This is a genomic window from Roseofilum halophilum BLCC-M91 (assembly GCF_030068445.1).
In the GTDB taxonomy this organism is placed as follows: domain Bacteria; phylum Cyanobacteriota; class Cyanobacteriia; order Cyanobacteriales; family Desertifilaceae; genus Roseofilum; species Roseofilum halophilum.
In genome coordinates, this window is sequence record NZ_JAQPOK010000090.1 from 1 (window position 1) to 111,239 (window position 111,239).

At 47.6% G+C, this 111,239-nt stretch carries 96 protein-coding genes, 1 tRNA gene and 4 pseudogenes; 54 read left to right on the forward strand and 47 right to left on the reverse strand.

Going from position 1 to position 111,239, the window contains the following annotated elements:
- The 14 genes from PJF56_RS12205 to bfr (PJF56_RS12270) all read right to left on the reverse strand — a co-directional run.
- On the reverse strand, window positions 1-3,370 hold a 3,370-nt coding region (locus tag PJF56_RS12205; RefSeq protein ID WP_283762953.1), incomplete at its 3' end, for a beta strand repeat-containing protein.
- A gap of 110 nt (window positions 3,371-3,480) precedes the next feature.
- Entirely contained in the window at window positions 3,481-4,977 is a 1,497-nt protein-coding gene (locus PJF56_RS12210) for a hypothetical protein (protein ID WP_283762954.1), read from the reverse strand.
- Between the two features lie 153 nt (window positions 4,978-5,130).
- Window positions 5,131-6,240: a BtaA family protein gene (locus tag PJF56_RS12215; RefSeq protein ID WP_283762955.1), complete on the reverse strand. Its 1,110-nt coding sequence runs from the start codon at window positions 6,238-6,240 to the stop codon at window positions 5,131-5,133.
- 37 nt (window positions 6,241-6,277) lie between these two features.
- Window positions 6,278-6,348, reverse strand: a tRNA-Gly gene (locus tag PJF56_RS12220).
- 47 nt (window positions 6,349-6,395) lie between these two features.
- The gene (locus tag PJF56_RS12225) at window positions 6,396-7,151 is read right to left on the reverse strand and encodes a hypothetical protein (RefSeq protein WP_283762956.1); all 756 of its coding nucleotides are present in this window, start codon (window positions 7,149-7,151) and stop codon (window positions 6,396-6,398) included.
- A gap of 28 nt (window positions 7,152-7,179) precedes the next feature.
- A complete protein-coding gene (locus PJF56_RS12230; RefSeq protein WP_283762957.1) occupies window positions 7,180-9,057 on the reverse strand; it encodes a cyclic nucleotide-binding domain-containing protein in 1,878 nt (625 codons plus the stop codon).
- Complete coding sequence (locus PJF56_RS12235) at window positions 9,050-10,450, reverse strand: PDC sensor domain-containing protein (RefSeq protein WP_283762958.1); 1,401 nt, start codon at window positions 10,448-10,450, stop codon at window positions 9,050-9,052. Before PJF56_RS12235 ends, PJF56_RS12230 begins: the two co-directional genes overlap by 8 nt.
- 17 nt (window positions 10,451-10,467) lie before the next feature.
- Window positions 10,468-11,709, reverse strand: coding sequence for a cache domain-containing sensor histidine kinase (locus PJF56_RS12240; RefSeq protein WP_283762959.1), 1,242 nt, complete (start codon window positions 11,707-11,709; stop codon window positions 10,468-10,470).
- Window positions 11,710-11,752: 43 nt separating this feature from the next.
- Window positions 11,753-13,147, reverse strand: a complete 1,395-nt coding sequence (locus PJF56_RS12245) for a hypothetical protein (protein ID WP_283762960.1) — start codon at window positions 13,145-13,147, stop codon at window positions 11,753-11,755.
- A gap of 97 nt (window positions 13,148-13,244) precedes the next feature.
- Window positions 13,245-14,240, reverse strand: a complete 996-nt coding sequence (locus tag PJF56_RS12250; protein WP_283762961.1) for a phage tail protein — start codon at window positions 14,238-14,240, stop codon at window positions 13,245-13,247.
- 140 nt (window positions 14,241-14,380) lie between these two features.
- Window positions 14,381-16,558, reverse strand: a complete 2,178-nt coding sequence (locus tag PJF56_RS12255; RefSeq protein ID WP_283762962.1) for a putative baseplate assembly protein — start codon at window positions 16,556-16,558, stop codon at window positions 14,381-14,383.
- Window positions 16,559-16,596: 38 nt separating this feature from the next.
- Complete coding sequence (locus PJF56_RS12260) at window positions 16,597-17,511, reverse strand: ABC transporter substrate-binding protein (RefSeq protein ID WP_283762963.1); 915 nt, start codon at window positions 17,509-17,511, stop codon at window positions 16,597-16,599.
- 13 nt (window positions 17,512-17,524) lie between these two features.
- On the reverse strand, window positions 17,525-17,992 hold the full coding sequence (gene bfr / locus PJF56_RS12265) for a bacterioferritin (protein ID WP_283762964.1): 468 nt from the start codon (window positions 17,990-17,992) through the stop codon (window positions 17,525-17,527).
- 69 nt (window positions 17,993-18,061) lie between these two features.
- Window positions 18,062-18,526 (reverse strand): bacterioferritin, encoded by a 465-nt coding sequence (gene bfr, locus PJF56_RS12270; protein ID WP_283762965.1) that lies wholly within the window; start codon window positions 18,524-18,526, stop codon window positions 18,062-18,064.
- A 192-nt stretch (window positions 18,527-18,718) separates the two neighbouring features.
- Here bfr (PJF56_RS12270) and PJF56_RS12275 point away from each other — a divergent pair, with 192 nt between their 5' ends.
- The gene (locus tag PJF56_RS12275) at window positions 18,719-18,961 is read left to right on the forward strand and encodes a (2Fe-2S)-binding protein (protein WP_283762966.1); all 243 of its coding nucleotides are present in this window, start codon (window positions 18,719-18,721) and stop codon (window positions 18,959-18,961) included.
- A 232-nt stretch (window positions 18,962-19,193) separates the two neighbouring features.
- Here the strand turns inward: PJF56_RS12275 and PJF56_RS12280 are convergent, their stop codons facing one another.
- From PJF56_RS12280 to PJF56_RS12290, 3 genes are all read right to left on the reverse strand, one after another.
- On the reverse strand, window positions 19,194-20,237 hold the full coding sequence (locus PJF56_RS12280) for a glucokinase (protein ID WP_283762967.1): 1,044 nt from the start codon (window positions 20,235-20,237) through the stop codon (window positions 19,194-19,196).
- 1 nt (window position 20,238) lies between these two features.
- Window positions 20,239-20,886, reverse strand: a complete 648-nt coding sequence (locus tag PJF56_RS12285) for a histidine phosphatase family protein (protein WP_283762968.1) — start codon at window positions 20,884-20,886, stop codon at window positions 20,239-20,241.
- A 78-nt stretch (window positions 20,887-20,964) separates the two neighbouring features.
- A complete protein-coding gene (locus tag PJF56_RS12290; protein ID WP_283762969.1) occupies window positions 20,965-22,233 on the reverse strand; it encodes a GGDEF domain-containing protein in 1,269 nt (422 codons plus the stop codon).
- Between the two features lie 186 nt (window positions 22,234-22,419).
- Here PJF56_RS12290 and PJF56_RS12295 point away from each other — a divergent pair, with 186 nt between their 5' ends.
- From PJF56_RS12295 to PJF56_RS12330, 7 genes are all read left to right on the forward strand, one after another.
- Window positions 22,420-23,865 carry an FkbM family methyltransferase gene (locus PJF56_RS12295; RefSeq protein WP_283762970.1) on the forward strand — a complete coding sequence of 482 codons (1,446 nt, stop codon included), beginning with the start codon at window positions 22,420-22,422 and terminating at the stop codon, window positions 23,863-23,865.
- Between the two features lie 135 nt (window positions 23,866-24,000).
- Window positions 24,001-24,615 carry a Uma2 family endonuclease gene (locus PJF56_RS12300; protein ID WP_283762971.1) on the forward strand — a complete coding sequence of 205 codons (615 nt, stop codon included), beginning with the start codon at window positions 24,001-24,003 and terminating at the stop codon, window positions 24,613-24,615.
- A 105-nt stretch (window positions 24,616-24,720) separates the two neighbouring features.
- Window positions 24,721-25,464 carry a cytochrome c biogenesis protein CcdA gene (locus PJF56_RS12305; protein WP_283762972.1) on the forward strand — a complete coding sequence of 248 codons (744 nt, stop codon included), beginning with the start codon at window positions 24,721-24,723 and terminating at the stop codon, window positions 25,462-25,464.
- 7 nt (window positions 25,465-25,471) lie between these two features.
- A complete protein-coding gene (locus PJF56_RS12310) occupies window positions 25,472-26,854 on the forward strand; it encodes a cytochrome c biogenesis protein (protein WP_283762973.1) in 1,383 nt (460 codons plus the stop codon).
- A 105-nt stretch (window positions 26,855-26,959) separates the two neighbouring features.
- A complete protein-coding gene (locus tag PJF56_RS22175) occupies window positions 26,960-27,673 on the forward strand; it encodes a rubrerythrin family protein (protein ID WP_347179532.1) in 714 nt (237 codons plus the stop codon).
- A 159-nt stretch (window positions 27,674-27,832) separates the two neighbouring features.
- On the forward strand, window positions 27,833-29,242 hold the full coding sequence (locus PJF56_RS12325) for an NAD-dependent malic enzyme (RefSeq protein WP_283762974.1): 1,410 nt from the start codon (window positions 27,833-27,835) through the stop codon (window positions 29,240-29,242).
- Window positions 29,243-29,406: 164 nt separating this feature from the next.
- Window positions 29,407-29,781: a hypothetical protein gene (locus PJF56_RS12330; protein WP_283762975.1), complete on the forward strand. Its 375-nt coding sequence runs from the start codon at window positions 29,407-29,409 to the stop codon at window positions 29,779-29,781.
- On the opposite strand, the gene PJF56_RS12335 is transcribed toward PJF56_RS12330, so the two are convergent.
- Window positions 29,753-30,325 carry a Uma2 family endonuclease gene (locus tag PJF56_RS12335; RefSeq protein ID WP_283762976.1) on the reverse strand — a complete coding sequence of 191 codons (573 nt, stop codon included), beginning with the start codon at window positions 30,323-30,325 and terminating at the stop codon, window positions 29,753-29,755. The genes PJF56_RS12330 and PJF56_RS12335 overlap by 29 nt on opposite strands.
- Before the next feature lie 68 nt (window positions 30,326-30,393).
- Window positions 30,394-30,567, reverse strand: a pseudogene (locus PJF56_RS12340) (element excision factor XisI family protein); the annotation flags it as partial.
- 124 nt (window positions 30,568-30,691) lie between these two features.
- On the opposite strand from PJF56_RS12340, the gene moaA reads away from it, so the two are divergent.
- Window positions 30,692-31,678: a GTP 3',8-cyclase MoaA gene (gene moaA, locus PJF56_RS12345; protein ID WP_283762978.1), complete on the forward strand. Its 987-nt coding sequence runs from the start codon at window positions 30,692-30,694 to the stop codon at window positions 31,676-31,678.
- An 11-nt stretch (window positions 31,679-31,689) separates the two neighbouring features.
- On the opposite strand, the pseudogene PJF56_RS12350 reads toward moaA, so the two are convergent.
- The 4 genes and pseudogenes from PJF56_RS12350 to PJF56_RS12365 form a co-directional block, all read right to left on the reverse strand.
- Window positions 31,690-32,223 (reverse strand): annotated as a pseudogene (locus PJF56_RS12350) (serine hydrolase domain-containing protein); the annotation flags it as partial.
- Window positions 32,224-32,434: 211 nt separating this feature from the next.
- Window positions 32,435-32,677 (reverse strand): hypothetical protein, encoded by a 243-nt coding sequence (locus PJF56_RS12355; protein WP_283762980.1) that lies wholly within the window; start codon window positions 32,675-32,677, stop codon window positions 32,435-32,437.
- Between the two features lie 96 nt (window positions 32,678-32,773).
- Window positions 32,774-33,760 carry an arsenosugar biosynthesis radical SAM (seleno)protein ArsS gene (gene arsS, locus PJF56_RS12360; protein WP_283762981.1) on the reverse strand — a complete coding sequence of 329 codons (987 nt, stop codon included), beginning with the start codon at window positions 33,758-33,760 and terminating at the stop codon, window positions 32,774-32,776.
- Window positions 33,761-33,844: 84 nt separating this feature from the next.
- Complete coding sequence (locus PJF56_RS12365) at window positions 33,845-34,507, reverse strand: YHS domain-containing (seleno)protein (protein WP_283762982.1); 663 nt, start codon at window positions 34,505-34,507, stop codon at window positions 33,845-33,847.
- A 334-nt stretch (window positions 34,508-34,841) separates the two neighbouring features.
- Here PJF56_RS12365 and PJF56_RS12370 point away from each other — a divergent pair, with 334 nt between their 5' ends.
- Window positions 34,842-35,453 (forward strand): cysteine dioxygenase family protein, encoded by a 612-nt coding sequence (locus PJF56_RS12370; protein ID WP_283762983.1) that lies wholly within the window; start codon window positions 34,842-34,844, stop codon window positions 35,451-35,453.
- Here the strand turns inward: PJF56_RS12370 and PJF56_RS12375 are convergent.
- Window positions 35,450-36,202: an amino acid ABC transporter ATP-binding protein gene (locus PJF56_RS12375; protein WP_283762984.1), complete on the reverse strand. Its 753-nt coding sequence runs from the start codon at window positions 36,200-36,202 to the stop codon at window positions 35,450-35,452. The genes PJF56_RS12370 and PJF56_RS12375 overlap by 4 nt on opposite strands.
- A 211-nt stretch (window positions 36,203-36,413) precedes the next feature.
- On the opposite strand from PJF56_RS12375, the gene PJF56_RS12380 reads away from it, so the two are divergent.
- Complete coding sequence (locus PJF56_RS12380; protein WP_347179534.1) at window positions 36,414-37,856, forward strand: ABC transporter permease subunit; 1,443 nt, start codon at window positions 36,414-36,416, stop codon at window positions 37,854-37,856.
- Between the two features lie 52 nt (window positions 37,857-37,908).
- Here the strand turns inward: PJF56_RS12380 and PJF56_RS12385 are convergent, their stop codons facing one another.
- Complete coding sequence (locus tag PJF56_RS12385; RefSeq protein ID WP_283762986.1) at window positions 37,909-38,715, reverse strand: SH3 domain-containing protein; 807 nt, start codon at window positions 38,713-38,715, stop codon at window positions 37,909-37,911.
- Between the two features lie 228 nt (window positions 38,716-38,943).
- On the opposite strand from PJF56_RS12385, the gene PJF56_RS12390 reads away from it, so the two are divergent.
- Both PJF56_RS12390 and PJF56_RS12395 read left to right on the forward strand, forming a co-directional pair.
- A complete protein-coding gene (locus PJF56_RS12390; protein WP_283762987.1) occupies window positions 38,944-39,468 on the forward strand; it encodes a COP23 domain-containing protein in 525 nt (174 codons plus the stop codon).
- Between the two features lie 733 nt (window positions 39,469-40,201).
- On the forward strand, window positions 40,202-42,643 hold the full coding sequence (locus PJF56_RS12395) for a tetratricopeptide repeat-containing S1 family peptidase (RefSeq protein WP_283762988.1): 2,442 nt from the start codon (window positions 40,202-40,204) through the stop codon (window positions 42,641-42,643).
- A gap of 18 nt (window positions 42,644-42,661) precedes the next feature.
- Here the strand turns inward: PJF56_RS12395 and PJF56_RS12400 are convergent, their stop codons facing one another.
- Window positions 42,662-43,306 carry a Uma2 family endonuclease gene (locus tag PJF56_RS12400; RefSeq protein WP_283762989.1) on the reverse strand — a complete coding sequence of 215 codons (645 nt, stop codon included), beginning with the start codon at window positions 43,304-43,306 and terminating at the stop codon, window positions 42,662-42,664.
- A gap of 192 nt (window positions 43,307-43,498) precedes the next feature.
- On the opposite strand from PJF56_RS12400, the gene fumC reads away from it, so the two are divergent.
- The 3 genes from fumC to PJF56_RS12415 all read left to right on the forward strand — a co-directional run bounded on the left by fumC (window position 43,499) and on the right by PJF56_RS12415 (window position 45,583).
- Complete coding sequence (fumC, locus tag PJF56_RS12405; protein ID WP_283762990.1) at window positions 43,499-44,902, forward strand: class II fumarate hydratase; 1,404 nt, start codon at window positions 43,499-43,501, stop codon at window positions 44,900-44,902.
- Between the two features lie 65 nt (window positions 44,903-44,967).
- Window positions 44,968-45,129 carry a hypothetical protein gene (locus PJF56_RS12410; protein ID WP_283762991.1) on the forward strand — a complete coding sequence of 54 codons (162 nt, stop codon included), beginning with the start codon at window positions 44,968-44,970 and terminating at the stop codon, window positions 45,127-45,129.
- 130 nt (window positions 45,130-45,259) lie between these two features.
- Window positions 45,260-45,583, forward strand: a complete 324-nt coding sequence (locus tag PJF56_RS12415) for a DUF4926 domain-containing protein (RefSeq protein WP_283762992.1) — start codon at window positions 45,260-45,262, stop codon at window positions 45,581-45,583.
- A gap of 201 nt (window positions 45,584-45,784) precedes the next feature.
- Here the strand turns inward: PJF56_RS12415 and PJF56_RS12420 are convergent, their stop codons facing one another.
- Both PJF56_RS12420 and PJF56_RS12425 read right to left on the reverse strand, forming a co-directional pair.
- Window positions 45,785-46,024 (reverse strand): AbrB/MazE/SpoVT family DNA-binding domain-containing protein, encoded by a 240-nt coding sequence (locus PJF56_RS12420; RefSeq protein WP_283762993.1) that lies wholly within the window; start codon window positions 46,022-46,024, stop codon window positions 45,785-45,787.
- Window positions 46,021-46,206, reverse strand: coding sequence for a hypothetical protein (locus tag PJF56_RS12425; RefSeq protein ID WP_283762994.1), 186 nt, complete (start codon window positions 46,204-46,206; stop codon window positions 46,021-46,023). The genes PJF56_RS12420 and PJF56_RS12425 overlap by 4 nt, the downstream gene beginning before the upstream one ends.
- Window positions 46,207-46,947: 741 nt before the next feature.
- Between PJF56_RS12425 and PJF56_RS12430 the strand changes: the two genes are divergently transcribed.
- The 6 genes from PJF56_RS12430 to PJF56_RS12455 all read left to right on the forward strand — a co-directional run bounded on the left by PJF56_RS12430 (window position 46,948) and on the right by PJF56_RS12455 (window position 52,214).
- Window positions 46,948-49,533: a CHAT domain-containing protein gene (locus tag PJF56_RS12430; protein WP_283762995.1), complete on the forward strand. Its 2,586-nt coding sequence runs from the start codon at window positions 46,948-46,950 to the stop codon at window positions 49,531-49,533.
- A gap of 182 nt (window positions 49,534-49,715) precedes the next feature.
- Window positions 49,716-50,054 carry a hypothetical protein gene (locus PJF56_RS12435; protein ID WP_283762996.1) on the forward strand — a complete coding sequence of 113 codons (339 nt, stop codon included), beginning with the start codon at window positions 49,716-49,718 and terminating at the stop codon, window positions 50,052-50,054.
- Between the two features lie 140 nt (window positions 50,055-50,194).
- On the forward strand, window positions 50,195-51,571 hold the full coding sequence (locus PJF56_RS12440) for a hypothetical protein (RefSeq protein WP_283762997.1): 1,377 nt from the start codon (window positions 50,195-50,197) through the stop codon (window positions 51,569-51,571).
- A 10-nt stretch (window positions 51,572-51,581) separates the two neighbouring features.
- Complete coding sequence (locus PJF56_RS12445; RefSeq protein ID WP_283762998.1) at window positions 51,582-51,743, forward strand: hypothetical protein; 162 nt, start codon at window positions 51,582-51,584, stop codon at window positions 51,741-51,743.
- Entirely contained in the window at window positions 51,727-51,954 is a 228-nt protein-coding gene (locus PJF56_RS12450; RefSeq protein WP_283762999.1) for a hypothetical protein, read from the forward strand. Before PJF56_RS12445 ends, PJF56_RS12450 begins: the two co-directional genes overlap by 17 nt.
- Complete coding sequence (locus tag PJF56_RS12455) at window positions 51,951-52,214, forward strand: type II toxin-antitoxin system RelE family toxin (RefSeq protein ID WP_283755893.1); 264 nt, start codon at window positions 51,951-51,953, stop codon at window positions 52,212-52,214. The genes PJF56_RS12450 and PJF56_RS12455 overlap by 4 nt, the downstream gene beginning before the upstream one ends.
- A 95-nt stretch (window positions 52,215-52,309) precedes the next feature.
- On the opposite strand, the gene PJF56_RS12460 is transcribed toward PJF56_RS12455, so the two are convergent.
- Complete coding sequence (locus tag PJF56_RS12460) at window positions 52,310-52,999, reverse strand: DUF3318 domain-containing protein (RefSeq protein WP_283763000.1); 690 nt, start codon at window positions 52,997-52,999, stop codon at window positions 52,310-52,312.
- A gap of 92 nt (window positions 53,000-53,091) precedes the next feature.
- On the reverse strand, window positions 53,092-55,203 hold the full coding sequence (locus PJF56_RS12465) for a PD-(D/E)XK nuclease family protein (RefSeq protein WP_283763001.1): 2,112 nt from the start codon (window positions 55,201-55,203) through the stop codon (window positions 53,092-53,094).
- Window positions 55,204-55,646: 443 nt separating this feature from the next.
- Here PJF56_RS12465 and PJF56_RS12470 point away from each other — a divergent pair, with 443 nt between their 5' ends.
- From PJF56_RS12470 to PJF56_RS12515, 10 genes are all read left to right on the forward strand, one after another.
- Entirely contained in the window at window positions 55,647-57,002 is a 1,356-nt protein-coding gene (locus PJF56_RS12470; protein ID WP_283763002.1) for a proton extrusion protein PcxA, read from the forward strand.
- A gap of 161 nt (window positions 57,003-57,163) precedes the next feature.
- Window positions 57,164-57,757 carry a chromophore lyase CpcT/CpeT gene (locus PJF56_RS12475; protein WP_283763003.1) on the forward strand — a complete coding sequence of 198 codons (594 nt, stop codon included), beginning with the start codon at window positions 57,164-57,166 and terminating at the stop codon, window positions 57,755-57,757.
- Between the two features lie 25 nt (window positions 57,758-57,782).
- Window positions 57,783-58,928: a glycosyltransferase gene (locus PJF56_RS12480; protein ID WP_283763004.1), complete on the forward strand. Its 1,146-nt coding sequence runs from the start codon at window positions 57,783-57,785 to the stop codon at window positions 58,926-58,928.
- Window positions 58,929-59,059: 131 nt separating this feature from the next.
- A complete protein-coding gene (locus PJF56_RS12485) occupies window positions 59,060-59,788 on the forward strand; it encodes an undecaprenyl-phosphate galactose phosphotransferase family protein (protein ID WP_283763005.1) in 729 nt (242 codons plus the stop codon).
- A gap of 362 nt (window positions 59,789-60,150) precedes the next feature.
- Window positions 60,151-61,179 (forward strand): GDP-mannose 4,6-dehydratase, encoded by a 1,029-nt coding sequence (gmd, locus tag PJF56_RS12490; RefSeq protein WP_283763006.1) that lies wholly within the window; start codon window positions 60,151-60,153, stop codon window positions 61,177-61,179.
- A gap of 19 nt (window positions 61,180-61,198) precedes the next feature.
- Window positions 61,199-62,149, forward strand: coding sequence for a GDP-L-fucose synthase family protein (locus PJF56_RS12495; RefSeq protein ID WP_283763007.1), 951 nt, complete (start codon window positions 61,199-61,201; stop codon window positions 62,147-62,149).
- 212 nt (window positions 62,150-62,361) lie between these two features.
- Entirely contained in the window at window positions 62,362-62,727 is a 366-nt protein-coding gene (locus PJF56_RS12500; RefSeq protein WP_283763008.1) for a tellurite resistance TerB family protein, read from the forward strand.
- A gap of 61 nt (window positions 62,728-62,788) precedes the next feature.
- Entirely contained in the window at window positions 62,789-64,765 is a 1,977-nt protein-coding gene (locus PJF56_RS12505) for an AMP-dependent synthetase/ligase (RefSeq protein ID WP_347179533.1), read from the forward strand.
- 73 nt (window positions 64,766-64,838) lie between these two features.
- A complete protein-coding gene (locus PJF56_RS12510) occupies window positions 64,839-65,258 on the forward strand; it encodes a YlqD family protein (RefSeq protein ID WP_283763010.1) in 420 nt (139 codons plus the stop codon).
- 141 nt (window positions 65,259-65,399) lie between these two features.
- Window positions 65,400-66,677, forward strand: a complete 1,278-nt coding sequence (locus tag PJF56_RS12515) for a dihydrolipoamide acetyltransferase family protein (RefSeq protein WP_283763011.1) — start codon at window positions 65,400-65,402, stop codon at window positions 66,675-66,677.
- Between the two features lie 122 nt (window positions 66,678-66,799).
- Here the strand turns inward: PJF56_RS12515 and bchM are convergent, their stop codons facing one another.
- On the reverse strand, window positions 66,800-67,504 hold the full coding sequence (gene bchM / locus PJF56_RS12520; protein ID WP_283763012.1) for a magnesium protoporphyrin IX methyltransferase: 705 nt from the start codon (window positions 67,502-67,504) through the stop codon (window positions 66,800-66,802).
- Between the two features lie 345 nt (window positions 67,505-67,849).
- Here bchM and PJF56_RS12525 point away from each other — a divergent pair, with 345 nt between their 5' ends.
- The 9 genes from PJF56_RS12525 to PJF56_RS12565 all read left to right on the forward strand — a co-directional run bounded on the left by PJF56_RS12525 (window position 67,850) and on the right by PJF56_RS12565 (window position 83,718).
- Complete coding sequence (locus PJF56_RS12525) at window positions 67,850-68,215, forward strand: response regulator (protein WP_283763013.1); 366 nt, start codon at window positions 67,850-67,852, stop codon at window positions 68,213-68,215.
- A gap of 91 nt (window positions 68,216-68,306) precedes the next feature.
- The gene (locus tag PJF56_RS12530; RefSeq protein WP_283763014.1) at window positions 68,307-70,433 is read left to right on the forward strand and encodes a chemotaxis protein CheA; all 2,127 of its coding nucleotides are present in this window, start codon (window positions 68,307-68,309) and stop codon (window positions 70,431-70,433) included.
- Between the two features lie 6 nt (window positions 70,434-70,439).
- Window positions 70,440-70,985: a chemotaxis protein CheW gene (locus tag PJF56_RS12535; RefSeq protein WP_283763015.1), complete on the forward strand. Its 546-nt coding sequence runs from the start codon at window positions 70,440-70,442 to the stop codon at window positions 70,983-70,985.
- 66 nt (window positions 70,986-71,051) lie between these two features.
- On the forward strand, window positions 71,052-73,049 hold the full coding sequence (locus PJF56_RS12540; RefSeq protein WP_283763016.1) for a methyl-accepting chemotaxis protein: 1,998 nt from the start codon (window positions 71,052-71,054) through the stop codon (window positions 73,047-73,049).
- Between the two features lie 32 nt (window positions 73,050-73,081).
- Complete coding sequence (locus PJF56_RS12545; RefSeq protein WP_283763017.1) at window positions 73,082-76,288, forward strand: HEAT repeat domain-containing protein; 3,207 nt, start codon at window positions 73,082-73,084, stop codon at window positions 76,286-76,288.
- Window positions 76,289-76,377: 89 nt separating this feature from the next.
- Entirely contained in the window at window positions 76,378-77,229 is an 852-nt protein-coding gene (locus tag PJF56_RS12550; protein WP_283763018.1) for a CheR family methyltransferase, read from the forward strand.
- A 39-nt stretch (window positions 77,230-77,268) separates the two neighbouring features.
- Window positions 77,269-78,354 carry a protein-glutamate methylesterase/protein-glutamine glutaminase gene (locus PJF56_RS12555; protein ID WP_283763019.1) on the forward strand — a complete coding sequence of 362 codons (1,086 nt, stop codon included), beginning with the start codon at window positions 77,269-77,271 and terminating at the stop codon, window positions 78,352-78,354.
- Window positions 78,355-78,427: 73 nt separating this feature from the next.
- A complete protein-coding gene (locus PJF56_RS12560; RefSeq protein ID WP_283763020.1) occupies window positions 78,428-79,054 on the forward strand; it encodes a hypothetical protein in 627 nt (208 codons plus the stop codon).
- Window positions 79,055-79,590: 536 nt separating this feature from the next.
- Complete coding sequence (locus PJF56_RS12565) at window positions 79,591-83,718, forward strand: magnesium chelatase subunit H (RefSeq protein WP_283763021.1); 4,128 nt, start codon at window positions 79,591-79,593, stop codon at window positions 83,716-83,718.
- 91 nt (window positions 83,719-83,809) lie between these two features.
- Here the strand turns inward: PJF56_RS12565 and PJF56_RS12570 are convergent, their stop codons facing one another.
- The 7 genes from PJF56_RS12570 to PJF56_RS12600 form a co-directional block, all read right to left on the reverse strand.
- A complete protein-coding gene (locus tag PJF56_RS12570) occupies window positions 83,810-84,280 on the reverse strand; it encodes a PIN domain-containing protein (protein WP_283763022.1) in 471 nt (156 codons plus the stop codon).
- The gene (locus tag PJF56_RS12575) at window positions 84,264-84,533 is read right to left on the reverse strand and encodes a UPF0175 family protein (protein ID WP_347179535.1); all 270 of its coding nucleotides are present in this window, start codon (window positions 84,531-84,533) and stop codon (window positions 84,264-84,266) included. Before PJF56_RS12575 ends, PJF56_RS12570 begins: the two co-directional genes overlap by 17 nt.
- Window positions 84,534-84,666: 133 nt before the next feature.
- Window positions 84,667-85,341, reverse strand: a complete 675-nt coding sequence (locus PJF56_RS12580) for a PEP-CTERM sorting domain-containing protein (protein ID WP_283763024.1) — start codon at window positions 85,339-85,341, stop codon at window positions 84,667-84,669.
- A gap of 257 nt (window positions 85,342-85,598) precedes the next feature.
- Complete coding sequence (locus PJF56_RS12585) at window positions 85,599-85,751, reverse strand: hypothetical protein (RefSeq protein WP_283763025.1); 153 nt, start codon at window positions 85,749-85,751, stop codon at window positions 85,599-85,601.
- A 14-nt stretch (window positions 85,752-85,765) separates the two neighbouring features.
- On the reverse strand, window positions 85,766-86,686 hold the full coding sequence (locus PJF56_RS12590; protein WP_283763026.1) for a 2OG-Fe(II) oxygenase: 921 nt from the start codon (window positions 86,684-86,686) through the stop codon (window positions 85,766-85,768).
- A 61-nt stretch (window positions 86,687-86,747) separates the two neighbouring features.
- The gene (locus PJF56_RS12595; protein WP_283763027.1) at window positions 86,748-87,140 is read right to left on the reverse strand and encodes a hypothetical protein; all 393 of its coding nucleotides are present in this window, start codon (window positions 87,138-87,140) and stop codon (window positions 86,748-86,750) included.
- Window positions 87,141-87,401: 261 nt separating this feature from the next.
- On the reverse strand, window positions 87,402-88,805 hold the full coding sequence (locus tag PJF56_RS12600) for a hypothetical protein (RefSeq protein WP_283763028.1): 1,404 nt from the start codon (window positions 88,803-88,805) through the stop codon (window positions 87,402-87,404).
- Window positions 88,806-88,888: 83 nt separating this feature from the next.
- Here PJF56_RS12600 and PJF56_RS12605 point away from each other — a divergent pair, with 83 nt between their 5' ends.
- Entirely contained in the window at window positions 88,889-90,298 is a 1,410-nt protein-coding gene (locus PJF56_RS12605) for a diguanylate cyclase domain-containing protein (protein ID WP_283763029.1), read from the forward strand.
- A gap of 33 nt (window positions 90,299-90,331) precedes the next feature.
- Entirely contained in the window at window positions 90,332-90,718 is a 387-nt protein-coding gene (locus tag PJF56_RS12610; protein WP_283763030.1) for a ribbon-helix-helix domain-containing protein, read from the forward strand.
- A gap of 127 nt (window positions 90,719-90,845) precedes the next feature.
- Here the strand turns inward: PJF56_RS12610 and PJF56_RS12615 are convergent, their stop codons facing one another.
- From PJF56_RS12615 to PJF56_RS12630, 4 genes are all read right to left on the reverse strand, one after another.
- Complete coding sequence (locus PJF56_RS12615; RefSeq protein WP_283763031.1) at window positions 90,846-92,084, reverse strand: MFS transporter; 1,239 nt, start codon at window positions 92,082-92,084, stop codon at window positions 90,846-90,848.
- A 126-nt stretch (window positions 92,085-92,210) separates the two neighbouring features.
- Window positions 92,211-92,411 (reverse strand): hypothetical protein, encoded by a 201-nt coding sequence (locus PJF56_RS12620; protein ID WP_283763032.1) that lies wholly within the window; start codon window positions 92,409-92,411, stop codon window positions 92,211-92,213.
- Window positions 92,412-92,556: 145 nt separating this feature from the next.
- Entirely contained in the window at window positions 92,557-94,641 is a 2,085-nt protein-coding gene (locus PJF56_RS12625) for a sensor histidine kinase (RefSeq protein ID WP_283763033.1), read from the reverse strand.
- Between the two features lie 19 nt (window positions 94,642-94,660).
- Window positions 94,661-94,834 carry a hypothetical protein gene (locus tag PJF56_RS12630; protein WP_283763034.1) on the reverse strand — a complete coding sequence of 58 codons (174 nt, stop codon included), beginning with the start codon at window positions 94,832-94,834 and terminating at the stop codon, window positions 94,661-94,663.
- Between the two features lie 442 nt (window positions 94,835-95,276).
- On the opposite strand from PJF56_RS12630, the pseudogene PJF56_RS22415 reads away from it, so the two are divergent.
- From PJF56_RS22415 to PJF56_RS22425, 3 genes and pseudogenes are all read left to right on the forward strand, one after another.
- Window positions 95,277-96,125, forward strand: a pseudogene (locus PJF56_RS22415) (filamentous hemagglutinin N-terminal domain-containing protein); the annotation flags it as partial.
- Window positions 96,126-97,872: 1,747 nt separating this feature from the next.
- Window positions 97,873-98,175, forward strand: coding sequence for a hypothetical protein (locus PJF56_RS22420; RefSeq protein WP_488199626.1), 303 nt, complete (start codon window positions 97,873-97,875; stop codon window positions 98,173-98,175).
- 698 nt (window positions 98,176-98,873) lie between these two features.
- Window positions 98,874-99,749, forward strand: a pseudogene (locus tag PJF56_RS22425) (CHAT domain-containing protein); the annotation flags it as partial.
- Window positions 99,750-99,757: 8 nt separating this feature from the next.
- Here PJF56_RS22425 and PJF56_RS12640 read toward each other — a convergent pair.
- From PJF56_RS12640 to cpeB, 3 genes are all read right to left on the reverse strand, one after another.
- A complete protein-coding gene (locus PJF56_RS12640) occupies window positions 99,758-100,393 on the reverse strand; it encodes a HEAT repeat domain-containing protein (RefSeq protein ID WP_283763036.1) in 636 nt (211 codons plus the stop codon).
- A gap of 167 nt (window positions 100,394-100,560) precedes the next feature.
- Complete coding sequence (cpeA, locus tag PJF56_RS12645) at window positions 100,561-101,055, reverse strand: C-phycoerythrin subunit alpha (RefSeq protein ID WP_283763037.1); 495 nt, start codon at window positions 101,053-101,055, stop codon at window positions 100,561-100,563.
- Window positions 101,056-101,157: 102 nt separating this feature from the next.
- The gene (cpeB, locus tag PJF56_RS12650; protein ID WP_283763038.1) at window positions 101,158-101,712 is read right to left on the reverse strand and encodes a phycoerythrin subunit beta; all 555 of its coding nucleotides are present in this window, start codon (window positions 101,710-101,712) and stop codon (window positions 101,158-101,160) included.
- A gap of 135 nt (window positions 101,713-101,847) precedes the next feature.
- On the opposite strand from cpeB, the gene cpeY reads away from it, so the two are divergent.
- Window positions 101,848-103,122, forward strand: coding sequence for a C-phycoerythrin alpha-cysteine-82 phycoerythrobilin lyase CpeY (gene cpeY / locus PJF56_RS12655; RefSeq protein ID WP_283763039.1), 1,275 nt, complete (start codon window positions 101,848-101,850; stop codon window positions 103,120-103,122).
- 21 nt (window positions 103,123-103,143) lie between these two features.
- Here the strand turns inward: cpeY and cruG are convergent, their stop codons facing one another.
- Together cruG and cruF are read right to left on the reverse strand one after the other, a co-directional pair.
- Complete coding sequence (cruG, locus tag PJF56_RS12660; protein ID WP_283763040.1) at window positions 103,144-104,343, reverse strand: 2'-O-glycosyltransferase CruG; 1,200 nt, start codon at window positions 104,341-104,343, stop codon at window positions 103,144-103,146.
- A gap of 23 nt (window positions 104,344-104,366) precedes the next feature.
- The gene (gene cruF, locus PJF56_RS12665; protein ID WP_283763041.1) at window positions 104,367-105,287 is read right to left on the reverse strand and encodes a gamma-carotene 1'-hydroxylase CruF; all 921 of its coding nucleotides are present in this window, start codon (window positions 105,285-105,287) and stop codon (window positions 104,367-104,369) included.
- A gap of 89 nt (window positions 105,288-105,376) precedes the next feature.
- Between cruF and PJF56_RS12670 the strand changes: the two genes are divergently transcribed.
- The 7 genes from PJF56_RS12670 (at window position 105,377) to PJF56_RS12700 (ending at window position 110,893) form a co-directional block, all read left to right on the forward strand.
- On the forward strand, window positions 105,377-105,547 hold the full coding sequence (locus tag PJF56_RS12670) for a hypothetical protein (protein ID WP_283763042.1): 171 nt from the start codon (window positions 105,377-105,379) through the stop codon (window positions 105,545-105,547).
- Window positions 105,548-105,588: 41 nt separating this feature from the next.
- On the forward strand, window positions 105,589-106,755 hold the full coding sequence (locus tag PJF56_RS12675) for a hypothetical protein (protein ID WP_283763043.1): 1,167 nt from the start codon (window positions 105,589-105,591) through the stop codon (window positions 106,753-106,755).
- A gap of 88 nt (window positions 106,756-106,843) precedes the next feature.
- A complete protein-coding gene (locus PJF56_RS12680; protein WP_283763044.1) occupies window positions 106,844-108,085 on the forward strand; it encodes a GNAT family N-acetyltransferase in 1,242 nt (413 codons plus the stop codon).
- Window positions 108,070-108,501, forward strand: coding sequence for a Holliday junction resolvase RuvX (ruvX, locus tag PJF56_RS12685; protein ID WP_283763045.1), 432 nt, complete (start codon window positions 108,070-108,072; stop codon window positions 108,499-108,501). The genes PJF56_RS12680 and ruvX overlap by 16 nt, the downstream gene beginning before the upstream one ends.
- A 98-nt stretch (window positions 108,502-108,599) precedes the next feature.
- The gene (locus PJF56_RS12690; RefSeq protein ID WP_283763046.1) at window positions 108,600-109,160 is read left to right on the forward strand and encodes a DUF3727 domain-containing protein; all 561 of its coding nucleotides are present in this window, start codon (window positions 108,600-108,602) and stop codon (window positions 109,158-109,160) included.
- A gap of 78 nt (window positions 109,161-109,238) precedes the next feature.
- Window positions 109,239-110,315, forward strand: coding sequence for an endolytic transglycosylase MltG (gene mltG / locus PJF56_RS12695; protein ID WP_283763047.1), 1,077 nt, complete (start codon window positions 109,239-109,241; stop codon window positions 110,313-110,315).
- A 29-nt stretch (window positions 110,316-110,344) separates the two neighbouring features.
- On the forward strand, window positions 110,345-110,893 hold the full coding sequence (locus PJF56_RS12700; RefSeq protein ID WP_283763048.1) for a YqeG family HAD IIIA-type phosphatase: 549 nt from the start codon (window positions 110,345-110,347) through the stop codon (window positions 110,891-110,893).
- Window positions 110,894-111,239 lie beyond the last annotated feature (346 nt).

The window sequence follows — 111,239 nt, forward strand, 5'->3', positions numbered from 1 at the left end:
CGAGAGCAGTAGACGCGGCGCTGGTATTTCCGGCTGTATCTGTGGCGGTAGCCGTAATATTGTGATTTCCTTCTGTTAACGTGCTGGCGGTGAGCGTCCAGTCTCCTGCACCATCGGCGGTGGTTGTGCCGACTGTGCCATCCACGCTGCTAGTGAGGGTTACCGTGCTGTTGGCTTCGGCTGTGCCGGTGAAGGTGGGTGTGGTGTCGTTGGTAATGTTGTCGGTGTTGGAACTGCCGGTATCGGTAGCCGCCGTCATGTCGGGAGTTGAGGGAGCCGCCGGTGCGGTGGTGTCGATGACTAGAGCTTTGTTATCAGCAAGAGACTGTCCCCCCGGAATGGTGAGGGTAACGTTGTTTGCGGTGGCATCTTGTAGGGTTGCGCCACCGGCTAGGGTTAGTCCGGTTGAGTTTAAGTCTGTGCTGTTTTCTCCTGCGCCTACGGTGTAGGTGGCTGAGGCGCTGTTGGCGTTGGCAAAGGGAGTGATGGTGAGTGTGCCGCCACTATCTAAATTTAAGGTAAGGTTGCCACCTGCGAGGGTGACGGCTTCGGAGAAGTTGACGGTGACGTTGACAGTGCCTCCGACTCCGAATGTGCCGTCGGTGGTGGTGGAGGTGATGGAGGTTATGGTGGGGAGTGCGTCGAAGGTTTGCGCTCCGGAAGCACTAAGGGTTCCGGTTTTGCTGGCGGAGGTGAAGGTGATGTCGCTGAGGGTGGGGGCGGCGATGTTGAGGGTGTTGCCCGCAGTGGCTCCGGTGGCGATGTCGGCGACGAGGAAGAGTGTGCCGGTGTTGCCACTGTTGATGGTTTGGGAAAGTCCGGTAAAAGGGAGGGTGTTGCCGGAGGTAACAACGGCTTGAGTTCCCAGGGAGGTATCGTCGGCATTGCCGAAGGTGGTGTCGGTGGAATAGAAGAGTTCAAAGCTGTTGGCAGTAATATCGCCTGCAACATAAGTGCCTGCGGTGGTGAAGGTTGCGCCGGTTAGTTGGGCGTTGGCGGTGGTTACGGCTAAGTCTAACTGGTATAGAGGATGGTTGGTCGTATTTGGGAGTACGCTGGCGGCGGCAATGGGTGGTGAAGAGATAGCCACATTGGGTAGTACATTGGCTAAACCTGGCGTGATGCCTTGGAATGTAAAGTCTGTACTATTGTTATTTGTGTCTGTACCATCAGGAACTCGCGATATTCCGTGATTGGCTACACTGGGATCGTCTTCTAATCCTACCCCGGTTCCTTCTGTATAGGGAGCGCCTGTATCTCCTTCGTAGCTGACCGTATCAATGACTGTTGCTCCTTGTACTAGGGCGACGGCATCGGGAGCGCCATTCTGAATTAAGTTAGTATCGGGAGTCACATCCAAGTCTGTATTGGGCACATTAGCAGCATTGGCACTAATCACGTAGTAGTCACCTGCTGCGAGATTTACATTGGGTAAATCTATCGTTTGAGCAGTAGTCGCGCCACCCCCCGTACCATTAATAATCAGCACGTCAAACGGGTCGAGGTTAATGGGGGAACTGCCAATATTTTTCAGTTCAATGAATTCGGCCGTATCAGTACCCGGTTGGTCGTAGTCAATTTCGTTGATCACTAAGGGTATGACTTGTTGTTCGTAGGCTCCGATATCGACTGTGCCGTTGGAGATGCGGGCAAAGCTGGTACCCCGTTGGTCGGTGGTAATAGTGCCGGGAACGTCGGAATTATTACCCGCATCAAGGGCGGGACTGCCGGCAATGAGGGCATGGGTTTGGGTGATGCCGCCATTATCAGCAAGGGTGGTGTTGATGACGGTGTTGGCAGCGACTCCGGTAATGTCAGTGCCACCGAAGCCCGTGCTTCCTGTGGTATCGCCAATGATGTTGAAGCCATTGCTGACGAAGGTTCCAGATACATCTGGGTTGGAACCGGCTGTGTTGCCTGCAATGATGGTATTTGTTACATTAATTGTACCCGTAGAGAAGTTAAAAATACCACCACCAGGACCAACACCACCACCATTCCCCGAAATAGTGCTATTTGTTACGTTAACTGTGCCCGTAGAAGAGTTAAAAATACCACCACCATCAACACCAGTACCATTCCCCGAAATAGTGCTATTTATTATATCAATTGTGCCCGTAGAAGAGTTAAAAATACCACCACCATCACCACTACTACCATTACCATCAACGATCGCCAATCCATCAATCGTAATCTCAGCCGCACTATTAAAATTAAACACTCGCGAGGCATTATTCCCGCTCACCGTGAGCGAGGCATTTCCCGGCGCTTGAATCGTGACATCATTCGCCGCATTACTGAAATAACTCAGTTCTCCCGATGTGAGGGTAATGGTATCATCGGTGGCATCGGCGAACGTCGCGCCGGTAAACGTAATCGTATCTGCACCCGGATTAGCCGCAGCATGAATCAAAGCTTGTCGCAGGGAACCCGTACCGCTATCGTTGGTATTGGTGACTTCGGTACTCAGAGCAGTAGCAGCGAGTTCGTAAGCCAAGACTTGACTACCATGGCCGAGAAATAACTGAGACCCCCTGGCACTAGCACCTAAAAAACCTGCGCCTAATGCGCTGCCACCATTATCTAGGAGTTGATTCGTACCAGCAGCGATGGTGTAGGTTTCCGTGGGAGTTGCGGAGATGGTGGTGGTGGGGGAGAGCATGTCCCACACATGAAGCTCGCTAGTGGTTGCAGCCATCAGGAGCTTGCGCCCACCGACTTCATGGGCGATCGCCTGATAAACTAAGTCTGTACCGGGTACGGTAATGGCTGTGTTGTTAAAGTTAACAGCCGTTGCTGTTCCCAAATCGGCATCAAAGGCAAAAATATTGTCACCTGTTGTATTACCGCCATCGCTGGCGTAAATGTAGTCGTCGCCACTGCCATGGTCGAAATAGCTAATGCCGCGAAAGCGTCCGCCAGTCCCCACATCTTGTTGCCATTGCTGAGTTAGGGTGAAGGATGTAGGATTATTGGTTACCGACCATTTGATGATTTGGTCGCGATTAACATCATCATTCCCATAGATAGATGTGCCATCGGTGGTAATGGATTCGGTTTTCTCGGTTGTTGCTTGATAAGTGGTGAGATTACTCGACCAGTCATTATCGATACGCCGAATTCCTTGGGTATCGTCTCCAGTGAAGAAAATATAGCTGCCCAATTCTAGGGCGCTTTTCGCTCCATCACCAAAATTATTATAACTGTTGACGACAACACCATCGGAGGCTCGATACTCTACTGGCCCGCCATCAATGGTTCCTGCAAAGGGGTTTCCTGCGGTGGAAAAGTTGTTATTGAGATAGTGGTTATTATTGCCAATAGGACTATTGGTCATCCATTGAGCGGTGGTATTGTCGATTAAACTCATCGTTAGTTAAGTGTGAGACGGCTAATGGCAGGATGACACCTTGGGAAAACTAGGATAAGACTCCACATCAGTTTATGGGTTTTCCAGACTTACTGTTGCCACCGGAAGCTTCAAGATTTAGGCAAGATGCGGGATAAACCCCATTTGGCAAGCGCCCAAAAGCCGATCGCCAAACCGAAACTGAGTAAGACGGCAATGAGGAAGGGATGGGGGTACGCTCCGGGATGTTTGCTGAAAAAGGGAAACGTCATGGCTTGTTGTTTAAAGATTAATGTGGAACTAGAGGCTGCGATCGCCCCTGCACCGATCCCGATACCGATCGCCTGAATATGGTCTTGTAGGTCTTGGTTTTGCTGCTGTAGAATGCGATCGCCTTCTGCTTGTTCGATCGCCACTAAACCGCGAATGGTGGCGATCGCCGTATCCAACAGTCGCCCACCTTCAGCTAGATAGGTGAGGTTAGCGGTGATTTGGGTTTGGAACTTGCGAAACTGGCGATCGGCTAACTTCAGCGTTGACGTTAAATTACTGTTCGTAATATTCTCAATATAGATGATTTTCTGCTCATAATTCTCCCGATGCCGATCAATCGTATTATGGAAATCTGACAAACTTCGTAAATTTTGGGAATAGGCCAGAGAAATATCCAGCAACGTCTTTAAATTTCGCTTCAGTTGCTTCAGTTCCTCTAGAGATAAATGAGGCAGTTGATCGTCAGAAATAGTGCTAGGAAATTGCCGAATAATCTGTTCAACCTTCTGGATATGCTTCAATCCTTCCTCATATTTCACCTGACTCTCGTGATAATTCCTATGATTTTTGCGATCGTAGAAAAACAATTGTGCAAAATCAAATTGTGCCCGTTCTAATCGCGTTAGACTATCTTTGCGAAACGTCAGAAACAACCAAATCTTACCATAATAGCTATCCGGTTCCGGACTGCAAAACTCATAAACATAACCATTAAAACATCGCCAACGATTTCTTAATGGTGGTGCTTCTAGCACAGAAGGCAACCCTAAAAAACTCAGTAAACAAATTTCAGCAAATTCAGTTAAATCCTCCGGATCTTCTGTCAGTTGGGCACTCAAGATCAGGGTTTTACCCAAAAACCCCATTCTTAAACTCTGGCAAAGTTTTTGCTGCTCCAGATTATTTTTAGCGCTAACTGTCGTCCCTGTAAAAAAATGAATCGAGGGTTTGAGATCTGGTAATTCTGCCAGATCTAATCCATCTTTACCGCTCAAATCTGGCAAATAGAACGTAAACGAGCCAATATAACTATCATCCAACCATTGGGGATAAAAAAAGCCCTTAAACGGAGGCAACCACGCCAGAATAAAAGGCTGAATTGGACGGTTATTGTTTACCTGAGCATCCAACAGATCAAACATTCGTGTTTTGGGAGGTTCTGAGCGCCACTGCAACTGAAGCGGCGCACCTTGAGAGTCACTGGCGTGATAATCGTTTAACAGTACCTCATAATACGCTTGAATGTCTGAACGGTTGAGATAGATGCGATCGGTGTTAGTTAAACTTCCCGTTTGTAAGTGATACGTGAACAGGCGCAACGTCACCTTATAGAGTTTTGGGAATCCTTTAATCACGGTTTAAAGTTAAATCCAATTGATCATCCATGGCAACGATCAGAAACCGAGTTTCTGACAACATTTTTCTATCCTATCCCAGATTTTCCTAGAAACCGGGTTTCTCCCACTCTATCATCCATGGCGACGATCGAAAACCCGGTTTCTCCCACTCTACAATAACTCTTCTACATGGAAGGCGCTATAGAAAAATGCTTTATCTTGATGATACAGATGGCGGGCTAAATCGGAAAGGGGTTTAATTTGACTTGACTCTTCCGGAGAACAATGGCGGGGAACTAATAAATTCCAATAGGCTAACCTGCCCCCTTTACGCCCTTTTTGAATCATTTTTTCTAGAATTTGGTGATAAGAATCTAAGGACATATATTCAAACATATCACTGAGATTGTAACGATCAATAGTCCGATCGGGTAACTGATTGAGAAAGCTTTCTACCGAACAACAGTGCCATTCTAGGCGATGGAGATTGGCGCGAATGGTGTCAAAATGTTCTGGACGGAGGGCATAGGGTAGGGCTGTGGTATGATGACCGGTTAAAATCCATTGCAAATAGGGATTATCTGCCGGGTTCAGTTGGGTTAAAGCATATTCGGTACGCTCAAAAATCCGTTCAGCAACATTGTCCGTCACATATTGAAAAAAACTGGGGTCTCGCCCTAGGTTTCCCATCACAGTGCGAGAGAAAAAAATCCGAAACATCCATCGCCAACGCCAGCTATTCCAAACGCGATCGTAAAAGGTTTGTCGCTCCTGGAGTGTTCCCCCTTGCAAGAGTCGTTGAATCTGGTTTTTGCGATGCACTAAGGGTAAAATATAGCGGCGAAAAATCTGAAAGTAGCGCTCAAATTTACCACTATTTCCGATTCCCCGGTCAATTTCTTGGGGGTGGTTATCCCAAAATTGTTGTCCTTGAGGGGAAAGGTGGGAACGACAGCGCTGATAGAGGGTTGTTCGGGTAATGGGTTCTGGGATTTCGAGTTCACTCCCGATTAGATATAATAGCTCTGGATGACTCAAGCACCGATAGGCTGCCACCCGCAATTCTAAACTGGCTAGTTGTGCTAAACTCAGGTCTAGGGCAATGACTCGTTGTGGGGATTGGGTTAAGAGGGCTAGGGTATTCTCACCGGCGGAAGCGATGGATAAACAGGTATCTCCAGGTTGAATGGCTAACCCTTGCAGGAGAATATCTGCATCCTCCCAACATTGACCATAGCGAATGTGGGAGAATTGGGCACGGGTTTCAATTTCGCTAGACATGGTTTTTCCCCTATGCCAATGGGTGAGTTGTTTAGCAAGCGGGTAGCGGGAATCGAACCCGCATATTCAGCTTGGGAAGCTGACATTTTACCACTAAATTATACCCGCAACTTAAGATTAAAGTTATTTCAAATTCTAATATACCTCTAGATGGGCTATTTGTCAATAGTCCGATCCCGATCGGGGGTTAAAATTTCTCGTAGTTGTTGATAATAGCGGTTGGCATAGTACCAGCGAGGATTAGTTTTGAGATTGACTGATTCGATTTTGCTGCCCAGCTCATTGACGACTCGGTTAAGATTCTGGAGTTGGGTCTGATAGTATTCCCGTTCGGCCATGAGTTGATCGATGGTGGCTTGTAATTTTTGATTGGTTTTGAGGCTCTGAGTTTGTTGCTGCCAGAGGTGTTGGCGGTCGAGGTTTAAGTGTTGGTTGTCTTGGCTGAGTCGATCGAGTTGTTGCTGTAAGTTTTCAATTTCTAAGAGGAGTTGATCGTAGCGAGTTTGGCGCAGTTGCTGTTGCCAATTTTGGGTCAGAGGGGTCGTTTCAGTTAGAGAGTCTGGGGAGGGTTCGGCAGGGATGACTTGGGGTTCGGGGCATAACCATTGAACGGCTTCCATGAGTTTGGCTGGGGTTAATTCTGCGGTTTTACCTAATGGATGCTGCTTAAAAATACCGCCGATACATTTTGAGGCATACCAGGATTGATTGGGGCGCAAATGGCAGGTGATGTCATAGACGACGGAATAGTTAAAGGGTTGCCAATAGACTTTAAATTTAAATTTTTTCTGTTGTTGGGCCCAGGTAGCAAATTGGGGGCTACCGACTTCTATGCCGGATTCAGATTGGGCTGGGTTCTGGGCGCTGGAGCGAGGGTTAATGTGATAAGTGACGAGGGGATAGGTTTTCATGGCGATCGCGGTTGGGAGCTAGAGAGATTCAGAGATTAAAGAGGGTTTTCATCCGAGATTTAATTTGCTCTAAGAGGTCGGTTTCGTTTTCTTCTAGTAGGCCATATTCTGCAAGGAGTTGCTTGCGCTCTTCGAGTTCGGTTTGGTGACGATGGAGGTCTTGGGCAATTTGTTCGGCCATTTGGGGATATTGGTGGAGGACTTTACCAAAGTTGAGGCGATTGATGGAGAAGAGGGTGGTTTCTTCGATCGCGATCGCCGTTGCGGTGCGCGTCCCCCCCAACATCAGCGCGAGTTCTCCAAAGGATTTTCCCGTAGAGAGGGTAACTAAGGGCTTGTTGATTTTTTCAACAAAGATGCGGACGGAACCGGTGAGGATGGTATAAAACTCATCTCCGGGTTGATCTTCGCGACAGATATAATCCCCGACATGAAAGCGTTTAATCTTGCCGTTCGTGATTAACTGCCGTAACTGTTCAGAGGTTAGGTGTTGATAGTAGGGCACTTGTGCAAGAAGCTGAGGTAGATGGGGATGGTAGTCATAAACGGCGCGAATACAGGAGGCTTTTTTCTGCCATTTTTTCAAGGCGGTGAGTTCATAGGGGTTGTCTTTCGACTGGCTCACCTGGAAATTCAAGAGGTTGAGCTGTTCTTCCAAGCTTTGTTGGCGATCGCCCGTCTCTACCGCCATCTCGACAAACACTCTGGCCAATTCTCCCACTTCATCCTTACGTTCGGTTAAGCTCTCTAAGGTTTGGGGATCAAAGGACTTGGATTTAATTTGATTGGCGGCTTCACCAAATTGAAAAATCGGTTTAAGAACCCAGCGACTGACTCCTAAACCCACCCCTAGAGCCGCTAATAAAATCAAGGCTTCTAAAACCAGCGTAATCCGAGCCTGGATTTGCACTTGCTGCATAAAATCTTCTTCAGGGACGATCGCCACAATCAGCAAATCTAGACCTAAGCGATCGCGAAAGCTTTTGACTTGGAAATAGAGTTTTTTCCTTTGCCACCGAAAAGATGAGTTGATGGTACTTTCAACTTGAGAGAAGCTGCCCAATTCATCTAACAAGCTTTGGGCGATCGCCGCGATCAACTGGTTTTCACTCTCAGCAATATTCAATCCCCCTGAACTCTCCACTGCTTCTGCAATCACTTCAGGGTTAGAGCTGGCAATCAATAACCCTTGGCGATCGATAATTAAAGCTTGTCCCGTCTTACCAATGGTTAAAGTTTGCAGAAATTCGTTAATCTGGCCAAAGAGCAGATCGACCCCCAAAACACCAACGACTTCACCTTGAGGATCTTTAACCACTTGAGCCGCAGTAATGGCTAATTCTTGGCTATCAAAATCTCGATAGATATCACTCCAAATCGGTCGATCGGATGGCAGAGCCGCTTGATACCAAGGGCGACTTCGGGGATCGTAATTGGGAGTTCGTTGGACAATTTGGGTTGGCTGCCCCTCTGAAGTTGTTGCATAACTCATTAATGTAGAATTGGTCGTTTTTCCCGCTCTAGTTATTCCCACTTCTCCCGATTCAAGAATGGTTGCCCCCCGAAATTCACCTTCAGGATTACTAAAATAGAGACGGGTAACCCCCTCAAACATTTGAATTTGATGCCAAAAATAAGACTCTAACCGTGTTGAATTTCCCGGATCAAGAGTACCTAACGTAATACTTTGAAGATTGAGTTGATTGATGGTATGGGGAATCGATAGATAGTCCCGAAGGTTATTTTCTACATGAGCTGTAACGGTATTCGCAAGTTCCACAGAAACAATATTGACATTTTGTTTTGTATTTTGGAATAAAGCGATCGCAACCAATCCTACGACTAAAATAGACGGTGCAACAATGAGGATAGGAAGACGATATTTAATAGAAAAATTTTTAATCATTTTTTATCGGATTTTTTTGACGAATTCGTTGAGATTTTTGCTTTAATTTATCCCAATAGCTTAAGTTTAACTCTGGAGATCGATCCGAATCTTCTGAAGAGGAAATATTTGCTTTTTTTTGATAACTACTTAAGGACTCAATCCGTTGTTCTAATCGAGTTTGTCGTTCTTGAATTAACACAGCCATTTCTTCAAAAACACGACTAAACTGGCCGATTTCATCATTGCGTTTAACTAGGTCAATATTTTTTTGAGGATTAAACTTTTGATTTTTTACTTTTTTGGCAGTTGTATTCAAACGGAGTAGGGGAGATACCACCAATTGATTCATATTCCAAACCGCTAAAATACTGCCAATAAAGGCTGTCACCATCAGGAAGACTTGAATTCTGTTGTTTTGACCAGAGTTAAAGACATCAGACTCAGATAAAATGACAAGCGTTACCCAGTTTAAATTCCATTGGCTTTCAATGGGTTCCACCCACACCAAATACCGTTGATTATTTTGCACAAAAATCAAAGATTGAGCTTCAGAAATTAGACTAAAATCACTCAATTGACGAATTAACATTTCTCCAACTCCCTGAATTATTGGATCGGGGCTTTCTGTAATCATTAAATGAGTTTCGGATTCTGGATCGAGTACGGTTAATGGATCGGGATCGGAACTGGCAATAAATTGTCCATTTTGTTGAATAATTAAAATTTTTGCTGCTTTACTAATGGATAAATCACGGAGAAATTCATGGATACTATTGAGAAAATAATCGACTGCTACAACTCCAACTAAATTCCCTTGGCGATCGCGCACGGCTTGAGCGGCGGTAATGGCTAATTGGCGAGTGGTAAAATCTGGATAGACGGGACTCCAAACCAGATTATTGCTTTTCTCTGCTGCTTGATACCAGGGGCGAGTAGTTGGATTAAATACTGCGTTTTGATTTAGGATTTGACCTCGTTCCCCTCCTCGATTTAGGGTATAAGTAACCAATTGATAATCCGTTTCTTTCCCAGCATATGATTGAGAAAATCGCCCATTATCCCTAATTTTAACACCAACAAAATCTCGATTTGAATAGCCAAAATAAATGTTATTAATTGACGAAAACAATCGAATTTGATTATAAAAATGAAGGGTTAATTGCTGTGGATCGTTCCAGATTGATGGATTAGAGTGATAAGGATTTAAGCTCAGTTTGTGAATCATCTCTGGTTTACGAAGATTGATGCGAACTTGGCTTTTAATTTGATTCACAGATTCTCGCATCCAATTCCTGGAGAGTTCATGTACCGTTTGATCTCGATTATAAGTGGCAAGAAATCCAGTAAGTCCTAAAGTTGCAATTAAGGGCGTAACGGTTAAAATAGGAATGATTTTTTTCAAAGAAACCATAAATAGACCTGAGTAAATTATTCTTTATTTCTAATCCATTGAGCTTTACGCTTTAAGGCTTTAAAATAAGCAACTTCCAGCTCTTGGGCTTGGTTTAAGTTAGCATTTTGCATTCTGAGTTTTCGGACTTGTTCTGCCAAATTTTGTTGCCGAGAATCCACGACTTTAATCATTTCATCAAACCCCCGCGCTAGTTGCCCGATTTCATCCCCTCTGTGACTGATTTTCCGTAGCTTTTGAGATTTGATCGTTAAGTTACCCTCGGTCACTTGATTAACATTTTTGGCGATTTCTAAGATGGGTTGGGTCATTTTTTGGGATAAAATATAGACAATTAGCAATAAAGTTACTGAAACTAAACAGCCCCAAAGGAGTAAATTTTTGGCAATGGTTCCCGAAACTTGAAAGGCTTCTTCTCGCGTAATTTCTACCAGGATGGCTAAGTTTTTATCTTCTAGCCATCGGTAACTGCCAATCACTTCCACTTGTTGATGATTTTGATAAAAATCAATCCCATCTTGACCGGACATTACGGCATCAATTCCTGGACTGCGTACCCATTCATTGGCTAAGTCTGTATTTTGGGTATCGACCAAGCGATTTTCTTGTCCCTGTTTGCGGATTAAATAGGCTTCATCGGTTTCTCCAAGTCCGGTGGCTTCTTGCATAATTTCATGGATTTTTTCTAGGGATAAATCGACTGATAATACCCCTATTCTTTCCCCTTGCTCGTTGAGTAAGGGGGTGGCGAAGGTCATGGCAGTTTCCCGTGTAATGGGGGAAGTATATAAGGTGGGGCGAACGGTGTCTAGGTTTTCTTTCGTAAAATAAGTAACGGTATTTCCCAAGGGTTGGTAGTTCCCTTCTTCTTCTCCTTGAGTTGAGATCGATACGATGCCGCTATTGGTGGAGATGGATAAGGATTGGAATGTGTTTTCGGTTTCTAAAATGGTGTTGAAGTAATTCTGAAGCACTTGATAGGCTTGCCGATTGTTGGTGTTGAGATAGGTTTGATAGGAGTCGAAAATGGTGGGGCTTTGGGAGATCAATAAGATGGTTTTGTGTTGTTGGTAAAACCAGTTATCAATCTGATTTTCTTTAATCGAAATGACCACTTCCATTTGACTGGTAATGGATTTTTTGAGCAGTTCAACGGACTGATAGTAAATGACGATCGCCAATCCCACCACTGTGACGAGGGACAAGATGGAAAAATAACCCACATGCTGGATCAGTAAACTATTATGCCAACGTTTCATTCTGGTTTCCTCATGATGTCTTGTTCGTCTGCTCCCTCTGAGCCTACTGTTGCAATTGGGTTAAATGCCGTCTGCGCCAGGCAAAATGTAAGAGATTAATCCCCAGCTCTTGGGCGTTGCGAATTTTTTCTCTGGGTAACTCTAGTCCACTATCGAGTCCCCAGGCTAGGGATAAATCCCCGATCGCCAAAATGACCCCTCCCCAATTAAACAACCGCACCGGATTTTGCTTGATTTTCGGTAAAGCGCTAAATAAAAAGGGTTGGGTTTTAATCGGATGCCATGGGGATAATTGCCCCAAGTGAGTGCCAGACATGCCTAAATTGAGGGATAATTGTTCGATGGAGCCACAAATTTCTTCAATTTGGCGACTTAATTCTTGCTCACAGGCGGCTAATTCTTCGTTTAATTGGGTTTTTACGTCCTGTAACTCGGCAGTATCCCCAATATCGGCGATCGCCTCTAGGAGTTCTTGCTGAACAAAACTTAACTCGTCTACCTGGGTTTCTTCTTCCAATAGCTCAATGAAGATGACTCCCCCTAATCCTAAATAAGATCGTAAACTAGCCTGTTGAGCCTCATTGGTATTCAGCGCTTGCTCATAGCTTAAATAAATTAAATCATAGTTTTGCCAAGCCAATCCCTGACGAGCAGCCGTCGCTTCCCAAGACTCCTCAACCCCTTGGGAAATCTCTGTATTCCAAGTCACCGCATCAACCCCATCAATGCCTCGCATTCCCGGATCGAGAAGCTCAAAGGCTTGTAGTAAACAGGATAAATTAGAAGCGGTGAGGCGATCGCCCCCATTCCCCCCCTGCATATAAGCCACCTGTACCGTTCCTTGGGGGCGCACCCCCACAGGAGAACGATAGCGCAGATCCAACTGATTAATCTGCGGAGCAAATACATTCCCCGATGCAGATAATTGCACCGTTCCCGGAGAGAGCTGCAACCGGCATAATTCCACCTCTAAACCCGATGGCGGACTACTTTTTTCATCGATGCGGAACGTCTCCCGAACCAGTTCCGCCTCAGAAGTGCGCTGGAGAGTCTCCGGATCGACATAACTGAGAACCAAATACACCGTAACCGGCGTTTCCTTGGGGGTGAGAGCGATGCGAAAGGCGATCGCCTCATCTACAATAATCGGATTCCCCATCCGGTCAATAGCCATCCCCGGTTGCAACTCCACCCAGCGTCCATCTCGATACTGGGCCGGGATGTCCTCCGGTGCTGGAATTACCTTCACCCCCAAACCATAGACAATTCCAGGTTGATGGAGCGCTTGATAATACAAATTCTGGCGCTGTCGATGGTAATCATGGGCCCGTTGCCAACGATGAGCATTCAGCAGCAAACCATCCTGAACAACCAACCGCTCTAGGGGAACAGGGTAGGGAAACTCTGTCCCGCTTCCCGAATCAGCAGATAACGTCACAAGCCTTACTCAATCGAGATCTGTAAGAGATAGTATGACCATAAAACTGTCATCTTAAGACAAAAATTAAAACTTAATTAACTTTTGCCCTATCCACCTAACCCATGTGCAACTCATAGGTACAAAATGCCGGTTTTTGCTGCACAATCACCTGACGCACCAAAGCCTCATCCACTGACCCCGGAGGATCGGGTCGCAAATGTACCCGAAAATGGAACGGTTGTCCGCCCCCCAAGAGGGCATCTTGTCCTAAAATCGAATTGCCCAAAACCAAGCCTTGACTAAAGGTTTCTAAAATTGCAATATGTTTATCTTCCTCCCGTTCCACCTCTTCATCTAAGGGTAAACCCGTAGCCAAATGTAAATAGAGTCGCAATCCCCTGCGAGTGCCTCGCCAGCGATAAATCTCTAGGGCATGGCGAATGAGCGATCGCTGTTGCTCTAAACTCAAATAAGACTGCAATTCCCAACCCACCCAATGGGCCAAAAACGGCAGCATCGATTCAGGAGCCGTCAACGGGTCGAGATAAGCCGATAAACTCCCCATCATCTGCACATCCGGGTTAAACGTTTCCTCAATAATCTTCAAAAACCGCCCCACAAAATCCACTTCCCGATAGATTTGGGGCAAAAAGTCTAAATACTTAGATTGGGGACGCACATAAAAGTTAATATCCGCCACATCAATCAATTGGCTGGCTGTTCCCGGAACTGCGCCATAAACTTGAAGCCGACCACTATAATTAATCCGTAAACTCGAATCTTCTCTTAAGGCGAAAAACCCTTCAAAAAAATCATCCGGGGGTTGAAATTCTAGCACAATATCTTCAGTCGTTCCCGGAGCAATTTGGGGATGTTCGGTCTCGCAAGAATACCAAGCTTGGGGTAAATTTCCCCGAAATTCTAGGGTCACACTCAGGGGTTGTTCTCCAGGATTTCCCAGTTTCACCATAAGCTGGCTCAGTTCTCCCGGAATTAGCATTAAAGGAATACCTTCCGGGGCTAAAGGGTCATCCAGAAATTCTGGGTCTGCATCCGGCAGACGCATGGGAATCACATCAAAATAAAGAGGACTAGAACGGGCAAGAGTCATGGGTTTGATTGACTAGAAATTTCATACGGATGGACTGATGTCACTACGAGTGGGGGATTGACACTAATGTTAATAAAAAGTCATAGAAATATTCCGTTTTTGGATCTCCTCTAAAGCATGATTAGAAAATGGGTAATTCATTACTCGATGATATTAATCATGTGATTCGATCGCAGATTCGGATCGGCCCAGGAACAAATGAGACCGGTGGGGCCGGGGTCAACGAGGGGGACGGGTTGGCTTCTAATCCATTGGCCAGCCGTGGATAGACGCAGTTCAAACAGTTGCACGGCTCCTAAACGGCGAATACCGGGGACTTGTTGCAACAGGGCGATCGCATCGGACATATAGGCCGGTTGACCCAGGGGCCACCCATTCCCCCCTGGGCCGCCGTTCAGGGGGTTAAAGAACCGATACAGGGTCACATTCAGGGCGTGGAGTACCTCGGTTTGGGCTTCTGGAGTGCGATAGGCCGGGTCTAGGGCAACTTCGGTTTGCACGGAGAGTCCCACATAATCGGGTTCTAAAAGTTCGACTTGCACGCCCAGTAAGCGCCTCTCATCTAGGTAAGTCATTAGTTTACGGTGCAGGGGAGGATTGAGGCGAAATTGTTCCGGAGGGATGCCGACTCCCTGTTCGATCGCCTGTCGGTTGCTGTCAGGAACCACCAAGAGCTGTACGGTTCCCGGTTTTTTGGGGTCGGTGGGTAAGCAGGTGGCGCGGGCGATCGCCCCATCTGAGCCTAAAATGGTCAGAGATTCAAAGTCTTCTGGAGTCACCGCGCGATCGCGAGTTCGCAACATTTGCGGCACGCGCATGGCTGCTTGTTCAATGGTTTCTGCTTCTGTTCCCTGGCGAGCGGGGATCAGGTTCACCACATTTGCTACATAGGGAACCGCAGATTTCAGGGTGTTCAGACTGCGAGGTTCCACATTGCCGCGCAGACCTCCCCCCGTGCGATAGCGGCTCATTTGCACGGTTGCACCCCTGGGGGGAATGGCTCCATATTGGTGTTCCATGGTTGGAGGTTGGATCAGGGGGCGATCCTGTCCCCGTTGCAGAATGGCGCGGATATCTTTGGCTTGTTTGAGTTGGGCCGGTTCCCGGATCAGGGGGCCAAACTGGAGCGTACCGGTGAGGGAGTCGATCAGATAATGGCGATCGCCTGGACTCGACTGAGAAAAATCGGTTACCTCTTCCCACCGTTGGGGGGTTTCCCCGGTCGGGGTGACGATCAGATATTCATCTTCTTGGCGATCGAGAATGGGCGATCGCCGCAATTGGAAGATTTGCCCCGGCTCCCCATTACTATTGCCGAGTAGGTCATTTTCGATCGTTTCACATTGGGTCGCTTCTGTGGTTCCACCGATGGCTTTCACCCCAATACCGATAATTTGCGGCGATCGCGTGTAAGCGGGTTGAGTCAAGCGCGGGGTAGCATAGACACAGCGCAACCATCGCCCTTGATAGGCCGTAAATTGGGCGACCGGGAACGTTAAGGGTAAATGTAAGGTAATATCCACCCCTTGCAGGGCATTCCCCCCCCGTTGGGCAATATCGGCAAAGCTAAAGCCTTGGGTTTCATCGTCTGACTCTTCCAGCAGTACCGGCTGCCAATACTGACCATTCCAGGCTTCCCACCGTCGCGGGGGGTCGGTGGGGTCGATACCGGTGGGGGTGGCTTCTTGGCCTTTGAATGTGAGAATAATTACATTACCATCTAAGGATTCTTGGGGATCAAAGACCAGATAGAAACAGTTCCCCGGTTGCGGTTGGGCGTTGAAAACCGGCAGTTCCGGGCCTGACCATTCCCTGGTGGGGGTAAGGTTCCAGAGGTTGGTGAAGCGATCGCGTAAAATTTGCGGCGTTTCCTCGATCTGGTCGGCTCCCAGGAAATGGTTAATTTGGGGATTACCGATGGTTAGGGGGCGATCGGTACTAAACACAATCGGTTCGAGTTGGGGATTGCGTTCCGTCGCTACTTCAATCCCCGCCGGTATCGTATACGACTCCGGCAAATCCGACACCAAATAAAACGTCACTTCTGTGGTAGCTGGATGCGGCGGCTCTAAGCGAATACCGAGCAACTCTAAGAATAAAATATAATTGCGCCGAGGCAGTTGATTAAACCGCAACAGCATTTGATGGGTTAACCAGGCAAACAGTTCAATCATCGTAATGCCTGGATCGCTAGGATTATGATTCGTCCACTCCGGACAATAGCGGGGAATTCTCAGCAGACATTCTTCGATTAAATCTTGATATTCTCGGTCATCTAAATTCGCTTTCGGCAATTTCGGTAAGAAGTCAAAAACCATAATCTATTCCTGTCTGCAAAAATTCTGGTCAATCTAGTTTAACGCTCAATTGGGCGAATTTTTAGCAGTTCTTCACTGGCACGGCGAATCGAATCTAGGGTTCCTGGATTAATTAAACCGTAGTAGTCGAAGACATACACCTGTTGGGTTTTCACCGCTTTGAGTTCTGACCAAAATCCCTGGGATTCTAACTCTTTTAAGGGAGATTGGCGACCAAACTCGATTACAATTAGAATATCAGGATCGATTTGTAAGATTTTTTCTGGGGAGAGGGTAATATAGCCGCTAATGGGGGCATTTCCCTGTAGGTTGGCCGTGACATTCTCAAAGTTGAAGCGGTTTAAAAGATCCCCAGACCAGCTATTTTTATTCGGCGATAGGATGGGCTGGGTACTGGCCAGAATTAAGGTGGCCGGGCCAGGGGAGGTCGAGGGAGGAATTAAGGTTTGATATTGGCTTAAAAGCGGTTGAGGGTCAACATTAATGGCTGAGGCGATCGCCTCCGTCAATGATTCTAAGCTCTCCCAACTCTCTAAAGCAGCTAAATAGGTCTCAATATTCAGCTCTGCTAACCGATCGGCAATGCGATCGTGAAACCCGGTTGCTCCAATGACTAGATCGGGTTTCAGAGCAATAATTTTCTCTAAACTCGGCGCAGTTTGCCCCTGACTGACAGCAGGGATCTGGGCAAACCGGGGGTCATTCTCTAGTAAGGGACTGCCGGGAATACCCACTAATTTGGAAGCGTCTAACCGGTGCAAAATATCCGCAGACAGAGAGGTTAAGGCAACCACTCGCTCGACCCGTTCTGTTCTGATTTCTTCTGGAGAACTAAGGGTTGTTTCTGCTGGGGGAGAACTCTGGGGTTGAGTACAGGCAAATAGACTCAAACTCAGACAGATGGCTAAACCGACTCTGAGCCACCGAGTATATTTGTGCCTGTTCCTCAACATGGCTCGATCGCTCCTACATCTGAGATTGCAGATAATTTTGCAACCCAATTTTCTCAATCAATCCCAATTGTTTCTCTAACCAGTAGGCGTGATCTTCTTCCGTATCGGCTAGAATCACTTTTAAGATTTCGCGAGTTTGATAATCTTGTTGGGTTTCGCAAACGGCGATCGCCTCTTTCAAATCTCCTACGACCCGATACTCTAAATCTAAGTCACTTTGCAGCATTGCTGGCACAGTCGAGCCAATGTTCAGCCCGTCCTGTTGGGACAGATCTGGAGTCGTTTCTAAAAACAATAACCGCTTAATAATCGCATCCGCATGTTGGGTTTCTTCCTGCATTTCATGATCGATGCGCTCATAGAGCTTATTCAATCCCCAATCGTCATACATACGAGAATGGGTAAAATACTGATCCCGTGCGGCGAGTTCACTTTTGAGTAGTTTTTGCAGTTGGGCAATAACTCGATCGTTCCCTTTCATCTTTTAATTCTCACTCAATCCTTTAACTGATTATTTTCCCATCGCTACCCCTGAGTCAGGGGAACGTCCTTACATCATCGATTGCAAGTAATTTTCTAATCCTGAATTTTCGATCAGCCATTGTTGGGATTCGAGCCAATCAATGGACTCTTCTATATCCTCTAGAATTTCTTCTAGCATATCCCGACTAATATAGTCCTGAACCGATTCGCACAGTTGAATCGACCGTTGCAGATCTGCACGTATTTCTTGGTACATCGTCAGATCGTTTTGCAACACTTCCGGCACGGTTTCACCGATGAGCAGTTTACCTAAATCTTGCAGATTGGGTAAACCTTCCAGAAATAAAATCCGCTCAATCAGCTTATCGGCATGTTTCATCGCTGTAATCGATGCCTTATACACTTTATCGTTGAGCTGATGAAGTCCCCAGTTTTTGCAGATTCTGGCATGGAGGAAAAACTGGTTAATTGCCGTCAATTGAAGCTTGAGAGCTGCATTTAATTGGGTTTTAACATTGGGGTCACCCTGCATTCGTGTTCTCCTAACTGATGGATTGCTCTTCGATCCAGAGTAGGTCTGGGTTTCGAGCTGTCTTCGCTCATCGTACTTGACTTCTGAGGGGCTGTCAATGCATAATAGGAAGTGTTACTTGAGAATTGTTTTCATTAACTTAATCTTAAGTTAAGCAAGTTATACTCAATCTAGTGGAGGCAGTGAACCTGGATGTACATTTGTATCTGTCATGCAGTTACAGACCGTGAAATTCGCAAGGCGGTCGCCCAAGGAGCCTGTTCTGTCGATATGGTCTGCGATCGCCTGAAAGTCTCCAGTAGTTGTGGTCGTTGTTGGGAACATGCCCATCAAGTGGTTGAGGAAGCGATCGCGGAACATCAAGCCCCTGTAGAAATTACATCTATTGCCCGTAAACCTCAAGAGGTCTATGGCGATCGCCGTAAAGCTTCTTAAAAATGGTTCGCCATTTGTTGCACTTAAATCTTAATAAGAAAATAATCTTTCATCTGCCTATTGAGTAAGAGTAACTATCCAGGGTTGGAATATCTCCAGCCATTGGGGGCGACTCACGACCCAGGTAGGATAGAGAGAATAATGATAATCTTCACCCGGTATCAAGGGAAACGGAGCCGTCTGGTTTAAGGGAACCCAGACGGCTCCAGCACCATGGGGGATTGGCGGTGAATTAGGCTTTCGCAGCACAAAGGGCAGCGCCAATCAAGCCCACTTCCTGATTGGTAACAATATAAATGGGAATTTGTTGGAGTAGTCTGGACATCCGGCCTTTATTCAGGAACGCTTGTAAAAACTGGCCATCGGTCATCAGGGATAAGTTTTTGGCGGCCACTCCTCCAGCAATATAGAGTCCTCCGTAGGGGAGTAACTTGAGGGCTAGATTTCCCGCTTCTGCGCCATAAGCCTCGATAAAGATATTCATGGTTTCTTCACTGAGGCGATCGCTCTTTTGTTGGGCCGATTGAGAGATCGCGGCGGCCGGATCGATGGCTGTCTCAGTATTCTCTTTACCCATCTGGGACTTCCAGGTTTTAAACACCTGGATTAACTCGCTGGATTCTTCAGCCCATTGGCGATCGCGCAAAAACTCGTAAATAGCCACAATTCCCATACCAGAAACCACCCGCTCTACCGAGACCCGCTCCCATTGGTACTTCTCTAACAAATAGTGCAACAAATCCGACTCTAGAAGATTACGAGGCGCAAAATCAGTATGACCCCCTTCGCAAGAAAACACCTGATAGTTTCCGCCAGCATCGGGAGTCAAAAAGCCTTCTCCTAAACCCGTTCCTGCACCAATGACCGCGATCGGGGCTTGGGGTTGGGGTTGGGCTTCCTGTAGACAATAGAGATCCTCCTGGCCGAGGCCCAAAATGCCGTAACCAATCGCGGCAAAATCATTAATCAAGCTCACCTGTTGTAGATGTAACTCTTCTTGCAGGCGATCGCCCTGGAGATGCCAAATCAGGTTAGTTAATTTCGCTTCATTCTTTTCCACTGGGCCGGCGATCGCAAAACAGGCCCGTTCCGGATATCCCCGATCTGCTCCCTCTTCCCGCAAAAACTGGTTCACGATCGGAACCAAATCCCCAAACTCCTGACTGGGATAACTCTGCTGGGCCAAAACCTGCAACGGCTCCCCCTCTGAGGACTGTTCCACCAGTCTGAGAATCGTTTTCGTACCGCCAATGTCACCCGCTAATAATACCGTCATTTTAATTAAACCGAACTCTACTTTCACGAGAACTCAAATGGGAAGTATCCCCATTTAACTCCATAACCGAGCGATCGCCCTCCCTAACCACCTTGACCAAAGCGCATAAGGAAGCCTTCACATCTGCTCCTCTCACCCCATCCACTAATCCCATGGCCATTCCTAACACAGATGCACCATGGCCGACAAACAACAAATCCTCATGAGCAAACCGATCCGCTAATGCTTTGATCGTTTGTCCTGCACGGGCAAAACATTGGGTCTCAGTTTCGGGATAGGAAGGTGTTCCCTGAATAGGAAGCTCTGGATCGATACGCGGAAACTGGGCCGCCAATTCTGATAATGACCGAGTTTCCGGCATATGTGTCATCCACTCTGGATTTAACCACTCTCCCAACCCCCAATGCAAGCCTACCGGTAAATCCAGAACCTCCGCCACTCCATGGGCCGTTTGCACCGTTCGCAGAAAGGGGGAAGCAAAAATCCGGGTAATGCGTTCTGATTGTAACCGATGAGCTAATTCCTGAACTTGAATCAAGCCATCTTCAGATAAGGGGGGATCGTAGGGGCGATCGGCCGTATTAAACCACTCTGGATTGACAAAATCCAAGCGGTTCGCATGTCGTGCAATCCAAATCGTTTGAGCCATGATTTCAATTAAAAATTAAACTTAAAAATTACAGGTCATCGTCTATTTTTGTATCCGTAGCCTCCCCATCTTCTAGGTTTACGAAGAAGTTTGATCGAAAGAACCAGAGGCATAATCATCTAAATCAGCACTATTTTCTAACCTTAACCCCTGGGGGGTTTTGACAATGATGTTATCACCTCCCAAGGCTTGGGCCTCCGCTAGAGCTTCTCCAGCCGTAACAATTAAGGTCACTTCCGTATCATCATTGCGAGGGACGGCACTACTAACTCCTAAGCTAACGGTAATATAGGGGCTGATGGGGGAATTCGGATGCACTAATTTTAGGCTACTGATCTCTGAGTGGATATAGGTCGCCACTTGCATGGCTCCTTCCACATTCGTTTGAGGTAATAAAATGGCAAACATCTCTCCCCGATAGCGAGCCACCATATCGGCTGGACGTTTAACCACCGAGCAAATGGCATCGGCGATCGTTTTTAAGCATTCATTACTGGTTTGGGAACCGTAGCTATAGACATAGGGCTTAAAATAATCGACCCGACAGACAATCAAGGATAGGGGTTTTAAGTCCCGTTTCATCCGTCGCCATTCTTGTTCAATATATTCGTTAAAGCGGCGGCGGTTGGGCAGTTGGGTGAGGCGATCGAGAAGAGTAAGATTTTTAACTTGTTTGTTGACCGCTTCAAGTTCTTGACGAGTTGCCCATTCTAGATGAGAAAGTCGCTCATATTGATAAATAATGAAATAACAGACTAGACCAATCATGGCCAAAAAGAGAAACGATTCCACGTTAATGGCGTGGGATAAGTCACTGGGGGGAAAGCGAAAAATCCAGCGATTCAGGCAAAAATAGGCAATGACAACCGCTTGAGAGATGATATGAATCAGCCAAAAGACAGGAATGGCAGTGGCTTGCATGACAAACATCACCAGCCACATTTCTGGATTAAATTCGGAAACTCCAGCAACGGTTCCCAGAATCTGGGGTAATAGGGTGACTGACCATGATAATCCCAGGAATAGGAGGCTAGGATGACGGCGACCAAATTGGGTTTTTTGTAATCCCCAACAGCCTAAAAGGGCAAATAGGCTGGTGATGCGAGCGCCAAGAAGTTGACTGGCAAATTGCTCACCATGGAGAATGGCTTCAAATAAGGCTAAGGCAAACACTCCGCCCAGGGTAATCCAGATGGTTGGCTGAAGACGGGCTAGGATCTGGAATTGTCGCCATCCGGGTTCAATGTGTGAGTTGATAGGCGAGTTACTTGCCCCAGGGATTTTGCGGTCTTCTGAGGGGGCTGAGTCGGTTGGAGAAGATGATTTTGGCTTAGATCCCTGATTCATGGTTTTAGGCTATCCGATCGCCATTTCCGTAAGGGAAGGTTGAATCGGTTTTTGAGAGTTTACATTAAGCTAGGTTCTCAGGTACAGGCTGGATTAACTCAAGAGCAATAGGTCATAGATTACAATTTTAGCTGAAAGGTTGTTCTCTCTGACGATTTTGAGAACAGGATGTGTTTAGGTTTCGGTATGGTGAATATTAATCAAGAATTTCAACAGGCTTATCAGTACCAGCGAGAGGGGAGTTGGGATGCTGCTCGCCAGGGATATGAACGAGTTTTAGAACTTGACCCCCAACATATTAGTACCCTGGTTAATTTAGGAGTTTTATATAAAAAACAGGGGGAGTATGGGCAAGCGGCGCGGTTATATGAGCAGGTGTTGCAACACAAACCGAATCATGTGATTGCACATTATAACTTGGCGTTGGTTTATGAGCTACAGGGGCGCTTATCGGAGGCGGTGCGCCATTATAGCCATGGGTTGTTGTTTCAACCGACGGATGAAAATTTAGGGAAACATCTTCAGCAGGCGTTGGTTGCTGTGGGAAGCTTTAAGAGCGATCGCCCTTTATATGAGCAAGCTTTGCATCAGGTTTCCCTGAGTTTGCCTTCTTTGATGGAGTTGATTAATTTTCTGCGCCGGGAAGAGTATTTAGAGGTGGCGATCGCCCTTTTGCAGGTGGCGATCGAGCAATATCCTGAGCGATCGGCACTCTATTCTCTCTCTGGCGGGATTTATAATCAGATGGGCAATTATGCTGAGGCGATGAAGTGCTTTGAACAGGCGCTTGAGCGCTCTCCTGAAGAGCCGAATTATCTTCAATCTCTAGGGATCACGTTCGCCAAACAAGAACAGTGGGAAGCCGCTCAACCCTATCTGCAACAGGCAGTTACTCTTGCGCCTAATTTGCGTAAAGCCCAGCGATGGCTGAATTTTGTCAATGTTGTCTGCGGCGATCGCCCTCAAGTTGAATTTAACAGCCACAATCAAGCGATCCAATTCCAGATTACGGGTAAAAATCTGGATGTGGAGTTAACCCAGGTCAACGATCGCCAGTTTTACGAGCAGCCCGAACTCGATTTTATCAATGAGACACTCAGGCGGCGATCGGTTATTGTCGATGTGGGCGCAAATTCTGGTAACCACCTGGTTTATTTTGCCAAAATCTTAGGAGCAGAAACCGTCATTCCCATCGAATTTCAACCCGATATTATTGCCGCTCTCAAAACCAATATTGCCCTGAATCAGATTACCAATGTAGACCTCTCTAAATTAGGCTATGCTGTCGGTAAAACTCCCGGTCGCGCCCAACTGCAAAACCATCCCACGGGCGATCTCTGTTTAACTGAACTGAAGGAAGACCCCAATGGAGCCGTAGAAGTTTTACCCCTGGATCGGTTGATTGCCTCTAATATCGATTTCATTAAAATGGATGTCCAAGGATTAGAAATTGAAGTGTTAGAAGGAGCTGAAGGGCTGTTGCAGCAATTTCAACCCGATGGACTCATTGAAGTCACCAAAAGAAATCAACCCCTGTTTTTGAGTTTCTTAGAGCGGATCAATTATCAAATTATCAAAGAGTTTCGAGAATGGAATTATAGCAACTTTTATATTCAGTCTAGGGTTCAGTAAGATTGACATACCGCACTTTGCGCTCTCGGTGGCGGATATTCAAACCCCGATTCTTTCATTGAAGTGAGGGAAAAATTGGCGATCGGCTAAAATAGATCAATTTCTAGCCCATTTCTATGATACTAAGAGGTCAAGATGGTACAGACACCAACCGTACCGGAAACGGAAACCCTATTACTAGAGTTACCCAAAACTCTAAAGCTCTATGTTACCCAAGAACAGTTTGAAATTCTAGCCGCCAGTAATCGAGAATTACAACTAGAAAGAACAGCAAACGGAGAATTAATCGTGAATCCACCAACGGGCTGGGAAACTGGAGAACAAAATAGCAGTATTTCTGGCGAGTTGTATCTATGGTGGCGCAATGCAGGTGAACCGGGGAAAGTGTTTGACTCATCGACTGGATTTATTTTACCCAATGGCGCGAATCTCTCTCCTGATGCATCTTGGGTGAGTCAAGAGCGTTGGGATGCACTCAATGAGGAACAAAAGAGAAGCTTTGCTCATATTTGTCCCGATTTTGTGGTGGAATTAAGATCGCACTCAGATACCATGAAATCCCTGGGAGAGAAAATGCAAGAGTATCTGGATAATGGAGCCAGATTGGGTTGGCTAATCAATCCAAAAACCAGAAAAGTGGAAGTGTATCGAGTCGGTTTAGAGGTGGAAGTATTGTCAAATCCAACTGAGTTATCCGGTGAGGCAGTTTTGCCGGGTTTCGTTTTAGAGCTGCATCGGGTGTGGGATTAGGGCGATCGCGTTAGGGAAACGGAGTTTTATCGCCCCCATGCCCCATCCTGTACAATAGGGTAAAAAGTTGACCCTTTTTAACGTTTAATTTTACACTTGATTTTAATGAACAGGATCGAAACCCTAGAAACTCAACTCTATTACCTCCAACAGTTTGCCGATCGCCTCGTCAATACCCAACTGGCTCACCTCAATGTCGTTAGCATTGGTCTCATTTTTATCGCCGGACTACTGACAAGCTTAACCCCCTGTATGCTCTCCATGCTCCCCCTCACCGTAGCTTACATCGGCGGCTACGAAACCGAAAACCGTCTACAATCAGCCCTTCAATCCCTATGGTTTGCTGCCGGTTTAGCCACTACCCTCGCCCTTCTAGGAGTCGTCGCGGCGATCGTCGGTCAAGTCTATGGGCAAATTGGTATCGGATTACCCATAATAGTCAGTATTATCGCCATCCTCATGGGACTCAACCTCCTAGAAGCCTTACCCCTACAATTGCCCGCGTCTGGGGGCATGGATTGGATCTCCCCCAACTTCCCCAACAGCGTCCGCTCCTACCTGATCGGCTTAACCTTCGGCTTAGTCGCCTCCCCCTGTAGCACCCCCGTACTCGCCACCCTCCTGGCTTGGATCTCCACCACCCAAAACCCGATTCTCGGTAGTGGTTTACTCCTCGCCTATACTGCGGGCTATGTCTCTCCCCTGGTACTGGCGGGAACCTTCACCGCTTCGATTAAAAAACTTTTAGCCCTCCGGCAATGGTCAGGATGGATTACTCCGACCAGTGGCGTGTTATTAGTAGGATTTGGGGTAATTTCGCTCCTGTCTCGTCTTGTCCCGATTAGTTGATTTTCTGATGACTTCCGATCAAAATGCTTCTGCTCCCCTCCCCTTCCATCCCCTGCAATGGTGGAAAAAACAAGTGCTGCCCACCTTAGCTGATTTACGGTTAGCGATTATTCTGCTGTTGGCGATCGCCCTCTTCAGCATTTCCGGTACAGTCATAGAACAGGGGCAATCTCTCGAATTTTACCAAACCAACTACCCCGAAGACCCCGCCCTATTCGGCTTCCTCTCCTGGAAAGTCCTCTTAACCATTGGCTTAGATCATGTCTATAGCACCTGGTGGTTTTTGGCGCTGCTCGTCTGGTTCGGCTCAAGTTTAACCGCTTGCACCTTTACTCGCCAACTGCCCACCCTCAAAGCGGCTAACCGGTGGAGCTATTACAAAACGCCCAAACAATTCCAAAACCTGGCGCTCAGTACCCAACTCAATCAAGGCTCGAATGACCGCCTAGAACCCATCCTAAAACAATACGGGTATCGCGTCTTTCGGGAAGGCGACATGCTTTACGCTCGCAAAGGCATTATCGGTAGAATTGGCCCCATTGTTGTTCATGCCAGTATGCTGATTATCCTAGCTGGATCGATTTTAGGCTCTATGACCGGATTTATAGCCCAAGAAATCATTCCCAGTGGCGACACCTTCCAGATTAAAAATATCATTGAAGCCGGGCCCTTCGCCCAATCCCAAGTCCCCAAAGATTGGTCAGTGCGCGTGAATCGCTTTTGGATTGACTATAGTCCAGAGGGCAGAATTGAGCAATTCTATTCCGATTTATCCGTCTTAGATAACCAGGGAGAAGAAGTTAAGCGCGAAGAAATCCATGTCAATCAACCCCTGCGCTATCGGGGGGTAACCTTGTATCAGGCCGATTGGGCGATCGCATCTGTTAAAGTCAGACTCAATAACTCTCCCATCTTCAAAATTCCCATGGCTCAACTGCCGATTCAAACTGAGGGCAGAATTTGGGGAACCTGGATACCCACCAACCCAGATATGAGCGAAGGAGTCGCCCTAGTCACCAAGGATTTACAGGGAACTCTCGTGGTTTACGATAACCAGGGACAACTCATCGGAACCGTGCGCCAGGGCATGGACATCGAGGTTAATGGCGTGACGCTAAAAGTCCTAGAAGTCATTGGCAGCACTGGATTACAGATCAAGTCCGACCCTGGTATTCCCGTCGTTTATACCGGATTTGGGCTATTGATGATCGCCGTCGTGATGAGTTATTTTTCCCACTCTCAAATCTGGGCCTTACAAAGTGGAGATAACTTTTACGTGGGTGGAAAAACGAACCGCGCTCAAGTCACCTTTGAACAAGAAGTGCTGAAAATCCTTGACCAAGTTCAGGAGGATACACCATCACCTGGTGAACTACCCACACTGACCTGACGGTACAGTATGGGCTTCCAACTTCTCGATCGCCCAGATTGTAGCGTGCATCCAATCATGGTATAGTTGATACAATTTTTGCCCAAAGAATAACGACATTAAACCATGGACTTATCCAATAATAATACCGCGAAAAATCTCGAAGCTGCCTTTGGTGGGGAATCAATGGCCAACCGTAAATATTTATTTTTTGCCGAAGTGACCAAAAAGTTAGGGATGACAGAACTGGCTAAACTGTTTAGAGAAACGGCGAATCAGGAAACTGAACATGCTTTTGCCCATTTTCGCTTAATCCATCCCGAACTGGTGGTTGACGATCCCGCATCGTTGACAGAAGAACAAAAAAAGGCGATCGCCTCCCGGTGCTTAGAATTAGCTATTGAAGGGGAAACCTACGAATACACCACCATGTATCCCGAATTTGCCGAAGCGGCAAGAAGCGATCGCGACAGTGACGCAGTAGCTGAATTTGAAGCTCAAACCCAAGAATCCCAAGAACACGCCCAAATCTTCCGTAAAGCAGCCCACAATTTCGGCTTACTCACCAGCATTGAACAGCATCATGCCCGACAATATACGGATGCTATGAGTGTTTTAGAGGGTGAAACGGTGACGAAAAAAGCCCCCAGCGATGAAGAAGCAACCCAAAAATGGATTTGTCGTCAATGTTCGATGATCTACGATCCCGTCAAAGGCGATCCCGATTCTGGAATTGCTCCGGGAACTCCGTTTGCTGCCATTCCCGATGATTGGACTTGCCCCATCTGTGGAGCGCAGAAAAAGCTATTTGTTCCCTATGAAGAACCTGCCGCAGCTTAGGAAAGCCCGTAGTGTTGTAACCAGATGAGGCTATCTTTATACCATTTCTTTAGCATTTTTGTTCTGTTGGTGCTGCTCGGCCTCCTGTGATGGGGTATCCTAAGTAACGATCGCCATAACCGATCCGGTCAACACTAATCACTGAATGAGAGGAAATCCATGACAGAGCCATCTCACGGGACTAAACTGAATCCTAGCTCTAGCTTTAGCGTCAAAATGCGGGTTAAACTCCAAAATCGTACCGGCGCTCTAGCTAGAGTGACTGGGGCTATAGCATCCGTTGGGGGAAGTTTAGGGGAAATTAATCTTGTAGAACGCACCCTTGATTTTACCCTGCGGGAAATTACGGTTGATGCTGGGTCAACGGAACAAGCGGAAGAAATTGTACAAGGGATTAAAGTTCTACCCAATATTGAAGTGCTGGAAGTGTCGGATCAAACGTTCGATCTGCATAAGGGCGGGAAGATTACTATTGAGAGCAAAATAGCTATTAAAGGCCAGTCGGACTTGGCCATGGCCTATACTCCTGGAGTGGGTCGCATCTGTAAGGCGATCGCCGAAAATCCGGAAAAAGCCTTTGATTTAACCATTAAAAGCAACACTATTGCCATTGTTACCGATGGTAGCGCCGTCTTGGGATTGGGGAATTTGGGCCCCTTGGGCGCTTTGCCGGTGATGGAAGGAAAAGCCATGCTGTTTAAGGATTTTGGCGGACTCGATGCTTTTCCGGTTTGTCTGGATACCCAGGATACAGAAGAAATTATCGAAACCGTAAAACGGATGGCTCCGGTGTTTGGTGGGGTGAATTTGGAAGATATCAGCGCTCCCCGATGCTTTGAAATTGAACGCCGTCTGAAGGAAGAGTTGGATATTCCCATTTTCCATGATGACCAACATGGAACGGCGATCGTCACTCAAGCTGCCCTCTATAATGCCCTGAAATGGGTGAAAAAGAGCCTGGAAGAGGTGCAAATTGTGATTAATGGGGCCGGGGCTGCTGGGGTGGCGATCGCCCATCTTTTGCAAGAAGCCGGAGCGAAAAACATCGTCATGTGTGACTCCAAGGGGATTTTGTCTAAACAACGATCTGACCTGAATGCCGCCAAACAGGAGTTTGCAGTGGCTGAATCGGGGTCTTTAGCCGATGCCATGAAAAACACCGATGTGTTTATTGGGGTGAGTGTGCCAGGGGTGCTGACTCCGGGAATGGTGAGTACCATGGCCAAAGATGCGATCGTGTTTGCTATGGCTAACCCCATTCCGGAAATTCAACCGGAGCTGGTTAGTGATGATGTGGCAGTGATGGCTACCGGACGCAGCGATTATCCGAATCAAATCAACAATGTGTTAGCCTTCCCTGGGGTATTTCGCGGCGCTTTAGATTGCCGCGCTCGCAGTATTACCCGCAAAATGTGCATTGAAGCAGCAGGGGCGATCGCTTCTTTAGTCAGTCCCACGGATCTGAGTCCCCATAACATCATTCCTTCTGTATTCGATTCTCGCGTTGCTCCTGCCGTATCTGCGGCTGTGCAACAAGCTGCCCGGGCCGAAGGGGTTGCCCAGTGTTAAAAGAGTAGGGAATGGGGGAATGGGGGGACGCGGGGACGCGGGGACACGGAGACGCGGGGATGCAGGGACATGGAGAACTCCCTATTGCCTATTGCCTTCCCCCCTTGGGGGGACAGGTTTGCCCCCATTACCTATTACCTATTACCGCGCGAAGCGCTATAACTATGAAAACTGCTTTCCATTGGATCGGTACTACTGTTAGCACTCTTATTCTTGGCTCTCCCTTCGTCGCTTGGGCAGGGCCAACGCTATACTACGAGAAATTATGGTTAGACCTGTCGGTTTCGGCTTGTTTACAGAAAGCAGAACAGGCGATCGCCTTGACGGAGGTTCCCATCTTAAATGTCAATGCCAGCCGCGTGTTGGCTGTCAGTCCTACCGTCTCCGTGGCGATCGACTGTGAGGCGATCGACAATCAAACCCGCAGTATCATTATGGTCAGTAGCGATGGCAATGAACCCATGACAGCCATTAACCTAACCCAAACCTTAAAAGAAGCCATGAGCCAAATCAATCATAAAGATCCAGATTCAAACTAAATCCCGGCAATATGGATTCCCCAGACAATTCTGTAGGCAAACTTCGCACCTCTACTTCCCTTTGTGGCCGATAAATTTCCACCTCTTGCTGTTGGGGATTAATCAACCATGCCAATTGTACCCCCGCATCCATATATTCCCTCATTTTGGCACGCAACTGTTCTAAACTATCCGTTGCCGACCTTAATTCGATGACAAAATCGGGCGCAATTGGCGGAAATTTCCGTCGTTGTTCGGGGGTTAAAGCTAAATAGCGTTCCCGGCGAATCCAAGCCGCATCTGGAGACCGATCCCCACCATTGGGTAGCTTAAATACAGTAGAGGAACTGAAGGTATAACCCAGGTTAGTTTGTCGATTCCAAATACTCAAATCAGTGATTAAATCTGCTTCTCGCTTTCCACTATCACCTCCTACGGGGGACATAATAATGAGTTCTCCTCTAACATTTCGTTCAAAGCTCAAATCGCTGTTATTTTGGCATAAGTGATAGAATTGCTCATCACTGAGGTTAACAGTATCTAAATTTAATGTCAAAGGACTCATAATATCAATTAAAAATTAAAAATTAAAAATGAAGCAATCGCCGAGAATATCAAAATCATGAGATTTCTTCAGCCCACGGCATAATCGGTCATTTCGCGCCTAATCGGAGGGAAAAACCCGAAAACAATATCCTGTTTAGGTACACCCAAGTTAACTAAATCTGCCGCCATATCATGCTCAGTTGAGTTAGCAAAAATCCAGATTTTTTCATTGCGAATATCCATATGCATGACACAATGATATTGTATCATGCTTTACGGATTTGAGCGGTTTGGATGCCAACCTATTTGCGTCCCAGATAGAAAACGTTATAGTTACTTTAGAGGCAACCCAAAAACCAGAATTATGTTCCATTCCCCTGAATCTATGAATACAGTAGATTACCTTCGCATTAGCCTGATTGACCGATGTAATTTTCGGTGTGAGTATTGTATGCCTGCGGGGGAAGAACTGAACTATATTTTAAGTCAAAATCTGCTCACATCTGATGAAATTCTCACTCTCTTAAACGAGGTGTTTATTCCCCTTGGGTTTACCCGGTTTCGCTTAACGGGAGGCGAACCTTTGCTGCGTCCGGGTGTCGTCGATATCGTGCGGCAAATTGCCCAACTGCCCCAAACCCAAGATTTGGCCATGACCACGAATGGATTTTTACTCGATACGATGGCGCAAGACCTGTATGATGCGGGTTTAAGGCGGATTAATATTAGCCTGGATTCCTTGGAACCGGAGACCTTTGACAAAATTATCGGCAATCGGGGTAAAAGTCGCTGGGAGCGAACCTGGGCAGGGATTCAGAAGGCCTATGAGGTGGGGTTCAACCCCTTAAAATTGAATGTGGTGGTGATTCCTGGGGTGAATGACCATGAGGTGTTAAATTTAGCGGCATTGACCCTAGAGCGGCAATGGCATGTGAGATTTATCGAGTTTATGCCCATTGGCAATGGTCATTTATTTAGCGAGCGAGCTTGGATACCTTCGGAGGAGTTGCGCCAAAGAATTCGGGAGCGTTGGGGACTGACGGAGGGAGAGGTGCGCGGAAATGGGCCGGCTGATGTGTTCCAAATTCCTGGCGCTCAGGGGACGTTGGGGTTTATTAGTCAGATGTCGGAGTGTTTTTGCGATCGCTGCAACCGAATGCGATTATCTGCCGATGGGTGGTTGCGTCCCTGTCTGCTGAATGAGACGGGACAGATCGATCTTAAAACCGGGTTGCGATCGCACCTTCGATTAACCGAGTTACGCCAACAAGTCGCCGATCTCCTACAGATTAAACCAGAGATTAATTTCAAACAACGGGAATCGGGCACAGAAGGCACATATACCCGCACCATGTCCCAAATTGGAGGATAGTACCGCGCCCATTACCCATTACCCATCACCATCAAGTAATCCGCCAGAGCTTCATAAGCCGGTAAAGTGGTGGCATCATTGGCCGCATTACCCGCGACGGGATGAGAGGCAAAACGGGCGATCGCCATATCCGCTTCCGGATCGATATAAAGGGACTGCCCATGCACCCCTCTCGCCATAAATGCACCATGGTCATTATGGGTAATCCACCACATACTGCGATAGCTCCAACCCTGAAGAAAGGAATAGCCAGCATCCGCAAAAGCCCGGCGATCGCCACCGACACGAATATTAGCAATAACCGCTTCCGGCACAATCTGTTCGCCCGCCAACTTACCATCATCTAACATCATTTGACCCAACCGAGCCATATCTCGTAAACCCACATTCAACCCCCCTCCAGCAAAAGGTGTGCCAATAGAATCTACCGTAAAATAAGCATCCATATCTGCACCCATTTTGCTCCAAATTTTCTCCGAGAGAACCTCAGTCAAGGGTTGCCCGGTGACTCGACTAATCAACCAACCCAGAACATCAGTATTGAGGATCAGCAAGCACGCACTTAAGAAAAGAATCAATAGGGTTTTGAAATTCATTAGTGTCTCAAATGTTGGAGCTGAATTTATCGATACAGCACTTTTGGTTCCGTAGGGTAGGTTATATTACGCCATATAACTTACCCTAGATTTACGGAAATATTAAGCAGAATAGCAGGGCTTTTTAGCGGTTCTTAGTCGAGAAACCGTAGCGGCCATTCTACTCGTCATCATCGTCATCGTCATCATCGTCGTCGTCGTCATCGTCATCATCGTCATCGTCATCGTCGTCGTCATCATCGTCGTCATGATTTTCAGCCTGGTAGTAGGAGTCTGAACTCAAAACGTCTGACTCTTGAAGATGCTCCTGCTGAACAGGGGAAAGGGCCGATCGCGCCATCCCTTCAAGACCGAGTAGGATAGACAGTATAGCGGCGATCGCCAAAATCCATTGATTGATCATTTGATTGACAATTGTGCTTAATGTATAGGTTGAATATCCGTATCGTAAAACACGATATAGATCCTGTCAATTCTATAACAACCTCACCTGATTATTTTAAGCTAAAGAACCGCCGCAACTTGACCCTGCTCCGGCGGTGCAACCGTAACAATAGGGAGCCGTTCTCACCTGCTCTATTACCTCTAAATTGCCCCACTCTAACAGTTTTTCTACCGTTAGCGTTTCCCCGTTAGCTGTCCGTGCCGGAATGCCTTCCATTTGATTAAAATCACAATCATAAATTTGCCCTAAATAATCCACCGATAATTCTTGCTTGCACATTAAGCTGGGCACAGTTTGAAGATTAAAGTTATCTTCTAGAAATTGCAGATATGGATCGTATAAATTACGTCGTTTCAGATACTCTTTGGTGCGCCCGATGGGTAAGTTGGTAATTGTCAGTAGATGATTAAACTCAACATTGAAATGCTCTTGCAAATACTGTTTATAAGCGATCTCTAGGTTCTGTTGGTTTGGAGTTAGGGCAAAGCGATCGGAATTGGGCATGGCTGGATTATAAACTAAATCCAGGATTAGATGGGACTCTCGACCGTAACCGAGTTGATTTAACTGTTGCAGAGCGCGAATCGATCCCTGATAGACTCCACTGCCGCGCATTTTATCCACATTGTCTTCGAGATAACAGGGTAAGGAAGCCACGACTCGCACGTGGCGATCGGCAAAGTATTGGGGTAGATCTTGATAACCTTCAATAAAAAAGATCGTTAAATTAGAGCGCACAATAATTTCTTTTTCCGCTTTTCTGGCTGCTTCGACGAGGGGACGAAAGCCATAATTCATTTCTGGCGCTCCTCCCGTGAGATCCACGGTTTTAATCTGGGGAAACTTTTCGATCAGTTGAATCAGTTGATGGCAGATTTCTGGAGTTAGCTCTTCGGTTCGTTTGGGCCCAGCTTCGACATGACAATGGGTACAGGCAAGGTTGCAGCGTTTACCTAGATTAATTTGTAATACTGTAATTTCCTCTTTCTTCAGAGGGGCTTTCAGTTTGCGCTCGAAAGGAGTAATGTTAGTCTTTAGCATGGGCAACAGTAGACTGGCAAGGTGTGATTATTGAGTCAGGGTGGATGGCTCCACCCTAAATACTCTATCGCAATTTAAAATAATTTACCGATTGAGGATATCTGGCCAATGGCGATCGGCTTTGGCAATATTACCGGGTATATCTCGGCTCCATTGAGCTTGCACGCTTTTACTATAGTTCAGATATAATTGTCCTTCATAGATTGTCCAAGCATCGGGATCGACTGGGGCAAGGTTCCCTTCGCTCATGGCTTTGGCGCAGTATCCCCCATATCGAGGAGCGTATTGGGTGGGGTTAGCGGCAAATTTGTCTCGGTTTTCGGCGCTGGTAAAGTACCAGGTGGTTCCCTTCCACTCCTGTTGATATTCGGCTGTGCCCATCATGGCATCTGCGCCCTGGCTTTGAGTAAAATAGGCGACTGGATCGGCTCCTCGGATGGCTACACCTTGGCGTGAGAAAACAGGGGGGTTTTTCGTTGCACCGGCACAAGGATTTCCGGCGCAGGGGTTTCCGGCGCAGGGATTTTTACCGGCACAGGGATTGCCCGCACAGGGATCTCCGGCGCAAGGGTTTCCAGCGCAAGGGTTTCCGGCGCAAGGATTGCCCGCACAGGGATTGCCAGCACAGGCTTTGTTAGAAATGGAGGTTTGTCCAGCCTCGTTCTGTCCTTGGGCATAGGTGTGGGCGGTAATACCAACGCTAAAAATAGAGGCGATCGCCAGGGTGGTAATGTAATGTAGTTTCATCAATGACTCCAATACGATTAAGGATACAGCGCTTTTCGATGTTATGAGATACAGTAATGGAAATTTGAAGGGTTGAGTGCCTTCCCATGAAAATCCTGAAGAACGGACATCATAGCGTGAAAAATGGTTTTCCAATTAGCCATTACCAATTACCCATTACCAATTACCCATTACCGCGCGAAGCGCTGTAACTGTAAGTGTTCTTATCTTCTACTAAACCCTAGGGAACTGAAGCTGCTCTGAGAGAAGTCTGAACCCTTGCTGAGAATTTTCGGTTTGGGGTTTGTTTTAGGTTAGGGTTGATTTCAGAAGTATTTGACTTATAAGTGATGCTATGCAACCTACTGACTGGCTGGTGAATGAACAAGGGGAACGGTTGCCTCTAACGCCTGCAAGTTCTCCAGAAACGGGGGAAAAACCCTATCGGTTATATCGCTTTCTGACGGATTTAGAAACCATTTTGTGGGAGATTCCAGGCGATCGCCAACGGTTACCTAAAATTGCTGGCTGTTTGCGGAGACTCTTGGATTATTCGCCTTGGTTACAAACCTATTATTTAGAGCCGAGTCCGAATCCTGGATGGTCGATTTTATCGTTGTATGACGAACCAGATTTTAAGCTCACGATGCAAATGGTGGCGTGGTTGCCGGGGAATGTTTCCCCCATTCATAATCATGGGACTTGGGGAGTGGTTGCCTTGTTAAGTGGACAGGAAAAAAATCGGTTTTGGCGCAGAAGTCCAACCCCAGAATTTAGCGATCGCCTTGAATCGGTAGGCTCGTATATTTTAAGCCCTGGAGAAATTATAACTTTTCTGCCTGATGCCATTCATAGCGTGGAACCTTTAGGGGATGAACCCGCGATAACGTTAAATTTATACGGAGAAACCAAGGTAGAAAACCGGTTTGAATTCGATCCGGTGAATCACCAAGCCTGGAATTTTTAGCCGATCCGACTGAGAAAGGATTTGAGGCGATCGCTCTTCGGTTGGGTAAAGAGCGCTTGAGGATCGCCAGATTCCTCAATAATGCCTTGGTGAAAGAACAGCACCTTATTGGAGACTTCCCGCGCAAACTGCATCTCATGGGTAACCACCACCATCGTCATTCCTTCTTGAGCCAGTTGTTTCATAACGCTGAGAACTTCCCCCACTAACTCCGGATCGAGGGCGCTGGTGGGTTCATCAAACAGGAGAACACTGGGTTTCATACATAAGCTGCGGGCGATCGCCACCCGTTGCTTTTGTCCCCCAGAAAGCTGTTCCGGATAGAAAGAAGCTTTCTCGCCTAAACCCACTTTTTCTAAGTAATGGATCGCTCGTTCTCGACACTCAGATTCCGATTCTTTTAATACCTTCATCGGCGCAAGCATCAAATTTTTTAAAACCGTTAAGTGGGGAAACAGATTAAAATGCTGAAATACCATACCCACCCGACTCCGCAATTCCCGTAGGGTCTCTTGAGTCACTTGGGCATGGGAAATATCAATTCCCATCACTTCTAACCGTCCTTTATTGATCGATTCTAGACGATTTAAGCACCGTAAAAATGTCGTTTTTCCACATCCAGAAGGGCCAATAACCGAGACGACATCCCCTTCATACAAAGTCGTCGTTACCCCTTTTAGCACTTCCAGGTCGTGAAAGCTTTTATGCAAATCTTTACATTCAATTACAGTAGTTGTTGAATTGACCATAGTTCTTGAACCATTGTTAGGAGGTTTGACTTTAAAATATCTGAACGGTCAAGCTCTAAAATGTATCCAAGATTACTTTTATTCCTCCATCAACCCTTAATACTAAACAACGGTCTGATGTGGTTATATTGAGAGTATAGGAGCAAAGATCGTGGAGACCAAACTGTTGAAGCGTAACATTCAAGTTTTTCTGGCGATCGCCAGTTGTCTACTGGTCATCCTCTTCACCAGTGTATCCACGATGGGCCAAGATTCTCCCTCCAGCCTGAAAGTTGCCACCGAACCCACCTTTCCCCCCTTTGAAATGCAAGACCAAGGAACGGGAGAATTAACAGGATTTGATATTCAGTTAATGAAAGCCATTGGTGAAGCAGCCGAACTCAACATTGAATTTATCACCTTACCCTTTGATGGCATTATTCCCGCGCTCCAGTCCAACACCGTGGATGCAGCCATTAGTGGCATGACGATCACCGCAGAGAGGGCCCAAACCGTATCCTTTTCTCGCCCCTATTTTAAGGCCGGTTTAGCGATCGCCGTCCAAGACAATAACACCAACATTCAAAGTTTTGCCGATCTAGAAGGCAAACGCATCGCCGTTCAAATTGGCACAACCGGCGCACAAGAAGCCAGCACCATCGAAGGCGCAACCGTCAGTTCCTTTGATTCCGCCTCTTTAGCCCTACAAGAGCTAATTAATGGCAAAGTCGATGCAGTAGTCAATGATGGCCCAGTAACCTTATATGCCATCAAAGAAGCCGGATTACAAGGCGTAAAAGTTGTAGGCGAATTAGTCACCGAAGAATATTATGGCATTGCCTTGCCGAAAGACTCCCCTTATTTAGATGACATTAACAATGCCCTAGGATTACTGATTCAAAATGGGGGCTATCGCGAGGTCTATCAAACGTGGTTTGCGGGCGAACCCCCCGAATTGCCCCTGGTTCCCCCTTCCTTAGAAACCGCACAAGTGATAAGTTTCGATTGGGGAAAACTGTTTGCCAACTTACTTCAAGGTTCAACCATTACCTTACTGCTCACGGCTCTGGCTTTTACCTTCGGGTTAATCGGGGGCACAGCCGTGGCGATCGCCCTCATTTCCCCCTACAAACCCCTGCGCCTCATCTGCCGCATCTATGTAGACTTCTTCCGGGGAACCCCCATGTTAGTGCAACTGTTTATGATCTACTTTGGTCTTCCCGGTTTATTCCGAGAATTAGGTCTAGACTTCAGTTTCGATCGCTTCCCCGCAGCCGTCTTAGCCCTAAGCTTAAATAGTGCCGCCTACCTCGCCGAAATCATGCGCGGGGGCATTGAATCCATTGATAAAGGTCAATGGGAAGCCAGTCAATCCCTAGGCATGAGTCCCCTACAAACCATGCAAGATGTCATTTTTCCCCAAGCCTTACGGCGCATGTTACCGCCTTTGGGCAACGAATTTATTACCTTAGTCAAAGATACCAGTTTAGTCGCCGTAATTGGCTTTGAGGAACTCTTCCGCCAAGGTCAACTCATGGTGGCAACCACCTATCGCTCCTTTGAAATTTATTTAGCCGTAGCTTTAATGTATCTGGTCTTAACCACCCTATCTTCCTTTGGATTTAAGTGGCTAGAAGCCAGGATGAATCCCTTACAGCGCCGGAAAGCTGCTTAACGCTCTGGGGAATGGGTTCTTTGCCCATCCCCAACCAAAAAAGATCAAGAGATTATCGACTACTCTCACAAGGAACCGGCCTTAAATTACTTTTATTGCCCGGAAATCCATCGGAAACCCAACCGGATACTGGAGAAAGAATGGAAACCCAAGATCGCCCCGTGCTATCTGTTCGAGCAGCAGTCGATCGCAGCCGGATCAACGTCCCTGGCACTAGAGTCTCGACCACCCTTGCCGCTTCAGTTGGTGCAGAGCGCACATTGAGACCATCATCAACTAAAGGAGTGACTCGACGACACAAGCTGGTAGTCGGTTGAGGGCGGTTCATTGGGGGACGACTCGGTACAACGGTTGAAGAAGAATTATTACATTCTCGTAAACGGTTGTCTGAAATAAATCCAGGACGGGGTTCGAGTACCGTGCGCCATTCGTCCACCTGTTCTGTGGTTAAAACAAGCTGTTCGCCCGCCAGTATCCCCCTAACCGGTCTAGATTCGAGAGAGCGACTTTCATAAATGAATGAATTGACATTAGCACACCGGGTTACTTGTTCGACTGTGCAAGGTTTAAGATCTTCGGTACGCACAAAACCCACAGTAGGTTCACTAATGGCAATCCACCCGCCTCCTCCGTTCCCTGCGAGGGTAACGCGATCGTTGGCTTGCAGGCCGCGAATTTGACCGGACTCAAAATTACGTTCGTAGTAGATAAAGGTTCCTGTACGAGCTGCTCTACATTCTCCAACAATGCTTTGGGCAACGTAGGAGGGGGGAGTAGAGGCGATCGCTGGCAAAGAACGACCGGGAAAATTGACCATCATTAATCCAAAAACGACTAATCCACGAATGCCATATTTCATACTGTTTCACTCCTGAAGTCATAGGAATCCTGAGCAATCGATGACCCACTACGGTTCGAGTGCGATCGCGCTGCCCTTTAGTCTTTCTAGTTAAAGATATATCATCAAATTAACCTCAATCCGGTTCTTTATTCCGGAGCCAGAAGTGGTAAAGTAGAATTCAAACCATTATGGTAAATCGTTCATCTTCGTCTTTTTCTGCCTCGCTTCAGTTATCCCAATACTGCTATGAAGCTCAAATCTACAGTTACAGCCTTGATGTTGTCCTTATTGGCGGTTGGGGCAACAGCCCAAATCAAGACAAATAAGACTCAAACCTTTGCTTGTGGCGCTTCCCGTAATGGGATTCCCACCACCTTGGCTCTCGTGCCGAGAGGGAATATTCCCATTATTCGCTGGGTTTCAGAGTATTTTACTCCGTTTGGCTATGACCCTCAAACTCGGTGCGAGCAAGTTTCTAATCGCCTACAAACTTACCAAGAACAAGGGATTGCTAATTTTATTACCACAGGCATTCAAGATGGTCTGGATGTTATTTGTGTCTCTAGTGTCTTGGGGGGGCCCTGTACAGGGCTACTCTTTACTCTCCAACCTGGAGAGAGTGCAAGCCGAGTTATTCAAGATTTGTTTGATGTGGGACAATATGGTTTAAATCCTCTATTACAAGGTTCCAATACCGATCAAGTCTATATCGATTTGAACCAACTGCTCCAGGAAGCCCCTACAGATCTAGATTCCGTGGAATCCCTTTAGTTTAAGCTAAAATTCTTTCTAAAGAACCAAGATTGGTTCTTTTTTCTCTTGTTTTAAATTGATATAACTTGAATTGATCGAATTTTCTCGGTACACTAATTAAATCGACTCAACACAATTTAGCTAGTGTTGACACTGACTTTATGTTCAGTGTTTTCTTGTCCTCACTGCTTCCTGTTCAAGGATTGCCATTACACGGGTGCTTTTTGATGCTCAAAAATAAGTTGAATAACGGATATTTCTAGAGAATTTATTAGGAATAGATGGGATCTCTACCCAAGGTTCTTGCCTGTATTCCCAGAAAATATCAGGACTAGAATCAGTTTTTGGTATTAATTACAACTCAAAAAAGAGAAATACTGAATCGATCAATTCCTGTTAAGTCCCGAATCCTCCGGATGATTGATTAAATCTCATGAACTATAAAAACAACTCTATTTTTTCTCTGTCAATTCCTATCCTTGATTAGTGATTCTTTGTTGAGGACGAATTGTTTGTCTCTCTGGAACCAATCTTTTGGGTTAATGGCAGAAGTGTAAATTCAATTTTGACCTCAATTGTTGGATGAGGAGAGTCTTGTGGGTTGACATTTGGGGCATCAATTTCTAAAAATGGGTGACACCCCTATACCCATAAACGCTATTATATGGTATGGGGAGTGCGTTTCGGTAAACCCAACCCACTCAAACAGAGGTGGGATAACCGTAATTCATAGATTTGGAGTGGATTGACGATGCAACGCCTCATCCTATTATTGGTGGCTGGTCTGAGTAGTATATCGGTGGGCTTATCCTTAAAATTACTTCACAATCAAGTGTCTTATCCTCACTGCCAAATTGCCTCTGCCTCTATAGATTTATCTTATACCGAGCTAAAAAATATTGCAGAAGCGATTACAGTAAAAGTGAAAACAGGCACGACGGGCGGATCGGGAACCTTAATTCACCGAGAAGGCAGAATCTATACTGTCCTCACAACGGCCCATGTCATTGCTACGGGAGAGTCTTATCATATAGAAACGCCAGATGGTCAAATCTATAGAGCAACTCGGATTAAGGATTTAGTGATTGAAGATCGAGACATACAACTGTTGCAATTTCAAGCGGATCAAAAGTATCAAATTGCTCAATTCGGATCGTCCCATGTTTTAACGGCAAAGGAAAAAGTAGTGGCGGCGGGATTTGCTGACGATATTCCGGGCTTAAATTTAACGAAAGGAGAGATAACACTGCTCCCAGACCAATCCCTGCAACAGGGGTATCAAATCGGATATAGCAATGATATTTACAAAGGGATGAGTGGGGGGCCGATCCTAAATTTGCAGGGAGAAGTGATTAGTATTAATGGGATGATGGCTTACCCTCTGTGGGGTAATCCCTATGTATTTGAAGATGGGTCGCGACCGGATAGTGGCTTACAAAATCGAATGCGAGAAGTAGCTTGGGGTATTCCCATACACCATATTGCAGAAGTGGTTCCTGAATGGGTGAATCTGAATTTAGTCCATCAGGTGGATGCGATCGCCCAACAAACAACGGTTTTAATTGCCAATTCTAAAAGTACCGGCTCTGGGGTGATTGTAGCTCAGAATGATTCAACCTATTATGTCTTAACCGCCGAGCATGTGATTCGCAACCCCAGTAACTACAAGATTGTCACGCCAGATGGTCAGTGTTATTCCATGGAGTTAGACAAAGTACAACCCCTAGAAGGGGTTGATTTAGCTATTGTGGAATTTGAAAGCCATACCCCTTATCAAGTGGCGACTTTAGCTGATTATGATTGGCGTAGCTCGGAGGATTTAAATTATGTCTTTGTTTCAGGTTGGCCGGTTTCTACTCCTCACGGCTCTGCTCATCCTCCCACCCGTCTATTAACGAGTGGACGATTACTCAGTCAGGACTCACAGATTCAAAGCGCTCTAGAGGTAACCCAAAGACAACGGGGAATTGAGTCCTTATCTCTCACCTATGGCTATGAGATGGTGTACTCGAATCTCACTGCTCCGGGAATGAGTGGGGGATTAATCTTAGACACTCAAGGTCATGTGATTGGCGTTCATGGTCGCGGTTCAGGGGAAATTAAAGAAGACGATCGGGGAGAAATTCGCCCCCTAAAACTCGGTTATGGGTTGGGAATCCCCATGCAAACCTTTTTACAGTTAGCTTCTTCCGTGGGGATCGATCGCGCCTGGCTAGATGTTGATTCTATGCCGCCCCCCCAGTTACACGCCACGGAACTCAAGCAAATTCAAGTTTCTCTGTTGCGACATTTGGACACGCCCGAAAGTAGTACGAATGAGATCGCCTGGTTTAATTATGGCATTAGTCTTTGGCAATTAGAGCAGTATGAAGAGGCAATGCTGGCCTTTAATTGGGCGATTCAACAGGATCAATCTTTCTATCAAGCTTGGTATGGTTTGGGAATGATGTTGCGGTTTCAGAAGCGTTACAATGAAGCCTTAGCTGCATTTGAAGAGGCGATCGCCGAAAGTGAAGGACGCTTTGCTCCCGCTTGGCGGGCGCGGGCTGAAGAGTTCGTCTGGTTAAATCGCTATGATGAGGCTCTGCAATCGGTGGAACAGGCTATTACTTTAGTGCCTAATGATATCCATCTGCAAGAACTCCAAGGTCATTTGTTACAACGACTCCAGCGCTATTCAGAGGCCATTCGGGTGTATCAAGAGGCTCTGAAGTTATGGAAGCAAGATCGAGGGGTTGCCCTGTCCGTTCAGATTACCGATCACGAAGGCGTGGAACGTGAGGTTCTTTGGGATCGTGCTTCTGCCTTAAGTTTACCGGAAAATCTGGCCATTTTGTATGAAAATCGCGGAGATGTTAGAGGGGCAGTCACCGCCAAATTAGGGGTGATTTCCCATGGAGAGTCTCAGAACTCAGCCTTGAAGTTCAATTTAGCTTTGGCTTATCTGAATCGAGGCAATCGCTTTGCTGGAGAAGAACAATGGCAACAGGCGATCGCCGATTATAGTCGAGCGCTGGAACTCGAACCGGAAAATGCGTTTACCTACGGAAACCGGGGGTTAGCCCGGTCTCGCATTGGAGATCGGGAAGGGGCGATCGCCGATTTTCAACAAGCGGCTGAACTTTTTGATACACAAGCAGATGTAACCAATTTTCAACGCGCCCTGGAAGCTTTGAAGCAGTTGGGGAGTTAACTAATCTGAATTTTGATTTCAACTTGGCGATCGCCAGGAATTCCTCCAAATCTTAGCCGCAGCTAAAGGTTGGGGATTCTTAACACATTCTGCTAAAAAAGTGAGGTCAATCTCTGAAAGAAACTCACTGTTACCAATCCGTTCATAACCATAATTGGATTCTGATTCCACCGGAAGATTGGAACGCAAATGATAGACTAAAATCTCGCCATTTTGCCAAAACCAGACTTCAGACACTTGCAAGCGACGATACACCTCTAATTTATTAATTCCACCATGGGTAACCACCACTTCAATCGCTAAATCGGGAACCTCCTTATCTGTGCCAAAACAGTATCCCTCATCCGCTTCTAGTCCCGCTCGCTGTTCCTCCTGTTTCAAGGTAGTGGAGCCAAAGGGAAAATATTCGATATCGGCTTCTAAAAAGTAAAGTTCTAGTAAATTGCCAATGCGAGTTTTTTCCGTTTCATGGCGACGAGAGGTGGACATGATTTCTAAAACTCCATCTAAATAAGTAACCCGATAACCGCCATTGTCTCCAATGATATTGAGCAAGCTTTCATAGTATTCCCAAGTGGCGCTATTGGTCAAATAGCGGTCTTCTGAATCCTGGTGAGATAAAGGAGGTTGAGGAAATAGAGTGTTGAGTTTTAGGTCTAGCATAATTCAATTAAAAATTAAAGATTAAACATGCATACTTTAGCTATAATTTATCACAAACAGATAAAGAGCGACAAAGAAAGGAGCATATCTCGATCTTCGCTGAGGATCTCCTTGTCCCCCTGTCTCCCCTCTTTGCGGGATTTCCAAGTCACTCTACAATCTAAGATATTGGGCGATGGAGAAACTAAGATTATGACGCAAGATGCAGCCAAGACTCGGATTGAAACCGATAGTATGGGGGAAATTGAGGTGCGGAGCGATCGCTATTGGGGAGCGCAAACCCAGCGATCGCTCAAATATTTCTCGATTGGTCACAATTTTATCCCTCAAGAGGTAATTGTGGCCTTTGCCATCTTGAAAAAAGCCGCCGCGATCGCCAATCAGGAATTGGGTAAGCTGCCAGAGGATAAGGCCAAATTAATTACTCAAGCCGCCGATGAAATTATTGCCAGTAAACTCGACGATCATTTTCCCCTGCGCGTGTGGATGACGGGAAGTGGGACGCAGTGCAACATGAATGTCAATGAGGTGATTGCCAATCGGGCGATCGCCTTTGCTGGGGGAAAACTCGGAAGCAAAACCCCCATCCATCCCAACGATCATGTCAATATGTCCCAGTCCTCCAATGATACCTTTCCCACCGCCATGCATATTGCCGCAGTGTTGGCACTTCATCAGCACCTGATTCCGAAGGTAACCAAAATGCGGGATGCTCTGCAACAGAAATCAGAGGAGTTTGCCCAGATTGTCAAAATTGGCCGCACCCATCTCCAAGATGCCGTTCCCCTCACCCTCGGTCAAGAGTTTTCGGGTTATGTAGCCCAATTAACCGCAGACTTGAAGCGCATCGAACAAACCCTACCCGATTTGTATGAATTAGCACTGGGAGGAACCGCCGTCGGTACGGGGTTAAATGCACCCAAAGGCTTTGCCCAATTGGTGGCGCGAAAAATTCACCATTTAACCGGCTATCCCTTTATTTCTGCGCCCAATAAATTTGCGGTAATTGCGGCCCATGATGCCATTATTATGGCCAGTGGAGCCTTAAAAACCTTAGCTTGTTCCTTGATGAAAATTGCCAATGATATTCGCTTTTTAGGGAGCGGGCCGCGCTGTGGTTTAGGAGAGTTAATTTTACCAGAAAATGAACCGGGTTCTTCGATTATGCCGGGTAAGGTCAATCCCACCCAATGCGAGGCTATGACGATGGTTGCGGCTCAGGTCATCGGCTATGATACGGCCATTAGTATTGCCGGTTCCCAAGGTCATTTTGAGCTGAATGTTTTTAAGCCAATGATGATTTTTAATCTGTTGGAATCCATGACCTTATTGGGTGATACTTGCAATAATTTTACTGATTTTCTGTTAGATGGACTGCAAGCAAATCAGAAAAAAATTAATACTTATCTGAACGAGTCGTTAATGTTAGTGACCGCTCTGAGTCCGGCGATCGGCTATGATAATGCAGCGAAAGTCGCCCATTATGCCCTAGAAAAAGACTTAACCCTGAAACAAGCCTGTTTGGAATTGGGCTATATTTCCGCCGAAGAATTCGATCGCATTGTCGTAGCCGAAAATATGGTTTATCCCCAGTAATACCAGATCAATGCTTCCCTGCGATCGCCAAAATCCGAGCATTTCCCCCCGAACAACAGCATCAAGTGATTGAATTCATTGAACGCTTGGAAGGGCGATCGCAGCAACCCCCCGAAAACACCAGCCCCGATCCTAGCTTGGACAAAGAGCAAGCGTTTTTTGAGCTGGCTGGCCTGTGGGAAAATAAAGAGATAACCTCTGAATCCTTGCGTCTACAAGCCTGGTAATGCACGATAATCAAAACCAACGAGAATAAAATATGGTTTTCTTAATTGAACTCAAAACCTTAACCATATGGATGACCAATAATAATGGAACCCGATTTGTAACCCTAGTCCCCGACAAAGGAGAAAATCAATGAAAACTCAACATCCTTTATTTTCCCAAGTTGCCCTCACTGAAGACTTGCCCCAATATCAGCTAAAACAAGGCGATACTGCCACCATTGTTGAACATTATCCCATGCCAGAATCCCAAGAAGATGGGTATAGTTTAGAAGGGTTTGATGTTCCGGAAATCACCATTGAAGTAAGGGCTTCACAGATTATACTCTTGAGTGACTATTTGAGAGAAGAAGCGATTTTAAGTAAATTTCGCAATCTGTCAGAACAGCGACAACAACAACTAGAAGAATACCTTGATTTTCTTTTGCAAAAAGACCAAACGACTCCGGTGAGTTAAGAAGTGCGATCGCCAAGAGACGCGGAGGAACCCGGATTTCTCAATCAGGCAGAAGGATCTTGTACTAAATTCGCGATCGCTTCTCCTAATCGCGTAATATAATGAGTTGTTCTTTGATGGTCATCGCTGTACCACTTTCGGATTAATGTACTCATCATACAAGCGATCGCCGATTCCCAGATAAGTGTCGTAAACGCGATCCTAAATTTTGGCCGGTTCTAAGTAAACTTTACCATCAGGAGAAATGGCAAAATGGATGGAGTCACCCGGTTTGAGTTGCAACCAGTCGATAATTTCGGGGGGTAGGGCAATTTCCCCAGAAGGAGTGATTTGAGTGAATGCCATTTCTTTTTTAATCTGCTCAGTTTTGGCAGCAATTTTAGCTTTCCTGCTCTCGGAAAAATGTGCAGTGAGCTGAGAAAATTTGTGATGACCGGTCATAGTAAACCCTCTTGTTCCAGTTCTAAAATATACTCATCATACAAGCGATCGCCAATTGGGATATACGTTTCATAAAAGCGATCGCTGCCCGTCTTATCGCCTCCCATCTTACTCTCTCCTTGCGATCGCTCCCCGAAAGAAACCGGGTTTCTGCCCCAGTCAATCCAGTAGTGCCGTGACACAGCTAAAAATGTGCATTAGCGTAGGGTGGGTTAGGCGGCTAAAACCTAGACTGTGACAGAAATCTCTCAATCCGCCGTAACCCACCATTTTAGGGTTGTCACGGCAGTAGTGCCGTGACACAGCTAAAAATGTGCATTAGCGTAGGGTGGGTTAGGCGGCTAAAACCTAGACTGTGACAGAAATCTCTCAATCCGCCGTAACCCACCATTTTAGGGTTGTCAAGGCAGTAGTGCCATGACACAGCTAAAATAGTGCATTAGCGTAGGGTGGGTTAGGCGGCTAAAACATAGACTCTGACAGCAATCTATCAATCCGCCGTAACCCACCATTTTAGGGTTGTCAAGGCAGTAGGGTGCGTTAGCGACAGCGTAACGCACCAACTGCTGAGGCAAAAGAAACCGGGTTTCTGCCCAAGTTGTGGACACCAACCACAGATACGCAAGAAACCCGGTTTCTAAAACCTCGTGGGGGGGGGAATTACAGCGTTTTTCGATGTTATGAGGTACAGTAATCGAAATGTTCCTTGAGAGTGTTGTCCCATGAAAAGCCTGAAGAATGGGCACGCATAGCGTAAAAAATGGTTTTCCCTTCTGCCCATTACCCATTACCGATTACCGCGCGAAGCGCTGTAAGTCCCTCTCCCGTGGGAGAGGGATATAGGGAGAGGGCAGCCCGATTGCGCTACACTCAAGCTATCCCCCCCAATTGTTAATTGTTCATTATTCATTGTTAATTGTGACATGGAACGCATCCCTGCCTACCTGAACCTAATCCAAGAACTGCTCACCTGTCCCAGGGGTGAAGAAGCGCAACGGCTCAATGACAACCGCGAGTTGCTGGATCGGGACTTTTTGCTCACCTGCGGACAGATAGCGCAACAGATGCAGGAGGAGGGGAGGGAAAATGAGGCCCGGTTTCTGCTCGACCTGGTGCAACAGTTGGCACAAGCGCTAGACCTGGAGGGGGGAGAAGGAGGAGCAAACGTCACCGAGCAAGAGTATTTAAGTTTTCTGATGCAAGTGTTGCAAGCCACAGCAGAGAGCAACGGAGATGCAGCAGTCGTTCATCCGCTCTTGCAACAGAACTTAGAGAAATTAGACTTGAACTTGGCCCAGATCTTGAAAGCTTGGGCTACAGAAAGACTAGAAACCGCAACTTCCTCAGAGCGGGAATTTATTGCCAATGTTCTCTATTACTTTAATCTGATCGTCTCTAGCTTTCGCTATGGCAGCAGAGCCAACAACATCGAAATTGCCATCGCTTGTCTAGAGATATTCTTGCAAGTTTTTACGCGCCAAGACGCTCCAGAGTATTGGGCGATCGCCCAAAATAGTTTAGGAAACAAATACTCCGATCGCCTGCGGGGAGAGCGTGCCCAGAACCTGGAGCGGGCGATCGCCTGTTATGAAGCGGCTTTAGAAGTGAGAACCCGCAGCGCCTTCCCCCAAAACCATGTCGAAACCCTCTTTAACCTCGGCCTCGCCTATCGGGACGCTTCCCAACCCCAACAAGCCTATGACAGCTTTGCCGCCGCCATTGACACCCTAGAGAGCATCCGCAGCGCCATCATCATCGGCGGCGAGGCCGACAAACAGAAACTGGCGGAAGAATGGCAGAAACTCTACCGCAACATGATCGAAGTCTGCCTAGACCTGGACAACCCCAGCGCCGCCCTGGAATATGCCGAGCGCAGCAAAGCCAGAAACCTCGTAGACCTGATCGCCGCCACCCGCCTCAAACCCGAAACCCTCCCCCAAGAAGTCTGGGAGCGCTACAACCAGCTCTATCAACAGTGGTGGCAGCTCCAGCAGCAAACCAACGGCAGCAGCCCCCAGGCTTCCAGCCCCGACGACAGCCGCAGCCTCCAGGTCTCGGTCTCCCCTAGCGCCGTTCCCTCCCCCTCCCTCACCCAGCTCCGTCAACAGCTCGACGACTTCATCGCCACCGAAATCACCCCCCACGACCCCAAATTCCGCTTTGGGCAATCTGTCCAACCCATCCGCTACCGAGAAATTCAGGCCCTAGTCCCTGCCCACACCGCCCTGATCGAATGGTACTTTACCTCCCAAGGCATCCACGCCTTCATCGTCACCCCCGAAGCCCAACAGCCCACCCTCTTCTCCACCGACAGCAGCGCCGTCGATGCCCTAGAACAGTTAAAAGATGAGTATTTAACCGATTATCTCCACCGCGATAACCACTGGCGACAAACCCTCCCCACCTACCTCCACCGGTTAGCCCACCTCCTGCAACTCCCTAACCTCCTCTCCCACATCCCCCCCGACTGCCAACACCTGATCCTCGTCCCCTACCGCTACCTCCACCTCTTCCCCCTCCACGCCCTACCCATCCCCTCCCCCGTAGGAGAGGGAGCAGGAGAAAAAGACACCCCCTCGCCCGTGGGAGAGGGGGCAGGGGGAGAGGGCATCCCCTCCCCCGTGGGAGAGGGGGCAGGGGGAGAGGGCATCCTGAGCGACCAATTCCCCCAAGGCATCCGCTACATCCCCAGTAGCCAAATCCTGCAACTCTCCCTCTCCGAAACTCTCCCACAACCCACAGATAAATCCCTCTTTGCCATCCAAAACCCCACCCGCGACCTCACCTTTGCCCAGATTGAAGTCGAAGCCATTCAAAGCGCCTTCAACCCTGCCACCGTCCTCCCTGGCAAAGCTGCCCATAAAACCGCCTTCACCCAAGCCACTCCCCAATTCAAAACCCTCCAGTTTGCCCATTTCTCCTGTCACGGCTTCTTCAACTTCAGCAACCCCCGCCATTCCGGACTCATCCTCGCCAACGCCCAACTCCCCGCAACTCCCACCCCCGAAAAAGGTCTCGCCGTCATCCGCTCCCGACGGGGCAACTTCAACGTCGCCGAATGCCTCACCGTCCCCGAAATCTTTAATCTGCGCTTACCCCAATGTCGGCTGGTTACCCTCTCTGCCTGCGAAACCGGCATCACCGACATCGCCACCACCAGCGACGAATATATCAGCATTCTCGCCGGATTTTTCTTTGCCGGTGCGCGGAACGTCCTAGGCACACTCTGGGCAGTCAATGACCTCTCTACCGCCATTTTCATGATTCGCTTCTACGAAACCCTCTTGACCCAACCCCAACCCCCCGTTGCCCTCTCCCTCAAACACACCCAAGAGTGGATGCGCTCCCTAACCTGCGCCGATTTGGTAAACTGGATTAGCACCTGTTCCCTCATGCCCGAAGCCCATAAACCCTCCATACAACAACGATTCTCCCTCGGCTTCAAACCTCACTATCAACCCTATCAATCCCCCTACCACTGGGCCGCCTTTTACGCCGTAGGCCAATAATCGGGAATGGGGGAATGGGGGAATGGGGGAGTGGGGAAGACACGGAGACACGGAGACACGGGGACGCGGAGAATGAGGGAATGGGGGAATGGGGGAATGGGGAAGACACGGGGACACGGGGACGCGGAGAATGAGATAATTCTTCATTGTTAATTGTTAATTGTTAATTGTTAATTGTTCAAATGATTACTCCCAAAGAAATGATCGCCAAATTCTTCCAAGTCTGGGCAACCAACCCGGATGATATCTTTACCACCTCCGGAGCCATTGCCGGTTTAGAAAAACTAGAAGAAATGATGCCCAAACTCGCATCGGAATCGGATGAGGTACTCATGCAACGGTTAATGGCATGGTGTTCCGATTATCCGCAACTGACGGAGAAAATCTTGGAAAGCCCACCGCGCAAGTTGTCCGAAGAAAATAACGAACCCCCGCCAGATACTGAAGATAATAGTATCGCCAACCGCTTTCCGAAAACCTCTAAAGTCCTGGAGGAGAGAAGCCGGAATAATGAACAATGAACAATGAATAATGAACAATTGTCATTGCGACCGCAGGGAAGCAATCGCCGAGTTTACCGAGATGATCGAGATTGCTTCATTCCACTGCGTTCCATTCGCAATGACTGATCGTCACTGACTTATATAAAAAATCTATCTCAATGAAACATCCGCCAGAACCGAATCCAGATGCTTTTCTCTTAGCCCCTAATCTCTATTTATGGGCGTATCAACTTGCGGATAAAAAAACGGATGCAACCTTTTGGAACGCCGCCAACCTCCTATTATCTCGCTTTGGCAAAACTCTAGAGATTACGGAGCGCGAAAAAAGCCGCGTTTTACTAGCTCAAGGTTCTTCTATTGGCTTCAAACTCCAAGATTCCCCAGAGATTAGTGGCTATCTTCAACCCTTGAAACTTAAAGATAGCTATGCTGTCCGTGCCAATCTCGGCTATGATGATGAACAGGATGCCCTCGATCGCGTGGATGTTCAGCAACTGTCAGCCCTCCAATTCAACTGGGTTCCACCCCAGGAAAATTTCCTAGGACAAACCCTGCTCGTCACAGCCTATTTAAGTCGGGTGAATCAACAGCGCGATCTAAAAAAACTTCGGAATTTAGCAGATCACTGCTATCAGGTTTTATTCACCCAATCCCCCCAATTTTGTCGCCAAGGAACACTGTTTGGTAGCCCCATTTTTGAATATAACCCCACTTCTGAAGATGACACCGCGCCCCATGTCCTGATTTGGTTGTTTCGAGATGAAGAAGCCCAGGATAAAATTAATACTTGCATGAGTTATTTTACCGATCTGCTGTTCTATCGAGCCAAAATTGTTAAAGCCTTTCAAAACAGTCGCTCGATGTACGATCAACTTGATCGAGCTTACAATATTCTAGAAACCAAGCTCGACAACTTACAGAAAGAACTGGATCGCCACAATGATGCCAGTCGTGATGATTATTTGGAGTCGTTCAAAACCAGCTTGAAATATTTTGCCCAGGAGTCTCTCCCCTACACGCGCAACTTGGGAAAACTGGAAGATTTTAAGAAGACTATTGCAATAAATGTTTACAATTACAATGAGCAAGTTGCACAAATTTGTGATAGACTAGGACTTGATAAGGAAGAACTATCATTTATCCAACAGTTTAGCGACAATAAGGGGCAACACTTCGATCGCCAAATTGAAGCAGATTTAGGCTATTTTAATAACGGGATAGATTTGTTTAATACAGCGATCGCCTCCATCCGAGGAACAGTAGAAATCGACCAAGCAGAGAGCGATCGCAACCTAGAGCATCAGATCCAAACCTTTGGGAGTGCCATTGCCGTGGGTGCGATCGTTGCCTCCACCTCCACCCTCATCTTCCAGGAACCCTGGACATTGCCCTGGCAAGAGCATCATGGCGATCGCCCCCATCCCTTTATTATCGCCCTTCTGGTGAGCTTTGCCTTCGCTCTATTAGCCTGGGGTGGCGTAAAACTGTTAATCTGGTGCAGTGCTAGGAGGCGATCAGGTCGCAAAAACCCTTAACAAGTGTTCTGTGAAGAGCGTCGTCAAGTTTATGAGCGATCGCATCATCGTCATGAATCGCGGTAAAGTAGAAGGAATCGAGAGAAATGGCGATCGCCAAAATCCAGACAAGCAGCTCTCTAAATCATCAAACGAAATCCTAATAGGAGCAGATCATGTCATTAGCCATTAAAGATTTGGTAGAGATGGTAGAGCCTTTACCCGATGAAATCCAACAACAAATCGTCGCTCATGTGCGCGAGTATATTGCCGATTTACAGGATGAAAAACAGTGGGATGAGTCCTTTCGTCGCACCCAATCCGCCTTAGTTGCAGCCGCACGACAAGCGAAACAAGAACGGGCTGCGGGAAAAGCGACAAAAATGGATTATGAGCAGTTATGAAATCTGAGGTTCTGCCTTCATTTTGGCAGCAGTATCGTCAGCTTAATCATGAAGTTCGAGAACGTACTCGCAAGGCCTATCGGCTATGGGCGGACAATCCCTTTCATCCCTCTCTCCATTTTAAGTGTATTAACTCAGAGGAGGAGATTTGGTCAGTACGAGTGACGCGCAATTATCGAGTTTTGGGATTCAAGGAAAACGATACAGTAACCTGGTTTTGGATTGGCAATCATGATGATTATGAACGCTTCTTTGGCTAACCTAGTTATCTGATATAAAGAGCGATCGCAACCGAAAGACAGAAATAAGGAATAGGGAGGCCCAAAAATTCCTCCTTACTCCTCACTCCTGAGACTCAACCAAAGATATTTTCCGAACGATAATCAGCTTCCGGTTCGGCAGCAAAGGGAGCATCCGTTTTACCCTTAGCTCTAGCTTTCGCCTTTGATGCACTGCGCTTGAGCGCTTGCAAACGGGCTTCATAGCGGCTGCGTTGGCGTTTTTTCGGGTTTTGTTCAATTAAGATCTTTAAGGCACTACCGAGACTCTTGTAGGCATTGGGTAGGGTATAGCCAAAACGGGTGGCTAAGGCGATCGCCTTTTCATCCGCTTGAATGGCTTCGTGTAAAGTCTTTTCAGGGTTATTTTTCTGATAGAGGCGATAACCGGAAACGCCACATAACGCCAGAGCGAGCAGAAGCAACAAGCCATCTTGTACCCAAAGCTCTCCCACTGCGCCCCCTAAACCAATGGCTAGGGCTGCCATTTCCCAGCCATCTTTGGGAATCGTATCATTCTGAATCCGCCCCACTTCATGCCAAAAGAGAAGATTGCGTTGGTCGATCGCCAGTTGATCCCATTTGGCTAAATCAATCTGAATTTCCACTTCATCATTGCCAATTTCTTCGGATCGCACCAAGGGAGGGTTCATTTCTGTTGCCACCTCTACGATCACCCAACTTTGCAGTTCTGGCGGCAATAAGCCTTTTAAGCGGCGCAGTTCGTTCATTTCTGCTCTCGCAGAGGAGGTTGCATAGGATTTCATATCGCTTGCCCTAGAATCTGACAAAACAAGTAGGTCGTCTTATGTCGAGTATATCTTGGACGCTGGCTGAATGGGTTTTTATTTCTCATTTGCTACTGATGACTGAACTTAAGACTCGCACTCACTAAAGCAAACAAGGGCCCCGTTTGTTCTGTACCATTGACGGCGAGATCGCTATGGCACAGATAAACTCGCTCTTCTGCGCGACTGAGTAAATCGAGTAAGATGCGTCTGAGTCGTTCTTCATCGGCTTCTTGAGTCTGTTCTACTGTCCAAGGTTTACCTAAACGGTGCTGTAAAAACAGGGGCGCGGCCCATAAATTAGCGGCTCCCCCTTTCAGCCAGAGGGGAGAGCTGGCATCGAGCCAAAAGTGCCATCGGTGGGACAGACGACTGGAACGGTATTGGAAAATGGTGGCCAGGGTGACGGTGTTGGCTTTGGGGCCGGTGGGTCGCACGGGGTAGGGGTTGGCGGCGATCGCCCCTTGGCGCAGGAGCTGGATGAATTGCTTGAGGGGGGAGTGCTGGGGATGCAAGCGATGATGGATCTGCCAATAGTGATGGGCCGTTTCCATCAGTTCCCGGATGGCGGCTAGTTGGTCGTAGGGCAGGGTATGGGTGAGGAAAAACCGGGTAATGGCGCGATCGAGGAAGATGAGGGGAGTGGTGAGTAGGCGTTCTGAGTGTTCTTGTTTTTGATTCTCAATCCAGGTTCTAATTTGATTGTAGGCGGTGCTGGGACGATAGCCTAAGCGATCCCATCGGTCAAAGACTTCCATGGGGAGTAGGTGGGGACGATCGGGGTCGGGAACATAGCAGTAATCGGCGATCAAACCGGCTCGCACGGGGTCAATCCAATAGGGGGGCGGTTGGTTGGGTTGGGCGGTTCCCAGGAGGGGATGGCTGAGGATAATTAGCATTTCGGCGATCGCCTCTCGGTTCACCAGTCGCCCTAAACCGGGATACACCAAGGTTAGCAGGGTAAGCAGAGCGCGAATGAGGGGGGAGGCGATCAGGGGGCGCTGTTCGTTCAGGGGACGCAGGGGAATATCGGCTCGATCCAGGAGATGGAGCAGGGTATAGCGGGCGATGTCGTCTAAACCGGGGGCGATGATGGCGATGTCTTGGGGGGGGATGTGTTGGTTCTGAACGGCATCGATGATGGTTTCGGCGGTTTGCCGTAGAAGTTGCGATCGCGAGACGGTTTGCAAAGATTGGATCGATTCGGGAGGCAGTCGCACGGGTTGGGCGAATAGGGGGTTAATGACTTGTTCGATTTGGTCGAGGTCTAGAGTTCTCGCTAGTCCTTGGTTGGGGCGATTTCCCAGATCTTCAATCTGGCAACGCTGGGCAATTTGGCCCATGTACTGGGGGTCAGCATTTAAGCCAATGCGAATCGCCCCCTCTCGGTTGTAGGTGAATAGACAGGGGCGCTCATGCTCCAGAAATAGCTCGAACAAATAGCGCATGATGGCGGGGTATTCGTCTACATCATCGGCGCAGAGGCTCTGATAGCGTTCTAGGAGATAGGTTTGGTAGTGGCGATCGCCGATCAGATATTGTCCATACAGATCCAGCGCCAGTCCGTAGGTGAGAAGGCCATGGGTTAAGCACCAACTGCGCCATTGCTTGAGCGCCACGCCGATGTTATCCCAAATATCCGGAGTTTTGGCCCAGCTTCCCAGTTCTCCCTCTTCCAGAATTGTGGGAATATCGGCGATCGCCACACCACTGGCAGCCCCTAGGGCCCAGGTATCCAACAGTTGCCGTACCAACCGCACGGGAGACACCCCTTCTAAACTTAAGGCTCCCCGCTCTAAATCCTCTTGCCATAGGGCTTGGGCTAATTCTTGCTCGGTTTCGGGCCGCAGACGCACCGGAAACTGGGATTCGATCGCCAGGTGCTGCATTAATTGGGGCCAAAAGAGACTGACTTGATTGAGGCAAAAGCCTAGGGGAGTGGTGGTTTGGCTCAACAATCCCCCGCGAGGGGGGTCTAAGCGAGTGAGGCGATCGTCCAAATCTAGACGATTATCCCCCGTTGCCGCGAACACCAGAATCATCGGGTTAGCCGTATAGCCAGCATCCCATTCCGACCAGACTTGCTCGCCGATATACTCAACCAGGCGACGGGTTTTACCACTACGGGACGGCCCCACGATCCAAAAGGAATTGAAAGACACGCTACACGAGTTAGAAGACATTTGTTGACATCCTCCCCTGCCTAAAGGCGAGGGGATTCCTAAACCTCACGATTTAGGTTTCTGTTTCATAGCAGTTGCCTTCACAGATTTACTCTGTTCCGGTCTTACACTCGCTCCGCAGACTGACACGGCAAGCCCTGCCGCCTTATGTGTTGAAATCTCAAAGAAGAAATCTTGATTTACTTTGTTGATTCAAGGGTTGGACTGCCCATTGCCCCATCCTCTTTTCCCGGTCTACCGATTTTTCTGCGCCGTTGCGGATTCCGCAAACTTTGAAGTTAGGCTTTCTGTTTCCATCGTCGCGGGTGGGTCGACCAACTTTATTATACCGCAAAGCCGTCCTAAAAGGACGGGGTTTTCAACCCATTTTTCTGATAAGATACGATTCATAGCGCCAGGCGCTGGTAATTGAACTCCATTTTCTCTGAATTTCCTGGAATCACATGGCTAAAGGCTCTCCCTGGCAAAAGTTGCAATCTTCCTTTCGCGTTCTCAATCGCTGGTTTTGGCAAACCCCCGATCGCGCCTTAGATGATGCCTACGAAGCTGTGCTGAAAATTCAGGCGATCGAAGATGAATACTTTGGCGGACAAAAGATTGTTCCTAATTCTCCCCAATATAATAGCACAGTTCAGTCTTATTTTAAGCAAGAACTGACTAACAACTTAAACGCCGCTCGCATTCGATTATCTGAATTCAATACCAGCCGCTTTTTCGTCAACTCTTCCTCTCGAAAACTCGCCAATAGCCTGTGGCAATCCAGCAGCATCAATCTCGACAAAAATCCCATTGAAGACTCCCAACTTACCCTAGAGAAACTCACCACCATCGATCGAGTCTTAACTCGATACGGTTCCCAACCCTCATCCGATTCTAAAGCCGTCATTCCCGTCGATCAATCTCAATCCCTCACTGTACCCAAATCCAAATCTTCTCAATCCAATCGCTCCAAATCCCTACCACCACCGACGGTCGAAGAAATCACCAACGCCGAAACCATTTCCGATCAATCCAGCTTTCTGCCCCGCACTATTTTAGGGACATTCAAACGAGTTCAAAAAGAACTCGATCCCAAAACCGAAGAAGAATTAATGAATCGGTTTCGGATCTCCAAATTCAAGACAATTATTTCCCTAAGATTTATTTTACTGGCGTTTCTGATCCCCCTATTAACCCAACAAATTGCCAGCAACTTCATCGTCGGGCCAATTGTCGATAAATTCAAAGATCGGGAGCAAATCTCCGTATTTTTGAATGAGGACATGGAAGCCGAAGCCTTCATGGAGTTAGAGAAATTTGAAAGCCAAATCAAATTTGAAATGCTCATTGGCGAGCTACCAGAAATGACTCCAGAAGAGGTACGAAAAGAACTGCATCATAAAGCCGAAGAAATCAAAGAAGAGTTCAAAACGCACAGTTCCGACGCAGTAAAAAACGTTTTTTCTGACTTTTTTGCCTTTGTCGCCTTTGGCTGGGTTGTTTATACCAGTAAGCGAGAAATTACCGTTCTTAAATCATTCATGGATGACCTAATTTACGGCTTAAGTGATAGTGCCAAAGCCTTTATTATTATCCTCTTTACCGATATGTTCGTTGGGTTCCACTCTCCCCACGGTTGGGAAGTCATTCTCGAAGGCTTATCCCGGCATTTTGGACTTCCCGAAAGTCGAGAATTTATTTTCCTTTTCATTGCCACCTTTCCCGTTATTCTAGATACCGTCTTTAAGTATTGGATTTTCCGCTACCTAAACCGTATTTCTCCCTCCTCTGTTGCCACCTATAAAGAAATGAATGAATAAAGCGCACCGTATTAGATACCGTATGAGATAAAGCTCCATTTTCCAAAAATTGCCGTACTTGCATGTTGCACCTCTGAGACCTGGGTTTCCATTTCCTGTTGTTTAGCGTAGAATTCAGGAAGCGATAGAAGATAACTTTGAATTTTGAAGTTTTAATGGTTATGACCCATTCTACAGATATTGTTACCCTAGCCCGTTGGATGGCCGCTGACTTTAGTAATCAAGAGCAAGCTTTTGAAAATCCGCCCTTTTTTGCCCATATTCGCGTTTGTATGCGTCCACTACCTTTCGATCTGATGGGCAATATTAGTTTATATCTAGAGCAAGCCTACGATCTAGATGTCACTCAACCCTATCGCACCCGTATTCTGAACTTTGTCCTTAAGGAGAATCACATTGAAGTCGAAAATCATAAAGTTCTCGATGAACAAGAGTTTTATGGTGCATCTCGACAACCCGATCGCCTCCAGAAATTGACCGCAGACCGGATCGAAAAACTGCCCGGATGTACCTTCCAAGTGCAATGGACGGGCCATAGTTTCAAAGCCACAGTCGAACCGGGAAAAGGTTGTGTAGTGGTTCGTAACGGTAAAACGACTTATCTGGACAGCGAATTTGAAGTCAGTCCACAAGGACTGATTAGTTTAGATCGCGGACGTGACCTAGAAACCGATGAAAGGGTTTGGGGTTCCATTGCTGGCCCCTTCGAGTTTGTCCGTTGGGAAAACTTTGCCGATGAAGTACAAAGTCAATAGGAAATGACTCGCCCCTTTCTTCAACATGCCCGAACTCAAATATGCCCTTGTCCATGAATGGTTAACCCCCTTAGCCACGGGGGGATCTGAACTGGTGGTTAAAGAGATTCTCAAACATATTGACGCGGATCTGTATGCTCTGATTGACTTTGAATCCACGAACCCCGAAAGTTATCTCTATCAGCGCCAGATTGGAACCACGTTTTTACAGCACTTTCCCTTTGCCCGTCGAGGGGTACAAAACTATCTGCCTCTGCTGCCCTTGGCGATCGAACAACTGGATTTAGGCGAGTATGATATTATCCTCTCCTCTTCCCATGCAGTCGCCAAAGGAGTCCTCACCCGTCCCGGACAACTGCACCTATGCTATTGCCATACTCCCATGCGCTATGGCTGGGATTTGACCTTTGACTATCTGAGGCAGAGCAAACTAGGCCGGGGTATACCCGGTTGGGTCAGTCGCTATATCCTCCACAAAATGAGGCTATGGGACGTGATATCGGCCAATCGGGTGGATCGGTTCATTGCCAACTCCAAGCATACTGCCAGGCGAATTTGGCGCTGCTATCGCCGTCAAGCAGAAGTGATTTACCCTCCTATCGATATCGATCGCTTTCCGTTTCAAGCCAAAAAACAGGATTTTTATGTCACCGTCTGCCGTTTGGTGAGCTACAAGCAAGTACGGCTCATGGTGGAGGCCTTTAACCAGTTGGGTCGGCATCTGGTAGTTATTGGTACAGGGCCTCAACGGGAGGAACTCGAAGAGATGGCCAAACCCAATATTGAGTTTCTGGGGTTTCAGTCCAATGAAGTGGTGAATCAATACATGAGTGAGGCTAAAGCCTTTGTGTATGCCGCTTGTGAAGACTTTGGCATGGCTATTGTCGAAGCACAAGCCTGTGGGACTCCCGTCATTGCCTATGGAGAAGGAGGCGCTTTAGAAACGGTTCGCGATTTTCGGACTCACCCAGAGGGCGCAACCGGGTTATTATTCCCTCAGCAAACCCCAGAATCGTTGATGGAAGTGGTGGAACAGTTTGAGGAATTGGGGCGATCGCCCTTTAACCCCGAACAAATTCATACCCATTCGACCCAGTTTCACCCGAAAGTCTTTGAAGAGCGTTATAGTGATCTACTCAAACGGGCTTATCAAGACTTACAACAGTTCTGATGGGCAAGTTCTGATGGGTATAACTTTCCCAGCCCCGATCCCTAACTTCAGAATAATTGGAATCAAATTCTTCTGATTCGGGGTCAGTGGCTTTATGATTAGGTGTGTGTGGTGTGAAATAGAGGAGTACGATGACTGCTGAGAGTCAATTTATCTCTGGCAAGACTGCTCGGATCTATGTCAAGCGCGGATTTCGTCCTCAACGATTTAGAGCGAGACATCAAGGTCTATCCATCAGTCTCAACGGAGAGTTTTTTAAACGGGCCTTCGATATTTTCTTCTCGCTGGCTGTTCTCGTCTTGTTTTCCCCGGTTTATCTTGTTCTAACCCTGTTGATTATACTGAACTCTCAGGGTTCTGTATTTTACATACAAGAGCGTGTGGGAAAAGATTACAAACTGTTTAAGTGTATCAAATTTAGAACCATGATTCCCAATGCGGATCGGGTTCTCTCCGAGATGATGGCCGCTTCTCCCCAGATGCGGGAAGAGTTTGAGACTAACTTTAAGCTAAAACACGATCCGCGTATAACCTGGATTGGTAAGTTTCTCCGAGTCACTAGCTTGGATGAATTTCCCCAATTCTGGAATGTCCTTAAGGGAGATATGAGCGTTGTTGGCCCCCGTCCCCTGGTTCCGGAAGAACTGCACAAGTATGGTAAACATATTGACAAAGTGTTAACCATTAAGCCGGGAATCACGGGGCTGTGGCAGGTATCAGGACGCAATGATATTCCCTACCCTCGGAGAATTCAAATTGACCTGTACTATGTAAATTTCAAGAATTTTTGGATGGATCTGTGGATTGTGATTAAAACCATTGGGGTGGTCATTTTCCCCAAAGGAAATGGAGCTTACTAATACAGCGCAAAGCGCGGTAATAGGTCATGGGTAATAGGTAATGGGACAATCTTTGCTCTCTGACAAGTCCCCATATATGATTAATGCCTGCCCTATACTACCCATACTAAAGTAAACGGCTCTAAAACCGGCTCTAAGAGATAGGGAGTTCAGAAATAACCTGGACTCCCTATTTATTGGGGGTTGGGAACGGATCGATCCGGTTATAGAATTAGAAAATAGGAAAAAGGAAAACTGAGATCGCCTAAGACCCAAGGACTAGGTGTTAAGCTAGATTGGGCATTTTCTGAATGCTCATAGGTTTTAGGGTCGGCATCAGGTACGATTAAACTCTAATTTATACGACGCAAGGAAAATTACCGATGACACAACGTAAGCGATCGCTGATTACAGGAATTACCGGTCAAGATGGTTCCTATCTGAGTGAATTCTTACTCGAAAAGGGGTATGAAGTCCACGGAATCATTCGCCGCAGTTCTAGCTTCAACACCGATCGCATCGATCACATTTATATCGATCCCCATGAAGAAAAAGCCAGATTTTTCCTCCACTATGGCGATCTCACCGACGGCACAACCCTACGCCGGATCTTAGAAGAAATTGAACCCCAGGAAGTCTATAACTTAGGCGCTCAATCCCACGTGCGCGTCAGCTTCGACTCCCCCGAATATACGGTTGATACCGTCGCCATGGGAACCCTACGACTCCTAGAAGCCATTCGCGATTACCAACATCGTACCGGCAATCAGGTCAGATTCTACCAAGCCGGATCGTCGGAGATGTTTGGGAAAGTCCAAGAAGTGCCGCAAAAAGAAACCACCCCCTTCTATCCCCGTAGTCCCTACTCCTGCGCCAAAGTCTATGCCCATTGGCAAACTATCAACTACCGGGAATCCTACGATCTCTTTGCCTGTAACGGCATCCTGTTTAACCATGAATCCCCCCGTCGGGGAGAAACCTTTGTCACCCGTAAAATCACCCGTGCCGTTGCTCGGATTACAGCCGGACTGCAAAAGAAAATCTATCTGGGGAACTTAGACGCAAAACGGGATTGGGGCTACGCCAAAGACTATGTACGCGCCATGTGGCTGATGCTTCAGCAAGAGCAACCGGATGATTATGTAGTCGCCACCAATGAAACCCACTCCATTCGCGAATTTCTCGATATTGCCTTTACCCATGTAGGCTTAACCTGGCAAGATTATGTGGAGTTTGACGAGCGCTATCTGCGTCCTGCGGAAGTAGATTTACTCATTGGTGACCCCAGCAAAACCAAAGAAAAACTGGGTTGGGAACCCTCCGTTACCTTCGAGGAGCTAGTAAAATTAATGGTGGACTCAGATCGAGAAGCGCTAGAGAAAACCAAACAGTTGGGCAATGGATTTGACTAAGGCAGATTGAGGAAAAAAGATGACCACCATAGAATTGCAGGATAAGCGGATTTTGGTCACGGGGGGCGCGGGGTTTCTCGGTCGTCAGGTGATCGAGCAGCTTCAGTCAGCAGGGGCGAATCCTGAGCAGATTACCATTGTGCGATCGCGCGATCGCGATCTGCGGCAAATGAGTGCCTGCGAGCAAGTTGTGCAAAATCAAGATATCATCATCCACCTGGCTGCCCATGTGGGGGGAATTGGTCTCAACCGGGAAAAACCGGCAGAACTGTTCTACGATAACTTGATGATGGGAACCCAGCTCATCCATGCAGCTTACCAAGCGGGTATCCAAAAGTTTGTTTGTGTGGGAACCATCTGCGCCTACCCGAAATTTACCCCCGTTCCCTTCAAAGAAGAAGACCTTTGGAACGGTTATCCCGAAGAAACCAATGCCCCCTATGGCATTGCCAAAAAAGCTCTCCTGGTTCAACTCCAATCCTATCGGCAACAATATGGATTTAATGGTATTTTCCTCTTGCCGGTAAACTTATACGGGCCAGAAGATAACTTTAATCCCAGCAGTTCCCATGTGATTCCTGCCTTAATTCGCAAAGTCCACGAAGCTCAACAACGGGGAGATGCAACCCTTCTCGCTTGGGGAGATGGCTCGCCGAGTCGGGAGTTTCTCTATTCCACCGATGCAGCACGGGGCATTGTGATGGCCACTCAGAAGTACAATGACTCTGAGCCGGTGAATTTAGGAACCGGTTACGAAATCACCATCCGCGATTTAGTGGAACTGATTTGTGAGTTAATGGACTTTAAGGGCGAAATTGTCTGGCAAACGGATAAGCCGAATGGTCAACCGCGCCGATGTTTGGACACCCAACGGGCAAAGGACTGGTTTGGGTTTACGGCGAATATGGAGTTTCGCGAAGGACTGAAACGAACGATTGACTGGTATCGCACCCATGGGGAAGTTGAGTAATTAGTGTTTCTCGATCCCCCCTTTCATGTCGGTGACAGCCGAAACCCCCCTTAAAAAGCAGGGGGTTTTCATTCTCCCCAGAAAAATATCAAGGTGGGGGATGGGGGGATAGGGAGATGGGGAGATAGGGGGATTAATTTACCCATTACCCATTACCCATTACCCATTACCAGCCCAAAGCGCTATATCGTTTTGATTTAAGGCAAAATACTATGAATCCTTTCTTAAAAAATGTGGTCACCTTAACCGCTCTGGCGGCTGTAGTCGATGGTTCTGCTAATGATGAAGAAAAGCAATTGATTGTCGATCGCCTGGCCCATAAACTGGAAGTGACTCCAGATTTGGTTCATGAGGAACTCGATCGGGCGATCGCTAATGTGCAAGATGCGGCCAATAACCCTACCCTGGCGCTCCAGTTAGCCTACAAAGCCCTACGCACGCTCCCCTTCCATCAACAAACCTTCGCTTTTGATGTGGCCAAAGAAGTCATTGATGTTAATGGTATAGAACCTGATGAAAGTAAGTTTATTTGGGCCTTGTTTCGGTTAGTCTTCCCCGAATCATCAGGAGAAGTTTAGTCGGCAGACCTTCTAGGGTCTTATAAACTGGAGAAAGTTTGAGTATGAGAGACCAACTAAGATGAGTAATGGGTTTGTGGCATCTGATTATCCTAATCTGTCGGCTACAGAAAAAGCGAATTTAAGCCAAGCAGTTAATTATAGTCACCTGGGATCGATCGCCCAAATCTGGCCGATCGCCGCCGAGAAATTTGGCGATATTGTCGCTCTGGAAGATATCCATAGCAAACAGAAGATTACCCTCACCTATCGCCAAATGTACGAGCAGATGCAACAAGTGGCGATCGCCCTGCAACAACTGGGGGTGAATTCCGGCGATCGCATCGCCCTGTTTGCCGATAATAGCCCGCGCTGGTTTGTAGTGGATCAAGGGATCATGATGGCTGGAGCAGCCAATGCCGTTCGCTCTTCCCAGGCAGATATTGAAGAACTGCTCTATATTCTCCAAGATAGCGGCAGCAGTTTCCTAATCGTCGAAAACCTCAAAACCCTGGATAAACTCGCTCCTCGCTTAGACTCGATAACCCTACAAGCAATTATCCTCCTCAGCGATGAAGAGCCACCACAATCTTCTGGCGATGCGCCCCTGTATCTCAATTTTGGGCAATTGTGTAACCGCGCCCAAGGGCAATCCTATCAACCCGTAGAACACAATCCCAAGCAGTTAGCTACCCTGATCTATACCTCCGGAACCACGGGCAAACCCAAGGGGGCGATGCTCTCCCATGGTAATCTGCTTTATCAAATCAATACCTTCCCAGTCGTTTTAGCTCCCGATCCGGGGGAGCGCATCTTGAGCATTCTTCCCTCTTGGCATGTGTACGAGCGCACCATTGAATACTATCTGCTCTCCCAAGGTTGTTCCCAACGATACACCAGTATTCGTCACTTCAAACAAGACCTCAAGAGCTACAAACCCCATTACATGATTGGTGTGCCTCGGTTGTGGGAATCCATTTATGAAGGCATTCAGAAAGAATTCCGAGAACAGCCCCAAAATCGGCAAAAATTAATTCAAACCTTTCTAGGCATTTCCGATCAATATGTCAGCGCCAAACGGATTCAGGAACAACTAGAGCTAGAGAACCTCAGCCCCTCTGCTTCTGACAAGCTCTCTGCTACAGTAAAGGCGGGGCTGCTGGCTCCTTTACACTATTTAGGCGATCGCCTGATTTATCAGAAAGTGCGACAAGCCACAGGCGGACAGATGAAACGGGTGATTAGTGGGGGCGGTTCCCTGGCCAAACATATCGATAAATTCTTTGAGATGATTAACTTTGAAATTTTAGTCGGTTATGGTCTCACAGAAACCTCTCCCGTACTTACCGCTCGGCGGTGCGATCGCAATTTACGCGGATCGTCGGGTTTACCCCTACCCGGAACCGAAATCCGAATTATCAGTCCAGACACACGCCAACCCCTTCCCCAAGGCGAAACAGGGGTAATTGTGGCCAGAGGCCCCCAAATTATGCAAGGCTATTATGGCAATATCCAAGCCACCGCCAAAGCCATTGATGCCGATGGATGGTTTGATACCGGAGATTTAGGCTTCCTGACTCCAGAGGGACAATTGGTGATTACCGGACGGGCAAAAGATACCATTGTCTTGACCAATGGAGAAAACATCGAACCCCAACCCATTGAGGACGCTTGTATCCGTAGTGTGTATATCGATCAAATGATGCTAGTCGGACAAGATCGGCGATCGCTCGGAGCCTTAATTGTCCCCAACCTCGAGAGCCTAGAAAGCTGGGTCAAAGACCATCATGCCAATGCTGCGGGAATTGCCGAAACCCTCGACGATGGCAGCTTCAAGCTCAACCTTGAGCATCCGGCCATTGAAGACCTATTCCGAGGCGAACTCAACCGGGAAGTCAAAAATCGTCCAGGGTATCGCCCCGATGACCGCATTGGCCCCTTCCGTTTGATTACCGAACCCTTCTCCATCGACAATGGCATGATGACCCAAACCTTGAAAATTAAACGTCCCATTGTGAAAGAACAGTATCGCGATATGATTAACGGGATGTTCACTTAATCATCGTAGAAACAGGATCGCCTGTTTTTGACCCTCAATTGCACTGGACTTACAGAGAGTGAATTTGCTAAACATGGATACTCAAAACCTGCTGCTCAAACGACCCGTTCGGATTAAAGTGATTGTGACTCCTCGATGGAAGGAAGAAGTCCAAGAACAACTCCAAAACCAGCTCAACCAAATGGATGGACAAATCCAACAGGTAGAGGTGCAGGGCCAAAGCATGATTACGAACATGCAAAATCAAAATCCCCAACAGATTCCCCAGATTCAAGCTCAGTTGAATCAGAAGAAAAATGAGTTACTGCAACAAAAAAATCAATTCCTGAACCAACTGAGTCAGGTACAAACCCTAGAGTTAGACAAGGAAGTCGATCAAGGCCAAATGGATAGCTTCTTTACCATTACCCCAGGAGAAAACCTGATCCAGAAAATGCAGGTAGAAATCGTTCTCCGAGATGGGGTAGTCGAGGAAATTCGAGGTCAGATTTAGCCTAGAACACGGCAAAAGGCAATAGGTAAGAGGCAAAAGGCAATAGGGAAAAACGTTTTTTCCGATTACCCCATTACCCATTACCCATTACCCATTACCCATTACCCATTACCACATTAATTTTTTAAGGATAACAGCGCCATGATTCATGAAGTTTTCATGCCTGCCCTCAGTTCCACCATGACTGAAGGGAAAATTGTCTCTTGGGAAAAATCCCCAGGGGACAAAATCGAAAAAGGAGAAACCGTCGTTATTGTCGAGTCTGATAAGGCAGACATGGACGTAGAAGCCTTCTATGAAGGCTACCTCGCCACCATTATTGTAGACGCAGGTGGAGTTGCGCCAGTAGGAGATGCGATCGCCTTAATCGCCGAAACCGAAGCCGAAATTGAAACCGCCAAACAACAGGCCAGCAGCTCCACCTCCTCCAGTCCAGCTCCCAGCCCAGCTCCATCTCCAGCCCCTGCTCCCGCGCCAACGGCTGCTGCTCCAGCCCCTAGCCCCGCGCCCGCAGCCCAGCCCGCTCGTCGTAACGGCCGTACCATCGCTTCCCCCCGTGCCCGGAAACTAGCCAAAGAATTCAAAGTAGATTTAGCCACCTTAGTGGGCAGTGGCCCCCATGGACGCATTGTGGCCCAAGATGTGGAAGCCGCAGCCGGGACTCCCAGCTCTGCCCCTTCTGCACCCGCCTCTGCTCCGAAGCCCATCTCTACACCTGCCCCCACTCCCAAACCGGCAGTTACCCCCGGTCAGGTTGTAGGTTTAAATACCTTACAACAGGCAGTAGTCCGCAATATGGTGGCCAGCCTAAGTGTGCCCACATTCCATGTGGCCTACACCATGACCACCGATAAACTCGATGCCCTCTATAAACAAATTAAGTCTAAGGGAGTCACCATGACTGCCCTGCTCGCTAAAGCAGTCGCAGTAGTTCTGGCCAAACATCCCCTCGTCAATGCTGCCTATACCGAGCAAGGTATTCAATATCCATCGGGTATTAATGTTTCCGTAGCCGTAGCCATGGATGATGGTGGGTTAATTACTCCCGTGCTACAAAATGCCGATCAAATCGATATTTATTCCCTCTCACGCACTTGGAAAGATTTGGTCGCCCGCTCGCGTACCAAACAATTACAACCCGAAGAATACAATAGCGGAACCTTCACCCTTTCCAATTTAGGCATGTTTGGTGTAGACCAATTTGACGCTATTTTGCCTCCTGGTCAAGGGTCAATTCTCGCCATTGGCGCATCCAAACCCCAAGTTGTTGCCATGGACAATGGTTTAATGGGTGTGCGCCGACAAATGAAGGTGAACATTACCTGCGATCATCGCATTATTTACGGTGCTGATGCAGCCGCTTTCCTCAAAGATTTGGCAGATTTAATTGAAAATAATCCTGAATCTTTGACACTTTAGAACTGGGATATCCTCAAATAGGAACAAGGGGGACAGCAAAAGTCCCCCTTTTTAAGCAGGGGGTATCTTTGAGCGCTATATAGGGCTTTGCGCTAGGGAATAGGGAATAGTATACAACCGATCTAAGAACGAGTCGCTTCTAAAATACGAGAGTAATAAAACCGAGTTTTCGTCATCGCATTCCGTTCCACCTTAAAGCCATATTTCTCTAAACTAGCAATCACATCCTTTTCCTTATGCATATAAGCGCGAGTCGTCTTAGACGGGCCTGGGAAAAAGCTACCAATCTTCTTCAAAATTGCCAAAGCACAAGTTTTCGGAGCAAAACTGAGAATTACCCGTGATTTTGCCAAAGAGCAGAGATGACCAATCATTTCATCTGCCTTTTCATGGGGATAATGAATCAGCACATCCAGGCAAATTACGCTATGATATTCACCTTCAAGTTGCTCCAAATCTTGGGCATTAAACTGGATATTATCCAAATTCTTTAACGCATCTTGAGCGCGGGTTTGTGCTTCACCCACCATTTTTTCTGAGATATCACTGGCAAACACCTGAGCGCCAGCTTGAGCCAAGGGAATACTGAGGCTACCGACTCCACACCCAGCATCACAGATGGACAGTTCACTGAGGTTATTATCCGCTTTTAACCAGTCTAGAACAGTATCGACGGTTTGTTGATGGCCCTTACGGATATCAAGTTGAACGCGGTTCACTTCATCTGTACCGTAAATTTTGCGCCATCGGTCAAAACCAGTTTGGTTAAAGTAGTCTTTGACGATGGTCTTATCGTCTACTAGGGTTTTCTCTTCTGCCAGGGTCATAGGAATTACAGGACGTTTTACACAGGATGGGAAAGTCTCTAATTTTCCAGCATACCATGATTGGGCTACGGTTTCTCCGAGCAAAAATTGGTCGTTTTCAATCCTTGAGGTTCAAATTAATAAAAATGTCAACAAAATTCATAAAAATTCATAAAAATTCACAGAAAATGGTAATCTCTTACTCTTCACAAAATCCTCACATTTTAATGACATTCTAACTAATATGTATGCTTTGAGCCATCTTTATGATTGATTGGGCATCTCTACAGGACGATGCTGGTAAAATAAGCATAGAGCAAAGCATCCGTAAACTGATCCCTGAGATCCAAAACAGGAGTTATGGTTATGAAACAGATCTTAATCGTTGATGATTCCCAAACCATGCGTAAAATGGTGAAAGTCTCTTTACGAGATTTACAGGATGTGAATTTTGATGAGGCGGGTAATGGTCTAGAAGCCATTGAAAAAATGAAAGTTAGCCCCTTTGATTTAATGATTTTAGACCTCAATATGCCCGATATGCACGGCTTAGATGTTCTCAAATTTGTGTTGGAGAATCATCAATATAAATCCACTCCAATTGTCATCTTAACCACCAAAGGAGATGAAGAAAGCCGCAAAGAAGCTTTAGATGCGGGAGCCAAATGCTATCTCACTAAACCGTTCCAACCTAAACCCTTGTCCGATCAAATCCACGATTTATTGCAATAAGCGATCGCCCTCTGGCCAGATAGTAACACTCTGGGGAACAAAAGCGTTCCTAAAAAGTAGAACCCAGTGAAAACAAGGATCTTAACTGCTTGTGTCTAATTCCCTTGACAATGACAATCTATTTAGTGAGTTTCTAGACGACTACTTTGTTGAATGTGAAGAACATTTGACTTCTGTTCGCCAAGGCTTGCTGTCCTTAGAATCCTACATCACTGCGTCAGAGTCTAGCCCTAAAAATACAGTGGACATGGAACTGCTGAATCAATTATTTCGCAGTTTTCATACCCTCAAAGGCTTATCCGGCATGGTTGGCGTAGAACAAGCTGAAGCATTAGCACACCATTTGGAAAACTATCTGCGGCTACTGCGAGATCGAGAAACTCCCCTATCAGAAGCTGGATTTGATACCTTGATGATGGGAACCAAAACCTTAGAAGAAGTGATTCATGCCTATCGTCAAAAACAACCAAGTCCAGACATGACGGCAATTCTCGATCGGATTAATGGGTTAGTCAGTCAACCGGAATCCCAGGAAACGGAAAACCAGGAGAGTCTCCCCAAAAAAGCGGGGAATATTATCAGCTCTACCTTAGAGCTGCCAGGGAATATATCCCAAGAAGTCCAAGACCTGATCGGCCAAGGTTTTTCAGTATGGCGCTTTGTTTTTTCACCCGATGCCGATTTAACCGCCCAAGGCATTAATGTGAATCGTGTTCGCGGGCATTTAAACGAAAAAGCACAAGTGATTCATGCCTCTCCCCGAATGATCAATGGGCAAGATATTTGCTTTGATTTTTTGGTCGCCAGTCCAGCCAATCCCCAAGAATGGGTTGAGCAAACAGAAGGGTTGACCTGGGAGTTATACTTATCGCCCCCAGAAGTGCCAGAAGCTCCGGCCACACCAGTAACACCAGTAACACCAGTAACGCCTTCTGCGCCTCCTTCTGTGGTGCGTGTTGAGTTATCTAAACTCGACGATTTGATCGCTAGAGTGGGGGATTTAGTGATTACCCGCGCTCGGTTAGAAGAGTTGGTTAAGTCGATCGCCACCCACTCTAGTGCAGAAAATGGAAATGGCAAATCCACGATCGCGCGATCGCTCCAACATCTCAACCTTACCCTAGAGCGACAACTGCGAGACTTACGGGAAGATGTGATGCGAGTGCGCCTGGTTCCCATCGGCGAAATCTTCGCCCGAATGCAATTCGTCGTCCGAGATCTGGCACGCGAAGGCGGTAAATCCACCACCCTAGAGATTATCGGCGCAGAAACCGAAATCGATAAACTCGTAGTCGAGCGGATGATGGACCCCTTGCTGCATATGGTTCGCAACGCCATCAGTCATGGCATCGAACCCGAAGCCGATCGCATTGCCCAAGGCAAGCCCCCCCAAGGTAAAATCACCTTAAAAGCCAGAACCTCTGGGGAAATGGTCACCGCGATCATCGAAGACGATGGTCGGGGAATAGATTGGCAGCAGATCCTAGAACGGGGGAAAGCCAAAGGACTCTTGAATCCATCTGAAGATGACCCCTTGCATTCCGAGTCTATCCCCTTAAGCTACCGCAATCGCATTCTGCTCGACTTATTATGCGCTCCTGGATTTTCCACCAAAGACGAAGCCGACTTAACCAGTGGACGGGGAGTGGGTATGGCTGTCGTCAACAGTACCCTACAAGAATTAGGAGGTGTCCTCGAAGTCAGTAGCGAGCTAGGACAAGGAACCCAGTTTATCATTCAACTGCCTTTAACGTTGGCGATCGCCAACGCCTTAATCATTCAAGTTGGTGACCAAATCTATGCCATTCCCCAAAACGCCGTCCGGGAAGTCATCGAAGTGGGTTTGACTGACATCATTGACCACCATCAACTGCTCAATTACCGCCAGCAAGCCATTCCCTTACTCAATCTCTACTCAATTTTCGGCTTAACCGCCCCCCCCTCAACAACCCTGAAAGTCGTCATCGTCGGTCGAGGAGATATGGGAGACCATTTCCATACCACGGGCAACCTAATTGCCCTTATCGTAGATAACCTACTGGGTTTACGAGAAATCGTGATTCGCCCCCTGACCGACCCCCTGGTACGGGTTCGTGGCATTAGCGGGGCGACCGAACTTGGCGATGGGCGCATTGTCCTGATTCTAGACATCCTCGGCTTAATTAGCGATGACACATCCCATCCCTGGCACGATAATGCTCCCCTTTCTGTGTCTTAAGAACCTATGATCAACGCTTCTCCTGCTCATCCTCAAACCCCTGAAATCACCCTACCGTTCATTCTCTTTGAACTGGCCGGAACCACCTATGGTATTGTTTCGCACCAAGTTCAACAGATCGAAATGGTCGATCAAATCACCCCCGTTCCCAATGCGGCCCCCTTTGTAGAAGGTGTCGTCTTTTGTCGTTCCCAGGTGATTCCGGCGATCAATCTGCGTATCCGTTTAGGATTTGAGCGCCAACCCTACGATCTGCTCACCCGCCTGATTGTCATCCATACCCAATCCTCTTCCTCGCAGAGTGACCCCAAGCAACCTGCTCACCCAACCGAAAAGATAACAGAAGGCGATCGCGCCAGGGATGGTTCCCATTATCGCCGGGTGGGTTTGATTGTCGATAGTGCCAGAGAATTCATCGCTATTGGCCAAGACTTAATCCAACCCCCTCCAGAAGGACTATCAGGAGTCAATAGTCAATACTTATCCGGCATCATCACCTTAGACCAGAGAGTTATTCTCATTTTAGATATAGAAAAAATCATTGAAACATGAACCTTAAGAGTAACTACCCATAAGGGTGGAGATTACCTATTCCCTATTCTCTAAACGGAGGTAAACATGGCTAAAAGCAAACCCAACAAAAAAAACATCCCTTCCCCTTCCTCAATTTCCCTTCAAGCAGCCTCACAAATCCAGAAGATCGCCCAAGAAATCACCTCTGGAATGAAACAACATAACCAGCGCTTTATAGACACTACCAGCGCGATCGTAGAAATGGGAAAATCCCTAGAAGAAAGCGCCCAGCAAACCAATGAGGTTGCCCAGTCCACAGAGGAAGTGGTGTCCGGAATTAATGAAATGGCCGCCTCCATTGAAGAAGTCACCGCCAGTAGTACCGAAGTCGCTACCGGATTGAACCAAATTAACACCTCCATCAAAGACAGCAATACATCCACCCAATCCGTAGCTGCCAATACTCAAGAAATGGCGGCATCAGCGACCCAGGTCAGTGCCTCCATCAACCAAGTGGTCGGTAACATTAGAGGATTGACCAGCGATACCGAAAATCTAGCCGCCTCCGTCAATCAAACCGCCGCCTCCATTGAAGAAATGGGCGGTTCCATTCAAGGAGTAGCCGAAAACTCCGACGACCTGACAGCCGCAGCCGAAGAAACCACCGCCTCCATTAATGAAATGGCAGCTTCCATTGAGGAAGTATCTGCCACCACCGAGAATGTAAGCGCCACCGTAGAAGAAGTTTCTGGAGCGATTCAAGAGATGGCTGCCTCCATTGAAGGAGTGGCCCAAAATAGTCAACGCATCACCCAAGCGGCAACCACAGCCCAAAAGAATTCCGAAGATCTCGAAGAGTCCATTCGTTCGGTGACGGACTTAAGCCGAAAAGCCGATGACATTACCCAGCGAGTGCGCCAAGATGCCGAAGAAGGCGGAGCCACCGTAGAAAAGGCGATTCAGGGTTTAACGCGGGTACGCCAATCTATGGTTAACACGGCTGATGTAATTCGAGATATGGGCGATCGCACCTATGAAATTAGTTCCATCGTCGATACCATTAACCTAATCGCCGAACGCACCAATTTATTATCCCTAAACGCCTCCATTGAAGCCGCCAGAGCCGGAGAAGCCGGGCGCGGGTTCGCCGTCGTAGCCGAAGAAATCCGCAATCTAGCCGATCGCGCCGCCACCGCCACCTCAGACATTGCCGCCATTATCAAAAGCCTACAGTCCGTCGTCCAAGATGCCGTCAAAACCTCAGAAGAAGGCTTAAGGGTAACCGAAGACAGCAGCCGTTTAGCCGAAGAAGGGGTAGCAGGATTGGGCAAAATCCTCTCCGGCGTAGAAGAAACCACTCATTTAGTCAGTGAAATTGCCAACTCTTCCCAGAAGCAGAGCCACTTAGGGCGACAGGTAGTTGATTCCATTAATACCACAGCCCTACAAGCCAAAGAAGTGGCCGGTGCGACCAGCGAGCAATCGAAGGCAGCCATCTCAATTGTGCAATCCACCGAACACATGCGGCAAATTACCAAACAGGTCACCAAGGCCATGAACGAACAGGCCAAAGCAGCCAGAGAAGTGATTAAAGCCGCGCAAAACACCAGTCATCTGGCTGGGCAAGTGCGAAAAGCAACCTCAGAGCAAGCCCGTGGAGCCTCCCAAGTGATGCAGGCGGTCGAGAGTATGCGGCGCGGCATGTCCAGTACCTATAAAGTCTTAGCCGAACAATCCCAAGGAGCCGATCAGATCCAAAAAGAAATGGACAGGCTATCGCGCTTCATTAACAGTATTAGTGAATCCATGAAAGGGCAATCGGAAAACGTACAACAAATTACCAATGCCATTGACAGTATGCGATCGCAATCCGATCAGGTAGCCAAAGCCATGGGCGAACAGGCCAGAGCTGTGCGCGATATGACTCAAACCACAGAAAACATCGCCAAACAAGTCAACTTGCTTGCCCAAGCCAATCAGGAACACGACCGTAGCTCCAAAAAATTAGCCCAAATGTTACAAACCATGGGAGACTCTGGCGAAAGTACCTTAGAATCTCTCGAAGCCATTCACACCTTAACCGCCCAACTGTTCGCGACCTAATCAGCCCTCTCCCCACTCTCCCCCCTTGAACTATGACCATTAGCATATTCACCACCGATACCCAGTTAAAGGTTCGCTCCTGGGATACCCAATTAACAGACATGACCGGATTGACTCCACAAGAAGCCATGAACCAGCCGCTAGGGTCGATTATTCCTGAGTTAGAGACCAGAGGATTACTCCAACACTTTAAGCGAGTTTTAAGAGAAGGGGTCATTGAAACCCTCGCCCCTGCCTTGCACCATTATTTGATTCCCTGCGATCCCCCCATTGCTTCCGAGTATTTCGACCGAATGCAGCAGCGAGTGACAATTGTCCCCCTACGAGAAGGGGAGAACATTGTGGGCACACTGGTGACAGTAGAAGATGTGACCGCTCGGCTAATTGAAGAAAAACAAATGAGCGCCGAAGCATCGGATATGGCTGACCCCTTCTCTAGTCTCCGGTCTCAGGAGCGCAGTACGTCTTCTTGGGATGTGCTGGCATCTAGGCGCAAGGCGATCGAGCAATGCCAACACTCTCCGGAAATTACCCGGAAAGTCATCGATGTCTTACGTCAGGAACACCGCCATCCGACCCTCTTAAACAGCGTGCTGTCGGTGTTGAGTAAGAGCCAGATCGATCCTTCACCCGTGTTGTGGGAATGTTTACAAGATCCCGATCCAGAGCTGCGGATTTATGCGGCTCTTGCCCTGGGCAATCGCCACCATCCTGGCTCCATTGAACCCCTGATTAAGGCCCTGGACGATCCCGATACCAATGTGGTCTATCAAGCTATTGAATCCTTGGGCAAACTCAAAGCCAGCGAGGCGATCGACAAATTAGTAGAAATTGCCCAATCCGATGATTTTTTCCTGGCATTTGGGGCCTTCGATGCCTTGATGCAAATGGACGATCCGGAAGTGACCCCGCGATTAATTCCTTTGTTGGTTCGTACTCTCAACTGGCGAGTGCGACGGGAAGCGGTGGATAAAATTGCCCTCCATGGCAACAGCGATCTCACCAGTTCCTTACTGAGCTTGCTACGGCAACAACACCGCAATCCCAATGTCCTCAACAGTGTGCTTCAGGTGTTGATCCTGGGGGATGTTGACCCGATTCCCGCTTTGGTGGGCTGTCTAGAAGATCCCAATGATCCGGATTTGCGTACCTATGCGGCCGGTGCATTGGGCGATCGCGCCGATCCGAGAGCCATTGGCCCCCTGATGGAGGCTCTCAAGGACGATCATCCCAACGTTAAATACCATTCCATTGAAGCCTTGGGACGACTCAAAGCTAATGAAGCGGTAGAAGCGCTCTTGGACATTGCCACCCAAGAAGACTTTTTCCTCGCATTCCCGGCTCTCTGTAGCCTCACCCAAATCGGCGAGCGAGCGATCGCCTATCGCCTGGTTCCCCTCCTGGATGACCCCCTACTGGCTCCCCAAGCGGCCGAAGCCTTGGGCGCTCTGGGCGATGTGGATGTGGTGGTTCCCCTGGTACGGCACTTATCTGAACCGGGAGCTAGTGTATCGACTTTAGCCACGGCCATCGCCTCCATTGCCGATCGCTACGACCAAACCCATCAAATCACGACCATCACCGACCCGATTAGGCAAACCCTAGATGAAGACGGGGCCAGGGCCCTGATGAAAGAAACCCTCCACGCTGCCCAGGACAATTTACCAGCCTTGCTCCTCTGTTTAGGAGCAGTTCCCCCTGACTACCGTCCCCTCGTGGCCCCAGCCTTTACCTCCCTACTCTCCAATGAAACGGTGCGGGAGAACTGTATTCAAATCCTGGTGGGTTATGGTTCCCTCGGCAGCGAACTGCTGTTAGAGAGTTTACCGGAACTGGATTTGGAAGGACAAAAGGCGGCGGTGGTTGCCCTGGGTCGCATTGGTGACCCCCTAGCCACGGCGAAACTACAGCAATTGCTGGAAGAAACGGATGTAGAGCTGGTTAGATCGGCAACGGCTGCCCTAGCCCAAATTGGCGATCGAGGGGCGACGGAATCCTTGTTATCTCTACTCGGTCATGAGGATGGAGCGGTGCGTCTAGGGGCGATCGCCGCTCTCAACTCCTGTCGTCCTCCCCATCTGGACGAGCAGATCAAAATCCGTCTGAGCGATCCCAATCCCAGGGTGCGCGAATGTGCGGTAAAAATTGCTGGCTATTTCGCCTTTCCAGACTCCATTGAGGTGTTAATCGATCTCCTCCAAGATCCGGAGGAAAAAGTGCGACGCTCGGCGATCGAACATTTGCCCTATCTGGATCATCCCCAAGTCATGGACTATTTAATCGATGCCTTGGCCCAGGAAACCCCGGTTTGTCGGGCGGCAGCCGCTCGCGCCCTGGGAGAGCTGGAGATGCCCAGCAACTTGAATGGGGCCGGATGGGAGAAAACTCCCTTACCTGCCCTCAAACGAGCAATGCTCGATCGGGAAGAATGGGTGCGCTATAGTGCCCTGCGATCCATTGGCCAGTTGATAGGAACTGGCCATGGCGGTGACTGGAGCGAGTTGACGGATCAGTTGACTGGTTTAGCCCAAAGTGACCCTTGTATTAGTGTACGGGCGGCGGCGACCGAATGCTTGGGACGGGTTGCTCCGAATAGTATTGGGCCGTTAACTGAGTTGGCTGAATCTGGGCCTGGGGATGTGGCACGAGCGGCCCTGATTGCTTTGGGGCGCTTGGATACGGGGGAGGCGATCGCCCCCTTGCTCAATGCCCTCAATTCTCCCAATCCCGAACGCCGGTTAGATGCCATGCAAGCCTTCCAGGAGCGGGGTGGTCAAGAGGCAGGCGTGGCTCTGCAATGGATGGCAGCCGCCGATCCAGAAGAGCGGGTGACTTTAGCGGCCATTGAGACTTTGGGCCGTTTGGGGGGCCAAGAGGCGATCGCCTCCTTACTCGAACTTACCCTCGATCCGGCCAATCGCCATTTCTGTATTGAAGTCCTCAGTCGTCAGAAAACCTTCAAAGAAGATTATATTGATGCGATCGCCGCCGGTCTCCATCATGCCCATAGTCAAGTTCGCTGTAGTACCGTAGAAGTGCTAAAACGCCTTCAACATCCCTATGCTTCAGAATTTTTGATTGTTGCTCTAGGTGACTCCGACGAATCAGTACGCTTGGCAGCAGTAGAAGCCCTAAGCTATTTAGGAAATCAAAGCTGTCAACCTCAGTTATTAGTGTTAGCTCGTACCGATCCCTCTTTGGCAGTTCGTCGGGCAGCTCAAAAGGCCATTCACCAATAAAGGAGAACGCCCGCTTGAGGTCATCCTATGGATGAAAAAACTTGGTGTTGTGATTGGAAAACATGATCTTTTCAACCCGTGCTTTTGGAATGTCTGACAGTACCTTTGTGATTTTACGAAATTTAATTCACGAACGTACCGGTATTTATTACGATCAGTCCAAACAAGATTTATTAGCTGACAAACTCTCCCCCAGACTCTTAGAGCAAGGAATTCATTCTTTTCTGGATTATTACTATCTATTGAAGTATGACACAAGCGCCAATCGAGAATGGCAAGAATTGGTTAATACAATTACTGTGCCGGAAACATTTTTTTGGCGAGAATTCGATCAAATAGAGGTGCTAATCAACCAACTCATTCATGAGTATTTAGATCAACAAAAACCATCTGGATTATCTTATGGTTATAGCTATCCCCTAAAAATTTGGAGTGCAGCCTGCTCCACCGGTGAAGAACCCCTGACGATCGCCATGGCCTTAGAAGAAGCTGGATGGTTCGATCGGCTACCGATTGAAATTTATGCCACGGATATTTCATCACGGGCGATCGCTAAAGCCAAGAAAGGAGTATACCGGGAGCATTCTTTTCGGGTTTTGTCGCCAGCCTTAAAAGAAAAGTATTTTACTCAAGAAACCGCAGGATGGCGCATTCAGCCCCATATTCATCATCGAATTCACTGGAAAACGGCTAATTTATTAAATCCCGACGATTTTATCTTATTTACCAATATCCCCTTTATTTTTTGCCGCAATGTGTTTATCTACTTTTCCCCTGATTCGATCAAAAAGACTACGATGATGTTTTTTGAAAAAATGCCCGCCAATGGTTGTTTATTTCTCGGATCGTCGGAATCAATTATTAAACTTAATACCCAATTCCGCGTTTGTGAAATTAATCGATCGTTTATCTATATGAAGCAAAATCAACACCAGCCTTAATGCTCCCCCCCATTTACCTGACCCCTATTAATATCGATCATGAGTATAACCCAACCCAACAATCCCAATTTAATCAAAGTGCTAGTCGTAGACGACTCAGCCTATGTGCGTAAAGTGATCAAAAAAATGCTATCCAACAGTCCATTTATTGAGGTGATCGGGATTGCCCATGATGGGGAAGATGCGTTAGAACAAGTGGCCAAACACAATCCGGATGTGGTCACCTTGGATTTAATTATGCCAGGAATTGATGGGATTGAATTTATTCGCCAGCAAATGTTGCGGAAAGTGCTTCCCATTGTGATTGTTAGTATTGCTGATGAGGGAGGAAAAAAGGTTTTAGATGCCTTAGATGCAGGAGCAGTAGACTTTATTCATAAGCCTACGGCCTTAGCCACTGATAAAATATTTGAAATTCAAGACGATCTGATTCAGAAGGTGAAAAAAGCGGCCAAATTACCCTTAAATCCTTATCCTCCGGCCCTCAATTTAGTCACTCCTGATGTGAAACCTTCTGTGGCCATCAGTCCTTCTAGCACCCCTCGATTTGATATTGTTTTAATTGGCATTTCTACTGGTGGCCCTCAAGCATTGACCTATCTGATTCCCCAGTTTCCTGAAGATTTTCCTGTACCTATTGCCGTCGTCTTACATATGCCGAAAGGCTATACAAAACTCTATTCTGAACGGTTAAATCATTACTGTTCCCTGGAAGTCATTGAAGCCCATACTGGGGATCTGGTGTGTCCGGGTCGAGTGCTGATTGCTACGGCCGGATACCATTTAGGCTTTGAACGCAACCAGGAAGGAGTGGTGGTGGCTAAACAGCAATCTAAGCCCTTTGATTTACCCCATCGTCCCTCTGTGGATGTCTTATTTCAATCTGGCGCTCAAGTCTATGGCGATCGCACCTTGGGGGTGGTGATGACGGGGATGGGATCGGATGGTAAACAAGGTGCAGCTCAAATTAAATCCCATGGAGGGATGATTATCACTGAATCTGAGTCCAGTTGTGTGGTGTATGGAATGCCCCGTTCTGTTGTCGAAGCGGGGTTGAGCGATCGCAGTGCGTCCCTAAAATCGATGGCCCATGCCATCAATGAACTCCTCTTTAGCTGTGCTTAACATGATAAAATTATTACCAGTCATGAGGAAGCTCTCTTGGAACTAATAAACATGCAATTAACAGGGGAAGACTATGCTATTAACTGACCATCAAAAATATGCCTTAATGGAGTTTATGTCCCTAGCTCTCTCGGAAAAGAGTGCTTTTTTGCTGTCAGATTTGATGCATTTTCCTATTAGCTTAGATGTTTCTGATGTTTCCCTCAATTCCTTAGTTATTCTTTCCCAAAACTGGTCGGAAAACTTTAGCGATCCAGTCGTCTGTGTGCATCAAAAATTTGAAAATTCCTTGGCTGGAGATGCTTTGTTTGTTCTCGATTATCCGTCAGCTATTAAGTTAGCTCACTTCGGACACTCAAGCTTTCCATCCGTTACTCCCAACTTAACGGTTTCGGGTTGCGAAGTGTTAACGGAAATTGGCAATGTAATGCTCAACACTTATTTGGCTATGTTAAGCCATTTGCGAGGGGGACAGCTTAATTTTTCTATGCCTTCTTTTGCTATTCAAGAGATTCCCTATTTACTCAAGGGTTTGATTGCCAGCCGTAATGAGTTGAGGTACGCTTTGGTTCTCAATGCTAAGTTTACTGTTTCTGAACAATCGATTGTGAGTTATCTGATTTTAGTGACGGGGGTAACCTCTCTCGTATGCTTAATTAAGGGGATTGAAGCGTCTTATGAAATGATGCTTCCGGGTTGATTTGGGCAATAGGGAATAGGCACAATTTTTAGATCTTTTTTATATAACATAAAAATGTTACTTTGTCAATGGTTAGGAAGGGGAACATAATCAATGGGGGAAAAGATATATCAATAAATGTTAAGGGATGGCCAAAGTTCTTATAAAATTAGGTTAGATAGACGCAAAAATACCTATTCAATCGGGATTTTCCGCAAGCGGACAGCAAGGGGAAAACTCATCCCATGGGTTGACTTGGCTCTTCTGGGACTCCAGAAAGGTTAAAATTGCTGAAAACGTCTTATCCACGTTACCCTGACAGGTTGTGGTCGCCAAAGACGACCCAAACCCTAGGTCATGGAGTAAACAGTAGGGGTATTTTAATATTTTCTTGTGTGTTTCCCGTTTCCAGAGCGGACAAGGGAAACCTCCCCCTAGTCGGAATCATATCCATATCGGCTCTCGCCGAAATAGTGTAACTGCCAAGGCGGTTAGGACTTAATTTTCAATTCACCCAACCTACTCAAGGGAATAAGGATCATAGAGGAACCTCCAATATGTACACCCAGGTTAAATCCAATATTCGTCGTGTAACTGTACCAGAAACAGAGCCAGCTAATGGCATAGATGGGGAAACCCTAAAGGCGATCGCCGAAGAACTGATCGGCCAAGAGACTCTAGAAGGCGCACCTGACCTAGAGTCTGCCGCCCCTGCCGCCAATGGGCGAAAAGTGATCAAAATTGTGTACATCGTCATGGAGGCGCAATACCAAAGTGCCCTCACCCAAGCGGCTCAAACCATTAACCGCAGTGCGGCGAAACATCAAAATCAAGTGGGGATAGAGTTAAGTGGATACTTAATTGAAGAGCTACGCAACCCCGAAAACTATGCCGAGTTTGAGCAGGATATGGAGACGGCCAATATCTTCATTGGCTCTCTGATTTTCATTGAAGATCTGGCCGATCGCATTGTCGCCACGGTTGCTCCCCATCGCGATCGCCTGGATGCGGCGGTGATCTTCCCCTCCATGCCCCAAGTCATGCGCCTGAATAAGTTGGGAAGCTTTAGCATGGCGCAGTTGGGGCAATCAAAGAGTGCGATCGCCTCATTCATGAAAAAGCGCAAGGAGTCGAGCGGTTCCTCCTTCCAAGACGGAATGCTCAAACTCCTGCGTACCTTGCCCAAAGTCCTGAAATACATGCCCATCGAAAAGGCCCAGGACGCTCGCAATTTCATGCTCTCGTTCCAATATTGGCTGGGGGGATCGCCGGAAAACCTGACCAACTTCTTGCTGATGTTGGCGGATAAGTATGTGCTGGAAACCGAGCAGCAACTGAGCTACGAAGACCCGGTAGTGTATCCAGATATGGGTCTGTGGCATCCCATGGCCCCGAAAATGTTTGAAGACCAACAGGAGTATTGGGATTGGTACAATAGCCGGGACGACATCGACGATGACCTCAAAGACCCCCTCGCTCCCTGTGTGGGTCTGGTGTTGCAGCGCAGCCACCTGGTGACCGGTGATGATGCTCACTATGTGGCGATCGTTCAAGAGCTTGAATGCCGAGGAGCCAGAGTCATGGGCACATTTGCGGGGGGCTTAGACTTCTCTAAACCCGTGGATGCCTATTTCTGGAATCAACGGACTGAGAAACCCATCGTTGATACGGTGATTTCCTTAACCGGGTTTGCCCTGGTGGGTGGGCCTGCTCGTCAAGACCATCCCAAGGCAGTAGAGAGCCTGAAGCGCCTCAACCGACCCTATATGGTGGCCCTGCCCTTGGTGTTCCAAACCACGGAGGAGTGGGAAGCCTCGGAATTGGGACTGCACCCGGTACAGGTAGCGCTGCAAATTGCGATTCCGGAACTCGATGGGGCGATTGAGCCGATTATCCTTTCGGGACGGGATGGAGCCACCGGAAAGGCGATCGCCCTCCAAGATAGGATCGAGTCCGTTGCTGCTCGCGCCCTCAAATGGGCTAACCTGCGGCGCAAACCCAAACTGGACAAGAAAGTTGCCATCACGGTCTTTAGCTTCCCCCCCGATAAAGGAAATGTGGGAACGGCAGCTTATCTAGACGTATTTGGCAGCATCTACGAAGTGGTTCGCGCCCTGCGGGATAATGGCTATGACCTTGGGGAACTGCCAGAATCTCCCAAAGAGTTGATGGAAGCGGTGATCCACGATGCCAGTGCCCAATATGCTTCCCCGGAGCTGAATGTGGCCTATCGCATGGGAGTGCCGGAATACGAGAAACTAACGCCCTATTCGGAGCGCCTAGAGGAAAACTGGGGCCCCCCTCCGGGACATCTGAACAGCGATGGTCAAAACCTGCTGGTGTATGGGAAACACTTTGGCAACCTGTTTATTGGGGTACAGCCCACGTTTGGGTATGAAGGTGACCCCATGCGGCTGCTGTTCTCGCGATCGGCTTCTCCCCACCATGGTTTTGCCGCTTACTACACCTACCTGGAGAAAATCTGGGGCGCAGATGCGGTGCTGCACTTCGGAACCCATGGCTCTTTGGAGTTTATGCCAGGGAAACAGATGGGGATGTCGGGGGAGTGTTACCCGGATAATCTGATTGGTTCGATTCCGAACTTGTACTACTACGCGGCGAATAATCCCTCGGAGGCGACGATCGCCAAACGCAGAGGTTATGCAGCCACCATTTCCTATCTGACTCCTCCAGCCGAAAATGCGGGCTTGTACAGAGGTTTAGCCGAACTGAGCGAGTTGATCGGCTCCTATCAACAGCTCAAGGATACCCCCAGGGGCGAACAAATTGTACTCACCATCATCGAGAAATGCCGCCAGGTGAATCTAGACCAAGATATTGCCCTCCCCGAAACCGTAGGGGCGGGTTTGAAACCCGCCCCTACAGCCGCCCCCAACCTATCGGCTGAAGAGCGGGATAATCTGGTCGGTCAGGTGTACAACAAACTGATGGAAATCGAGTCACGGTTGTTACCCTGTGGGTTGCATGTAGTCGGGAAACCACCGACAGCGACAGAGGCGATCGCCACCTTGGTCAACATCTCCAACATCGATCGCCCCGAAGACGGCATCGAAAGCCTGCCCCGGATCATCGCTCGTAGTATCGACCGCGACATCGACCAAATCTATGAAAGCAGCGATTTAGGAGTCCTCGAAGACGTAGAACTCTATAACCAAATCGTCCAAGCCACCCGCGCTGCCGTCACTGCCCTCGTCGAAGAACAAACCAACGCCGAAGGTCGGGTATCCCTCGTCTCCAAGTTGAACTTCTTCAACATGGGTAAAAAAGCACCCTGGGTCGCCAAACTCCATGAATTGGGCTACACCAACGTCGATGAAGCGGCCCTCAAGACCTTAATGGAATATCTCGAATTCTGTCTCGAACAGATCTGTGCCGATAACGAATTGGGTGGACTGCTCGCTGCCCTAGAAGGCCAGTATATTCTCCCCGGGCCCGGGGGTGACCCCATCCGCAACCCGGACGTATTGCCCACCGGTAAAAACATCCACGCCCTCGATCCCCAATCCATTCCCACAGAAGCAGCCATCAAATCGGCCAAACGGGTAGTCGATCAACTTCTGGAGCGCCATAAAGCCACCAACAACGGCCAACTCCCCGAAACCATTGCCACCGTTCTCTGGGGAACCGACAACATTAAAACCTTCGGCGAGTCTTTAGCTCAGATCCTCTGGTTTGTGGGAGTCAAACCCGTTCCCGATGCCCTCGGACGGGTGAATAAACTGGAATTGATTCCCCTCGAAGAATTGGGACGGCCCCGGATTGATGTGGTGGTTAACTGTTCTGGAGTCTTCCGAGATCTGTTTGTTAATCAGATGGCGCTGATGGATAAAGCCGTGAAAATGGCTGCCGAAGCAGACGAACATCCAGAAATGAACTTCGTTCGCAAACATGCCATGGAGCAAGCCGACGAGTTAGGCATTAACCTCCGTCAAGCCGCCAGCCGGATTTATTCTAATGCCAGTGGTTCCTACGCTTCTAACGTTAACCTAGCCGTGGAAAATTCCTCCTGGGAAGAAGAGTCCGAACTGCAAGAGATGTATCTCAACCGCAAATCCTTCGCCTTTGATGCCGATAATCCCGGCATCATGAAAGAGAGCCGTCAGGTGTTCGAGTCTTCCCTCAAGAGCGCAGAAGTCACGTTCCAGAACTTAGACTCTTCTGAGATTAGCTTGACCGATGTTTCCCACTATTTCGATAGCGACCCCACGAAGGTGGTGAGTTCCCTGCGCAAAGATGGCAAACAACCGGCTGCCTATATTGCCGATACCACCACCGCTAAAGGTCAGGTGCGCTCCTTATCGGAAACCGTGCGCCTGGATGCGCGGACAAAAATGCTCAATCCCAAATGGTATGAGGGAATGCTCTCCCACGGCTATGAAGGGGTGCGCGAGTTGTCCAAGCGCCTGGTGAATACTTCGGGATGGAGTGCCACTGCGGGAGCCGTGGATAACTGGGTGTATGAGGAAACCAACGACACCTTCATCAAGGATGAGGCCATGTGTCAACGGTTGCTCAACCTCAATCCCCATTCTTTCCGCAAGATGGTTAGTACGCTCCTAGAGGTGAATGGTCGCGGCTACTGGGAAACCAGCGAGGACAATCTCGACCGTCTGCGTCAGTTGTATCAGGAAGCAGAAGACCGTATTGAAGGGATTGATGATTAGATTGGGTTAATTCTCACGTCATCTGAGCCTAATTGCCAATCATTTCGTAGAGACAAGGCACGCCTTGTCTCTACGTTTTGTTCCGTAGGATTTATAGTCGATTTTCTAGCAATGTCTGAATGATGCGTCGGGATATACGGAAGTTCGTTTGTTGCAATAGCGCGATCGCCTCTGAAAGCTCGACTAAACCTTGATGGGCCGCCTCATCCAAGATTCCCAGAGTGCCGATAACGGGAATTTTGCGATCGCTCGCTATGCGTCTCCCCAAGCGTTCATCGATAATCAGTAGGTCTGCTGGTAGGGTTTGGGCTATACTAATCGCAGCCTGTTCGCCGCGATCGAGAGAATTCAGGGTTTCATCAAGCCTAGAAACAACTTGAATAGTAAGCCAGGAAGGAGGATTAGCGCTCCATTGACGTACAACTGCTGGTGCGGAGGAATCCTGCATTTCATCCCGAACCCCATCAGGAATGATAATTTGCTCAAATAAGCTGGGGAGCAGGTCAATCTGGCCAATTAGCAATAAATAGTTGATCGGCGAAGTATCAGAAACGACGATCATAACGGAGTTGGCGAAGGGTTTCCCGATCCTGCTGCAAATCTGCCTCGTCATAATGCAAATCAGCCTTATGCTGCTTCAAAAAGGCATCAACATCCCAACGAGAAGGTAAACCCAAAATGCGACGGACTTCCCCACTGGTAATTTTTTCGGTCTGATAAGCTTGTACGACTAAAGCTTCCAAAATCTCGCGAGCTAGATGGTTTGGGTTAAAATGGTCAACAAGTTCATCAGGAATGTCAAGTGTAATTTGCACCATTTAATCTCCTTAGAATCTAGGGGTTATTGTATTCGCTCTTGTAGGGGTGGGCAAGCTAAAACCAGAGAATTGATAATTTGCCCCGATAGACTTGCCCACCCTACAACTCCAATACCTTCGCCAGTGTGTTCTATTGTTTCTTACGCTTGATTCCCTGGGAAATTGTGCCCAAAGCACCCAAGGCCAGCAATGAGATGACAGAACTCGGTTCGGGTACAGATTGTTGAATTCCTGTGCCTTGGACAATATTATCAATTCCAGTATTAATCGTTCCTCCATTGACAGTTGTCCAACGCATTGACGTAATATCTTCGTCAGCGAGTACCCCAAAAAATCCAACTTGTGTCGGGTCATGCTGCAACACAAAGCTGTCTAGCAAACCCCCAGAACCAAAGACTTGAATCGTTGCAGGCCCAAAAGCATTGAGATAAGTATCAAAGCCCAGCGCTTCCATGGGTGTACCGAATTCTACCGTAAAATCCTCATCACCATTGGCAGTTAAAATACTACTTTCGGTGATGGGAACACCAAAGTTCCTATATCCTGGTGAAGACACCCATACGTTAGGAACAGAGCCACCAGCAAGACCGGTATAGGTGTTGTTGTTATTTACAAAAGAGGGTATACGGCGATCTTTCTGTGTAAAGTCCTCAAAATCTTCAACCAAAGTAGTTTCAGTCACCGTATCAAAGTCATTGACATCGGTGAAAAACATCACCGCAGCATGGGACGCTTGAGACATCATCAGAGCGCTTACGGTTGCTCCAGCACAAGCGATAGAGAGTTTTTGCCAAGTTGTAACCATCGTTATGGGTTTTACCTCGATTTTGACTAAACGAGGAGGATCTCACAGAACACTGTTCGGGGTGTTTTTCCCGAAAGCGATCGACCCTCCTATAAGTTACTCTGTTTTTTCAGGCTGATTTTATGCAAAATTGCGGATCTTGTAATGATTCTTTATAATTTAGACTCTAGTGGTTAAATTCCAGGATCTTAGTACAGGCTTGGATAGCATCAAGGAGATATTCGCGATCGCGCAGCGAAACGGAGTTTTATCGCGGCTCATCGGCAGTAGATAGTGTAAGTATGACTGAGAATGTTTTGGCGGCGGATGGGATTATGGCTGTTTTCGATCGCATTGCGGGTAACCAAGTCGATGGGGCGATCGCCGAGAAAGTCCCCCAATCTTCGGGGGATTTTCTGTATATCGGTCAATATAGTAGCTATTGCTACGACGATCGCCTTACCCAACCGTTAATGGTAAACCGACTATCGGTAAATTTTTTCGAGGAACAACGCACGGGTAGGACTTCATGTAAATAGCGACTGAGGAAAAATACAATACTATTGTGTCGGGGTTCAACTCTTTGGTAGGTATCGGCTTTGGCATAATAGCCATTTTTGATTGTACTGTCGTAAACGAGCAGTTCTCCCCCAGTAAAGTTTTTGGGTTGATTATGGAAATAGTAAACATAGGTTAGCTCTCTGTTGGCTGTATCGGGAGAGCCATTATCATTATGGAGCTTAAAATAATGACCGTCGTTATGGGCGGTTAATTGGGCTTCGATATCGTGGGGTTCAAAGAGGGGGCGATCCAGTTGGGGTAAAACTTCTGGCATCATTCCTTTGATCCGTTCGACGATCATCTCGGAGAATTCAGGGAAGTGATAAAGAACGGTGGAGTGGCGATAGTCCGCTTGTCCTGTGGAGGTAGTGGTACTGGTGAAGTCTTTTTGACGTTTTTTGACGTATTTGAGTAGGCGATCGCACTCTTTGTCGCTGAGGAAGTTATCTAAATGGACAAAGCGAGAAGTAATGGTATGGGATACGGGAGCCGGAGGTTGGGGTGCAGGAGTCGCCATTTGCTGTGCTTTTTGTTGTTGTACATATAACGGCGGTTCTGTCAATACCCCAATCAATTGATGGCTGGGAAAACAGAGGGCTTGGCGATCGTCATTTAAGGGAATTTGAAATAATTGGGAAGGAGAGCTTCCATTATTGACTGTATTTCCAGTCTGGGAAGCTAAGACTTTCATCACGGCGACCAGAATGGGGGAATTGGAAGGCAAAGACAGGGTATACTGATGGCCTCCAGCTAAAAGCAGGGTGACTTTAACGGTTTGGACTGCTGCTGATGTTTGGCTACTCATTGGATAAACAGGTAATCGTTAACAGGGTTGTCAGGGGTGTTTTTCCGAGCGGGACAATCTCTTAATTCAAAAATTCTACACTTTGAATTTCCGATGTCCAAAATTTCCATTCCCCCTTATATTTTCTCAAGGTATGGATAATGAGCAGTCGGTTATCCCGAAATTGAGCCTCACCTCCAATTTTAGTGGTGGTTTGAGTGGCAATGATTTGAGCTTTATCGTCAGTGACTTCAAGAATTTCCCAATCCTCAAGTTCATATCTTAAATCCACTAACTCAATGCTCTGAATAACCGTTTGTTCTGTGATTTCAAATTGGGGAGAATCTGGGTGCATCGTGTTCATATATCTCTCAACACTGTCTGCATTGATAGCGTTTAAGTTTTCGTCGATCAGGGCTTGGATGGCTGCTCGTTCTTCAGCCTCTTTTGTGTGAGATGAATCAAGCCGATGCAAGGGATTTAAGGAGATTAATTGAGTTCCAGACGGGACGATTGGCAAGGACTCAAGGGAGAAAATAGTAAGAATTGAGACTAAAGCGATTTGAGAAAACATAAAATATAGCGCTTTGCGCGGTAATGGGTAATGGGTAATGGGTAATGGGTAATGGGTAATGGGTAATGGGTAATAGGCAAAAGGCAAAAGTTGATCCTCCCCATCTTCCCCATCCCCGCGTCTCCGCGTCTCCGTGTCTCCTCGTCTCCCCATCCCATTCCCCTAACTTCTGGGGGGAATGCGATACCACCCATACCAGTGATGAACGGCTAACCAAGTGACAGATAGGAGGGCGGCTAAACTTAAGGTTAACCCACTGTAGGGAACGAGTAAGCCCAAAACGGGTAACACTGCTCCGGAGATGGTGGCAATGATTGCCGCAGAGGATTCGCGACGGTTGTCGCCTAATCCCCAGGCTAGGGGGAGTAGAATGCAGGAGAGGAGTATCCAGGATAGCTCTGGGTTAAGGAGGCGACTGGCGTAGGTGAGGGCGAAAATACAGGCAAAAAAGACACTACAGGCGATCGCCACATCGCGCAGTTGTAGAGGCAGTGACAAATACAACAAGATAAGCCACCAGAGCAACAAGCCGGGAGTGAGCAACAGTAGGCGGGGCAAGACTCCGGTTCTGCCCACGGGATTAGTCGCGGTAAATACACCGAAGGGATTACGGACAGAAACGTTATCTTCAAATACCCAGATAAAGCGCTTTCCTTGTCCTTCTTCGAGGGTTTGGGTGGGGACAATGCCACTGGCAAAATCGGCTTTGGGGAAATTGGCGATCGCCGTTAACTGAAAATTAGATAACAATTGCCCATTGGCATTATAGACCCATCTGGGAGACCCTTGAACTTGATAGGTAACCCGAAATCGCGCCGTTTCCTGGGAGTCTAAGCTAAACGGAAAGCCATAATCTCCCGGATTAATGGGTTCTAACCGTTCTCCATCCCGCTCAACGCGAAAATTCTGGAGAATCGTATACCCATAGGGAGGCTGGATTTCAAAGAAAAAATCTTCCCGCTCTCCTAAGAGGTTAGTGACTTGATACTGAGCTTCAAAAGCAACTTGATAAACGGGTTGATTGGTTTGTACATTCAGCGCCTGATTGAGCAATACCTGAATCTCAGAGGCTTCTAAACTTAAATAGCGGTTTACCTCTCGCTCCTCCTCCACCTCGATATACTCGCCATCGATATAGCGGTTAAATGTATAGGTTTCGGGGATGGTGTAACGCACCTGGGGAGCGGGTTGTTCTAATCGTTCCCCTGTCAAGATCTGGGCAGATTCAACCACTTGGGCTTGTTCCCAATGATGATAGCGGTTAGCCAGGGTGGTACAGAAGAAAAAGCCGATGGCGATCGCCATCAACAGTACCACACCATGTTGCAGCAGCTCCAACAGCAGATCGTAGCGCTGTAACCATTTATTCGTCCAATTGTCTCTCCAAGGGGACGGATTTCGATCGCGTCGCAGGGCAAATCCCAAAGCGGCTAACACTAAGCCAAATCCTGCCACCACCAGAATTAAAATCAGAAAAGTATTAAAAATATGAGAGCCAAACTGCATTAACTCGTCGGCATGGGTAAGATCGGGTAAATTGGGAATACCTTCAGGAAGTCTAAACATAAGGTCTTATTTTAGAGTTGAGAGGGTAAAGGGTGCTTCTCATGCTGGACATGAGACGAAAACAATCAAGTTTTGATCATCTAATGTCCACTATCAACTATTCACTAGCTATGGATCGCCATCAGAGACATGAAGCTCAAATCGAGATCTTGGTGGTTGATGACACTTCAACAAATTTAAGTGTACTCACCCAATTGTTATCCAAGGAAGGCTATAAAGTGCGAGTCGCTCGCAATGGTGAGTTTGCCCTGCGCTCTGCCTTTTCTTCGCCTCCGAACCTGATTTTACTCGATATTCTGATGCCGGAAATGAATGGCTATCAGGTATGTGAGCGTTTGAAATTAAACCCGATTACCCAAGATATTCCGATTATTTTCCTGAGTGCCTCTGATGAGATCTTGGATAAGGTAACGGCGTTTGGGGTGGGAGGGGTTGATTATATTACGAAGCCCTTTGAAAGTATAGAAGTCTTAGCCAGAATTGAAAATCAGCTCCGGTTGCGATCGCTGCAACAGCAACTGCAAAGCCAAAATGAACATTTATACGCAGAAATCGAAAAGCGCAAGGCGATCGAAGCGTCTCTCGCTCAATCCCGTTCCCTACTCTCAGGGATCTTAAATAGTTCCCTAGATGCCATTGCTGCTTTGGAAGCACGCCGAAATGAACAGCAAAAGATTATCGATTTTCGCTGCTTATTGCTCAATCCCATGGCCTATCAATTATTGGGCAAATCTCAATTACAGGGTAAATCTTTACTGAGAGCGCTGCCGGGCTTAAAACTCGATGGGTTATTGGATGAGTTTATCTCGGTGGTGGAAACTTCACAAGCGATTCAAAAAGAAATCTATTATGCCCACGATGGCATTGAAGGCTGGTTTGAGATTTTGTTAGTGAAGCTCGGAGATGGGTTAACGGTAACCTTCCGAGATATTAGCAAGCGCAAACAAATTGAGTTGGCACTCGAACAAGCGAATTTAGAATTAAGCAATCAAGCGAATGTTGATGGTTTGACACAAATTGCGAATCGTCGCTATTTCGATCAGTATTTGGCCGAACAATGGCAACAGTTGAAGGTGGAGCAACAGCCTTTGGCGTTAATTTTGGCGGATGTGGATTATTTTAAGCTCTATAACGATAATTACGGCCATCAAGCGGGCGATCGCTGTTTGATTAAGGTCGCTCAAACCCTTTCCCAACAGTTACCGACTGCCGAAAGTTTGGCCGCTCGTTATGGGGGAGAAGAGTTTGGCATCATTCTGCCCCAGACTTCCCTAGAGCAAGCCAGACAAGTGGCGGAAACCATTCGCCAAGTGATTCATCAACTCAAGCTAGATCATGCCTATTCTCAGGTGAGTTCCTCGGTGACTTTAAGTTTAGGGGTGAGTGCGGTGATTCCTGGAGATTCCCAATCCCCAGAACAGTTAATCGCCCAAGCCGATCGCGCTTTATACCAAGCGAAAGAGAAGGGACGCGATCGCCTGGAGTGCGACTAAAATAAACTAAGATATAAACTTGGAGATTGTCCCATGCAGATTACCTTAACTCTCGAACAAGAAAAATTTTTAAGAGCGCAACTGGAAAGGGGTCAATATCGCACTCCGGAGGAAGTAGTGAGTCAGGCTTTGAAACTTCTAGAAGAACAAGAAACTCTGAAGTTAGTCTCTCCGATTGCTGGAAGTGAGTCGGCTAAACAACTACTGGTTGAGAAATTAACCCAATTGAGGACACAACAAGCCAGATCTGAAAATACAGTCATAGATGGCGATAATGCTCCGCATCGCTTGCGCGATCGAGAAAGCCTGAGTCAAGATATAAAAAATCTCTTCAAGAAAACTGACTCTATTGCAGGGATTGAAGAGATTACGGAAGCAGACATGGCGGCGGAGATTGAAGCCTATCGGAGCGGGCAGTGAAAGTAGTCATTGACACAAATATCTTAATTTCGGCTATTTTGAAAGGTAATTATTTCGGTTTCTGTGTTTAAGGATATCGTAATAAACTCAGAAGAAAGAAAGTGAACTATTCCCTATTCCCCCTACTCTAGCGGGAAACGCTGTAAATATCTTGTCCTCGTCCCAAGGCATAGCGGAGGGAGTGGGGTAAGTCTTTACTCGATTGGGTTAAGAATACCAGTAAACCGAGGATCAGGGTAATGGTGATATAGATAAATAGGGTTTGATAGGAAAAGGCTTGGGCAATCATGCCAGCCATGGGGCCGGCTATGGCAATGCCGAGATCGAAGCCTCCTAAACAGAGACCGAATAAGCGTCCCCGTTCGTGGGGATAGGCGCGATCGGCGATAATGGCGGAGGTGGTGGGAATGAGGAGGCCAAAACCAGCGCCTTCTAAGAATCCAGAGAGTAAGAAGAGCCAAGCGGTATCGGCAAAGGTGAGGATGAACATGGCGATCGCATAGAGGAAGATGCTGAAGGTAATAAAAATTCCTCGACCAATGCGATCGCTTAACGGGCCGGCAACTAAACGAATACTAAAACTGGCGATCGCGGCGGCGGTAAAAAATAATCCGGCGTTAAAGTTCACTCCGGTTTCCTGAATTAAGAGGGAAATAAACGAACTCATGCCGCCAAAAGCCAGACCGACATGGAGGAGAACCAGGCTTAAAATGCGAATGCGGGGACTCAGGAGCAAGCGCCATAGTCCGGGTTGAATGGCGGGTGAGGAGTCGGCTTTCTCTGGGTCGGTGCGCCGCTTTTCTTGGACTTGAGTCATAATCAAAAGGGCGAGAAACCCGAAACTCGCGGTTAACAGAAACAGAGAGCGATCGCCAAAAGCTTCCTGTACAAATCCCCCTAAAGCGGGGCCAAAGGCCACACCGACGGGATTAATCAAGCTCATATAACCCAGAACTTCACCCCGATTTTTTGGGGGGGTCAGATCCGTGACCAGGGCAATATATCCGGTGGTAAAGGCTGCCAAACTAATGCCGTGGAAACTCCGCACGAGCATCAGGGAGGAAACAGACTCGACGAGGAGATAACCGAGGGGAGCGAGACCACAAACGGCTGTACCAATCAAGATCACCAGTTTGCGGCTATGGCTATCGGCGATCGCCCCAATGCAAGGTCGAGCTAATAACAGGCCAATGGCAAACGCTCCCATGACAATACCAAGTTGTCGATCTGCTATCCCTAGCGATCGGAGATAGAGCGGTAAAGTGGGTAACAAAGAGCCAATACTTGACCAAAAGAGTAAACCCGAAGCAAACATCAACAGCAGATTTTTTCGCTCACTCGCACTCAGGGTTAGGAAAACCTTCATATATCTCCCTAGAATCAACCCTTCTTAGTATAGTCAGGGTAACCCTATCCTGGAGGAAACAAAAAAAACAGGGCAATCCTGCCCTGGGAGTGAAGATGGAGTTGGAAACGATGGACACAAAATCTTTTAGACCACTTGCCGAGAAGCCAGCTTCTCTAAGTCCGCTTGGCTTTGCTGGAGCAGTTGCTCCCGACTATCCGCAGTCTGTTTATAGTTGGGGAGCAAGTTGCGAGCTTGTAGCGCCATGTGAAGTTGGAGGTGGGCCACATACTCACTAAAGTCTTCACGATGTAACGAGTTTTGGGTTAGGTTTTGCTGTGAATTCAAGGTGTTCTCCTGCCGTTACGATCACTGCTTTGCCAACAGCATAGAGCGTATCATGGCTTTTTGAGGAGGTGAACCCTTCGCAATGAAGCTTAACGATCGCTAGAGATTTTAGTTACAAAATGTAAACTCTCGTTTCAGACAGAGACTAAGAAACCCCAGTTTCCACGGATGATTTCTGAGAGAGTCGTTTACTTTCTCTCGATAGTCCTTGACTAATGGGAAGCTCAATCTGAAACTCTGCTCCCCCTCCCGGTTCAGAATGACACGATAAGCTCCCCCCATGACGCTCGACCACAATTTGATAACTAATCGATAGGCCTAAACCCGTTCCTTGGCCAATCGGTTTAGTCGTAAAAAAGGGATTAAAGATTTGTTCTTGAACCCCAGGAGGTATCCCTAGCCCATTATCAGCGATGGTAATCATCACCCGATTCGGTTGGCATAAAGCCGTGGTAATCGTTAATGTGGGTAAAGATTTAGGGCTAGAGTCGTCAGTTAGGATTCGTTGAGTTTCTAAGGCATCAATACCATTGGCTAAAATATTCATAAACACTTGATTTAAGTAACCCGGATAGCATTCGATTTTAGGGAGAGTGCCATAATTTCTAATCACCTGAATTTCTTGAACCTCCCGTTGAGTCCTCAATCTATTTTGTAAAATCAATAAACTATTTTCAATCCCTTCGTGCAGATCAACCTCTTTGATTCCATCTTCATCCAAACGGGAAAAATTACGCAGGGACTTAACAATTTCCCGAATTCGTTCCGAACCAGTCTTCATAGAAGATAAAATTTTCTGAAAATCGTTCAAGACAAACTCTAATTCAATCTCTTCCATCAATTCGGCGATCGCTAAGGGAGGGTCTGGATAATAGGTTTGGTACAATTCAATCAAGCTTAACAGGTCTTCGGCATAATTTTGAGCAGGAGCCAGGTTAGAATGAATAAAACTAATGGGATTATTAATTTCATGGGCAATTCCGGCGACCAATTGCCCCAAACCGGACATTTTTTCCGCTTGAATCAGTTGGCTTTGGGTCGCTCGCAAGTTTTTCAGGGTGACTTCTGCGGATTCTTTGGCCTGTTTGAGTAATGTTTTTTCTTCTTCTAACTCTTCAAACAATTCTCGCACTTGGGCCGTCATTTGATTAAATGCGGTGGCTAAAACGCCTAATTCATTGGCTTCCGTAATCGGTACTTCTGTATTAAAGTTGCCTTCACGGATTCTCAGGGCTGCCTCGGTCAGATGCTTGAGAGGAGAGAGAATACGATGGGCACGGTAAAATCCGATCCCCATGGAAATCAGTGTAATTAAAAACAAAGCGATGATCGTAATTCGCAGCATTCTAGCGATCGGGGCATAGGCTTCTTTTACCGGTAATTCAACCACTAATTTCCATTGCATACTGGGAATAATCGTTGTTGCGCCTAATACCTTTTGATCGTACAGTCCTGAATAAATATTCAGTTGAGTATTATTTCGAGGCCAAAGATTCTGCAATAACTCTGGATCGGAAATTTGTTGCAGCTCAAAATTATCTTGCCTCATTCCGGTTTGGGCAACGATCGCATAGCGCTCATCTAAAATATAAGTATATCCCGTTTTTCCGACTAACATATTTGACACAACAAAGCCCAGGAACCTTAAATCAATTTCAGCCATCAACACACCATCAACCCGATCCTCTTCATTACGAATCGGCACTGATAAGATTGTTTTCGGCGATCGATCTTTGGGATCGAGATGGACATACGAAACATATTCTTCTTGCAGATCAAAAGAGTGAATAAATATCTGAGAATTCGACAGATTTTGACCTGAATTAATAGTGCTACTCGGATCTAGAAATACTAGATTAATTACCTCACCTTGACGATTGACAATTCCTACCGATCGATAGGCATCATTATGACGAATTAAGCCTTCTAGAAACCGGGTTTGAGTTTGAGATTCTAAATTCGTTAACCCTCGAACTCGTGCCAAATATCCCAATTGTCTCTTAAGATCATCTAAATAATTATTGATTCGACTCGCAGCTAATTCCGATCGGTTTTCTTGTAACTCTTGATTTTTTTGTAACTCCGATTTTAAGCTCAAATACCCCAGGATTCCTCCAGTAGTGATTACACTCAATAAACCAACTAAAATCAGGCTATAGCGAAGTTGATTCGATAAGGAAAAGACTTTTAGTAAAGACTTTTTTGGAGATTTTAAGGTTCGATATTTCATCGATCAATTCCTAGTAGGATTAGATGTTATAGGTAAATTGAAGTTTGCCGACGATCCGATCGTCTCCTTTTTTGGGGGTTATCACCCATACAGCGCTTTCCGCTTCGCGGAGATGTTTCGGCTGTCGCCGACATGAATCGGCTGTCGCCGACATGAATCGGCTGTCGCCGACATGAACATGTCGGACGTGCATGTTGGCGCAGCCGAAAGTCCAAAACCTGCGGTAATGGGTAGAGCGATCGCAGCCGATCGCTCAGGTCAGGGGTAAAACACTGAGAACACCAGTCAACATCAATAATTGATGATGCATACCAACGGTTATCCTACAGGTCAGGATGGGATCGGCGATCGCTTCCTACCCATGCCTAGTTATAACTCGCACAGTAGTTTTACTTAGCCATTTTAGTCGATCATTCTGAAAAAATTGTGAAATTATGAATTTTTATTACGTTCTGCTGCTTGCCAAAGCTATCATGGATTAACAATGCTTATTAACATAATTTATTAACATAGGCTGATTTGCCATGAACTTGACATTAACTCGTCCCTCGAACCAAATTTAGAATCCTATTTTGCCTTCACCCAACCCCCCTGATGATTGACCTAACAAAATAATGACCCCGGAGATCAAAAAGATGAAAAAAAGAGTGAATAATACTAGATATATCAGTACATCTTGGTGGCTTTATTCTCTGGTGGCCAGTACCCTCCTACATCTCTATGGAGGCTTAGATCGTCCAGCTCTAGGGCAGTCCATTATTCCCGCTCAAGATGGTACAGGAACACTGGTTTATCCAGGGAATAATCAACAGTTTAATATCCAAGGGGGAACCAAAGCGGGGCAAAATCTGTTTCATAGTTTTCAGCAATTTGGATTAACCCAAGGTCAAATTGCCAACTTTATGGCTCAACCGGATATCCAAAATATTTTGGGTCGTGTGGTAGGGGGCGATCCGTCCGTGATTAATGGCTTAATTCAACTGAGCAATAGCAGCGCTAACCTCTATTTAATTAATCCTGCGGGGATTCTCTTTGGGCCCAATGCCAGCTTAAATGTGCCCGCCGATTTTTATGCCACGACAGCAACGAGCATTGGACTAGGACTCGATCAATGGTTTAATGTAGTCGGTTCTAATGATTGGAGTCGCTTAACCGGAAACCCCACAGAATTTAAGTTTGAGGATGCTAAACCGGGCAGTATTGTTAATTTGGGCAATTTACAAGTTAATGAGCAGCAAACCCTGGGTTTAATTGGCGGGAATACGCTTAATTTGGGAACCCTATCTGCACCGGGGGGAACCATTACCATGGCTGCGGTTCCGGGAGAAAATTCGGTACGCCTCTCCCAAGAGGGCCATCTCTTAAGTTTAGACCTGCCGGTGAATTCCGAAAATGCCCATTCCCAAGCCATTACCCCCTTAACCCTTCCGGAGCTGTTGACCAGTAGTGAAGTCAACCATGCTAAAAGTGTAACGGTGAATGCCCAGGGCCAGGTGGTGTTAACGGGATCGGGAATTACACTTCCGGAAATGTCGGGGTTGGCGATCGCCTCCGGAACCCTCGATACTTCTAGTATAACCGGTGGAAAGATCGGCATTTTAGGCGATCGCATTGGCATCATCGATGCTCAGATCAACGCCTCCGGAACCCAAGGAGGTGGAACCATCAACATTGGCGGTTCCTTCCAAGGAAAGGGCCCCCTTCCCAACAGTAACTTTACCCTCGTTAACGAAAACAGCATCATCAATGCCGATGCACTCCTGAATGGAGATGGGGGAGACATCATCATCTGGAGCGATGAGACCACCCAATTTTTCGGTCAAATTAGCGCCAAAGGAGGCCAAACTTCTGGCAATGGCGGATTTGTCGAAATATCCGGTCTATCGTTCCTAAACTACCAAGGAGAAGTCAACACCACTGCACCCCAAGGACTCACCGGAACCCTACTACTCGACCCCACCAATATAGAAGTCGTTGCTGAAGGAGGAGACACCAGTGACCTAGAAGACGTAGACCAATTTAGCGATCCCGACCTCAATACCACCGAAAGTATTACCCGCATTAACGTTAGTGCCATTAACGGAGCAGAAACCAACGTCACCCTACAAGCGACCGAAAATATCACCTTCAGTGAAGCAGTTAATATGACCATTGAATTTGTGGGACTCTCTGCTGAAGCTGGAAGCTCTATCGATGTGGATGCCAGCATTACCACCACTACCGGCAATCTCACCCTCGACGCTCCCACCATCAATATTAATGCTCCCCTGAGTACAGGGGGAGGCTTTGCTGTACTCCAAAACAGCAGCACTGCATCAAGCAGTGCTTCCATTACCGTTAATCAGAGCATTACTACCAGTGGAGGGAATATTGGTCTCGGCGGTGCAACCACAGCAGATACACCCAACATCGATGTAAATGCTGCACTGAATACTGGAGGGGGAGAGATTACGGCGATCGCCAATCAGATTACCACAGGAGACATCACCACCAGTGGAGGCGCAATTAATATCACTGCTGATAGCACAGTCACCACAGGAAACTTCACCACCAGTGGAGGTTTAGTCAGTATCAGCGCTGATAGCACCATTACTCTAGGCAATATCAATACCTCTAACACCACCAGTGATGGAGGAGATATCACTCTACTGTCTACATCGGACAGTATCACCACAGGAACCATCAATACCACCAGTAGCTCCAGTGGAGGCGGTAATGTTGTCCTAAGTGCCCCCAATGACATAGAAGTCACCTCCATTAATGCAGAAGGAGGAAGTATTGGAGGCAATGTTGACCTCACGACCGACGGCTTTGTGCGCGTTACCGGAACCTTCACCGCAAGCAATACTGAAACCGCCAGCATTTCTACTTCTGGAGCCACGGAAACAGATGGCGGAACCATTACCATTACCCATGGTGGCAACGGCACAACCCCTTTTATTGTCGGTGATGCCGCCACCAATGGTACAGCAGGCGTAATTACCAGAGGCACGGGTACAGAATCCACCATCAGTATTACCAACGAATTCTTAGAAAGTCACACTCAGGACACAGAACAGATTCAAATTCTCACGACTACCCCAACCCCAAACCCAAACCCAACCCCCAACCCAAACCCCAACCCCACCCCAACCCCAAACAAAAAAACAAAACCCCCCCCACGCCAAACCACAACTCCACCAACTGGAGAGCAACCGCCCCAGGATGGAGGAGCAGAGCAACCTCCCCAGGATGGAGGGCAGCAACCGCCCCAGGATGGAGGAGCAGAGCAACCGCCCCAGGATGGAGGGCAGCAACCGCCCCAGGATGGAGGAGGAGAGCAACCGCCCCAGGATGGAGGAGCAGAGCAACCGCCCCAGGATGGAGGGCAGCAACCGCCCCAGGATGGAGGAGCAGAGCAACCGCCCCAGGATGGAGGAGCAGAGCAACCGCCCCAGGATGGAGGGCAGCAACCTCCCCAGGATGGAGGGCAGCAACCGCCCCAGGATGGAGGAGCAGAGCAACCGCCCCAGGATAGAAGAGTTGAGCAGTTGAATCCCACCCAAGAAGGTTTACACAATCCTACATCCCCCAATCAGCCGGTGGGAAATCGCGGCCCCGAAGGCCCTAGCACTACCAGTTCATTAGGAGAACCAGGTCTACAAAATCCTGGCAGTGGAGAATCCACCCTACAACAGGCTCCCGATCGCCAAACTCAAGCGGCCGAACCCTCACAAGACCAAGCTCCCTCACAAGACCAACCTGATACCAGACAAACCGACCAACCCCAAGACACACAAGACTCTGGTGAACCTCGCCAGAACACTTCTAATACTTCTAATCGCCTTGCCCGGTCAGAAGCCTTACAAGTAGCTCGCAATAACATTGATACTCAACTCGATGCTGGTAATTTAGATCAAGCCACCTTATCGATTGATAACTTATTCATGGATCAATTATCTCTGTATACCGGAGAAGAATATGAAGTTAATGATGACATTCAATCGATCGCCCAATTCCAAGAGCGCCTAGCCGAAATTGAAGAACTGACCGGCAAAACCACAGTCGTCACCTATGTTTTGTCCCGCCCGAATCAATTGGATTTCATCTTAATTACGCCCAGGGGTCAAGCCATTTACAAAAGCGTTCCCAACACTCAACGGGCAGATGTCCTCAAAGCCATTGAAAACTTTAGAAGCGAACTAACCAATCCCCGTAAACGCAATAGCACCAGTTATTTACCCTATGCACAACAACTTTATCAATGGTTAATTGCGCCCATAGAAGATCAGTTAGAAGAGGCAGGAACCGATGTTTTAGTCTTCAGCATGGATGTGGGGTTACGGTCTCTTCCGGTAGCTGCTTTGCATGATGGAGAACAATTCCTGATTGAAAAATATAATTTGGGCTTAATTCCTTCTGTACTCTTGACTGATACTAAATACCAGTCCTTAGAAAATGCTGAAGTCTTAGCCTTTGGAGCCTCTGAGTTTAGCCAACAAGCCCCTTTGCCCGCCGTTCCGGTGGAGATCGAGACAATTACTAGAAATTTATGGTCAGGCAAAGGATTTTTGAATAATGAATTTACTCGTAATAATTTAGTCTCTCAACGGGAGTTTGCGCCTTCGGCGATCGTGCATTTAGCCACCCATGCAGAGTTCAACGCGGGATCGCCCCAAAATTCTTATATCCAACTGTGGGATGAACAACTCACTCTCGACAATTTAAGGACATTAGGATGGGATAATCCTCAAGTGGAACTGTTGGTTTTGAGTGCCTGTCGTACCGCAGTGGGCGATCCATCAGCAGAATTAGGATTTGCGGGTTTAGCCGTACAAGCCGGTGTAAAAAGCGCCCTAGCTAGTCTGTGGTATGTCTCCGATGAAGGCACATTAGCCCTAATGACTCAGTTCTATGATTATTTGAGAAATGCACAACTGAAATCTGATGCTTTGCGAGAAGCGCAGCTTGCCATGCTCAGGGGTGAAGTGCGTATTGAAGGGGGTCAATTGCGGGCTAGTCGCGGGGGTAATGTTTCTCTACCACCAGTATTAGCGAATGTAGCAGAGCGGCCTTTAGCCCATCCCTATTACTGGTCAGGGTTTACGATGATTGGTTCCCCTTGGTAATTCGGATTCTATCCCTCTTTCGGCACACTGACAAAAGAGGGGTATTGCATGGTTTGCTCTAACCGGGGTAAAGCATGGGTGGCCGATTCTCGAATATAAGTATCCACCGATTCATCATTGGCCAATTGGGTTAACACCTCTGTAGCGCGGCTATCTCCCATAGAAGCTAAAGCATTAATAATCGATACCCCTAACGCTAAATTCTCCGTCGTTTGTAGGGTTTCCACTAACAAATCTAACACCGGCGAACCTACAGCTCCTAACGCCATGACTGCGGCAATATTCACTACCGGATTGGGATGATTGAGTGCTACTTTTAAGCCTTCTACCCCTTCTTCGGGAAAAGCATCGGGGCCATAATTCACGGCAACCTGGGCCAAAGCTTTGACACAACTGGCTTGAATCGTGGCATTATCGCTGGATTCAAATAGGGAAACAATTGCACAAACCGCATCTGGGCCAATCACCCCCAAGGCTTTCACGGCTGCTCGGCGAATGTCTACAGTTTCCTCATTCACCATCTCAATTAAGCGGCCAATCGTGTGTTCATCGCGATTTTCCGCTAACTCTATCATGGCCCGCTCTCGTAGATTGGGGTTGGGATGTTTAAGCTGTGCAAATAAAGCGTCGGTATCCGTGGTCATAGGATTAATCAGTAATAATGAACAGAGCAAGAACTCTAAGTCTTGAACTTGACTGAACAGGAAGCCAGCCAAGTTTTAGACCTAGAGTTCTCTAAGGGTTCATTCTTGAACTTAATTGTTGAACATTAAGCTTCAAGAACTCAACTCAATGTTTTCCCAGGGATAGACTAGGACAAGGAGTTGATAACATAGTCTAGGAGAGCATTGTACTCAACTAGAGCTTGTGCAGACATATCGCGAGGAGCGCAACCTCGGTTGCGAGCGAAGGTCAGAGCTTCAACATAGGGAGCGGTGGGCAGACCCAAAGCACGATAGACTTCACGTTGTCCAGCAATTCCCCATTCATCAAGAGGGCCAGTACCGCCTACAGCCAAGCAGTAGCTAACCAAGCGCAGGTAGTGCTTGATATCACGCAGGCATTTGGCTTTGAAGGTGTCGGTGGAGTTGGCTTCACCCGCATTGTTCAGGTAAGAATACTTTTTGATGCAAGCATCATAAGCTTCCTGAGCAACGGCATCAATGTTACTGCTGAGTTTTTCAGCCGCTTCTAAACGAGCGGCAGAGCGTTGCAGGCTACCTTGAACGGACTCTAGGTCAGAGTTGGTAGGAAAACGACCAGCAGCATCAGCAGCAGTAATAGCCGTGGTGAGAACTGATTTCATTTCTTTACTATCTCCAGTTTTATGCGATCGGTTTTACTTTTTAATGGACGATTGCCCGTAGATCTTCGGTGCAGTTATTTATCGGTTTTTAGCTTTCGGTTTTTAGCTTAAAGCGGCAATAACGCGATCGAAGTATCCAGCACACTCAGACGCTAAAGCAGAGCAGTCTCCTTGAGGAGTGTCCATTTTGCGGAATTTGCTGGTTCCCTCGTACATTTTGTTGGTGTTGTTGATATGGGCAACACAAATCGCCTTCATGATTTGTACAGCACGAACGGCGGAAGTTGCGGGAACTCCCAGGGCGGTGTAAGTTTCTTTTAGGCCATTTAAGCACCGATCTTCGAGAACGGAAGCATCACCAGCTAACAGGGCGTAGGTGACATAGCGGAGAATGATTTCACCATCGCGTAAGCACGCAGCCATACGACGGTTGGGGTAGCAGTTACCACCAGCTTGGATTAAGCCATCATTTTCGCAAATCATGCCGGTAATGGCATCAGACACGCAACAGCTTGCGTTGCTGGCTACGGCGTTAACAGCGTCTAGGCGCTTGTTGCCTTCAGCAATGAAGCCTTTGAGTTCAGCAATTTTGTCACTGCTCAGAGCGGCAGTGCTGGCATCTGCTGATACCACAGCTCTCGAAAAAGCGTCAAGCATTGAAATGTTTCCCTCTCAATAGTTGAATTTAAGTAACCCGTTACGGGAACGGGTCATAATCGACTATAGGAGATGAGGGTTAACCAGACCCGGTTTATGATAAACAAGGTAACAATCCTTTACAATGATAGAGGTATGGATAAACGATTTTCTCAGCTTTTTAATTTAAGTGAAGACAGGGCGATCGCCCTGTTGGAAATGCCTTTGGATCGGTTAAGCGATCCGAGCGATCGCTATGTGGCGGCTTGTCACCTCATGCACTATCCCACGGAACGGTCGATCGCGGCTTTAATTAAGGCGATTCACAATCAAGAGGACGAACTCTATAATCGCATTGCCCGACGTAAGGCAGCAGAAAGCTTGGGACGATTGAAGGCTGAGATCGCCATACCGACGCTGCGCGAGTGTTTAACGGATGCGGATATGTATACGGTGGAAAATGCGGTTTGGGCGATCGGAGAAATTGGTACAGACGATCCCGAAATTCTAGAAGAAATAACCCAACTGTTGCAGCAACCGCATCAAAGCTATCGGGTGATTATTCAAGTTTTGGCCAAGTTAGGCTACAAATCTGCTCTAGAGGCGATTAAACCGTTTATGAATTCGGAGGATCTTTGTGTTGCCAGTGTGGCGATCGCCGCTACGTCGAAGTTAAGCGGTGATTTCAGCCTGATGGATCGGGTGGTGGGATTTCTGCATAGTGACAATATTAATGTGCGCCGCGCTTGCATTCAAGATTTAATGGATACGAATTATTACCCGGCTCTGCCCAAAATTGTCCAATGTCCGGTTTCCATTGTATTTCGTCTGCGAGGACTCCGACATCTGGCTCAAACGGGGATCTCTGCCCAGAAATTGACCTTTGCGGAGGTTGAACCCTATTTCGATCGGACGATCCGCGATCATCCCGATACTTTGGAATTTGTCCATGAATATGACCAAACTCCGAGCCTAGAGTTTGCCATTAATGAACTCTATAGTACGGATTTTGGGCGCTGTTATTTGGCCAGTTATACCCTGCTGCATACTTACCCGCAAGATGCACCAGAGGCTTTACTGGCCACGTTTGCGGATAAGGCCCATAATGATTATGGCGCTCATTATCATGTGGTGAAACTCTTGGGATGGTTAGGGTATACACCGGCCTATGATTTACTGATAGAAGCCCTGGAAAATCAAGCGCCTCAATTCCAAAAATCCAGAGCTGCGGCGGCGATCGCCCTGGGACATTTAAGGGCAACGGAAGCGATCCCCCGGTTACAGAAGGCTCTGGAAACGTCAATTTTCGATCTCAAGTATGCTGCTCTGTTGGTTTTAGAGCAATTGGGCGATCATCAAGGATGGCAGATCTGCGCCCAGGATCGAGACTTGATTTTACAAGCGAAGGCGATCGCTCAGAATTCTCATTAACCGTTTTTTAAGAACAATGGTTTACCCATTACCCTTCTGCCCATTACCACGCAAAGCGCTGTAGGTACGACCACGCCACTGAATCGAGGTTTGAAAACTCGATTGTAGAATGCGAAAAAAGGCTAAGGGATCGGCTAAGGGGGAGAACCAGAAGAGTAGAGAAAACCTAGCTTGTGATAAGTCGTAGGAGGGAAAGATGGCGAATCCGAGGGCAAACCGAATGGCTAATAAGGCCAGATTGAGATTAACTAGAGTCTGGGAAATGATCCCTTCTGGAAATGCACCGATGATGCCAAAAATGATAACCGCTAGGGGTAAACCTTGAACAGAGAAGAGAAACCACAAGTCAGTCCAGAGTTGCCAGGGGGAAGTGGCATCCTTTAAGTCTAGCGATCGCCCCCACTCCTGCCAAGTTTGCCAGGCTCCCTCATACATGCGCACCTTTAGCACCGGAGCGCCATCCCAAAAGCCCACCTTAAACCCCCGTTGGGCGGCGATGCGGGCTAAAGTGACATCATCACAAAAGGAGGATTTAGCTGTTGTATAGCCCTCTAACTCCTCTAACACCCGTCTGCGGGTCAAAAAACATTGACCATTGGCCATCACGCGATCGGCACTTTCAACGGTTCCCGTGGGGCCAAATCGATACACCAGCGTCATCAGCAGGGCCGGTTGCAGCCAACATTCCCCCGGATATTCCAGAATAAACCGAGGGGAGAGGGAGACTAAATCATACCCTTCTGCTTCCGCCATTTTAATCAAACCGGCCACTAATCCCGGATGGGGTTGGGTATCCGCATCAATGCCCAAAATCCACTCACTTTTCGGGGAACTGTGCAAAAATCCCGTATGCAGTGCCCAAGGTCGTCCCACCCAGTCCGGAGGCAGAGGATCGTCATGGAGCAAGCGAAAACGGGGGTCTTTTGCGGCTGTTTGCAACACCAGATCCCCCGTGCCATCGGTGGAATGACTATCGACCACCAACACCTCGCGCACTTCGTAGCTTTGGCGCGTTAGGCCTTCTAAACAGGGCCAGAGGCGATCGCGCTCATTGAGCGTCGGAACCACCACACTCACCGTTCCCAGCATCTCCAGAGCGGCGGATTGGGGTTGAATCGGAGCATGGCGGAAGGGGCCTTTGAGCAAGCGAAACAGGAGAATGGCGATCGCCGGAATTTGAATCACCATCAATCCCCAAGTTAACATCTGGCTCCCATCCATACCCTTCTCCCTATCCTTAATTTTTACTTAGCGACTACGTTTACTGTAGTCTGTGTCACCCGGTTTCGATCTCCAGCAGGAGAATTCAATCGTTCTCCTTCATCCCCTTTTTCTGGTGTAATCCACCACAAGATTAGGGCTGGCATCACTGCCACGATCATCCCTAAAACCACTGGTATCGTAAATCCACTAAATCCGCTTAAAACCGCCGCATACGTGAAATTACTCAAATACACCACCAAAGGAAATCCCAACTGGGGGCGACTCACTTGGGGCAATTCTTGACCCCAAATCCAAGTTCCCACGCTCATAAACAGCGCGCCCGTAGCCAACCAACCGGCAAAATTCTGATAGGGCATCCCAAAGAACGGCCCCTCTTGTCCCCATTCCCAAAAGTGGATAATCGTTTGGCTCATGGCGGGATCGAGGACAAAATCCCAAGCAGTGAGCAGGACAGCACCCACGGCGATCGCCCCAACCTGTCTAATCATCGTTCGGTTTTGGGCCACTTGCAAGCCCCCCAAAGCAATCAGATAAGACACCAACCCCACATAAAACCAAGACAGGGGAATCGTAAACGGCACTAAACCCGCAATTTTATAACCTAATCCACTCAAATACCCATAATCTCCAAAAGGGAACCCCGTGCAAGTTCCCATCAGTTCACTGCTCAGGGACAAACAAACCGCAGGAACCATAAATCCCAACCAACGGCGCACTCCCAACGTCCGATAGGCATAGAGGGCAACGGCTGCTGCACCTAATAAAATATTGACCACTCCCCCTCCGGACATACTCACACGAAACAAAGTTTGACCGATGGGAGGCAAGTTCACAATCATCTCTGGGTTCGGGAGAATGAAGAGCAACCCCACCCAGCCAAAGGGCATGGTGGCGATATGACCCATCAGGCATATTCGTTGGGCAATCTCAAGTGGCTTCATAAAGTTTGGTATCCGGTTTATATGAATCTATTAAGTAATGTAAACAGAAGTCCCATAAAATTCAACTCACCCAGTCATCCCATGTCTTGATGAAGCTGGCTTTTGTGGCTGAACTATGCGATCGCGGTGAACCACCTTACTCTGGTAAGAGTGTAGCTTGGGTTTCGTTCCTCAAACCAACACCAGTAATGCTTGCTTGGGTTTCACCAAGTGAAACCAACCTACGGACTCGATCGCAATTTCAAGCCATTCAGGTATAGTGAATCGAGACAAATCATCAAGAGTTGGGTTAGGTTCAGTTGTGATTGCAGAAAGTATTGGCATCGGTCTCGGAGGTCTAGTCCTCCTGCTTCTATGGGCGATTGAGAATCAGTATCGAGGTCGCCCTGGGAATCAACTCTCCCTGAAGTTTGAACAGTGGCAGGGGGAATTTCTAGCGGCTGACCATTATCAGTTGGTGGGAGAAGGGGTTTTTGTCAATGAAACCTCGACGTTGGAAATTATGGTTCCAGAGGTGGAAGTCGAGGTGGAACTACTCAGTAAGGGGTCGTTAGAAGGAGTAAGCTGGAAAACTCGCGTGGTTCCCCTGCATTCGGATGTCCCCAGCCGAGCGGATGATTATTGGTTTGCCTATATTGTCAAAGTGGGGAAACAGACGCGGTTCAAGATTAGTGTTGATATTACGGGGCCCAATCTAGATCGGGTGCAAACCGCTTGGATTAAAGTCAATTATGTCACCTATGGGCCAGAAGGACGGATTCCGAAAACCGGTCATTCGGTCTATTCTCTCCAGTATCCGGATGGCTCAGAATTGCCAGCAGGACGAGAGGCAGAAGGGGCGCGAGTGTTTCCAATTCCCACCCATATTTTGACCGATCAAGACGATCCGGTGGCGGTAGTGGAACGGTATGTTTTGCCCCATGCCCAACCGGGAGATATGGTGACGATTGGGGAAACCCCGATCGCCCTGATGCAAGGTCGGCTTCGCCATCCGACGACGGTAAAACCGGGATGGGTCGCCAAACGAATTTGTTATTATTTTCTCCCCACATCGAGTTTAGCCACCGCTTGCGGAATGCAGACATTGGTGGATCTGGTGGGCCCAGTTCGGGTAGTGTTTGCCTTTGTCGTCGGGGCAATAGCCAAAGCCCTGTTGCGTAAACCCGGTGTCTTTTACCAACTGGCAGGAGAGCAAGCCCGATTAATTGATGATGTAACCGGAACCCTGCCCCCCTTCGATCAATTTATTGTCCTAGGGCCAGAGAAACCAGAGCAAGTGGTGGCCAAAATTAAAGAAAAAACGGGATTATCGGCGGCGATCGTCGATGTCAATGACTTGAAAGCCGTTAAAATATTAGCAGCGACTCCAGAATTATCAACGGAGTTGCTCACCCAAGCCCTCAGAAGTAACCCAGCCGGTAACGCGGATGAACAAACCCCCATTGTTCTAATTCGACCCCAAGGGTAGGCGACAGGTTCAAGAAAAGGGTTAAACCCGGTTCCCCCTATTGCCTACTGCCTTTTCCCCACCCCCCTGTCGATTGAGAGAATATCCTATGATGCCAGCGTCTCCCCAAAATTTAGAAAAACAGACAGAAATTCGGAGTTTGCAACATCGAGACCTCGATGTGGTGGAAACTTTGCTCGATACAGGGTCTTCATCCCCAGGGATGGGTAAGGATCAACCCTATTCGGGCGAGGAAATTCGCCAGTGGTTTGGAGTGTTGAAAGTGTTGAGTTTATTTCCCAATCCCTGGCGCTATAAGCTCTCGGTTCATGTAGCGGAGCAGCGTCATAGCTCCGAAAGTGCCCAGGAACAAGTGGTGGGGGCGATCCAAATTTCTCCCTTTAACCGCACTCGAACGACCTGGCGCGTGGATCGCGTAGGCGTGAGACCAGGGGTATCGCGACCGGGGATTGGTTCCCTGCTGCTCCGCCATTGTATGCAAGCGGTGCGGGAAGCGAGAACTTGGTTGTTGGAAGTGGATGTGAATGAGGCGGACGAGATTGCCCTATATCGCCAAAATGGGTTTCAGCCTTTAGCACAGATGACCTATTGGGCGATCGCCCCGGAACAGCTCGCTAAATTAGCCCAACGGGAGCCGGATCTGCCCAATCTCCTACCCGTGAGCAATGCGGATGCGGGGCCCCTCTATCAACTCGATACCGTGGCTATGCCGCCCTTTGTGCGCCAAGTATTTGACCGCCATATGGAAGACTTTAAGACTCCTTTATTACAATCAGTGATTGAGGGAATTAAGCAATGGTGGACGAAAACCGAGGTCGTCAGTGGGTATGTGTTTGAAACCCAACGGCAAGCGGCGATCGGTTATTTTCAGTTGCACTTACAGCGCCAGGGGAAAGCTGGCCATCAAGCCGAGTTGACGGTTCACCCTGCCTATACTTGGTTGTATCCGGAATTGATGGCCCAAATGGCTCGCATTACCCAAGAGTTCCCTCCCCAACCGTTACATCTGGTTTCCGCAGATTATCAACCGGAACGGGAGGAATATCTACAGCAAATTGGCGCAAGTCGGATCGGCCATACTTTGATGATGTCGCGATCGGTTTGGCATAAACTGCGGGAGTCTAAGTTAGTCTCTCTGGATGGTCTGCAACTCTCGGATATGCTGCAAGGTTTACAACCGGCTGGAAAACCGATTCCCGGACGGATGTCGATTCTCCATTCCTTGAGTCTGGAAGAGAATACCGAAGATCTCTCCCCTGGTGGCAAAGAGAGCCATCCTGGAGTTGAAGGGGATGAAACTGGGGAGAACGGTTCATGGGTGGATCATTGATTTCAGCTTTGGGTTTGGATATTGGTCAGAAACGCATTGGGGTGGCTGGGTGCGATCGCCTAGGATTACTGGCTACCCCCCTCACCACCATCTATCACGAGTCTTTTGATAAAGATGTGGAGATGCTCAAGCCCATCGTTGTTGAACGGGAAGTGAGTATTTTAATCGTCGGTTTGCCCTATCTCATGGATGGTCAACTCGGCACTCAAGCCCAACAAGTGCAAAAATATAGCGATCGCCTGCAACAGACCCTTCAATTACCCGTTGAGTATGTCGATGAGCGCTGCACATCCCTGGAAGCCAAAGAAATCCTCGTCTCCCGAAAACGCTCCCCCTCTCGCAATAAGGGATTAATTGATGCCCAAGCTGCCGCCTTGATTTTGCAGCGTTGGCTCGACGATCGAGTTTTCCCATGACCGATTACCCATTACCGATTACCCTGCGCAGCGCATATAAGATATGATGAAAGGTTGAAGTGAATCCCCAATCATCTTGGTAAATAGGACGTAACCCCATGGATCAAGAAGCAATGGAGAATGATCCCCTAACCGTATTCTTGGCTGATGCCAGGGGAAAGGAATTAGAATGTACAATTGAATATTCCTTTACCTATGACAACCAAAACTATTTGGTTTTATTACCCAAAGACATCCCCGTAGAGATTTTTGTCTGGCAAACATCTGGCGATCGCGAAGACCTGGTTGCACTCGAAGATGACTCTCTGATCGATGAACTCTTTGGCCTGGCTAAGTCCGTATTATCTGAACAAAATCTGAAGCTTAAACGCACGGGGATCACCCTGACAGTAGAAGGAGAGATCCCAGAGATAGAAGAAGAGGAAGAAGAGGAAGAAGTCGATTTGAGTACGGAATCATTTCAGTTATTAGCCAGTTTCTATTATGGTGAAGATGAGTATGAAATTTCCACGCCTTTAGATCCGTTGTTTTTGTTAGCAAAAATGGACGGCAAGGGCAAAGCCCAAGAACTTTCAGCCTCTGACCTCAAGTCCATTGAACATTTATTACCAGAGATTGAACAAAATTTAGAAGAACAGATCTTGAATACTCTGGACTAATTGACAGAATGGGGAAAGAAAACATAAACACATTTCCCAGGGTGCAGCAGTAAAAAACCATGTAATATTTAACCAGTTATGACAACCGGCAATTCACGAATCACCAAGTGGTTCTTTTATTTGATCCTTTTTCCCGTCGTAGTGGGCTTTTTTGGGTGGCAAGGATGGCGGTGGTGGAGTTGGGCAATTAGTCCTATCCTTCCTCCAAGTGCCGATCGCGCAGAAAATCAAGTTTTAGTCGAAATTGCCCTGGGAACTCCAGGACAACAAATTGGTGCAGATTTAGCCGATCTAGAGCTGATTCGCTCAGAACGGGCTTGGGCGATTTGGACGAAATGGCTCAGATTACAGGCTAAACTCAAACCCGAGTTAGAAGGCTATTTCCAAGCAGGCAGTTATCAATTGTCTCCTACTCAGTCCTTACCAGAAATTGCGGCTCAAATTCGTTCTGGGACTGTGATCCAAGCAACCTATACGATTCCTGAAGGCTGGACGTTGGCTCAAATGGGGGATTATTTTGAAGCCCAAGGTTTTTTTAGTGCTGAAGAGTTTTTAGAGGCAGTTAACCGAATTTCTCCTCAAGATTATCCTTGGTTACCTGCTGTGCCAAAGTTGGAAGGGTTTTTATTCCCGGATACTTATCAGATTGGTGGGGATAGCTTGACGGCTGATCGGGTGGTTCGGCAAATGTTAACCCAATTTGAACAGGTAGCCCTACCTTTGTATGAAGAGGCTAAAGAACAAACGGATTTGAGTCTTTTGGAGTGGGTGACTCTAGCAAGTATCGTGGAAAAAGAGTCAGTGGTGGCTCAAGAACGGGGGGTGATTTCGGGGGTATTTCATAATCGACTGCAAAAGGGGATGACTTTAGGTGCAGATCCCACGGTGGAATATGGTTTGGGGATTAAGCAAACGCCCGATCGCCCCTTGACCTTAAAGAATGTGAATACGCCTAACCCTTATAATACCTATTTGAATCCGGGATTACCGCCTACGCCGATCGCTGCTCCGGGTAAAGCGAGTTTAGAGGCAACGCTTTATCCGCAAACAACGGAGTATCTCTATTTTGTCGCTCGTTATGATGGGACTCATATTTTTAGTCGCACTCTAGATGAACATAACCGAGCAATTACCCAAGTTGCCCAACAACGTTAACCAACCCTGAATGGGTCTTCTTTTTTCTTATGTCTTCCAATCTTCTCCTGCAACCGGATCTCGTACTCGGTGGCCCAATTTTAGAGTTAACGCCAGATTTATTGCGTTTGCATGGTCTCAAAGGCCTGGTTCTAGATGTAGATGATACCCTCGTACCCATGAATACACAGTTGGCTTCCGATGAACTGCAAACCTGGATTGCAGAAATTCGGCCCCTGGTTTCGATTTGGCTTGTGAGTAATAACCTAAATTGGCTGAGAATTCGGGCGATCGCTGAGTGTTTAGACTTACCGTTTATGATGGGCGCTGCCAAACCCTCCCGGCGAAAACTGCGCCAGGCCGTGGATAATATGGGTTTGCCTCTCGATCAAGTGGCTATGGTTGGCGATCGCTTGTTTACAGATGTGTTAGCAGGCAATCGTTTAGGAATGTTTACAATTCTGGTCGAACCGATGGTCGATCCCCGCCAAAATCGGCAACCCTTTCACGTTCGATCCTTTGAGGTGTGGTTCTCTCAGGTGTTGGGCGCTCGCTTAACACCATCTGTACAAAAGTTTACAAATTTTGATAAAACCTGAAAAAGTGAAATATAAAGAAAAGATTACGAATCGGGGATCGGCAACAAATCAATGCAATTATTAAAATTAGTTCAAATGGGGTCAGCTCATATAAAGACCCTAAAGATAAATCCCTGTAAATATTTTACCCTGGTAAAGCGTCGGGTCTCACTATAGAGGCACTGGCGCTTTACACTGTTTGATAGAATATCTGATGCAGTATCTGACACGGAAAAATGACGAGAGCTTGGTAGCCCCGTCGTTTCAACGCGGGGCGGAAAAGCGAACGGCGGTTTCAACCGCCGTGATGAGGGTCGTTGATGTATTCCAGAATCTTGGCAGTGCTGACTTTCCCCGTGGTGTCATA

Coding starts and splice junctions, on each gene's coding strand:
- PJF56_RS12215 (WP_283762955.1), bottom strand. CDS start 6,240: ATGTCTAGCGAAATTGAAACCCGTGCCCAATTCTCCCACATTCGCTAT.
- PJF56_RS12225 (WP_283762956.1), bottom strand. CDS start 7,151: ATGAAAACCTATCCCCTCGTCACTTATCACATTAACCCTCGCTCCAGC.
- PJF56_RS12230 (WP_283762957.1), bottom strand. CDS start 9,057: ATGATTAAAAATTTTTCTATTAAATATCGTCTTCCTATCCTCATTGTT.
- PJF56_RS12235 (WP_283762958.1), bottom strand. CDS start 10,450: ATGGTTTCTTTGAAAAAAATCATTCCTATTTTAACCGTTACGCCCTTA.
- PJF56_RS12240 (WP_283762959.1), bottom strand. CDS start 11,709: ATGAAACGTTGGCATAATAGTTTACTGATCCAGCATGTGGGTTATTTT.
- PJF56_RS12250 (WP_283762961.1), bottom strand. CDS start 14,240: ATGACTCTTGCCCGTTCTAGTCCTCTTTATTTTGATGTGATTCCCATG.
- PJF56_RS12255 (WP_283762962.1), bottom strand. CDS start 16,558: ATGGTTTTTGACTTCTTACCGAAATTGCCGAAAGCGAATTTAGATGAC.
- PJF56_RS12260 (WP_283762963.1), bottom strand. CDS start 17,511: ATGTTGAGGAACAGGCACAAATATACTCGGTGGCTCAGAGTCGGTTTA.
- bfr (WP_283762964.1), bottom strand. CDS start 17,992: ATGAAAGGGAACGATCGAGTTATTGCCCAACTGCAAAAACTACTCAAA.
- bfr (WP_283762965.1), bottom strand. CDS start 18,526: ATGCAGGGTGACCCCAATGTTAAAACCCAATTAAATGCAGCTCTCAAG.
- PJF56_RS12275 (WP_283762966.1), top strand. CDS start 18,719: ATGTACATTTGTATCTGTCATGCAGTTACAGACCGTGAAATTCGCAAG.
- PJF56_RS12280 (WP_283762967.1), bottom strand. CDS start 20,237: ATGACGGTATTATTAGCGGGTGACATTGGCGGTACGAAAACGATTCTC.
- PJF56_RS12285 (WP_283762968.1), bottom strand. CDS start 20,886: ATGGCTCAAACGATTTGGATTGCACGACATGCGAACCGCTTGGATTTT.
- PJF56_RS12290 (WP_283762969.1), bottom strand. CDS start 22,233: ATGAATCAGGGATCTAAGCCAAAATCATCTTCTCCAACCGACTCAGCC.
- PJF56_RS12295 (WP_283762970.1), top strand. CDS start 22,420: ATGGTGAATATTAATCAAGAATTTCAACAGGCTTATCAGTACCAGCGA.
- PJF56_RS12300 (WP_283762971.1), top strand. CDS start 24,001: ATGGTACAGACACCAACCGTACCGGAAACGGAAACCCTATTACTAGAG.
- PJF56_RS12305 (WP_283762972.1), top strand. CDS start 24,721: ATGAACAGGATCGAAACCCTAGAAACTCAACTCTATTACCTCCAACAG.
- PJF56_RS12310 (WP_283762973.1), top strand. CDS start 25,472: ATGACTTCCGATCAAAATGCTTCTGCTCCCCTCCCCTTCCATCCCCTG.
- PJF56_RS22175 (WP_347179532.1), top strand. CDS start 26,960: ATGGACTTATCCAATAATAATACCGCGAAAAATCTCGAAGCTGCCTTT.
- PJF56_RS12325 (WP_283762974.1), top strand. CDS start 27,833: ATGACAGAGCCATCTCACGGGACTAAACTGAATCCTAGCTCTAGCTTT.
- PJF56_RS12330 (WP_283762975.1), top strand. CDS start 29,407: ATGAAAACTGCTTTCCATTGGATCGGTACTACTGTTAGCACTCTTATT.
- PJF56_RS12335 (WP_283762976.1), bottom strand. CDS start 30,325: ATGAGTCCTTTGACATTAAATTTAGATACTGTTAACCTCAGTGATGAG.
- moaA (WP_283762978.1), top strand. CDS start 30,692: ATGAATACAGTAGATTACCTTCGCATTAGCCTGATTGACCGATGTAAT.
- PJF56_RS12355 (WP_283762980.1), bottom strand. CDS start 32,677: ATGATCAATCAATGGATTTTGGCGATCGCCGCTATACTGTCTATCCTA.
- arsS (WP_283762981.1), bottom strand. CDS start 33,760: ATGCTAAAGACTAACATTACTCCTTTCGAGCGCAAACTGAAAGCCCCT.
- PJF56_RS12365 (WP_283762982.1), bottom strand. CDS start 34,507: ATGAAACTACATTACATTACCACCCTGGCGATCGCCTCTATTTTTAGC.
- PJF56_RS12370 (WP_283762983.1), top strand. CDS start 34,842: ATGCAACCTACTGACTGGCTGGTGAATGAACAAGGGGAACGGTTGCCT.
- PJF56_RS12375 (WP_283762984.1), bottom strand. CDS start 36,202: ATGGTCAATTCAACAACTACTGTAATTGAATGTAAAGATTTGCATAAA.
- PJF56_RS12385 (WP_283762986.1), bottom strand. CDS start 38,715: ATGAAATATGGCATTCGTGGATTAGTCGTTTTTGGATTAATGATGGTC.
- PJF56_RS12390 (WP_283762987.1), top strand. CDS start 38,944: ATGAAGCTCAAATCTACAGTTACAGCCTTGATGTTGTCCTTATTGGCG.
- PJF56_RS12395 (WP_283762988.1), top strand. CDS start 40,202: ATGCAACGCCTCATCCTATTATTGGTGGCTGGTCTGAGTAGTATATCG.
- PJF56_RS12400 (WP_283762989.1), bottom strand. CDS start 43,306: ATGCTAGACCTAAAACTCAACACTCTATTTCCTCAACCTCCTTTATCT.
- fumC (WP_283762990.1), top strand. CDS start 43,499: ATGACGCAAGATGCAGCCAAGACTCGGATTGAAACCGATAGTATGGGG.
- PJF56_RS12415 (WP_283762992.1), top strand. CDS start 45,260: ATGAAAACTCAACATCCTTTATTTTCCCAAGTTGCCCTCACTGAAGAC.
- PJF56_RS12420 (WP_283762993.1), bottom strand. CDS start 46,024: ATGACCGGTCATCACAAATTTTCTCAGCTCACTGCACATTTTTCCGAG.
- PJF56_RS12430 (WP_283762995.1), top strand. CDS start 46,948: ATGGAACGCATCCCTGCCTACCTGAACCTAATCCAAGAACTGCTCACC.
- PJF56_RS12435 (WP_283762996.1), top strand. CDS start 49,716: ATGATTACTCCCAAAGAAATGATCGCCAAATTCTTCCAAGTCTGGGCA.
- PJF56_RS12440 (WP_283762997.1), top strand. CDS start 50,195: ATGAAACATCCGCCAGAACCGAATCCAGATGCTTTTCTCTTAGCCCCT.
- PJF56_RS12450 (WP_283762999.1), top strand. CDS start 51,727: ATGTCATTAGCCATTAAAGATTTGGTAGAGATGGTAGAGCCTTTACCC.
- PJF56_RS12455 (WP_283755893.1), top strand. CDS start 51,951: ATGAAATCTGAGGTTCTGCCTTCATTTTGGCAGCAGTATCGTCAGCTT.
- PJF56_RS12460 (WP_283763000.1), bottom strand. CDS start 52,999: ATGAAATCCTATGCAACCTCCTCTGCGAGAGCAGAAATGAACGAACTG.
- PJF56_RS12465 (WP_283763001.1), bottom strand. CDS start 55,203: ATGTCTTCTAACTCGTGTAGCGTGTCTTTCAATTCCTTTTGGATCGTG.
- PJF56_RS12470 (WP_283763002.1), top strand. CDS start 55,647: ATGGCTAAAGGCTCTCCCTGGCAAAAGTTGCAATCTTCCTTTCGCGTT.
- PJF56_RS12475 (WP_283763003.1), top strand. CDS start 57,164: ATGACCCATTCTACAGATATTGTTACCCTAGCCCGTTGGATGGCCGCT.
- PJF56_RS12480 (WP_283763004.1), top strand. CDS start 57,783: ATGCCCGAACTCAAATATGCCCTTGTCCATGAATGGTTAACCCCCTTA.
- PJF56_RS12485 (WP_283763005.1), top strand. CDS start 59,060: ATGACTGCTGAGAGTCAATTTATCTCTGGCAAGACTGCTCGGATCTAT.
- gmd (WP_283763006.1), top strand. CDS start 60,151: ATGACACAACGTAAGCGATCGCTGATTACAGGAATTACCGGTCAAGAT.
- PJF56_RS12495 (WP_283763007.1), top strand. CDS start 61,199: ATGACCACCATAGAATTGCAGGATAAGCGGATTTTGGTCACGGGGGGC.
- PJF56_RS12500 (WP_283763008.1), top strand. CDS start 62,362: ATGAATCCTTTCTTAAAAAATGTGGTCACCTTAACCGCTCTGGCGGCT.
- PJF56_RS12505 (WP_347179533.1), top strand. CDS start 62,789: ATGAGTAATGGGTTTGTGGCATCTGATTATCCTAATCTGTCGGCTACA.
- PJF56_RS12510 (WP_283763010.1), top strand. CDS start 64,839: ATGGATACTCAAAACCTGCTGCTCAAACGACCCGTTCGGATTAAAGTG.
- PJF56_RS12515 (WP_283763011.1), top strand. CDS start 65,400: ATGATTCATGAAGTTTTCATGCCTGCCCTCAGTTCCACCATGACTGAA.
- bchM (WP_283763012.1), bottom strand. CDS start 67,504: ATGACCCTGGCAGAAGAGAAAACCCTAGTAGACGATAAGACCATCGTC.
- PJF56_RS12525 (WP_283763013.1), top strand. CDS start 67,850: ATGAAACAGATCTTAATCGTTGATGATTCCCAAACCATGCGTAAAATG.
- PJF56_RS12535 (WP_283763015.1), top strand. CDS start 70,440: ATGATCAACGCTTCTCCTGCTCATCCTCAAACCCCTGAAATCACCCTA.
- PJF56_RS12540 (WP_283763016.1), top strand. CDS start 71,052: ATGGCTAAAAGCAAACCCAACAAAAAAAACATCCCTTCCCCTTCCTCA.
- PJF56_RS12545 (WP_283763017.1), top strand. CDS start 73,082: ATGACCATTAGCATATTCACCACCGATACCCAGTTAAAGGTTCGCTCC.
- PJF56_RS12550 (WP_283763018.1), top strand. CDS start 76,378: ATGTCTGACAGTACCTTTGTGATTTTACGAAATTTAATTCACGAACGT.
- PJF56_RS12555 (WP_283763019.1), top strand. CDS start 77,269: ATGAGTATAACCCAACCCAACAATCCCAATTTAATCAAAGTGCTAGTC.
- PJF56_RS12560 (WP_283763020.1), top strand. CDS start 78,428: ATGCTATTAACTGACCATCAAAAATATGCCTTAATGGAGTTTATGTCC.
- PJF56_RS12565 (WP_283763021.1), top strand. CDS start 79,591: ATGTACACCCAGGTTAAATCCAATATTCGTCGTGTAACTGTACCAGAA.
- PJF56_RS12570 (WP_283763022.1), bottom strand. CDS start 84,280: ATGATCGTCGTTTCTGATACTTCGCCGATCAACTATTTATTGCTAATT.
- PJF56_RS12580 (WP_283763024.1), bottom strand. CDS start 85,341: ATGGTTACAACTTGGCAAAAACTCTCTATCGCTTGTGCTGGAGCAACC.
- PJF56_RS12590 (WP_283763026.1), bottom strand. CDS start 86,686: ATGAGTAGCCAAACATCAGCAGCAGTCCAAACCGTTAAAGTCACCCTG.
- PJF56_RS12600 (WP_283763028.1), bottom strand. CDS start 88,805: ATGTTTAGACTTCCTGAAGGTATTCCCAATTTACCCGATCTTACCCAT.
- PJF56_RS12605 (WP_283763029.1), top strand. CDS start 88,889: ATGTCCACTATCAACTATTCACTAGCTATGGATCGCCATCAGAGACAT.
- PJF56_RS12610 (WP_283763030.1), top strand. CDS start 90,332: ATGCAGATTACCTTAACTCTCGAACAAGAAAAATTTTTAAGAGCGCAA.
- PJF56_RS12615 (WP_283763031.1), bottom strand. CDS start 92,084: ATGAAGGTTTTCCTAACCCTGAGTGCGAGTGAGCGAAAAAATCTGCTG.
- PJF56_RS12625 (WP_283763033.1), bottom strand. CDS start 94,641: ATGAAATATCGAACCTTAAAATCTCCAAAAAAGTCTTTACTAAAAGTC.
- PJF56_RS12630 (WP_283763034.1), bottom strand. CDS start 94,834: ATGCACGTCCGACATGTTCATGTCGGCGACAGCCGATTCATGTCGGCG.
- PJF56_RS22420 (WP_488199626.1), top strand. CDS start 97,873: ATGGAGGGCAGCAACCGCCCCAGGATGGAGGAGCAGAGCAACCGCCCC.
- PJF56_RS12640 (WP_283763036.1), bottom strand. CDS start 100,393: ATGACCACGGATACCGACGCTTTATTTGCACAGCTTAAACATCCCAAC.
- cpeA (WP_283763037.1), bottom strand. CDS start 101,055: ATGAAATCAGTTCTCACCACGGCTATTACTGCTGCTGATGCTGCTGGT.
- cpeB (WP_283763038.1), bottom strand. CDS start 101,712: ATGCTTGACGCTTTTTCGAGAGCTGTGGTATCAGCAGATGCCAGCACT.
- cpeY (WP_283763039.1), top strand. CDS start 101,848: ATGGATAAACGATTTTCTCAGCTTTTTAATTTAAGTGAAGACAGGGCG.
- cruG (WP_283763040.1), bottom strand. CDS start 104,343: ATGGATGGGAGCCAGATGTTAACTTGGGGATTGATGGTGATTCAAATT.
- cruF (WP_283763041.1), bottom strand. CDS start 105,287: ATGAAGCCACTTGAGATTGCCCAACGAATATGCCTGATGGGTCATATC.
- PJF56_RS12670 (WP_283763042.1), top strand. CDS start 105,377: ATGAAGCTGGCTTTTGTGGCTGAACTATGCGATCGCGGTGAACCACCT.
- PJF56_RS12680 (WP_283763044.1), top strand. CDS start 106,844: ATGATGCCAGCGTCTCCCCAAAATTTAGAAAAACAGACAGAAATTCGG.
- ruvX (WP_283763045.1), top strand. CDS start 108,070: ATGGGTGGATCATTGATTTCAGCTTTGGGTTTGGATATTGGTCAGAAA.
- PJF56_RS12690 (WP_283763046.1), top strand. CDS start 108,600: ATGGATCAAGAAGCAATGGAGAATGATCCCCTAACCGTATTCTTGGCT.
- mltG (WP_283763047.1), top strand. CDS start 109,239: ATGACAACCGGCAATTCACGAATCACCAAGTGGTTCTTTTATTTGATC.
- PJF56_RS12700 (WP_283763048.1), top strand. CDS start 110,345: ATGTCTTCCAATCTTCTCCTGCAACCGGATCTCGTACTCGGTGGCCCA.